Source organism: Acinetobacter sp. Q85-2, assembly GCF_013420555.1.
Taxonomy (GTDB): domain Bacteria; phylum Pseudomonadota; class Gammaproteobacteria; order Pseudomonadales; family Moraxellaceae; genus Acinetobacter; species Acinetobacter indicus.
This window is the reverse complement of the sequence record NZ_VOXW01000011.1, coordinates 1-112,151: the sequence shown is the minus strand read 5'-3', so window position 1 is coordinate 112,151 and position 112,151 is coordinate 1. Positions and strand designations below refer to the sequence as shown.

Sequence of the window (112,151 nt, the reverse complement as noted above, 5' to 3'; positions counted from 1 at the left end):
GGACAAGCATCGTCATTTTATTATGGTCAGCCTCAGGGTGAAGTGTGTCTAATCAACAGGGTTTTCGGTCTCTAAGTACTTTTTAAAGGGAACATCATCGACTCAAATCTCTATTTGCAACAGTGCCGCTGTTTTTTAGTTGAGCCTTTTTTTGTCAATTGAATTGTTTTAAGTTCAAACATGATGAAGTTTATGAATTAAAATTTACTTCAACATATCATATTTATCTACTTAAAGAATAGTACTCTAACTTATTGAAATCAGGTGAATGTAAGGCATATATGAAGTTATTGTTTAGTACACTTCGTTTAACATAATATACATTATACGAAATATAGCTGTAACTCCAAAATAGAAATGTCCGGTTTCTCCAAAGTAAAAATGTCCGCTTTTAGAATATGCACTTTTGCAATTTCCTTAGCGGACGGTTTGATATGTTGGTGTCTATGTCGGATAAAGAACTTAAACGATTGTCGGTCTTGCAGGAAATCTGCGATCAACGCATAACTCAATCCCAGGCTGCTCAGCTACTTCATATTTCAGAACGTCAGATCAGACGCTTACTGCAGAAATACAAAGCCCAAGGTCCAGTTGCATTAGCCCATGCCGGTCGTGGCCAAATCAGCAATTCCAAACTTCCTGAAGAAATCAGACTCAAGTGCCTCAATATTGTTTCTGACCAACTCCATGGTTTCGGACCCACTTTAGCGCATGAAAAGCTCACCACCGTACATGGATTCGATCTTTCAGTAGAAACCCTACGTTCTTGGATGATTGCAGCTGACTTATGGATGCCTCGATCCAAACGCCTGAAACGCCCGTATCAGCCTCGTTACAACCGGGATTGCTTTGGTGAACTGATCCAAATTGATGGCTCACACCATGACTGGTTCGAAGGACGCGCTGCTAAATGCTGCCTACTGGTGTTCATTGATGATGCCACAGGCAAATTGCAGCATTTACGCTTCTGTGAATCAGAATCAGCTTTTGACTATATGATTTCGACACGTTTATATGTCGAACAGCACGGTAAGCCTTTAGCGTTTTACAGCGACAAACATTCAGTCTTTAGAGTGAATCAAAGCAGCAAGAAAGATACCAAGATTACCCAGTTTGGACGTGTACTCAACACCCTGAATATCGATATCATCTTCGCCAATTCACCGCAGGCCAAAGGCCGTGTGGAACGTGCTAACAGAACCCTTCAGGACCGTCTGATCAAAGAAATGCGCCTGAAAGGCATCTGTTCGATTGAGCAAGCTAATGTCTGGCTACCCTGCTTCATTAAGAATCTACATCGGCCTATCACTGAAACAGCCGAAGAGTTAGATGATATTTTTACTTGGCGTGAACCCCGCAGAGTCACGAATAGTCTGACGATTACTTATGATAAATGCGTATATCTCCTGGAAAAGACCGAAGAAAATCAAAGGTTGATCGGTAAGTATCTTGAGTTCCTGGAATACCCGGATGGTACTGTAGCTATCATGCATCAAGGTAGAAAGATCAATTACAGCATCTTTGATAAATTAAGTCAGCTCAACCAGCGAGAGATCGTCGAGAATAAACGTTTGGGTTCAGTCTTGTTTCATATCCAGCAACAGCATGAAGAATTAAAACAGCAAAACAAACGCAATCGTTCTCAATCTATGCCAAGAAGACGTGCACAGAAAACAGCAATTCAACAACGAAATCTAAATCCTGTGCTTGACTTGGAAATGTCCGTATAGGACATTTCTATTTGGTTAGTAGGTAGGACATTTCTACTTGGGAATAACAATAGCATATTAAATAAAAGCCATCCTGTAGATGGCTCTTATTCCTTTAATGACCACTTAAATCACTTCAAACTCAATACGACGGTTCTTTTTACGACCCTCAGCTGTTGAGTTGTCTGCCACAGGTTTGTTGGCGCCTAAACCTTCCACACTCAAACTATCTGCAGGAATATTTTTGCCAATCAAATAATCTTTTACCGCCTGTGCACGCTCTTTACTTAAGATCAGGTTTTTATTGGCATCACCAGAGCTATCAGTATGGCCAATAATTTTCACCTGCTTGCCACCAACCTTATTTAAGGCAATCGCCATCTCATCAAGAATTTTTGTCCCAGATGCGGCTAAAACCGCACTGCCAGATTCAAATTCAATAATCCGGTTTTTCAAGGCATCATCAATAATTTTCTGTTCGGCCTGATTTACAGATAACTGTGCATTAAAACGATATGGCGCCTGTACCAAGCCCTGAAAAGCATTTGTGGTTGGCTGGATATCATTTTGATTGGACATTTTTCCATTTAAATCAATTTGCGTACCGCGTACCGACAATTGACCCTGCTTCACTTTTTTTAGGTCTGGCGTGATCATTCGTGTGACCGATTCGCTCCAGCCATTGGGTGCAGCAACCGATTTAACCTGAATTTTATCAATGACTTGGTCCGCACCATACACACTGTGCATTTTAGTCAGGATGGCCTGTTTGCTGGCTTCATTCGGGACCACGCCTTCAACTACAATCGGCTGTGCACATACCCAGCTACTAACACTGAACAAGAGTACAGACAGCCATTGTTTTTTATATGTATTTAATTGATTTTTAATCATTTTATCCATCTATAAAAGTCTGTCTAAAGAGTTTGATTCCCTGGCTTAAGCTAAGCTGGCGTTCACATAAAGCCTGTTCCAACGCCGCCAAACCTGCATTTTGCTCCAGATACGGATCAATCCAGCTGGCATTGACCAATGAGACCCAATGTGAACTGTCCAGGTTTTGGGTGAAAATTTCGCTTAAAGCCTGAATATCTGCGCCATGAAAGCCAAAAATCAGCAAGGGTTTGTCATAATGCAGTAAACCGACCAGCAATTCTGTGTTCTGATTGGCGACAAAACGGCTAATCAGACTGACCCAAAATGCTGCAATTTCATAGCAATAGGCATGATTATTAATCGGTAAAATCAGGACTTTATTTAATTTACTGGTGCCTTGATGGATCACCGGTTGCAGCAATAATCCCAGTCCAATCATGCTTTGTGCCAGCTCATAGGTGCTGATTTTCATCAACTGGGCAAAAGAATGTGTCGTATGATGTTCATAAAATGCTGCACTTTCATGCACATCAAACACCTGAATCTGGTTATTCAGTTTAGCCAGCTTGTCCAGCAAAATCTCAGGATCACGAATCGACTTGAGCACCCGGTTTTTCTGAAACAGATCAATCAGGGTCTGCTTATAGCGATACGGTGCGTACAGCAAATGCTCCAGGGGGACATCTACATCTAACAGATGGCTCAGTACCATCGGAAACTGTCGTCCCGAACTGTCTTCGCTGGCAATTAAGTTGGCCACCAGAAATTTATATTCCTGCGGATTGGCAATGAAAAAATCTAGCGATGGCAACTGCGTATAGCGGCTTTGAAACTCTGGAGATTGCATCGCTTTTTCCAGCGCCTCAGTAATCCACTGATCCAGTACCTGAATCAGTGAAGATTGGCCTTTGGTTTTCAAAAAATCGCCTCGGGCCGGACATTTACCATAATAAAATGGCAGGGTTTTCAGCTCATTCATCCCTGCTCTCCCACTCGCCTGTTCTGGCTGATCATGGCTGTACTCCTTCAATTCCTTTTAAAGGCGATGTGCTATTGGTGCGTGCAGTGGCAGGTGTCGGTGCTGTTTGCGCAGCCACGACACGTACCGATTTATTGGTAACCACCTGATCAACCAGCTGTAAACCCGCATAGCCACGGCTTGAGCCAATATTACCCGAGTTGCCGCTAATCAGTCGGAAGTTCAGTTTCACCGCAATATTCGGGTCCTGCTTGCTTTTCCAGACCATTTCAAAGCTGCCGCCTTGCTGGGTACGCTGAGCCGTGTCAATCAGACGGTTAATGCCGTACTCACCCGGTTCATCAAAGACGGTATGGGTTTTACCTTCTAAATCCACCGCTGTAATACGCGCACCCGGAATCGCACCCGGATTTGGCCAGACGAAATTCACCCATTGCTGAATGCCATTTTCATAAACCATACGCTGCCCATCAATATCAATGGTATAGGCCAGTAATTGCGGATTCTGTAATGGATAGAACTGGAAGTTGGACTGATTCACCGGTGCTTGCGCCGCGGTTTGAGACAATTCACCTGTCGCCATGCCATTGCTAGGCGCGACATAGCTCTGGAAATTCATCACAAATTGCGGGTTCAGGCTGATACCTAAATCTTTCCAGGTTTTTGAGGTTAAGGTATAGCCACGACGGATCACCAGCGGATCTAAATACTCTTTCACAAAACGGGCGATACTGCCATTTTCACCAAAAATCTGGCTAATTTCATTGCTGGTCGCCTGTAAGGTCGCAGAGGAATTAAATGGATATTTTTTGCTTAAATTGGCGCTAAATGGCTGATAAGCCTGCATGGTCCAGAGTTTATTGATCTCATCCTGCGCCGGAATTAACAGGCTTTCAAATGAATGCGTTAATGGACTGATCAACAGTTTTTGTAATAGCTGCTGGTCACGTTCATTTAAGCCCACCGTCATCTTCTCATCGACCAGTTTCTGGGTACTGTTAAACACCGAACTTTGATCATTGATGGTCTGTTTCACCAAGGTCATGGCCGATGGACCAATATCGCCCGCACTTTTCAGGTCATTGAACTTGCTGCGCACCTGAGCAATCGCTTGCATATACTCATCCAGTAAAGACTTGTTCTGCTGGTCATCACGCTTACGTACCAGCTGATAGAACATCTGGAATTCTTTGGAAATTGGTCCTTGTGCTCTGGCTACGGCCTGTTCCGCCATTTTCGCTTTATCGCGGTTCAACACTTTACGTTTAAACCAGGCAATAAAACCTTTTTGCGGTGCGGCTAGTTCTGCCTGAACCACCGGATTATCCCACGAGGTTTCCTGTGCAATCCGGGTAATCATCTGACGGATTGGTGAATTTTCCGGTTCGCCCAGTTTTTCAATATTCTGAGCAGACTGTTTAAATTCCTTGCCCTTGGCATAGTGCACACCAGCCAGGAATTTACGCCATTCAGCAATATATTCCTGCTTGTACAGATCGGTCAGCTGTTTACGGATCTGATCCGGGCTGCCGCTAAAGGTCAGGTCATCGGACTGGGTACTGTTTAACACCCAGTCTTTAGAATCTGTTGGCCGGTTGGAAACTTCATCAATGGCGGTTTCGACGTATTCTGCCCAGGCTTTTTGGGTAAATACACCCGGTAAGGCATAACTGCCCAGCACCACTGCCTGATTGTTCTCACCGACCATCTGTTTGACGGTTAAAGCCGGGAAACGTACCGCTGCACGCATTTTAATTTCGTTATAAACCCGATCACGTGCTGGCATGCCGCGAACAACAGACAATAACACCTGACGTGACTGATCAACCACCAAGGTATCCGCTTCCAGATTTGGGAATTTGGCATCATTGGCCAGGGTCATGGCATAAGATAAAATCTGCTCGGCATCTTTCAGCATTTGGCCGCGCGCCAAATTCCCCCGGTTGGCATCTAACCACGGACGCCAGAAACGCGTGACCTGATCACTTAAATGACCAGCTTCACGATATTCCGGATTGCTCATCATCAAGTAGGCTTTCAGTGCATTGTACGCATCTTGCGGATTACTGTCCGATGGCTCCAGATATTTCTGCTGATTGGCCACCTGCTTGATTTCCACATTGGCATGATTGGCCTTCAGGGTTTCTTCATTGGCTTTTACCCGTTGCAGATACTGTGCCATGTTTTGCTGTGCCGGCTGCAGCACAATCTGCTGCACGCCTTGCAAATATTCAGTCTTCAGCTTTTCACGCAGCTCATTGCCCTGGTATAAACCAAAGCCAAATTTTAATGGACGATCTTCAGCAAAACTGTCCAGCTGTGACATACGGTTTTGCAGAATCAGCAAGGCTTCAAGCTGTCCGGCCAGTTCGGTGCCAGAGCGCTGCTCAATCTGCACCACTTTATTCAGGTCTTGCTGCACCTCGGCAATTAACTGCTGGTTATTGCGATACGACCAGACCCACAGTCCCAGAATAATCGACACACCAAACAATGCGGCAATAAAGCCAACATAACGCTGGCGTTTACGCAGTGGATTAATATGCTGTTTGACCAGATTCTTGTCTTTCAGAATCACATCGGAAAACAGCCCTTTCAGGAAGTAACCATGGTTTTGTGAAACCGAACGGGTCGGCACACCATGTTCACTGTTGGGAATCTTGGTCAGTAAAAAGTCCTGTGCAATCTGCTCGGTCATCGGGCTTTCAATGGTGCCTTCCTGTAAGGCACTGGTGAAATAGAAGCCACGGAATACCGGTTTAAACTGGTACGGATTATCTTCAAACAAGGTACCAATAAAGGTTTTCAGCGCTGGCTTTAAGCTCTTGAACTCCAGCGGGAAAGTCATGACACTTGGGGAAATATTCTGTGAATGGCGGCGACTTAAATGGGTGGTGCTCACGCCTTTTAAACCGTCATATAAAATGCCGTAATGCTTTTCAAACAACTCGACCGCATTTTGAGAAGATTCCGCATCATAGGGCAAGGTTGCACCCCAGACCTGATCAAACTCATTCACTTCATAACATTCAAAGAATTCGGTAAAGCCGGCAATCAGGTCCATTTTGGAAAACACCAGATACACCGGAGGATAAATTTCCAGACGCTCGGTTAAATCCTGAATCCGGGCACGTAAATTCTTGGCCAGTTTAATTGATTTTTCCGGACTCTGGCTGACCAGCTCGGCAATGCTGACAATTACAATCAGGCCATTAATTGGCGCTTGAGAACGGTTTTTCTTCAGCAAACCTAAAAAACCGAGCCATTCAGAATGATCTTCGGAATAGACCGAATAACGCCCGGCTGTATCCAGCAATACCCCTTCGGTGGAAAAGAACCAGTCACAGTTACGGGTACCGCTTAAACCGGCAGACACCATTTTCTGATGACTTTCTTCAAAGGGAAATTTCAGACCGGAGTTATAAATCGCCGAACTTTTTCCGGCGGCCGGGTTACCAATCACCATATACCACGGCAATTCATATAAGGCCGCATTGCCCTTTTTATCGCCCAGTTTAGACTTGCGGATCAGCTGAATCGATTCTTTCATTTGTTGTTGAATCAGCTGTAATTCTTCTTTATCTTTCTGCTTGCCGTATTCAGCTTCGGTGTCTTTACTGATGGCTTCGGCCAGCTCTTCGCCCTGCTTTTCATGACGATAACGCTGGATCAAGGCATAAATCCCGTATCCGACCACACCCAGAATATACACTGCCATTAGCGCCCAGAATAGATTGCGCGGAATGGTGTTATAAGATGCTATGAGTGCCACAAAAATAGACAGTGCAATAATCGCTTTCGGATTAGTCACATACTGCCAGACATAGCCTAAAATGGTATAAAACATACTGTTCTCGTTGTTCTAAAATTCGCGCGATACTGCAACATCAGCCCTGTGGGGTTTCATGGGAAACCGGCATAAAAAGTACGTGGGTGGCCGGATGTTCGGTACTGTAAATCATGGAAATAATTCCCTCTGGAAGATGCATGCCCAACATGAAAGAAAACACTTTCGATAAGTGCTGGGTATGACCAATACTTTGTTTTGTATATAAAAAATGATGAGTTTCGATTTGAGACTCAGCAAAACTCTGTTCAATCTGCTTCACGACTTTAATCTGGGTCGGATCATCCGGCATCAGCACAAAAGGCTGTTCCTGATCGAATTGCGCCAGTTCTGTCATCTGATGCTGCTGCAGGTAATGGGCAATATTTTTTTCATTCAACACCAGCTGCAGCATTTTGAATGGTTCTAACTGGTTAATCTGCACCGCGGTGGAGGCCACAATACAGCTAGAGACAAATTCAGCCGGTAAATAATGGTCGGTCAGCCAGGTTTTTTCATCAATCACGTCCTGATCAATTTCAGAATCGACCAGCACAATTAGTGATACGTCTTCGGTTTGTGCTGCGGTCTGTTCCAGCAATTCAAACCAGTCCTGATAGGCATTTTTACTGCCCCAGTAATGATGCTCGATATGAATCTGCTCCGGAATCACCTGAAAATCCTGGATAAACTCCATGATCATCTGCTGGCTGTCCATTTCATTCCACAAATGCAGCAAATCTTCTGCCAGCACCACATGAATATTAATCCGGTTTAAACGCATAACAGGTTGCACCGGCTCAGGTTCAAGGCTGTCATCTTCCTGATGGTTGGGATCAATCCAACCCGGATGCATACGGTACTGATAGGCCAGCTCGCTGTCATAGAACAGTGCCGACTGTTTTAAATGTTCGGCAATTTGCATCAGTACATCGCTGTGCTGAACCAGCTGCTGCTGGACCAGCCGGCGCATACGTAAACTGCGCTGGCTGTCAACGCTATATTCATCTGCATCGTCGTCCAGCTCAATTTCATCATCCAGGTCTTTAATCCGATAGGACAGAATTGGCAAGCCGTAGGCATTTAACAGCTGATGATCCAGCTCCGGACTGGTGAAATTTTTTAATTCTTCAACAATCTGTTCATTTTCACCAAAGGCATGCTGGCTATAACCACTGTACAGGTTCAGCGCCACCGTTCTGACCGGCTCCACTTTTTCTTCAGGAATCTGTTGCTGGGCAAGTGCCGCCTGCTCCTGCTGCTGTTTTTGTTCTTCCTGACGTTTTTTATAACGCTGGACTGCGCTATAAATGATGAAAGGTGACGTCAGCAGCAGCGTAATCGCCAAAGGCAAAAACACAAAAAATGCCAGCATATCTGCCGTATCGGGATCATGCTGAATATCGCGCCAGTAAAAGATAATGGCGGTGCTGACCAGAATAAAAATACTGACAAAAGTGCCAATGATCCACTTGATCATCTTTGATCCCCCAACAGCGGATAACAGCTATCACGATTATCTGCCCGTGCCTGTGGCATTAAAAAAGCCCCTTGCCCTAGCCCCGCATGATGACTGGAGTTCAGACACAAAGGCTGAATGTCTTCTTTGCTCAGCACCAAACGCAAGTCAACCATTAGAGTCGGACTGCACCAAGTCTGTAAGAGTTTTTTCAGTTTAATACTGGCTGGCTGTCCCGGTAAAAACTCCTGATATTGCTGCCGGTTTAAAGGCCCGACTTCAATTTCAATCTTGCCATCAATCTGGCGGATAGTTTCCCCACAAAAGGTATTTACTCCAAGCAAGGCCGGATTGCTGCCGCCTAAACAGGTTTTATGCGCATCATCCAGTTTGAATTTTTCTTCAATAAATTCATGTACAGTAAAATCGGTTTTGAAAATACAGTTCAGCACGGTTTTTAAGGCATGTGCGGTGTTGTTCTGGCCCTGCATCAGGCCTGAAAATTCTGCAAAATAATGATCCATCTCATCCTGTTCATGTTGTGAACGGATGTAACCATTGAGCGCATGCAGAATATCCAGATAATGATTGTCGTGTTCGACCTCATAACGTACCGGCAAGTTATAAGCCAAGCTGGCTTCAATATATTGGCCGGTCAGTTTGTTATTAAACAAACTGAGGAACTGCACGGTTTCTTCACGCTGGATACGTGGACTCTGGCGGATGCGCTGGGTATAGGTATACGGTAAGGCCCCCTGAATGCCGGTGAGTCCCACCATTAAATTGGTCAGCTGAATCTGATCATCTTCAACCGCCAACGTTTCAATTTCTGCCGCCGGAAAGTTCAGATTGAGCGAGGTCTGAAACTGAAAGCCCTTTTTCCAGTCGGCCTGTTTTGCCTGTTCAGGTGCATGACGCAGCAGCCGCGTGGCCTGAATAAACTCATATGCCGTCGGCTGTTCAACCAGATCTGCAATTACAGAAGTTTCTTGCCACCAACGTTCTGCACGCATTGGTATAACTCCTGTAAGCTGTTGGCATCACGCACCACCACATCCACAAAGCTGTTCATCTGAACTTTTAAGTTAAAGATATGACTGAGCAAGGTACTGAAAATATAAAGGCTATGGCCACGAAATACCTGTGGATCAATATCCAGATGCACTTTCAGACCACGGACAAATAAAGGAAAGGGTTTAGCTTCGACCATTTTCTGGGTTAACGAAAACTCGACCGCTTTAATTGAGTCAATAATTAAATGATTTTCTTTAGATTTTGGTAGGTTATAAAGTTCAAGCAGCTCTTTGATATGACTGATCGCATCGCCTTTCATCAAAGACAAGGTGTTTAAGGATAAATGCGAGATCACCCGCCATTGTTCCATTTTATTCTGCTCAAAATAATACGGCTTATTCGGACGCTTCAGTACCAGAGCGCGCCGTGCCAGACTGCTGTCATTCAGATTTAAAATATTATTGGCTTGGCTTAAAGCCTCATGTGGCAAGTCACGGTTTGAGCAAAGCAGTTTGGCGCTGATAAAATCCGACTTGGTGTGCTGCGGTTGTAATTGCTTTGACAATACACTGTAGCCCGTTTCCACAAAACGGTTATGCAGCTGCTTGGCATTTAGGGCGTAATAAAACTGAATATCTTCATGCCGATAATGACTCATGGCAAAAAATGGATAAACCGGAAAAACCACCTGATCCTGATTGGTTTTTTCCCGGATCATGTTCATTTCCTGAATGCTGTACATCTGATAAAACTCAGGATGATGCGCATCGGTCACCAGTGGATATTCCAGCTGCTTGTGATCAATTTTTTGCGGTTCGGCCTGCTTCTCAAACAGGTTCACCACCGGTGTGGCAAATAATTTAAAGTTAGCCACGTTCAGTTCGGAATAATTGCGAATCACCATCTGATCATTCAGGTTCAGTTTCAGATGAATCAGCAATTCAAACTGGCTCTGCTCTTCAAGATAACACAGAAAATCCAGATTCAGACTCAGGAAATTAAACTTTTCCGGAAAGCAGAAATATTCCAGCAATAATCGGTAGGCATGATGGGTATGCTCATCTAGCGGCAGTACACTCTCCTGCTCATGCATGCCCATCAGCTGAAACGGATTAGCAATCTGAATTTGGCGCTGGCCAATTTTTAATGAAAATCCGGTACTGGGACTGAAAATACCATCGAGTACCTGAAGCGGAAAATTGGAAATCGCATCAAGATAAATTGGCAACTGCTGTTGTTGCAGCAATGCGTGTGCCTGATTAAAAATTTCAAAACCCAGACTTAAGGTTGCATTCTGGTTCAAGTGCATATGCGCACTCGGATTGCTCTTGAATTCCAGCTTGTTGAGCTGAATTGGCAATAAATTCACAGTGTGTGTGCTGGAAAACTCGCACTGAACGCCTTTGAAACTTCTGGATTTTAACGCCGTGCCTTTGGGAATTGTATGTGCTTCGGTCAGCTGTTTAATTTTATTGAGATCTTCAAAGCTGACCACAGAACAGGCCGGAAATGGCTTTAGGTACTGTGGAAACATGACCTCAAACAAGGCACGGGTAAAAATGTCGTAGCTGTCTGCCAGTTTTTTATCAATACGTGCGGCTATTAGTGAAAATGCCTGAATTAAACGCTCAATATGCGGGTCATCAATCTGTTCCTGATTTAAAGACAGACGCTGCGCGATTTTAGGATATTTCTGGGAAAATTCACGAGATTGCTGGCCGAATTCTTGCAGCTGTTTTTCGTAATAAGGTAACAAGTCTTCAATCACAGGAATCCCACTTATGCACGTGCCGAAATAACATATTGTTGTGTTGTTGGTTTTAATAAAGCATCAAAAATCACAGGTTCATATAAAGGATGAATATTGATATAGGCCTGAATACTCAAGCACAAAGCCCCCATATCCTGTTCATCTAATAACATTTCAACTTTAATCTGTCTTAAACGCGGTTCATGTGCCGCGATGGATTGTGCAATAGACTGGCAGATTTTATCGCGGTCACTTGGATTAGCGGTCGATAAGCCGACAAAATCAATAATCCCAAACTGCATAATGGACTTTTTAACCAGTGGAAAATCATCAATCTGTTCATGCAAAGATGCCATGCGGCTATTGAGCAGGTCTTCCAGATCTGCAGCGACAGATTCGCGAAGTTCCTGTAATGACAACCCCTTTAAATGATAATCTTCTGTAGTTAAAAGCCGGTCAAATAATGTAGTTCTAAAACCGTACGGATAAAGCTGGTCTAAATTCATGTATTACTAATTAAGCATAAAATCAGGTAGAGGCTGGCATAGCGCCAGCCTCCCGTGGTCATACAAATTAAGCAGCATAAGATGCTGTGTTATTTGAAAGTGACCATTTTTTAGTAACTGCACCTTTTTGGGTACCGTTAATGTCTTGCTGGTTATAAGTCCACTCGACTGCGGCATATTTCAAACCGAATGATTCAGTTGGAACACCTTCTTCATTCACAGTTGGCGTTACGCTTGAAACCAGTACATGTTTCAGTTTGATTTGCAGGTACTTGATACGCTTGTCACCGTTAGCACGATAGAAATCGATCTGTACTTCATCGAAGGTATAACCCGCAGAACATGCTTCCCAAAGTTTTGGACTGGTTGCATCCAAATCTTTAACAAAAACCATGTCTGAGTGTTCTACACGCTCAGCAGTATGACCACCTACACTTGAAGAAGTCGCTGATTTAGGCTGACGGATATTGTGCGCCCAAGAATTTACTTCTAGCCAATCTTTGTGCTCTGCATCACGCGATTCGCCATCAACTTTATACTTCCCTCGAAACTGTACGTAGATATCTTTCATTTTATAAATTTTCCTGTTTTAGTTAAAAGTTATTATAAGTTGCCTCAATTTGAGGACTGAGGTAACTCAGTAACAAGTCGCAAAGAAACCGACAACTCGTCCAACTGGAAATGCGGTCTTAAGAAAACCACAGACTTGTAGTGTCCCGGCTGAGCAGGATTTTCTACAACCTTTACCGATGCTTCACGAAGCGGATATTGTGCTTTCGCTTCCTGAGAGGCACCGTCGTCAAGCAAGACGTATTGCGATAACCAGTCATTTAAAAAGGCTTCAACATTGCCAGCAGAGGCAAAGCTGCCGACCTTGTCGCGCATCATGGCTTTTAAATAATGGGCAATACGCGAAACCGCCATAATATATTGAATCTGGCTAGATAAGGCCGAGTTGGCATTGGCGCTATCGCTGTCGTATTTCTTCGGTTTTTGTGCAGATTGCGCACCAAAGAACGCCGCGTAGTCAGTATTTTTACAATGTACCAGTGGAATGAAGCCTAAATCGCTTAATTCTTTTTCACGACGGTCAGTAATGGCTATTTCAGTTGGACACTTGAAGACCACTTCGCCATCGCTGGTTTTAAAGGTATGGACCGGCAGGCCTTCGACCAGACCACCACCTTCAACGCCACGAATTGCCGCACACCAGCCATGCATATCAAAGGCATTGGTTAAACGGGTACCAAAGGCATACGCCGCATTCATCCATAAATATTCATCATGGTTTTGGCCCGACACTTCTTCAATAAAGTTAAAGCCTTCAGTGGCTGCACCATCTTTCGGATGGAACGGTAAACGGCCCAATACACGCGGCATGGTCAATGCGACATAACGTGAATCTTCGCTGTCACGAAATGAACGCCACTGTACATATTCTGCAGTTTCGAAAATCTTGGATACATCACGTGGACGGTCAATATCGGTAAACGATTCCAGCCCCAGAATGCTCGGACTTGCCGCAGAAATAAATGGTGCATGCGATGCCGCAGCCACGTGCGAAATCTGCTCCAGCAGATACATATCTGAAGGCGTACGGTCAAATTCGAAGTCACCAATTAAAGTCGCATACGGTGCACCACCAAATGAACCATACTCTTCTTCATAAATTTTCTTGAACAAGGTACTCTGATCAAAATCAGTCGCGCCCTGGAAATCTTTGACCAGTTCTTTTTTGGTCGTATTCAGCATGCGGATTTTAATCAGCGGATTCGACGGTGTTTCCTGACAGAAATAATATAAACCGCGCCAGGTCGATTCAATTTTCTGGAACTGCTCATGATGCATGATTTTGCTGAGCTGGGCAGAAATCAGCGCATCAATTTCAGCAATACGCTTGTCAATCGACAAAGTCATGTTTTCAGAAACAGTGATTGTGCCGGCCATGACTTCTTTGGCCAGTTCGCCAATCAGGCTTTTGGCACGGTCATGTTCTTCTTCATTGCGGGCAATCCGGCTTTGCTCGACAATCGAGTCCAGCAAAGTCAGTTCTTCTGCAGTCTGGGTTTGCGCCTGAACGGCCTGAGCATTAGTCATGATCGGCCTCCGCGCTTAATTTACGAATCTGGTCGGTATTTTTTAATACTTCATCCAGCAGATCTTCCAGACGTTCGCTATTGGAAATCTTGTTACGCAAATCGGTTAAACGCTCACGTGCTTCGACCAGTTTACGCAGCGGATCAACCTGTTGCACCACGCTTTCCGGACGGAAATCTTCCATGGAAGTGAAGGTCAGATCCACCGACATGCGACCGCCCTCTTCAGTTAAGGTATTTTCCACATCGAATGCTGCGCGTGGCGCCAAAGATTCCATCACCTCATCAATGTTATCCAGGTCAACATTAATGAATTTTTTATCTTTTAATTTGGTCTTTTCCAGTTCAGAAGCAGCAGAGAAATCCCCCAACACCCCCACCACAAAAGGCAATTCTTTCACTTCTTTGCCATCACCCACTTCAACATCGTAAGTCAGTTGAACACGTGGAGGACGAATGCGCTGAAGTTTCTTTTGTACACTTTCACGTTTAGCCATAATACAGTGATCCTGTTTTATTATTTTCGTAGCGATTCAAATGGATTATTTGAAGCCGCTGGTTTTGCTGCCGGAGCAGTTGTTCTTGTTGCAGTTGCTGCCTTGGTCGATGCGGTACGTGTGGTTTTAGCACGACTTGCATTACTGCTTGCTTTACGTGCTGCAGCACGTTGGGCTGCAGCTTTTTTGGCAAGCGATGCATTGGTAATGGCCTTGGCAGAACTGGTATCCGGAGCAGGCACTGAAGCGCGGATAGTATCCGATAATTCCTTGGCCGCTGGATAGGTCACTTCGTCAGATAAAAAGCGCATTTGCTCGGTACGCATATAGTTTAAGGCATTTTTGGCAATCGAAACGCCTGCTAAAAAGTGCGCATCAGTCAGGTCTGGATGGCGTACGCCCTGGTTTTCCAGCTGTTCTACCAGCTGCAGGGTCTTCATATTTTTACCAAGTTCCTGAAAACGTTTTGCGGCTTGAACTTGCAGTTCTTGTTTCACCTCTTGATTTTTTTTATTTTCTTTGGCACACACTTGCTGATAAATCCCCAACAATGCCTGATCAGTTTCTCCCTTAACCAGCGGATAATCCTTGATACAGCCTCGTTTTAGCTCAATCTGCTCATCTGCATAAGCAATTGGGGTGGCACAAAGTGTCGCCATTAGGGGAAAAAGAAGAATACTTTTTTTCAAAACGAGCCTCTAATTTCTAAATTCATTTATAGTGAATGGGTGTATTTGAAAACTGAACACGAACAATTTTTATCAAAAAAAAACATCGCGCAAATTTAACAAAAAATAAACTTCTGGCGTCAAGACAAATTCTGCCAACTATCGACAATAATTGTCATATTTTTGTTTCCGGTAAAATTATTTTTGTCTTATTTGTTTTCATTTTTGAAAAAATTTTAGGTAGAATACTACAACCCTAATATTTATATCAATATAAATTATTGATATGTAAGTAAAATTTATTTTATTTACTGAAAACGATGTTCAGCCCATGGTCGCTACTTTAACCCATTTGGACTGGAATTATAACTAGAGCGTGTTATGAATAATTTAAAAATTTTGATTAATAAACTATCAAGTCATGCCAGAACAGCCTTAGAAAAGTCTGCCAATGCCTGTATTAATCAGCAGAACTACGAAATTGAAATAGAACACTTTTTCCTAGAATTATTAACCCAAGACCATAAAAATGACCTGAGTCTCCTTCTCGATAAATATAAAATTTTAAAAGATGATCTCATTCATGATTTAAAAGAAAGTGTCAGTCACCTGCCAAAGGGTAATTCTCGTACACCTATCTTTGCAAAATCTATCATTCGTCTGTTAGAGCAAGCCTGGTTATTAGCCTCGGCCGAGCAAAATCCGCAAATTCGTAGCGGTCACTTACTGGTTGCTTTGCTAACCGCACCTGATCTTTATCAGATTGCGGTGCGTGCTTCGAGCCTGTTTGACCTGTTCCCAATTGACACCATGAAGCACAAATTCTTAGATGTATGTGTCAAAAGTGTCGAAAATGAAAACGCTACTGTCCCGGAAACGGCTGAAACTGAAAGCGTCACAGCTATCGAGCCTGCACCAAATAGCAAAAAAACACCTGCGCTGGATCAATACACCATTAACCTGACTGAAAAAGCCAGAACGGGCGCAATTGATCCGGTGATTGGCCGTGAATTTGAAATCCGTCTGATGCTGGACATTTTAATGCGTCGCCGTCAGAACAATCCGATTTTAACGGGTGAACCGGGTGTCGGAAAAACTGCGGTGGTAGAAGGTTTGGCACTTAAGATTGCCAATAATCAGGTGCCGGATGCGCTGAAGAACGTGCATCTGCATGTGCTGGATATGGGGCTATTACAGGCCGGTGCCAGTGTTAAAGGTGAATTTGAAAACCGCTTAAAACAGGTGATTCAGGAAGTTCAGGCGTCAACCCATCCGATTATCCTGTTTATTGATGAAGCGCATACCTTAATTGGTGCTGGTGGACAGGCCGGTCAAAATGATGCCGCCAACCTGCTAAAACCGGCACTGGCTCGTGGTGAGTTACGTACCATCGCGGCCACCACCTGGGCGGAATATAAACAGTATTTTGAAAAAGATGCCGCGCTCAGCCGCCGTTTCCAGGTGGTCAAAGTTGAAGAACCAACTGAAGAAGTCGCAATTGATATGCTGCGCGCCATGATTCCGGTGATGGCCAATCACTTTAAACTGAATATTGATGATGAAGCGATTGTCACGGCTGTGCATGCCTCACATCGTTATATCAGTGGTCGCCAACTCCCGGATAAAGCGATTAGTGTATTAGATACCGCCGCTGCACGTGTGGCACTGACCCAAAATTCCCAGCCGGTAAAACTTGATCAGCTACAGGCGCAGCTGCACAATTTAACACTTGAACGCGAAATTGTTGAAAAAGAACATGCACACTTCCCGATTCATCATGAACGTTTAGACGGTTTAAATCAGAAAATTACTGCTCTTGAGCAGGAAATTGCCGATACACAACAGCAATGGCAACAAGAACTGGAACTGGTTCAGCAGATTCAGACGCTAGAACAGCAGACCGAAGCCGATGAAACCAGCCAGACCCAGATGCAGCAGTTACGCAGCCAGTTGCAGCAACTGCAAGGTCAACATCCGCTGGTATTTGAACGCGTCAATGCCCAGATTATTAATGAAATTATCTCGGACTGGACCGGTATTCCTGTCGGAAAAATGATTAATGATGAAATCAAGCAGGTTCTGACCTTAGAAGATAAACTTTCTGAGCGTGTTATGGGGCAAGACTATGCCCTGCATCAACTGGTGCAAGGTATTAAAACCTCAAAAGCCAAGTTGGAAGATCCAAACAAACCGCAAGGCATGTTCCTGCTGGTCGGCCCAAGTGGGGTTGGTAAAACTGAAACTGCCCTGGCCTTGGCCAATGAGTTATACGGTGGTGAATCGCATCTGATTACCATCAACATGTCGGAATATCAGGAAGCGCATACGGTTTCATCTTTAAAAGGTGCGCCGCCGGGTTATGTGGGTTATGGTCAAGGCGGTGTGCTGACGGAAGCCGTACGTCGTAATCCGTATAGCGTGGTCCTGCTCGATGAAATTGAAAAAGCGCATAGTGATGTGCAGGAACTGTTCTATCAGGTGTTTGATAAAGGCATGCTCGAAGATGGTGAAGGTCGCCTGATTGACTTTAAAAATACCACCATCCTGCTGACCTCTAACGCCGGTTCCGGCGCCATCATGCAAAGTTGCCTGCCGCTGCCGGTAGATGAATGGCCAAGCGCAGAACAGCTGATTGAAAAGCTGAAACCAAGTTTGTACAAGCAGTTCAAACCGGCCTTTTTAGGACGTATGCGGATTGTGCCGTATTACCCATTGCATGATGATTTACTGGTGCAAATTATCCAGCACAAACTCGGTAAAATTACCGCGCGTCTGGAACAGCAGTACCAGACCAAAGTCAGCTATTCCGACGATTTAATCGAATTACTGCTGAGTCGCTGTACCGAAGTCGATAGTGGTGCACGTAATGTCGACAATATTCTGAATTCTTCGGTGCTTCCGGCCTTGGCGACAGAAATCCTGATGGCACTGGCCGAGCAAAAAATTCCGCAACTGATTCATATTGATGTCAAAGACGATGAAATCATCTATCAGCTCGATCCGGAACAAAAAACGGCCAAAAAACGAAGCAGTAAAAAAGCAAAGATGACTGAAGCGTAATCAAGGATTCAGAACAGCAATGAGCCTCAACCTCGATGTATTGTTACACCCCATTTCTGCCGAACAGCCTTGTGGAGAAGACTATTCTTTTTCCAATGAGTTTCATGCCATTAAAAAGGCCAAAACTCAGGATGATCCGCTTCTCGATCAGGGCGATTGGGTCTCCGAACCCAAACAGGCCGACTGGGGTTTTGTACATAGCAAATCGACTGAATTACTGGAAAGTAAAACCAAGGATATCCGTTTATATGGCTGGCTGCTGGAAGCATGGAGCAATTTGTATGGCTTTGAAGGCATTGCTCAAGCCATACAACTTAGCCATCGCAGCTTGAATGAATACTGGTTGCAGCTGCATCCGGAAATTGAAGATGATGATCTGGATCAGCGTATTGGTTTATTGCAAGGTTTAATCAACCAGATTCCGGTGCTGATTAAAACCGTGCCGATTGTGACTGCACCGCACCTGAGCCTGCGTGATTATGACAATTTTCTGTATCAGGACAATTTGCGTCGCAAGCAAAGTGAAGATTCATCTGATCAATCAGCTGCGCCACAGCTGGAACAGTTTGATCAGGCGCTGTTGAATACCTCGAAGTCGCTGCAATACCAGAATTACCAGCACTTTCTGGACATTTTGCAGCAGTGGTCAAGTTTAAAAGAAGTGCTGGATCAATTGATGGGCCTGGATGCACCAAGTTTTGCCGCCATTGACTCACAGCTCGACTCGATTCATTCCACGCTTAAAAAATTATATAAAACAGATGCCTTTGCCGCGCAGACTCTGGTTGAAGCACCTGAACAGAATAACATTGTGACTGCTGATGCCATCAATGCTACAGCAGCCCCTGCCATAGCGATGCCCATCATGAATGCACCGACCGGTTTTCAACCGCAACCTCAAAACCATCTGGCCAACCGTGAACAGGCCATGCAGGTTTTACAGGAAATTGCCGATTATTTTCAGGCCAATGAACCCCATAGCCCGGTCAGCTATATGCTGCAAAAAACCATTAAATGGAGTCAGATGCCGCTGCATGAATGGCTGACTCAGGTAATTAAAAATGACAACCCGCTTGAAAATATTCAGGAATTACTGGGTGTGCAAAGCTCTAATGAAACAAATAGTGATTGGTAAGTGCCATGTTTAAAGCAGATAAAATTCTTTGGGGCGAAGGCTTATTTTTACGCCCGCAACATTTTCAGTTGCAAGACAGCTATCATGAACAGCGCCTGAACCATACTGTTCGTTCCACCATTCCATTTGCTTATGGCGTGCAATCTATAAAGTTTGATGAAGCACAGCTAAATACCCATGTGCTGGCTTTAGAAAGTATTGAAATGCTATGGCAAGATGGAGAAATCTATCAGGCGCCGGCACGTGATTTACTGCCTGAACCGGTACAGCTGGATGATCTGAATCTGCGTGGTGAAATGCTGGTTTATCTAGCGCTACCGATTGTACAGCCAAATAAAAATAATGTGGTGTTTGAATCTGGCGCTCAACCGGGCCGTTACCATTCACATCTCACTCAAACCCATGATTTATTCACCGACGCTACCCCGGCAGATATTACCCTGCTGAAACGCCGTGCCGAATTTAAACTGCTGGATGCCCAGTTTGAACCAAATCATGAAATGGATGGCTTTATCTATTTGCCGGTGGCCAAAATCAAACGCCACAGTTCCGGCCATTTCGAGTTTGAGCGCAAATTTATTCCACCAATTTTACATATTGAATCGAGCGACAGCCTGCTGCAAGGCCTGCGCCGTACCTTGAATGTGATTAAAGCCAAAATCAAAACCATTCAAACCAATAACCGGGAAAATGAACAGAAACTGATTGAGTTCCGTTCTGGCGATATTGTTTCGTTCTGGCTGGTGAATGCCTTAAATACTGCACATGCGACTTTAAGTCATGTTCTGCAATATCCCCAGATTCATCCGGAACGTCTATTTTTTGAATTATTACGTTTAACCGGTTCTTTGCTGACCTTCTCGACGGCCTATGAAGTCGATCAGTTGCCGCGTTATAAGCATCATCAGCTACAGGACAGTTTTGAACAGCTGGATGTCATCCTCAGAGAATTGCTGGATACCATTATTTCCAGCCGTTATATCAGCATCGCCCTGAAAGAAATCCGTCCGTCTTATTGGGTCGGCAGTCTGGAATCCGACAAAATTACCCGCGATACCCGTCTGTATATTGCCGTGTCCAGCTCGATGATGCAGGCGCATGAACTGATCCAGATTGTGCCGCTGCGTTTTAAAGTCGGTAATACGGTTGATGTTGAACAGCGTGTGATGGCCGCCTTACCGGCTATTCCAATTCATCACCTGATGCAGGTGCCGACTGCCATTCCAGTACGTTCCGGAGTGAGTTATTTTGAAATTGAGCCGAATAATGACCTGTATCAACGTATGCTCGACTCGGAATCGATCTGTATTTATGTACCGGCTGGCTTCCAGGATCTTTCTATTGAACTTATTGCTGTCATGAACGGTTAAGGACATTTTTTCATGAATACTCCACATCATGCACCTTCCTTATTTGATGATGGTCAGATTGGTACCGGTCTGACCCCGCCACAGGTCAACCCGAAAATCAGCAATAGTTCTAATCTGGTCGATTTACTTCATGACGGCTTCTATATTGTGTTCCTGATCAAGAACCAGTATGTGCCAGGCAATGTTGAAGCATTCCGCGAAAAAATCATGGATATGCTGAACCGTTTTGAAACCCAAGCAAAAAAATTGCAGTTTTCAGCCGATGATATTCACGATGCCAAATATGCGTATTGTGCCTTGCTGGATGAAACCATCGTGACCCAGCAAGACCCGCAGTTTTTTGATTTGCAGAATCACTGGCTAATTAATCCCCTACAACTCAATCTGTTTGGTTCGCAGCTGGCCGGCTATCGCTTTTTTGAAATGCTGGAACAGCTCAGAAGTCGCGGCAAAGAACGTCTGGCGGCTTTAGAGGTTTATCATTACTGCATGCTGCTGGGCTTTCAGGGCAAATATCGTATTGAGTCGATGGAAGCACTAAACCATATTGTGGCGCGTGTTGGCGATGAAATTGATTATCTGAAAGGCAAGAAAACCGCGTTTTCGCCTTTTGCCGCCTTACCGGATCAGATCAAACATATTATTCACCGTGAATTACCTTTTTTCTGGATTTTGCTGTTCTTAGCCCTTTTTGCCTTATTGTCCTTTGCCGGCCTGCGTTACATGCTGTCCAACCAGAATAATAGCGCAATGAGCCAATATCAAAACGTGATTACTGCACCAACGGAACAGGCGCATATCACCATTCATTTACCATAAAATTTAGATAAAACATGGCAAACGAAAAACAAACTTCATTACGGATTTTACAAAGTAACAAGCCAAAATCGCCGTCGCCACTTTTATATAGTCTGGGCGGTTTTGTGGCGGGGGTCATGGTCACCGGTTTAGCCGGTTATGCCTATTTTTATGCAGGCCAGCCATCGACAACACTAGCAGAGTCCACTCAGGCAATGGCCGCGCCAGCGGTTACTCCATCGGAACTGCCGGCAGAACTGGAAGAATTAAAAAACCAGATGACCGATCACTCTAGTAGTTTTGAAGAACTCGAAGATGTGCAGACTGAACATCCGGTTGAATTTCAGCAACCCAATGATGGTGAACTAAGTAAAATCTTTTCCCATCAACCAGCAAAAGTTGCTGCCCAGCCTGCGCCAAATCAAGCGCGTGTAGCTCCGAACTTTCCGCAAGACATGGCCAGTACTCCTGTGGTGACAGCAAAACAGCCATCTGTACAAAAACCAGCTCCAGCACCAGCCAAAGCTGGTCCTGCTAAACCGGCCGCACCGGTTGTGGTGCCAATGGCCGCCGTAGAACCAGAAGAAACACCACAGGCCAGTGTCCAAATTTCGGTCACCCGTAAACCGGTGGAAAAAGTTGAAACTGTAAGCGTACAGGACACTGCTGTTCATCCATGATTGCGGTTATTTTTATTGCCTTTGTGCTTGTGGCCTGTAGCTTAGCGCTATTGTTGTCTTATGAATTACGCGCCAAGGTGTTATCCGGTTTTCAGGCACTTATTCCTAACAGTAAAAAACAGTTGAGCTCGGTGAAAAGTCTGGCTCAACAGTTTAATCATGCGGCTGCAGCAGAACAGATTCAAACCCATTGGCATATTCAGCAATGGTGGATTTTGATTGCCGGATTTTTTCTGTTTTCCAGCATCATTCTGTTTGCCTTTACCCGCCCGATTAGCGCCACCAAAATTGAAGCCGACTATTTAAGAGAAGTCGATCCTCAAGTTTATGCCCTGCTTGAAGGTGAAATGCTATCACCACCACCTGAAGTAGAAGAAGCACTGGTCGAAGCCGCCGTGGTTGAGGCCATGCAACTGGAAAATCAGTGGGCGGCTGTGCCGGCAGATCAGCATAGTTATGATCCGGCAGTAGAAGATTTACATGCTCACTCTCATGTCAATCCATCAATTGTCAGCGCTGATCGGAAATGGCACAAGATGAATCCACGTTATAAACAGCGCCTGCTGATGGTGTTTAAAATCATGAAAGAACGCCACGGCTATGAGCTGGTGCTATTGGAGGGTTATCGTAGTCCGGAGCGACAAAACTCGCTGTCCAAAAATAAAAACACCACCCGTGCCCGTGGTTATCAAAGCTATCATCAATTTGGTTTAGCCGCCGATGTGGCCTTTAAACGCAATGGCAAAGTGGTGATTTCCGAGCGTGACCCGTGGGCAATGCGCGGTTATGAACTGTATGGCGAAGTGGCGGAGTCGGTTGGTCTGACCTGGGGTGGCCGCTGGAAATCCATTAAAGATTATGGTCATACCGAATACCGGATGCCAGGCTTAAAGAAAACCCGGGAAATGGCGGAAAAGCTGACCTCGGAAGGTCAGCTGATGGCCAATGCACTTGATTAAAACAATACCGGGCTTATGCAGATAAAAACTGCTGGATTTTATCAACCACTTCAGCAGTTTTCTCTGCATGCAGCCAATGCCCCGCATTTTCAACAGTTTCAATATTGGCCTGACTAAACTGCTGTTCAATGGCAGCATAGTGTTCCGGTTTAGATAAATACGGAGAGGCGCCGCCACGAATAAATAAACTTGGTGCATCCACCTTGACTGACTGCCAAGATAAAATTTTCGGATAAGATGCATAAAGTGCATCAACATTAAATAACCACTGCCCTTTACTAAACGATTTCATCAGAAACTGAATCACTGCATCTTCACGCAAATGCTGCTGCATAATCTGGGTGGCATCCTGGCGTGATTCCACTTGTGCTTTTTTGACAGCAAATAGCGCATCAAACACCTGATCATGATGATTTTCCTGATAGGCAAATGGTGTCATGTCCAGCACCACCAGTTTTTCCACTCGCTCTGGTGCAAGGTCAGCCAGTTGCATGGCAATTTTTCCACCCATGGAATGGCCAATCACGATAAATTTTTGTACCTGAATCGCATCCAAGGTTTCCAGTACATCTTGCGCCATCTCGGTATAGCTCATGCTCTGGCAATGTTCCGATTTTCCGTGGTTACGCACATCAATCTGAATGACTGGATAATGCTCCTGTAACGCACGTGCCAGCATACCTAAATTACTCAAGCTGCCAAATAAACCATGAATAAGAACAACCGGAATGTCGGTGCTTGATAGATGTTGTTGTGAAGTCTGGAAATTGAGCAGCATTTTTGATTCCTTGTATGCATCCGTTTTGGCTTTCTCGATATTATAGGATAAGTGTTTTATTAAAATTGTATTTTTGCTTAGGCTATTTTGTATCAGGCCAAAAATATCGGCCAGTTGCATGAAGGCATTGGCCGATCCAGTTTATTTGTTGAAATAATTGAGTGGCAGTTTCAGATAGCGCGTGCCATTGGCTTCCGGTTCAGGGAAATGTCCGGCCACCATATTGATCTGAATGGCAGGCAGAATCAGTTTTGGCATCGACAAACCGGCATCACGGCGATTACGCATTGCCACAAAATCTGCTTTTTGCGTACCATCGTGAATATGGATATTCTCGGCTTTTTGCTGCTGGATACTGGTTTCATGAATAAAGGCCTCACGCCCTTCAGGTAGATAGTCATGGCATAAAAATACCCGTGTCTGCGCTGGCAGCTCATACAGTTTTTGCACGGAATCAAACAGTTGCTCTGCACTACCCTTCGGGAAATCGCAGCGCGCAGTGCCATAATCCGGCATAAACAAGGTATCGCCGACAAAGACTGCATCACCAATCACATAGCTTAAACAGGCTGGTGTATGCCCTGGTGTTGGAATATTGTAGGCCGTTAATTCACCAATACTGAATTGCTCATGATCATCAAACAGATAATCAAAGGCTTGATGCGCATTCAAATATTTCAAATCCAGATTATAAATACGGCCAAACGTATCCTGCACCACAATAATCTTGTTGCTGATGGCAATTTTTCCACCCAGCTTTTCTTTTAAATACTGGGCTGCGGTCAGATGATCTGCATGCACATGGGTTTCTAAAATCCACTCAACGCTTAGGCTATTTTGCTGAATATAGCTAATAATTGCGTCTGCACCTTCAGTCGAGGTAGATGCTGAAGCCGCATCATAATTCAAGACGCTATCAATAATTGCACATTGCTGCGTGGCTGGATCGGTCACTACATAGCTGAATGTATTGGTCTCTTTGTCAAAAAAATGTTGTACAACTGGCGTAGCGGTCATGATTTTTTCCCTAAAAGTCGATGATGGAGATACATGCCATACATCATCGCAGCAATAAAGTACAGCGCCTGATAATAGCCCAAACCAATTAACGTAAAGCTAGGTGCAGGACAAATGCCGGCAATTCCCCAGCCAATCCCAAACAAAGCGCTGCCGATAATCAGTTTAGAATCTAGCTGATTTTGCCGCGGTAACTCAATGGCCTCATGATACACCGTCTTAGGTTCGGCCTGACGTACTGCCTTTTGAAACGGAATAAAAGCCACGGCGATGGCACCCATCATCACAAAAGCCAGACTGGCATCCCAATCGCCGAAAATATCCAGAAAACCTAGTACTTTTTCAGGATTGGACATACCCGAAATCATCAGGCCCAATGAAAATAATCCGCCAAATAGAAACGCCCAGATATTTTTCATTTTAGAATGCTCCTGTGATATGGCGGATGACATACACTGTCAATACGCCCGTCAGCATAAAGGTCAAGGTCGCTACCATCGAACGTTTGGATAAACGGCTGATTCCACAAATACCATGACCACTGGTACAACCCGAACCTAAACGGGTCCCAAAACCAACCAAAATACCGGCCACCACCATCATGAGTGGTCTGGCGTCAAGTTCAATCTGTGGCTGCTGCCAGATTCCATAAATAAACGGCGTAACAAACAGTCCCAATAAAAACCACAGCGCCGGTGTTTTAAAGATGGTGCTTGGCTGCATCACCTGAGCCAGCAAACCACTAATCCCTGCGATTCGTCCGTTCACATATAAATAGCCGACCACGGCGGCCCCTAATAAAAGACCACCTAAAAACGCAATCAGGAAATCATGCATCGCCATACACCCAAAACATTATATGTTTTTATAATATATAAAATATCAATAAATAGCTATCCTTTCTTACAAAGAGCTAACCATCCTCCCCCCTTCCTTTATTCTGGCTTTTGCGTTGTCATTTGCTGATTAAGGAGAGTATTGCTTAGGCTATTTTAGGGATAAAGGAATGAGAATGAAGCGTTTAAAAAATAAGGAAAATAAAAAAGCTTCCACTGACTAGAGGCTTAGCGCAGCCAGCACATCTCTAAAAATAGGACTTGGATAAAGACTATTTTAGTTTAATAAACCGCCTTACAGGTCGTAAATGGAAAACAGTTTGCTAGAAAAATCATGTGATTTAATTAGCTGATCTTGATAGTTGAGCAAATTCCCTGAATATATCCTCGGGAAATTTTGTACTTCGGCATAATATTATGTAGTTTTGCTTTAATTTCTTGGCGTTTTAAAGCTGCTGATCAGAAATAGAGATGAGTACCCATCCAAGTGAACTGGCTTACTCAAAAGCATTTAAAACTTTCTCTACAAACCACTCTGGCAACACCTGCACCTCGGGATTTATTTTTAACAGCTCGGCGTTTTCAATTTCGGCCAGGAACGATGCGGCTTGACCATCCGTTGAGTTATCAAAAAAGTAGGTTCGATCTGTGGCATCCACCGCCTGCATTAATAAATCCATACTGCGGTAGTAACGCTGTTTAATCTTCTGTTCAGGCACGCCATGCCCACCCTTCTCTACGCGATACTGCACCCGTGCAATATTAATCAGCGGATCAACCGTGGAAACATAGTACAGATAGGTTTTAAATCCCTGACGTTTTGCCTCATGTAAAAATTCCACTTTGGAAATATGCGACATCACCGTCTCAAAGGTAAAACTCACCTTTAAACGTAAAAACTCCAGGCGAATATAATCAATAATACGCGCGCATAAATAGGAATCAATTTCCGCAGGATCAAACTGTACACAGCTTGCACTAATCAGTACCGGTGGCTGACGTAATAAAGGCACCCATGTATTTGCCTGCGGTCGTTGTTTTTGTTCTAGAAAGGAAATTAAAGCGGCTGCATTCAATGCCCGATGATAATGGTCCAAATGCAAAACTGCAGAGTGTTTAAGCTGATATTCGAGTTCATCTGCATTTAAATATGCCCCAATATGATGGGGCAACAAATATTCCTTAATGGTACTTTTTCCTGAACCATTCGGACCTGCAAACATCCTGATGCGGGGTTGTGGCATAAATTAGTGAACGGTCTGTAATTTCTTTTTACGTGTCAAGGTTTTTGGAAGATGCTGCGCACTACGATAAGCCGCAGATACATCCTTCATTACGCTTTCCTGACCATTCGGCTGGCGCTGTACCAGTTGCTGATCTTTCACATACACCACAGTTGAAGACGCACATGCCTGCTTAAAAGCATCACGGAATGCGTGAATCGCCAGTTTTGGAATCATATCATCCTCCACCTTGCCTGCTTTCATAATCGTATAAGCTGTCATTGGACAACTCCTGTTCACACTGTGTGTAATGTCTTTATCTTAGCACATCAGGGCTATTTGTCTATTTATACAGCATTTCGCCGATACAAGGTTGTCACAGGCTGAATTAGATAGATCTGTCTTACTTAGGCTAAATTAAGATATTTGTCGCTTTTAAGAAGATTTCCCCTTAATTAAAGCAATACTGTTATTTTTTAATTCTAAAATCAAGGCCCTACTCGCCAAATCAGTTTAGGCAATACGTGAACTATCAAATTTTGCCAACCTTGCCTGAACGGCTTTCGTACAGAAAGATACGAAACTGTCTTTTTCAATGAAAGAATTGGTCAATGACTTCCTGAAAATAAATCCAACACTTTTGAATCCACTCTACTCTAATTCTCTTCACAATGACTATTCATAATCAGGATTGCTCATCTCTTGTTAGCGTCTTAACTTATTCCCATACACCCTCTATCTGAAAGATCAGCCCAACTATTAAGCACATGCTAAACTGATCTAAACAGCACGCTAATGACTGATCTAAGTACTATATCCCAAGCACAGAATAAAGATAAATATTTGTAATTCAATAATAAATAAAGATAGCAACACGGTAGTTTAAAGCCAGATAAAACAGAATCTATAGCGGCAACCTCTCAGCAGATATATTGAATGGTATAAATTTTAAAACGCGGCCAATTCAATATAGAAATCAGGAGGAGGATAAAAACTCCCCAAATTCAGGGATAGCATTCCGGGGGAAATCCAGAGATAAAACCGGATGCACATGCAGGCCATCTACTTGGGCTTAAACTCATTAAACTATTTTGCGGCAAACCTGTGAATGGTTTTGGTCAATTCTCATTACAATGTAAAAAACCGTAATTTCGTGCAAATTTGGAATCTTTTAACATTGCGAATTGTATGCAAAGTTTGCATGATATAGCCATATTTTGCGACATGCTTTTCACGTCAATTTAAAGAAATTATAAAAAAAATGTGGAATTTCATGCCATAATAAGCAAACTTTGCAGACATCTTGCAAAGACTATTTGCAACTTATTAATTGGAGCAGGCTGGATGAGTTCAACCATTTTGGTTATTCATGGACCGAATTTAAATTTGCTAGGAAAGCGAGAACCTGAGGTTTATGGACACCTTACCCTTGAGGATATAAATCAGCAGCTCATGACACAAGCGCAAAATGCATCATTTTCGCTAGAAACTTTCCAGAGTAACTGGGAAGGTGCCATTGTCGACCGAATTCATCAGGCAGGTCAAGAAGGCGTTCAGTTCATCATTATTAATCCTGCGGCCCTGACCCATACCTCAGTCGCAGTACGTGATGCGCTTCTTGGCGTTGCCATCCCGTTTATTGAAGTTCATCTGTCTAACGTGCATGCACGTGAAGCATTTAGACATCATTCATATTTGTCCGATAAAGCTGTAGGCGTGATCTGCGGATTGGGTGCAAAAGGCTATGCTGCTGCACTTGACTACGTTATCGAAAAAATTCAACTCACTTCGCAATCTTAATTAGGAATACTGTCTCATGGATATCCGTAAAATCAAGAAACTCATCGACCTGATGATTGAATCTGACTTACAAGCGATTGAAGTTAAAGAAGGCGATCAGGCGATTGCGCTTACTCGTCGCAGTCCAGTAGTAGCGGCAGCGGTTCCAGCAATGCCTGCACCAGCAGCAGATCTGCCATCAGCACCGAAATCTTCTCCACGTGGCGCAGTTGAAACTTCTCCAATGGTTGGTGTGTTCTATGCAGCACCAAGCCCAGGTGAAGCACCTTTTGTGAAAATCGGTCAAACCGTTTCTGCAGGTGAAACCTTAGGTATTATCGAAGCCATGAAAATCATGAACCCGATTGAAGCAACTCAAAGCGGCGTGATTGAAGAAATTCTAGTTAAAAATGGTGAAGTGATTCAGTTTGGTCAACCACTCTTCCGCTACCGCGCTTAAGACCACGGGGACTCACAATGTTGCAAAAAGTTTTAATTGCAAACCGTGGTGAGATTGCGCTTCGCATCACCCGGGCCTGCAAAACTTTAGGAATCAAAACTGTCGGTATCTATTCCGATGCCGATAAAGACCTGATGCATTTACGTTTCTGTGATGAAGCCGTGTGTATCGGTCCGGGCGCGAGCAGCGACAGTTATCTGAATATTCCTGCGATTATTACCGCAGCGGAAATTACCGGTGCTGATGCCATTCACCCGGGTTATGGTTTCCTGTCTGAAAATGCGGAATTTGCCGAAATTGTAGAAAGCTCAGGCTTTATCTTTATTGGTCCGCGTCCAGAACACATCCGCTTAATGGGGAACAAGGTTTCTGCCATTACCGCCATGCGTAAAGCCGGCGTACCGACGGTACCAGGTTCTGCCCATGCAGTAACACCACAAAATGCCCTGGCTGAAGCCAAAGAAATCGGCTTTCCACTGATTGTTAAAGCAGCTGCCGGTGGTGGTGGTCGTGGTATGCGTATTGTTGAACGTGTCGATACCCTGCTGGAATCGGTACAAGCGGCGCAGCGTGATGCGGAAATGTGGTTTGGTGATGATACGGTCTATATGGAACGTTTCCTGCAAAAGCCTCGTCACGTTGAAGTGCAAGTACTGGGCGATGGTAACGGCCATGCCATCCATCTGTATGACCGTGACTGCTCTTTACAGCGTCGCCATCAAAAAGTTCTGGAAGAAGCACCAGCACCAAACCTGCCAGAGCAAGCACGTGCAGATATTTTAGAAGCCTGTGTCAACGCCTGTAAGATGATGCAGTATCGCGGTGCCGGTACTTTCGAGTTCCTGTTTGAAGATGGCGAGTTCTTCTTTATCGAGATGAACACCCGTGTTCAGGTAGAACACCCGGTAACTGAAATGGTCACAGGTATTGATATTATTGAACAACAACTGCGCGTTGCCGGTGGTTTAGGCCTCGACATTCAGCAGGAAGATGTTCAGGTGAAAGGTCATGCCATTGAATGCCGTATCAATGCGGAAGATCCATCAACCTTCCTGCCATCACCAGGCAAGATTGAAAACTTCTACGCGTCTGGTGGTGCCGGTATCCGCTTAGATTCACATATCTATCCGGGCTATAGCATTCCGCCTTATTACGACTCGATGATCGCTAAACTGATTGCGCATGGTAAAGACCGTAGCACCAGTATTGCGCGCATGCGTCAGGCGCTGGATGAAATGATTTTGACCGGTGTGAAAACCAATATTCCATTACATAAAGATCTGATCTTGCAAGATGAAAACTTCTGCAAACAGGCAATGGATATTCACTACCTGGAGAAGCATTTGTTAAAGCAGCTTGAAGGTGCTAACAAGGAAGCCTGAGTGTTTCCTTGTGAAAATAAAAAAACCGCTGATTTCAGCGGTTTTTTATGGCTGAATTTCAGCTTTAAGGCAAAACACGGCGCAAAGTGGCAAAGCACTGTTCGGCTTTTTCATTACTACAGAAATGAATAGTATGCGGGTTTTTCCATTGCACAAAATATTGTGAAATCTCCCCGGTCTGATCTTCCTGATAACCGGAACAATCGACCTCATTATTGTCATATTTAATTTGCATGATTAAGGCAGGTAAACTGCTGGCCGGATCTTCTGCCGGCTGATAGTCATAGATGCCAGACGACCATTCCTGACCGCTTTTGATAATGACATCGTTATCACCCCGAAAATTATAATATTCAATACATTTGCGGTTATTTGGAATTTCCATGCCCCACAATCCCACAATTTCAGGACGGGTAATGACACGAACGGTATTGGCATTGACAGGCGCTTTTGCAGCGGTTGCGGCAGCACTATTTGTTGTTGTCGTTTTTGTTTCATTGGCCATCACGGCAGTGCAACATACTAACATTAAACTGGTGAGATAAAGTTTTTTCATACATTGATTCAATGATATAAAGTACCCGCTAACGTTAGCATATTTTTTGCAATAAACTTAGTGCATAAACATAACTCAACAATTTTTTTAAGTCCCAAAATCGCTAATTTTTACTGTTTAAATTTTAATCTCGCCTTGCAACTTTGCGTAAAATCTCTTACAACAGTTTCTGACAATTTATATTTTCAGGATTGAAAATGAAGTTACAAGAATATTTAAAATATGATGGTCTGGGGCTGGCCGAATTAGTGGCAAAAAAAGAAATTCAGGCATCGGAACTGCTGGAACTGGCCGTACAACGCGCCGAACAAAGCAAAAGCCTGAATGCAATTATTATTCCGATGCATGAACATGCCCAGCAACGCGTACAAGGACCATTGTCTGGTCCATTTGCTGGGGTACCCTTTCTGGTCAAAGACCTGTTTCAGGAATATGCGGGCTACCCAACTTCTTATGGCTGTCAAGGCTTAAAAAGAATGGGCTATATTCCCGAAACAAACGCTGAAATTGTCAATCGTTGGGAACAGGCCGGAATTGTGACTTTTGGCCGTACCAACACTCCTGAATTCGGAATCAAAGGCATTACCGAACCGGATGCTTGGGGCAGCTGTAAAAACCCGTGGCATTTAAAACATAATAGTGGAGGCTCATCGGGTGGTTCTGCGGCTGCTGTGGCCGCCGGTATTGTGCCACTGGCCGGTGCCGGCGATGGCGGTGGCTCGATTCGTATTCCTGCCTCTTATTGCGGCTTGTTCGGTTTAAAGCCGAGTCGTGGCCGTACCCCATGGGGACCGTCCATGAGTGAAGCCATGCACGGCGCTGCCATTCAGCATGTGTTGACGCGCAGTGTCCGGGATAGCGCTGCCATGCTTGATGCAACCCACGGCGAAGAACACAGCTCTTTATTTAAGATTCAGCGCCCGGAAGGTCAATATCTGCAGCTGATGCAGCAAGCACCAAAAAAACTGAAAATTGCGTTTAGCACCCGCTCTCCAATTGGCACCGCTGTATCTAAAGATGCTATTCAGGCGATTGAGCACACTGTAAAACTCTTAACCAGCCTTGGGCATGAAGTAATTGAAGATCAGCCGGCTATTGATGGCATGCAACTAGCCAAAGATTTTATTACCACCTGGTTTAGTCAGTTCTCTTATATGCTCAGCCAGATTCGCGCACAGTATCCTTCACGTGATGATGATTTCGAGCTGGACTCACTGGCGCTGGCTGCATTTGGTGCCAAAACCTCTGCGCTGGACTATATTCACAACCTGAATAACTGGGGCGTTTATACCACGCAAATGAACCAGTTCTTTGACCGTTATGATTTATATCTGACCCCAGCCACAGCCTCGGTGGCGCCCCAGAATGGCGAAGTTAAAACGCCAGCCTGGCAAAAACCGGTGTTAAAAGCCTTGTTGAAAGTCGGTCAGGCGCATCTGTTAACCCAAGGCAAACTGGTCGATCAGATTGTACGGGAAAACCTGAAATGGGTACCTTTTACCCAGCTGGCCAATATTACCGGCTTACCGGCGATGTCTGTGCCACTGTACTGGAATAAACAGCATTTGCCTTTAGGTTCTCAGTTTATTGCACCTTTTGCTCGTGAAGATGTATTACTACAACTGGCTGCACAACTGGAACAGGCTCAGCCGTGGTTCCCGCAATATCAGCACATCAAAATTTAAAGACTTGAATAGCCTGATTCAACAGCCGGTCGATATGACCGGCTTTTTCTACGCCTGTTTTTGTAGCTGTTTCGGTAAACCAAAGACCAGTAACAAACCCAGTAATGTAGATAAGCCAGCCCAGATAAAGACAGTTTGCCCTGAAAAAATATCCCAATAATAACCGGCCAGAATACTTCCCAACGCCACACCCATACCCCACATAGTGCTATAGATAGCTTGCCCTCGTCCTTGCTGACCCAAGCTGAAATTCTGAAAAATCACCCGCATCGCAATCACATGGAATAAGCCAAAACTAAAGGCATGAATGGTCTGGGCAAAAAACTGGGCGATAAAACTGTCAGGTACCAAACCAACAACAATCCAGCGTAAACCGGTCAGCAGCAAACAAGCCATCACCAGCGTTCGCCATGACCAGCGCGACAGGAAAAAGGTTGCATAAGCAAACATGATAATTTCCGCAATCACGCCTACTGACCACAACAAACCAATTATTGAAGTACTAAAACCAGCCTGACTCAGATAATTGCTATAAAAACTGTAAAACGGCGCATGCGAAAACAGCAGAATAAACTCAATCAGGAAAAAACAGGCCACTACAGGCCGTTTTAACACTGGCCACAAAGGCTCCAGCTGTTTTTGGGAACTTGGTGCAGCGCTGGGTTCTTTAATACTAAAAGACCAGATAAATGCCAGAAACGCGATACATAGCAACAATACTGGCAGCATGGAGATTGGAATAATTTCCAGCAACGCGCCGATACCAAATACCGCAACAATAAAACCGACCGATCCCCATTTACGCACCTTGCCATACAGCTGTTCACGTTGATCGCCCAGCCAGAATAAGGTCACTCCTTCAAACTGGGCCAAAATGGCATTCTGGAAAAAGCTAAAAATTAGCATCAGCAACGCGACTGACTGAAAACTATTCGGAATGATAAACAGCATGAACCAGATACAGGCTTCCATCCAGGTGGCAATACGCACCAGCAACATGCGTTTACCGGATTTATCGGCAATCCATCCCCAAATAAAAGGGGCAAAAAAACGGGTGATAATTGCAATGGAAGATAGAATCCCGATTTCCTGATAATTGAAGCCCTGATCTTCCAGATACAGGCTCCAAAATGGCATAAATGTGCCAACAATGGCGTAGTAGAAAAAGTAGAAACCGCCGAGCCGTGTACTGATTGCAAGTGATCGCATTAGCCGCCCTATCCTTGCATATTGAATCTGTAATGGAACTTGATGAGTGCATTGCGTTGCATGTATTTGCCTTTGCTTGCAGTTGAGGACACTGCTTAGAAACTCTGCCGAATTTCAGTATTTTAGCACTTGCTTTGTGACGCAACTCAACAGATTGAAAAAAGAAATCCTCAAGATGAGATCAGATGCAGATCATTTAATATGCAGCCAGAAGCCCCTTATCTTTCGTGATCACTGATCATCTGGGCGATTTAACTCAATAAATCGTCTAGTAGCGCAATCTATTACAAGCTTCTTATCGAAGCTCAGAATTGACCAATGAGCGCTCTTGCGATTGTTTATATAAGTCACAAATTTTTTCGTTTGTCATATCACCCGTCATCGAATGAATGTGTGATCACCCCAAATCTGGAACCCTACGTTGCATTTGTCCGGTTTCCGAGCAAACAAGAACAGATTAGGATAAAACGGATCTTTTTATCCTCTGCTAGAATATGAATAACACATCACTCTACTACACCCGCACCGCCCAAGTCTTGCACTGGCTTATGGCGATTATTTTTATTGCGGCCTGGATTATTGGTTTTTATAGCGGTAACTTTTTGAGTTATGAAGCAGATGGCAGCTTTAAAGGCGATGTCATTAAATTGCATAAAAATATTGCCACCACGCTCATCTTCCTAATTGTCATCCGAATCTTCTGGCGCTACACCCATCCGGTGCCAAAACTCCCCGACACCATGTCACCCCTTATGCAGAAACTGGCACATCTGGGCCATTTAGCCCTGTACTTTATGCTACTGGCCTCGCCAATTACCGGCTGTTTATTTAGCTGGAGCGCCGGCCATCCGGCACCGGTACTTTATCTGTTTGAAATTCCACGAATGGTACAGGCCAATCCGGAGCTGTTAGCCATCGTTAAACCCTTACATATCTATTTATCCTGGGCAGCAGGCCTATTATTGATAGGTCATGTACTGGCGGCATTAAAACATCATTTTATTGACCGCGATCATGTTCTAAAAAGTATGATTTCGAGCGATAAATAAATATCGGTTTTAAATCAGAATAAATCAGGCAGTTTATCCACTTAAACTGTCTGATATAAATAGGACAAAACTGTCATAAATAAAATACCCTTGTATATAAATAAAACCCACGCCTCTCTTTATTCTATTTAAAAGCATGTAACCGTTTAATACGACGTGAATATCTGCCGCTGATTTGTATCGCTTTTATTGCTTTTCATCTTTTGTACGATAGCTTGCATTAGAGTGAAAAAATCCTGTTCTTGAGGCAGCAGTATGGCCAAGTTTCGTCATCATGTGCAACAACATGCGGAGGTCTTTACCGCTAACGGCGTTCATCTGGGCCAAATTGAACAGTTTCTGGATTTAGATCGAATCCAATTAAGTCAGGATGCCGAAGGCAAAGCACATCTGATCCCGCTATCCTGGGTGGGTGATATTTGTGAGCAGCGTATAATCCTGATTAAAAACCTGCAAGAAGTACAAGAAACCTGGATTGAAATACCGCAATAAATTTTGATATCAACCGGACTTTATTCGAGGATCTGCTTATGAATCAGCTGCCGCATCTTTCATCCGTTCAACAATCTTCGCTTTCAATACAGGCCTGTCTGGAATGCATTGTTGCTTGTCAACGCTGCGCAGATGCCTGTTTACACGAAGAACATGTGCAGATGATGCGAACCTGCATCCAGCGCTGTTTGGACTGTGTTGAAACCTGCAAACTCTGTGTTGCCTTTGAAGTTCGCAACTCGGAGCTACATCATTTAGCCATGGACCTGTGTGCCAAAGCCTGTGAACTGTGTGCCGAAGAATGTGGCCAGCATGAAGATGAACATTGTCAAAACTGTGCCCGCGCCTGTCGTGCCTGCGCAGAAGCCTGTCAGATTGAAGGTTAATATGGTTTAACGAATCTCAACTGGAAAATAAAAACCACCCGAAGGTGGTTTTTATTTTTAAAAGAGCACGACTCTGTTTTGCCCTAATAAGTAAATCAGACAGGTGATAATACATGAAGCACTCACCAGAACCGTAATATCTAAAGACCGTCGTGTATTCACTTTCATATCCATACTCCTTTCTTATTATTGTTCTGTTCTTATACCAAGAAATAGTGATATGACCAATTGCATTATATTACAAAAGCTCACCTATTTATAATATACATCCCCTACATGTATATAAATCCAGAATACTTGGTAATTTATATTAAATTTCTATCACTAAAATTAGCAAAAAATAACATTTACTTTTTTTATCTATTTAAAAATACGGATTATTCTTTTTCCACAAAACTTAATTCATACTCATCCTGGGTCACTTTTAGCTTGATTCCACGATAACGGCGCTTGTCCGGATCGAGTGCAGAATCTCGGACTTCCTTGGAAAAACGCATATCATGCATAAAATGCGCATACAATTTATAGCCCAAACGTAGTTTTTTCGGTTTCTTGCCCTCTTTTAGGCACTTATCAATGGCCTGATTTAAAAACTCCAAGCTGACATCGTTCATCTGCTTTAACCTCACTTTAACCTTTATTCATTAGTTTTAAATATAAGTAGCAAAAGTTTCATTTTTAAGAATATAGAAAAAATAATATATAGATATATAATATAAAAAATATCAGTTATTTAGCTTTGCTCGATTTTTACCATTGTTTAAAATATTTTAATAAATTACATTTCTATGGCTTTGTTGCATAAAGATTTTAAAGATAGAGCTTTCCTAAGTTGTTTAAATTTAAGTGACAACTTGGGTGTGAGGTCGGCCGAGCTCCGTAAACTTATTTAAGATGGCCACACGTGCATGCATCTCGTTGACTTGGCTATCAAAATTCCGAGCACTGAGCTTATCGCCTAATAATTTGATGCAGTGCATCTTGGTTTCTACCAGACTTCGCTGATGGTAGCCCGACCATTTTTTCCATAGTGTCCTGCCTAAACGTTTAACAGTGCGAAGTAATTCATTTCGCTCTAGCGAATGAACTTTTGTATCTTTCCAAGGCTTCGCATTTTTTCTGGGTGGAATAATCGCATGGGCATTTCGATCTGTGATCAACTGGCGACACCGCTTTGTGTCATAAGCACCATCGGTATAAACGGAGTCAATATGCTCATCTTGAGGAATCTGATCGAGTAAATCACCAAGTACTTGTGAATCACTGACATTATTTGTCGTAAGCTGAACGGCACGTATTTGCAGTGTTTCAGCATCTATACCAATATGCAGTTTACGCCATTGCCGACGGTATTCAGGCTGATGCTTCTTACGCTTCCATTCGCCTTCACCTAAAAATTTTAAACCCGTAGAGTCGACGAGTAGGTGTAACCCATCACGACTTTTCTGGTAGCTAATTTGAATATCAATATACTTTTGTCTTCTACAAAGCGTCGTGAAGTCTGGTGCTGTCCAATCTAATCCGCAAAGTTTAATTAAGCTTTGAACAAAACCAGTAACCATGCGTAAAGTGAGTCTAAATAGAGATTTGATCATCAAACAGCATTGGATCGCTATGTCGGAGTAGGTTTGATTTCGACCTTGTTTGCCTTGAGGTTCTGCATACCATTGTGTTTTTGGATCGAACCAAATGGCAATATTCCCACGATTAATGAGAGCTCGGTTATATGCGGGCCAATTGGTTGTGCGGTAGATTTTGTGTGTAGGCTTATTCATTTGGAAATTATATTGCCGAAGAAGTCCTTAAGAACAGCTTTGTGCAACAAAGCCCATTTCTATTAAAATCCAGGCAAAAAAAGAGTCCATACGAGGGATGTATGGACTCAAACTCATAAAGAGAAAAGTCAAGAGAAAATAAGAATTTACAGCGCATATTTCCTGATTAAAATTGTCCTATTTTCCTGGATTTCCAGCATTGGCAAAAGCTTCCATTTTTTATTTTTTTTAAACAACAAGTCATATTTTTCAAAGTAATTTCAAAACGTTACTTGTCACATTTTATTGACTAAGGTGCTGGCGTTAGCTGATAACCCAAGCCTTGCGCCGCACCCAGTTGTGTGGCCGAAATGGTAAAGATGGCAGTCTGGCCGGTACTGGCACCACACACGGTAATATGTACCAGACCATCATGCCCGAGTGCTTCATTATAAACTTCTATCCCGGCCTGCTGCAGTTGCTCTTTCAGCTGCTGTAAACGCACTTTGGGATCATCCCCCTCACACTGCTTTAAACCTAAGGACTTGGTCACATCTACCTGTTGTGCTGGTGTAGAAGGTACGCTTTGACATGCCATTAGCGTACAACTGGCAAGCATGCCAAATAATAAACCGATCTTCATCTTGCATCTCCTTGATCAAACTGCTGCGAGCTCTGCGCTATACTGACGCTTCCTGTCCTGCAACACGTTTGATTTAACTATGAGAAATTAGGAGCCGATGGATAAGTCTCCACCAGACTTAGCGCTGTACGGCGGTATCCTGTTTATCTCTTGGATGTTGTGGATGCGGATTCTTTTTATTTGGAATCACTTGTGAATCGGTCTTGGGTTGAGGTTGCTGTTGCTGGGTCTTTTCATTCGAGGTTTTTTCTGGTTTAGCCATCATCGACTCCTGTCTTTATTGTTGTGTTGAACTGTTTTTATTGTTCATGATTTAAGACAGCCGCGCTGTATGGCTTTGGTCAATATTTCAGCTTTCTTGTTAATTCAGGCTTTGTTATTGCAACAGTTTTTAAAAATAAGGCGTATAAAAAAGCCGCCCGCAGGCGACTTTCCGTGTTATGCCACAGTCACGACTTTAACAATAATACGTTGCAGGTTTTCTGGCTCTGCTGCGTTCTGGACGCGTTTCAGTTCTTTACTAATCACTTTAAACTGATGGTTCTGATAAGAAATTACTGCAGGAATCTGGTCAAAATATAAAGCATCGGCCTGTAACTCTTCCTGGAAAAGTAAGGTTCCTAACTGGTAGTCGAGGTCTTTTAAGACCATATATTTCACAATCGTTTTCATTGTATTAACCTACTTTCACTAAGCACTTTATTTTTAGTTTTACCATTCTTTTGCAGCAGAATAAACCGATAATTTCGAGTTTCGCCTAACTGCTATACAATTGAAACCGGAACGCGCGATCTTTAGTGCTAAATGCCTGAATCCGCAACAAGATTGAGGCTGATCTCGCTTAAAATCGCTTGGAAAAGAAGAAGAAATGGAGATTCATCATGCTGAAACGCTGCTGTGATGCGCTGGAACAACAGCAACTGACCATTGCCTTTATTGAAAGTGCCAGTTCAGGCTATTTATGCAGCCAGTTTTCAATTTATAAAAATAGCGGCGCAGATATTTTACTCGGCGCGCTGGTCAGCTATGACCCGAGCATTAAAGCCAACCTGTTACAGATTGATCCGGCACTGATTGCGCATTACACGGCGGAGTCTGCGGAAATTACCGCGCAGATGGCCTTGCATGGCCAGGCTCTGTTTAAACAGGCCAATATTGTGGTGGCCTGTACCGGCTTGCTGAAACCTGGTGGCAGCGCCTGCGCAGAGAAACCCGAAGGCACTTTTTATATTGCCATTCACTATCAGCAGCAATTGCATAATTTTCATTATCTGCTGGATGGTAGCCCGATTGAACGCCTGGATCAGCTGACCCAATTGGTGGCACAGGAAGTATTGGCGCTTATTTTATCTTCACCCGCCTAGATACACTGTTTCTCATCTTTTCTCCATGATTTTGGCTTAAAGTAAAACCATATCCTGCAATGTGGAGTCGAAGTATGAAACTGGTTCAACCATTCTTATTTTCTGCTTTGGTCTGTCTGCCCATCATCAGTTTTGCCACCGTCGGCGGCCAGCAACGAATTGAAGTGCTGGGCTATGATCAGAAAGATCAAAAAGTCTATTTGCTGCGCCATTATGAAGATGGCCGTGGCCGTTTGCCGCAGCTGTATTATTACAACTTTAAATCTAAACAGCCGAATCAGCTGGTTCAGGTCAACTCACTGTATATTAACCCCAAAACCAAAAAGATTGACTATGACCAGCCACCTACCCGCTTTAATGCCGAGTTGGCCAAAATTAAAAACCGCCTAAAACCCTTAACCAAGGTCAGTACGCAACAGGCACAAATTAAGGTTCTGCACAGTAGCAAACGTCGTGCCGACTGGATTAATGGTACGGAACCGGTGCCACAGTGGCAGTATTGTTATCGGGTTGATGCAGGGAACTTCCGCAGTACCGTCCAGCAAGCCACCAGTTACAAGCAAGGCTTGAACATTCACCAGGCCTATAACATCCCGCAGCAGTCCAAAATGCTGGTGACTGTAAAATATTTAGGTATTCCGTTTGAAATGGGCTATCCAATTGAAGATCCGGTTCTGCTCAGCAACTCTCAATAACAGCAAAAATGGAGCGAAAAAATATAGCAGCAAAAAATAAAGCCTCAGATGAGGCTTTATTCAAGTACACGGCAGATTAAGCCGCCGAAGTACGCTCTGCAATTGGCACCACTTTACGCAGTTCTGGACCGGTATAATCCGCACTTGGACGGATAATACGGTTATCTGCACGCTGTTCCATCACATGCGCCGCCCAACCGGTCACACGCGACATCACAAAGATTGGCGTGAACAGCTTGGTCGGAATACCCATAAAGTGATAGGCCGAAGCATGGAAGAAGTCTGCGTTACAGAACAGTTTTTTCTCGCGCCACATCACTTCTTCACAGCGGACCGATACTGGATAAAGTACGGTATCACCCACATCTTTGGCCAGACGCTCTGACCAGACTTTAATAATGCCATTACGCGGGTCATTGTCCTTATAAATAGCATGACCAAAGCCCATGATTTTCTCTTTACGCTCCAGCATGCCCAGCATTTCACGCTCAGCTTCTTCTGGAGAGGTCCAGTTTTCAATCATTTCCATAGCCGCTTCATTGGCACCGCCATGCAGTGGACCACGCAGTGAACCAATCGCGCCGGTAATACATGAATGCATATCAGACAAGGTTGATGCACACACGCGCGCCGTAAAGGTGGATGCGTTAAACTCATGCTCTGCATACAGAATTAACGACACGTTCATCACCTGTTCATGCAACTCATTTGGTTTTTCACCACGTAACAGATGCAGGAATTGCGCGCCAATTGAATCATCATCGGTATTTTCATCAACACGTACGCCGTCATGGCTAAAACGGTACCAGTAACAGATAATGCCCGGTAAAGCGGCCAAAATACGGTCGGCAACATCTTGCTGTACATCAAACGACTGTTCGGTTTCCAGATTGCCAAGCATCGACACGCCAGTACGCATCACATCCATGGGATGTGAATCGGCCGGAATACGCTCCAGCACTTCTTTTAGTGCATCTGGTAACTGACGTAAAGATTTCAGCTTGGCTTTATAGCTGGTTAGTTGTTCGCTGGTAGGTAATTCACCAAAGAAGATCAGATAAGCGACTTCTTCAAACTGGCAGTTTTCCGCCAGATCCTGCACGTCATAACCACGATAGGTCAGACCCGCACCGCTTTTTCCAACCGTCGATAATGCGGTTTTCCCTGCGACTTGTCCGCGCAATCCAGCGCCAGTCAGTACTTTTCCTTCAGCCATTGTTTTAATTCTCCTGCTTGAACAGTTTATCTAATGTGTTTTCAAAGGTGTGGTAATCTAAAAATTCATATAATTCTTTGCGTTGCTGCATTTTATCCAGCACATGGGTTTGTGTGCCATGCTCACGAATCGACTGCATCACTTCCAGCGCTGCTTTTTGCATTGCACGTGTTGCCGACAATGGATATAACACCATACGCACGCCCTGCTCAGCCAGTTCATCAGTGGTGTAATACGGCGTATCACCAAATTCGGTAATGTTGGCCAGTACCGGTACACCGACTGCATCACAAACAGTTTTGTACATGGTAATGTCGGTCATGGCTTCTGCAAAAATGGCATCTGCACCTGCCTCGACACAGGCACAGGCCCGGTCAATCACCGCCTGCAAACCTTCTTTTTGCAAGGCATCGGTACGCGCCATCACCACAAAGTTGGAATCAGTTTTGGCATCGACTGCCGCTTTAATACGATCCACCATTTCCTGCTGGGTCACAATTTCCTTGTTCGGGCGATGGCCACAGCGTTTTTGCGCCACCTGATCTTCAATATGCACCGCAGCAGCACCTGCTGCAATCATTTGCTTGATGGTACGGCCAATATTAAATGCACCGCCCCAGCCGGTATCAATATCCACCAGCACAGGTGTATCGACACGTTCTGTAATACGGCGTACATCTTCCAGGACATTATCGAGGCTGGTCATGCCCAAATCCGGCAAACCGTAGGAATAATTGGCGACACCTGCACCCGATACATAAATGGCTTTATAGCCGACCTGTTTTGCCATCATGGCTGCATAGGCATTGACTGTACCGATAATTTGTAAGGGCTTTTCCGTGTCCAGCGCCTGTCTGAATCTTAAGCCTGCAGATGTTTGTTCTGTCATCGTCCTTTCCACAGTAGTTTCTAATTATTGAGGCTTGAGTATACTCAGAATCTTTGCCTAAACCATGACCAATTAGAATAAAGTCCCTAAAACTTTAGTCAAATATTCAAGTAAATCTGTAAGAAAAAAGTCAATACATTTCCGTCTACGCTATTCCATGCCAAGCGGTCATATATTTGCTACAATTATATTTATTCCTTACCAATTGGCGGCCTGCTCCCTGATTATGCATGATTTGGCTCAGTTAGAACCCTTTAGCAAAGATGTCCCTCCGACCAAGCGTGGGCATGAACGCTGTCTGGCTTTATTATTGAGCGCCAATGACCTGTTTCTGGAACATGGCTACGATGCTGTCTCGCTGGATGATATCGTGCATCATGCCGGTGGTTCCAAGGCCTTTATCTATAAATATTTTGGCAATAAAGAAGGCCTGTTTACCGCCATTTGTGATTATCGTGCGGAAAAGTTCTTTAAAGACATTTGCTTACCCTTTGAATCTTTTGAGGGTGATTTACGGGCTTATTTAATTCATACACTAGATAATTTTAAAAGCCATTTAAGTGTGCCGGCCAATTCTGCCTTTTTAAGGTTAATTTTGGAGCGCACCCAGCACAATGTGGAACTGGCGCGTTATATCTATGAACAAGGCCCCAAGCATTTGCAAACTTCCATTGCACATGCGCTGGATCATGCCGCCGCCCAGGGGCTGATTCGCTGTGAGAATTCACTTTATTCAGCGCAGCTGTTCTTTGGCATTCTGCGTAATCTGGAATGGCGGATTTTAATGGGCTTGCCTGTTCAGGATGACCCGCAAACCACAGATGACTATATTCATTACTGTGTCGATCACTTTCTGCAAGGTCACCAAATCGTCTAGTTTTTTGCAATTTCGATTCAATATAGTATATTAGCCGATTCCCTGTTTTATTTAACCAACCAACAACTAATTGTTGTTTTGATTTCAATTTCAGCAATTATTGTGGAGTAACGAATGGCTCTACGTCACTTTCTCACTTTACGCGACCTGTCGACTTTAGAACTTAACCAGATTTTGCAACGCGCAATTGAACTTAAACGCAAGCAGCATCAGCATGAAGTTTTCCAACCTTTTATTGGTAAAGTTTTGGGCATGATTTTTGAGAAGTCGAGTACCCGTACCCGTGTATCGTTTGAAGCTGGTATGAATCAGTTTGGTGGTAGCGCAATTTTCTTATCTCCACGCGACACCCAGTTAGGTCGTGGTGAGCCTATTGAAGATTCAGCACGCGTGATTTCAAGCATGCTGGATATTGTCATGATTCGCACCTTTGGACATGACATTGTGGAGCGTTTTGCTTCTTATTCCAAAGTGCCGGTGATTAATGCCTTAACTGACGATCATCATCCATGTCAATTACTGGCCGATATGCAAACCTTCCTTGAGCATCGCGGTCCAATCGAAGGCAAAACCGTGGCCTGGATTGGTGATGGCAACAACATGTGTAACTCGTATATTGAAGCGGCACACATGTGGGGCTTCAAGCTGAAAGTGGCCGCACCTAAAGGTTATGAGCCACAAGAAAAATTCCTGTCTGAATTTGCTCACTGTGTTGAACTGGTCGATTCTGCTGAAGATGCCGCAGTCAATGCCGATTTAATCGTGACCGACGTGTGGGCCAGCATGGGTCAAGAAGAAGAACAGAAAATCCGTGAACAGGCATTTGCCAACTATCAGGTTAATGAACGCCTCATGGATCTAGCGCATCCAGATTGTCTGTTCATGCACTGCCTGCCTGCACACCGCGGTGAAGAAATTTCAGAAAATATGCTGGATCATAAAAATTCTGTGGTTTGGGATGAAGCGGAAAACCGTCTACACGCACAAAAAGCCCTAATGGAATTCCTGATCAACGAGCATTTAAAATAATTGCTAACCGCATCAAGATAAAAAAGCACCGTTCATTCCCGGTGCTTTTTTCGTTTTGATCAAATCATGAAATCCGGATTAATGATCATCTTTTAAATAGCGCGCTTCACGAGGAATTTGCAGACTATAGAAGAAACAGATCACCAGCATCACAATCACATAGATAAAGAAACTGTTTTCAATACCGGCTGATTTAAACTGTAAAGCCACTGAAGGGGCTGAGCCGCCAAATACTGCATTACCAACCGCATAAGAGAAACCAACACCGAGTGCACGCACATGCGGCGGGAACATTTCCGCTTTTACAATTCCACTGATCGAGGTATACAGACTTAACAGCATCATCAGGAAAATCAACAGCAAGGCCACCATCATGGGTGAATCACTAAAGGCACGCATCCCGATTGCCATAACAGGATAAATGGCAATCGCCATCAGACCACTAAACAGCAGCATCGAATTTCTGCGACCAATCCTGTCTGATAAAATCCCGAAGAATGGCTGCGCCACCATCAGAATAAAAATACAGCCCGTCATGATTAGCCCGACCGTCTGCGAATCAATGCCGATATTGGTCAGATAGGTTTTGGAATAAACCGTAATCACATAGAAACTAAGTGAACCCGCCGAGGTATAGCCCACCACCAGCAAGAAAGTTTTCCAGTGATTTTTAAACAGCTCTTTTAAGCTGCCCGACTCTTCTTTATCGCTGTCTTCATGTGACAACGTTTCTTCCAGACGGCTTCGTGCCAGCAGTGAGGCAATGGCAGCCAGACCACCAATCACAAACGGAATACGCCAGCCGCCATCCTGTAACTGCTGCTCGGTCATAAAACTCAGGAAAATTACACCCAGCAAGCTGGCCAGTAACTGTCCGCCGGTTAAAGTCACATATTAGAACGAGGCAAAAAAGCCGCGCTGACCTTTTAAACCCAGCTCACTCATATAGCTGGCAACCGCACCATATTCCCCGCCAACCGACAAGCCTTGTAACAAACGCACCAGCAACAGCAGGAACGGTGCCGCCATCCCGACTTGCTCATAAGTCGGCAATGCAGCAAACAGAAAGGAACTGAAGGCCATTAGGCAGATGGAAATCACCATGGACTTTTTACGGCCATGTTTATCGGCAATACGTCCAAACAGCCAGCTGCCAATCGGACGCATAAAGAAGCTTGCCGCAAATACCCCCCAGACATAAATGGCCTGGGTAGAACTATCCATGTTCGGTGCAGTCAGCGCTTGGGTAAAGTAAACCGCAAATACAGCATAGATATAGAAATCGAACCATTCGACGAGGTTGCCCGAGGCCGCCCCGATAATTCCCTTAATTCGACTGGCTTTTTCCTGTTTGGTTTAAGCTTGGCTCAAGGTTTATCTTCCTCATTTTTAATTTATTGAAATTTCTCATGTAGAGGCGATAAGCTCTTGCCACATAAGGAGATATTTTTGCTTAGATACAGCATAAGCGCGTTGCTAATATAACTTTTAATGGAAACTTCACACAAAAAATAAAATGTAATTTTTGATCAATTTTTTAGTTAAAAAGTCTTTAAACACAATAATTTATAGATAAATAGATTATATATTTCTTAAATTTATAGAGATAAAGCCAGATCGGATGGTTGCTTATCCGCCCTATTCATGTTGATATAAATGTCTAGAATACAGCTCATAATGTGTGACTCGAATGAACAATAAAATCTATTTGTCGACAGTTTTAGCCCTCGGACTCAGTGCCCTTTCATTCACCAGCCATGCCAGTGAACTGGACCAGTATCTGCAACAAAAACAGATCATTGATGCCGAGTACAAAATCAAGAATACGACCGGACTTAATGAAATTCTGAATATTATTAGTGTGGAAGATTCACGCACCCTGCCGTATCAGGTCGATCAGAATACGATTATTGAACAGATGCAGCTATTTGCAGACCGAGTTGAAGTGAAAGGTTTGATTAGCAGCCCGGATTTTGAGCAGTTTGCTCAGGATGTTGGCCATAGCGAAGTGAAAAAAATCATGAAAAAGAATTTACTGCAGAATTGCGAGATGATTTTTGAGCATCAGTTCCAACGCGTCAATCCCTACCGGATTGAGCTGCAGTTAAGCTCGGCGCAGCAGCAGTATCAGTTACAGCTAAAAAATTCGGAATGTCAATTCTAAACCAACCCGATTAATCACTAACTGCGGTAGTAAATCCTGCCGCAGTAAATTCCCATTTTCAGCCCACAATGACAATAGAAAAATTAACGCACCAGTCCTTGTGGCTGCAAAATAATAATCAGCGCGCCGCACATCACCACCAGACCACCCAGCAGATCCCAACGACTTAAACTGACTTGATCGACAAATTTCAGCCACATCAGCGCGGTAAAAATGTAAATTCCACCATAAGCGGCGTAAATTCGCCCTGATGCTGCCGGATGCAAGGTTAACAGCCAGACAAATACCGCTAGAGCCAATACCGTAGGCAACCAGAGCCAATGTGATTTCCCCTGATTCAAAATTAAATAAGGAAAGTAACAGCCCAAAATTTCCGCCACCGCCGTCACCAAGAACAGGCAAACCGTGGTCAGAATTTTAGTGATAGAAAAATCCATAAAAACTCACAATACAAAAGATAAACCTTAAGCAAACAAAAGCCCGTGCGTACACGGGCTTTCATATTCAAGTACAGGATTAAGCCGGTTCAGCGGTTTGATCTTCAAATACTTCAAGTTTCAAACCGGTGGCTTTACCGTTTTCTTTCTTGACAGATACGGCTACATTGCCGCCGTGTTCAGCCAGCTCACCAAACAGGATCATCTCTGCCAGTGGTTTCTTCAGGTGTTCCTGAATTAAGCGCTGCATTGGACGTGCACCCATTAAACGGTCATAGCCATGTTCAGCCATCCATTCACGTGCATCCTGATCTACTTCAAGAATGACTTTTTTCTCATCCAGCTGAGCTTGCAGTTCAGTCAGGAACTTGTCGACCACGCTTTCAATCACGCTGGTCGGCAAGGCTTTAAACTGAATCACGCTGTCCAGACGGTTACGGAATTCAGGCGAGAAGGCTTTTTTCATTGCTTCCTGGTTGTCATTGCTGTTGTCCTGTTCCATAAAACCAATGCTGACACGAGAAATACTTTCTGCACCAATATTGGTGGTCAGTACCAGCACCACATTACGGAAGTCTGACTTACGCCCGTTATTATCGGTCAATGAGCCATGATCCATAATTTGCAGCAACAGGTTAAACACATCCGGATGGGCTTTTTCAATTTCATCGAGTAGCAGCACACAATGCGGATTTTTATGAATCGCATCGGTAAGCAAACCACCCTGATCAAAACCGACATAGCCCGGCGGCGCACCAATTAAACGGGACACCGCGTGGCGTTCCATGTACTCCGACATATCGAAGCGGACCAGCTCGACACCCAGCAATTTGGCCAGCTGCTTGGTGACTTCAGTTTTACCCACCCCGGTCGGGCCGGCAAATACAAAGCTACCAACAGGCTTATCTGGCGATTTCAAACCGGCGCGCGACAGTTTGATGGCAGACGCCAGTGCTTCAATCGCTTCATCCTGACCGAACACCACACGTTTCAGATCACGTTCCAGATGCTCAAGCACGGTCTTGTCATCTTTAGACACCGTTTTCGGTGGAATACGGGCAATTTTCGCCACAATATCTTCGATATTTTCAACGGTAATCAGACGATCTTCCTGTTCATCTTTCAGACGGCGCTGTGCACCGGCTTCATCAATCACGTCAATCGCCTTATCTGGCAAGAAACGGTCATTGATGTATTTAGATGACAGCTCAACCGCAGAAACCAGTGCTTTATCGTCATATTGCACATGGTGGAAATCTTCAAATTTCGATTTCAAGCCACGTAAAATATCAATAGTTTCAGGAATTGATGGCTCATTGACATCAATTTTCTGGAAACGGCGTGACAAGGCATGGTCTTTTTCAAAGACCTGACGATATTCCTGGAACGTGGTCGAACCGATACAACGCAAAGTGCCATTGGCCAGCGCTGGTTTAATCAGATTCGAGGCATCCATGGTACTGCCCATGCTGGAACCGGCACCAATAATCATGTGGATTTCATCAATAAATAAAATCGCTTCCGGCTTTTTCTTTAACGCGTTTAACAGCTGTTTCAGGCGTTTTTCAAAATCACCGCGATATTTGGTTCCGGCCACCAAGGCACCAATATCCAGACTGTAAATTTCTGAATTGAGCAGTGGTTTTGGCGCTTTACCATTCACAATTAACCAGGCCAGACCTTCAGCAATTGAGGTTTTACCAACCCCCGGATCACCGACCAGCAGCGGGTTGTTTTTACGACGGCGACATAAGATTTGCGCGGCGCGTTCAATTTCTTTTTCACGGCCAATCAGTGGGTCAGTTTTACCCTTCACCGCTTCATTGTTGAGGTTGGTGGTATACAGCTCCAGCGGACCGCTATTGGCCGAAGTTGAGCTTTCCCCATCGAGTTCTTCAATTTCTTCTTCGGCTTGCGATTCTTCTTTACGCGTACCATGAGAAAGATACTGAGTTAAGGTTAAACGGTTAATTTGATGGCGTTTTAATAGATATACGGCAAAAGAATCCCGTTCCGAATACATCGCAACCAGAATATCTGCGCCTTCGACTGTGCGATCACCACCACTGGATTGCACATGGAAAATTGCTCGTTGCAAAATACGGTCAAAGCTTTCCGTTGGATGCGGTGCCTGATCGCTGTTTTCACCGAGTTTAGGGGTATGTTGTTCTACATATTCTTCAAGTTCTTTGCGCAGCACAATAATATCTGCCCCGCATGCTTTTAGCGCATTTACTGCAGAATCATTGTCGAGCAAAGCCAATAATAAATGTTCTACCGTCAGAAACTCATGTCTCTTTTGACGAGCCATGCTAACAGCCAAACGTAATGATACTTCTAATTGACGACTGAGCATGTAACCCCCTTAGTTTTTAGGCTCAATCTGACAAAGTAATGGATGACCTTGAGATCGAGCGTAATTATTGACTTGGTTTGCTTTGGTCTCTGCGATGTCTCGCGGATAAACCCCTGCAATACCTTTTCCTTCGTAATGTACAGTTAGCATTACTTGAGTCGCTTGGTCAAGATTCATTGCAAAGTATTGTTGTAAAATTTCAATTACAAAGTCCATTGGGGTATAGTCATCGTTCAATAAAACGACAGCGTATAGTGGTGGACGCTTTAATTCAGGCGGTGCCGTCTGTACGGCAATGTCTCCGTCCTCATGCTCATTCGGCTCATCCGTACTTAAACGCGGATTAAAATGCCAGTCCACCATGCCAGACTGCTGAAAAGACTGTTTGATTTCGTTTAAACAAATTGGTCGTTTGTTACTTCGCATAAGAGATTTATTTCACAGTTATTGCGCAGTGGCTTCTGCTTGCGGTATTTCAGAGATAAAGGCAGAAGGCGCTTCCGTGGCTTTTCCACGTGCCCAGCTGAATCGTTTGGTCACAGGGGTACTACCAGTTAAACGCACTTCAATAAATTGCGGACTAAAGCCTTTTGGCATGGTCCAGCGGCCGGTCAGGCGCTCATAATTATCAAAATTGAAATTATTGTCTTCCATGGGCACCACCAGCACCTCGGTGCCCTGAATCAGACGCAGTTCAACATTGCCTGAAGCACGGCGCTTATTCGGGCTGATTTGCACCAGATCGAGCTGATATTCATAGGCATTATCGGGTAAAGGTTTAATCCCAATATTCTGGATGGTCAGACTTAAACCACCCCGATTACGCAGCACTTCACGGTATAAATTGCCCATGCCATCGGCCTGGATTTTATCATTACGTGCCTGATTCAGGGCCGCATACAGGTCATTGGCATTGCTGACCGCTACATCACGCTCCTGAACCGCTGCATTCAGGGTTTTATTCAGGCTTTCCAGACGAACTTTCTGTTCCTGTACGACTTCAACCAGCTGCTCTGCATCGGCATCATAACCGACCACAGTCAAACCCTGACGATGCCCCACCGAATAGCCCAAAAAGCCGCTGCCTAACATTAATACAGCTGCACCGAGTACGAGAGGTAAATTGCTTTGCATAAAAGGTTTTTTCGGTGGCGTCGGTTGTGACGTGGTATTGGTATCCGTATTCTGCATCGTCATCTCTTGTTTTGATTGCATTCAAACCACACATTTAAATCGAAATCTAAATGTGTGTGAAGTCGAAAAGCGTTTCTTATGGTAATAGACCAATCACCTCGAGGCCAGCCTGCTCTGTAAAGCCAAACATCAGGTTCATGTTTTGTACCGCCTGACCGGCTGCCCCTTTCACCAGATTGTCCTGTGCCACCAGCACCACCAGTTTCTTCGGTTGCGGCTTGTACAGCGCAATACGTAACTGGTTCGCGCCGCGTACTGAACGCGTTTCAGGTGAGCTGCCTGCTGGCATTACATCTACAAACTGCTCTTGCGCATAAAACTGTTCATATAGCGCCTGTACATCTGTCGCATCACCTGCATCGGTCAGGTCAATATACATGGTGCTGAGCATGCCACGAATCATCGGCACTAAATGCGGCACAAATACAATGTGGTTAAACACATCTTTTTGACCAGAAATGTTTTCCAGTGCTTCCACAATTTCCGGATGATGACGGTGACCTGCCACGCCATAAGCCTTGAAGTTATCAGCATTTTCAGAGTAAATCATGCCCAGGCTGGCTTTACGGCCGGCACCTGATACGCCCGATTTGGCATCAATAATAATGCTTTCAGGTTTAATCAAGGTTTCAGCAGATTTTAATAATGGCGCCAAACCTAATTGCACAGTAGTTGGATAACAACCCGGGTTACCAATCACCTGTGCCGTTTTAATCTGTTCACGGTTCAGTTCAGATAAACCATAGACTGAATCTTTAAGAATGTCCGGACACGCATGTTCCATGCCGTACCATTTTTCGAATTGGGCCAAATCCTGTAAACGGAAATCTGCCGCCAGATCAATGACTTTGGTATTGGCCGCAACCAGATCGGCCGCGTGTTTCATGGCAACACCGTGCGGCGTAGCAAAGAACACCACATCACACTGTTTTAAATCTTCAATATTTAAATCTGAATAGCATAAATCGGTATGACCACGCAGACTTGGGAACATATCATCGACACGGCGACCGGCTTCAGTACGTGAGGTTAATACAGTGACCTGTACCTCTGGATGTCGTAGTAAAAGACGTAAAAGTTCAACGCCTGTATAACCTGTACCGCCGACAATACCTACTGAAATCACGTTCATACCTCAATCAAGTGTGCTATGTTCAATAAAGCAGTAGTATGACAGGAAGTTTTAGTTTTCTAAACTGTTTTGCTTAGTTATTAGTTGAAATTAGTATTTTCTTTATCATAAAATATTCAAGCTAGGATCTGATTTTAATACATAGTAATTTACTAAAATTTAAGCACCCATTCGCCCATTAAATAATGATAGCTATAGTCGGCACCATAATATGAAGCACTGTTACTATAACCCGCATTTAAGCGCACAAATTGGTTTTGATGAATTGGACTCTGTATGTTCAGTTCTAGTAATTCTGTTGATTGGCTCGGTGCATCAGCCACTTTTTCTCGTCCATAACCGAGTGTAATCCCAGTCGTCCAACCATTGTATCTTTTACGCCACCCCAGAGCTAACATACTTTCTTCATAGTCTTTAGGATTAAAATACAACCCTGCAACATCATCCGCATCACTTCGATATATACGGTATCGCGCCTGCAATGTTAAGCCATATTCTAAGGATGGCTGGTAGATTAATTTTAAGCGACCATGATCACGGCGATTATCATCTGAAAATAGCTGCGTTGCTGCCAAACCAACTAAAGTAACATGTGGCCCTATTTGCTGATCAACTGCGCCACCCAAATAAGTAAAATGTATACCTTGCTCTAAAGCTGGACGTGTTTCGACCCAATCACGATTTGCAAATACTTCTACTGCGGTACTTTTAGTTAATGGTTGACGATAGCTACCATCAAAGGTGGCTAAGGTATGGTCATTTTGTTCAAAGACCCCAGCTTCAAGCGTCCATCCATTTGCAGTTGCAGCTTCTACATTTTTAGCAATAATTGATACTTTGTAAGCATCACTCTGCCAATCATCAATTTTATAGTTATAAGCACTAAAACGTGCGCCTAAATAATCATTTGCATTGTTGTATTGAGGAAAAACTTCAGCTGATATTTTTTTTGTTTCAAAACCTTCACTATCATGGCTAATGAAAAACTCCATGCCTGCAGCCAAGTCTAAGGGTTGTGTTGCTGACGACTCACCCGACTGCACATGGGTTGAAAGTAAGCAAAAAAAGCATAATGAGAAACCAAAATTCATATTACTAGATTTCATTTAGTACCCCATTTTTTACGTGTTTTCAAAATTTCATCCAAGTAGCCTAAAATGCTTGCTGGTTGCAACAAGAAACTATAAGCCAAAACATAAATAAAGAAACCCGTTAGGTTTTTACGTATTTTAAGATCCATAGCTTTAAACATACGTTTTTCAATACTGTAGTTGAGAAAACCCAACAAAAAAGCCATAGGTAAGAGTGCCAAAGTCATTGGACCAACTATCCAAAAATGACCAAAACATGCCAAAATAATTCCAGGAATAAAACCAAAGGTAAAGGCAATGTCTAACCATGGAAACAGCACATTCCAATAAATAAAGAATGTAGATAACCGCGACTTAATCAAAATACCTGGATGCTTAATAAAAGCCTCCATCATGCCACGTGCCCAACGCTGACGTTGTTTAACAAACACGTTGAGTTCCGTAGGCGCATTGGTAAATACACAGGCATCCTCCGAATGTCCAATACGGTAACCTGCTCTGAGCAATGCCCAAGTAAGTACAATGTCCTCACCTACACATTCAGGCCAACCACCCACTTCAACCAGTGCATTACGATCATAAATTGAAAATGCGCCTTGAGCCACCAGCGTACCTTGATATAAAGACTGCAAGCGTTTTGTCGCAGCAATCCCCAAAAAATAATCCCACTCTTGCGTTTTTGTCAGTAAATTATGACGTGAATTTCGAACCAAAATTTTACCTGCAACGGCGCGTGTATTCGGGGGATCTGCAACATAGCGCTCCACAATGCATTGCAAAGCAAAATGGTGTAAGTAGGAATCTGCATCAACAGTAAGCACCAAATCATGTTTGGCTAATTTCAAACCCTCATTTAAGGCATGAGCCTTACCTGCATTTTGGGTTAAATCCAATAAAGTCAGCCATGAATACTGAGCTTCAGCCTGTTTGACCAGTTGTGCAGTACGATCTTTAGAACCGTCATTGATCACAATGACTTGCAGTCCACCCAGATAATTCTGTCTATCTACACTCTTAAGCGTGTCTAGAATAGAAAGTTCTTCATTGTATGCAGCTATGAGAATTGTAATATTCGGATATACATCTAAAATTTGTCGTTTAGGCCTTTTATCCATCAACAAGCTCAAAGCAGCAAAGGAATTCATAAATCCAGGAATAATCGCAATACCATAAATAAAGAATATCGCTGCAACTGACCCAATCAATTGGCTCAAATCACGTATCCAATTTTCAGCCATCCATAAAGAAAACCATGTCCACAGACAGGCTCCAATGAAAGCGATCACAAATTTAACACGTACAGAAATATAAAACCGTTTAGCAACACTGCTACGATCATGAGTAACCATGAGTAACCATATACACACGCCCCAACCCAAACACATAATATCAACAAGGTTTCACAAAGCAACATTAAAATGTGACTTACTTAACTTTTTTTTAAATTACTTGTATTTATCTCAACAAAAATAGTTGAGTAAATACTCTAATTATTGCCGTAAGAAAATAATCATATCCAGTTTCTACACTTACGCGGAAGTAAAGATTTCGTAAAGTAGCAAGAGCAAGACAATAGATATTTTTATTTGGAATGTAATACTTAGTTACATTTAATAAAAAACATTTTCAATATTAACCACACCAATATGCTTTACATCATCGGCGTAAGTCCTATTAATTATCCTTCAGTACAAATTATATCGTGCAGAACCCTTTTCAGTTGTATATTTCTTCTTTTCAATACTTATGTAAATAACTTTTGTCTTAATCAAAAGCTACCGCATTTTGCATTATTTTTTAAATAAAGAATAAACCTCATACAATATTCCACCACCACGGCATCGGTGTACTTTTTAAAATTTTCCGATGCTGCTGGAAATCAACATCATGTTTTTGAACTTCTGCCCAAAAGTTGGGACTATGATCAAAATGCTTGGTATGCGCTAACTCATGTACCGCCACGTAGCGTGTGATTTCCTGTGGAAAAAGCACCAAACCACTATTAAGCATAATGTCATGTTTAGCAGAACAGCTCCCCCAGCGAGTTTTGGGCTTACGAATTGAGCAATCACCATATTTCAAGCCTGTTTCTCTGCCCACTTGCTTTAAATAAATTGGTAAATACTCTTTGGCATAAGCAATAACAAAGGCTTTTAAATATGCTGCAGGTTGACGGTCACTGACCCAAAGGCAATGCTTTTTTAAATCTAAAATAAAACTCTGTTGTTGTGTTTGATAGTAGATATTTAAAGGCTCATCTAAATTAAAAAGTGCCAACTGATTTGGTAATTCACGCTGTACAAATCCTTGCTGGGCCTGCTGTGCTTGCCAGGTTTTTAACAGCCAGCTTTCGGCATCGGCAATAAATTTCTGGATTTGACGATTGCTACAAAAAACAGGCGCCGTGACTTTAATCTGCTGACCATCGACACGTAAACGCAGTCGCGTCGCACGAACATTACGGGTGATTTGAATTTCAGGAAGGTCGGATAATGTCATTATTGTTCTTTTTAGAGAGTCCTCCCCGCCCCTCCTTTAATAAAGGAGGGAGAAAAGCCCCTCTTTTTTAAAGAGGGGTTTGGGGAGATTAACTCTTAAAGCTGTTAAGTTTAAATTGCTGTACGCTCTTCAATACCGTTATTGGTTGCAACAATGGCAATATCAGCTTTGTTTAAAGCAAAAATACCGTTACACACCACACCCGGAATGTCATTGATGGTTTTTTCCAGTTCCAGTGCGTTCAGGATGTTCAGGTTATAAACATCTAAAATCACATTGCCGTTATCGGTTACCACACCTTCACGGTACGCCGGATCACCCCCAAGTGCGACCAGCTTGCGTGCCACGGCAGAACGTGCCATTGGAATTACTTCAACCGGTAGCGGGAATTCACGGCCCAACTGTTCAACCCATTTTGAATCATCAACGATACAAACAAATTTTTTCGCAATCGACGCGACAATTTTTTCACGGGTTAACGCCGCACCGCCACCTTTAATCATGTGCATATGACGGTCAATTTCATCTGCACCATCGACATAGGCATCTAAACCGCCCACGCTGTTCATATCCACGACTTCAATACCCAGCTTTTTCAGGCGCTCTGCCGTTGCTTCAGAACTGGCCACAGCCGCTTCCAATTGCAATTCAGGCAATAAATCGATGAGGAAATTGACGGTACTGCCTGTGCCTACACCCAGAATCCCGCCTTTAGGCAAATGTTTTAAGGCTGCTTTTGCCGCAGCTTGTTTCTTCTCATCTTGGGTTGCATACAGACTCATGACTTCGCTCAACTATTTTTTGACATTTGATGCTGATTTTACAGCCCAAATGTACAGGGGTTTGTTACAATAAACCCCTATTTTAAACTGTTAGATGGAAGATTAACATGCTGTCTCGTTTGGTTCGACAAATTTTACAAGCAACAGTCTACGATGTTGCAATCGAAACCCCACTCGAAGCAGCGCCACGAATTAGTGAACGACTGAATAACAACATCCGCTTCAAGCGGGAAGATTTACAACCGGTCTTTTCTTTCAAACTACGCGGTGCCTATAACCGTATTAGCCAACTACCTAAAGCGCAGTTAGAACGTGGCGTGATCACAGCTTCAGCCGGCAACCATGCTCAAGGCGTGGCTCTTTCAGGAAAAAAACTGGGGATTCGTGCCATTATCGTGATGCCTAAAACCACGCCAGATATTAAAGTACAGGCGGTAAAACGTTTAGGTGGCGAAGTAGTACTACACGGCGATTCGTTTGATGTAGCCAACAAATATGCCATTCAGCGTGCCCAGGATGATGGCATGACCTTCATTCCACCTTATGATGATGAACTGGTCATGGCCGGCCAAGGCACCATCGCCAATGAAATTTTACGCCAATGGCGCGATGTCGATTATGTCTTTGTTGCCGTAGGTGGCGGTGGCCTGATTGCCGGTGTAGCAGCGTACTTGGGTGATGTCGCTCCGCACGTCAAAGTCATTCCAGTGGAATATGATGAATCGGCCTGTCTGAAAGCAGCCTTAGAAGCTGGTGAACGTATTGTTCTGCCTTCGGTCGGTCTGTTTGCCGATGGGACCGCCGTGGCACAGATTGGTGAAAAACCCTTTGATGTGATTCGTCTGCAAAAATCAGACAACTCTGGCCCGATTGTCGAACCGGATGTGGTGCTGGTGAATACCGATGAAATCTGCGCTGCAATTAAAGATACTTTTGATGAAAACCGCAGCATTGTAGAACCATCAGGTGCTATGGCGCTGGCCGGCATCAAAAAATATGTCGAGCAGCATGAGCTGATTGGTAAAAATATCGTGTCGATTGTTTGCGGCGCGAACATGAACTTTGACCGCCTGCGTTATATCGCCGAGCGTACTGAACTGGGCGAACGCAAAGAAGCGATTTTTGCAGTCACCATTCCAGAGCAGAAAGGTTCCTTCCTGAACTTCTGCCGCGCCCTGCAAGGCCGTAATATTACCGAGTTTAACTATCGTGCCAGTGATGCATCGGCCGCACAGGTCTTTGTCGGCATTAGCTTGAAAGGCGGTGAAAAAGAACGTCATGACATCTTTGAAGCCTTGAAAGTGCAATATGATGTTGATGATCTGTCTGATGATGAAGTGGCCAAACTGCACATCCGCTATTTAATTGGCGGTCATGCCGATATTGAAAATGAACGTCTGTTCCGGGTGGAATTTCCGGAGCGTCCAGGCGCCCTGCTGACCTTCCTGGAGCGTTTAGGCCCGACCCATAACATCACCCTGTTCCATTACCGTAACCACGGCGCCGCCGAAGGCCGTGTGCTGGTTGGTCTGGAAGCCAGCGATGCCAAACAGAACCCGGACGGGCTGATTGAAACCCTGGAAAGCATTAGCTATCCATATGCGGAAATTAGCAATAACTTAGGTTATCAGCGCTTCCTGAAATAAAATCCAGTTTAAAAAACCGCCATTTGCTGGCGGTTTTTTATTGGTTTACACAAACACCCTAAGAAAAATGATGTAAATATCCACCTGATCTTTAAAATAAATTTATATTCACGCTAACCATAAAAATGTAATTAGGAACACACTATGGCGCAATTTGCAGTCATTGGCTTAGGCAGTTTTGGTGCCACCGTTGCCACGCAACTGGTCAGCCTGAAACATGATGTGATTGGCATCGATATTAATAAAAAATATGTGGAAAATATTGCCGAGGAAATTACCCACGCCGTGATTGCCGATGCTACCGACGAACACGTGCTACAGGAGCTGAATATTCAGAACTGTGATGCGGTGGTGGTGGCCATTGGTGAAGATATTGAAGCCAGTATTTTATGTGTGCTGCATCTGAAAAATATGGGGCTGGAAAAAATTTATGTCAAAGCCAAGTCCAAAGCCCACCACATGATTCTGACCCATCTGCAGGTCAGCAAAATTATTCATCCGGAAGAAGATATGGGTGTCCGCATTGCCCAGTCACTGAGTTATCCGATGGTCAGCCGCTATATGGCGCTGGAAGATGATCACTTTATTGTCAAAGTCGAGGTGACTGAAGCCTTAAACGGTACGCGCTATCATGAGTTTATCGGTCATGCGCCAGAAGTGAAAACCCTGCTGCATAAACGCGGCAGCGAGATTCAGTTCAGCCTCGATCCGCAGTTAATTATGCAGCAAGGCGATATTCTGGTGCTTGAAGGCCAGGTTGAACAGCTGAAACGCTTATCCAAGCATTTTAAATAGCCATGAACCACATGACGAAGAATAAGACTGCCTATAAAAATACGGCGAAGCCCAGCACAGCAACCACGGTCAATTTAAGCCCGCCGAGTCTGCTCGCACTGGGATTTTTAAGCTTTATTGTGATTGGGACCTTGCTACTTAAACTGCCCTTTGCCCATGAGGGGGACCTGAGCTGGTTACAGGCTTTATTTACCGCCACCTCTGCGGTGACCATTACCGGTTTGTCGGTGGTCAATGTCGGCGAGGCCTATACCGTATTTGGCCAGATTGTGATTATGCTGTTGCTGCAATGTGGCGGGCTGGGCTTTATGACTTTCGCAATTCTGGCCGCCATGAGCCTGTCACCGAAAATTGGCTTAAAACAGCAGATGATGGCCCAGGAAACCATTGGTCAGACCAGTCTGGCGACGGTAGGCTTTACCATTAAAGGCGTATTACTCTATTCGCTGTTTTTTGAAGGCATCGGCACCTTTATTCTGACCCTGGCCTGGTTGCAAGATTACGATTTTCTGGAAGCCTTTTTCTATGCCGCCTTTTATAGTGTCTCGGCTTTCAATAATGGCGGATTTTCATTATTTCCCAACAGTTTAATGAGCTTTGCCGACCAGTACCTGATTACCTTTACCATCAGCATGCTTTACATTATTGGCGGTGTGGGCTTTGTGGTGCTAATGGACATTAAAAAAACCCGGCACTGGCATAAACTCAGCGCCAACAGCAAGCTGATCCTCTCCACCATTCTGGGTTTAAACCTGTTTGCCTTTATCACCATCTGGTTACTCGAAGCCAGTAACCCTGCGACGCTGGCCGCCATGAGCCTGACCGATCAGGCCTGGAATGCCTGGTTCCATGCTACCGTACCCCGTTCTTCCGGCTTTAACAGTCTGGATATTGCCAGCATGAGTGATGCTTCCAATTTACTGACCATGTTCCTAATGTTTATTGGCGGAGGCTCTTTAAGTACCGCCGGTGGCATTAAAGTCGGCACCTTTATTATTGTGGTATTAAGCGTGATCAGCTTTTTAAGACGCGCCGATGAAGTGCGGGTGTTTAATTATTCGGTACCGGAAAAAACCACCTTTAAAGCCTTGGCTGTGGTGTCAATTACTGCATTTTTAGTCTTTGCCGGGATTTTCAGCCTGTTGCTGCTGGAACCTGAACATGAGTTTATGGACTTGCTGTTTGAGGCGGTTTCTGCGGCCTGTACCGTGGGTTTATCTCGCGGGATTACCGGGGAATTACAACCCTTAAGTCTGGTGGCCTTAATGCTGCTGATGTTTGCCGGCCGTTTAGGCCCACTGACCCTGGCCTATTTAATTGCTACCCCAAAACGCAGCCGCCTGCAACATCCCACCACCGATATTCAGATTGGTTGATGCGCGAGTTCCGTTATCAACTGAAAATAAAAAAGCCACTGTAAACAGTGGCTTTTTGCTGGCGCATGAATTTAGAACCAGTTCATTAACGATACACCTAAGCCGACATAGGTCGCGCGGTGGTTATAATCAATCAGGCTTTCTCCATAGCCATCAAACAGCTGAAAATGCCCTCTTAATTTGCCGCTAATCGGGAATACCCAGTCAAACTGGGCGGCGCCATGCGCATCATCTCCGCCTTTTAAGCTATGTCGTAACATCAGCGAGAAATCATGATCTTTCCAGCGGTAGAATGCCAGCATATCGCCACGGCCAATATAGTTTTTAATGTCCGGGTTGTTGTCATCACTGCGGTCTTCTTCAATGCGATACCACGGACGCAGCATCAGCGCAAAATTGTTCTTTTCAAAGCCCAGATTCAAAATGACCCGGTTCCAGCTACGTGACAGCGGATCGGAACGGCCATTGGACTGATGGTTCAAGGTCAGGCCTAACAAGCGCCCATTCAAGCCCAGAATCTCATAATTGGTTCTGAACATTAAACTGGCTTCAGGTTCATAATTGGTTTCACGAAATGGGCGTGATTCTTCACCATTATAAACCTGCCAGCGTGAGGACTGGGTATAACCGAGCCAGAGATCGCCATTATCGCCCAGCAGGTTTTCAACCGCTTTGGTTTTTAGTGACAACTGGAATTTGGCCTCGGTTGATGTCAGGTTCTGCTGCTGCGCTTCAGTAACGGTATTGTTTTTATTGGGACTGGATGGACGTTCGTTTTTATCGGAGGTCCAGAAGCCCGGCATCAGATACACCGGTTGATAAGCCCGGATATTCCAGGTGCCCAGCTTGCTTTCGGGTGCCAGTTCCCAGCGTTTATCCAGTAACGACACATTCGGATCAATATGTGAGCCTTCCAGCGAAAACAGGTTGTTCACCCCGGCCACAATTTTTTCTTTAACGGTTTCTGGTGGAGGGGCCAATTGCTGCGCCGCCTGACGCTCGGAAACCAGATCGGCCTTTTCTGCTTCCGGCAACTTGAATAAAGCATCATAACAGGCTAAACGCTCGGCATTGGACTCCAGCGCCACACAGGCCTCCGGTGTCGGCGGAATGGTGACCACCGTTGCTTCCAGCGCCTGTACATGTGTCACAAACAAAGCGCTGAGTGCAGTAACACTCAGCGACCAGCTTGTGCGCTCAACAGGATTGAACGCCATAGAACTTCCTCTATTGTTTTTTTAATTGACTTGTTTGATCTGGAAACCTAGCTCCTGCAGCGCTTCACGTTTCGCCACCGGTGCCACCACCGATTTCACCGGGGTTTGCTGACGCAAATAGACATCGGCCACACGTTTCAGATCATCTAAAGTAACCGCCAGTAAACGCTCACGCAGTTTGGTTCTAAAGGCCGGGGTGCGCGCATGCAATAAGGCATAACATGCGGTAATTGCTTCACCGGCTGGAGAGCCTGGTTTATCCATGCTGGCAATCAAACCTAGAATGGCTTCTTCCAGCTGATGCGGTAACTGCTCGGTATTCAGCAACCAGTCCACACTGGCGTCAAAATCCTTAAAGGTTTCAGCCAGACGCGGGTCACGGTAGCTATAGAAACGGAACGAGCAGGCATTGCCATCATAGCTGGCACCGCCACCATAGGCGCCGCCTTTTTCACGGATGGCACTGTGCAGGAAGCCATTGCGCAAATACGCCGCCAAGACCATCAATGGTGCTGCATCTGGATGCGATACTTCCACCGCAGGATACGCTGCCGCACAGAACTGTACATTGGCCTGAATCAGCCAGGCTTCATCTGCATTGTTATTTTCAACAGGCACTTGAGTTAAAGCTGCCTCGTGCGGTTCAATTGCCAGCTTGTCCCACACGGTCTGGATTTCTTCAATCAAACGGTCTGATTGTGGCTCTTCACAGACCAGCAGGAACTGTTTTGGCGCTTGCAGCAACATACTGTGAATCAGCTTAAGCTCATCCATCAGCGCATCAAAAGCAGCATCATCCTGTTCAATTTTGCTGACCAGCTCGCTTAACCAGTTCAATGCACCCAGACCAGTATTGTGATAGTCACGCAGCGCTAAAGCACTGTGGTTACGTGAAGCGGCCTGCATGGCATAGCTATGTCCTGCACCCGATACCCGGGACTGCCAGCGCGTTTTACGTTGCTGTAATAGCTCGATAATCCGGTCTTTTTCATCAAAACGCAGTTGCTCAAAGGCAATTTTTAGCAGGCGGATGGCATCAAAATTATTCACCAGTGATTTGGTGGTTAAGGTCAGCCAGGCACTAATCCGGTTTTTGTCATCGACCTTAGAGCGTAAGGATGCCCCCATACCCAGACCGCCACTCACTGCAGTTTGCAGCTGTTGCAGTTCCAGATAATCATATTCACCGGCACCGACTTCACCCATTAAAATCGACAGCAGATTAAAATAAGGCGATTTCACGATCTCATCGGGAATACGCACCAAGACCTGCTGGTAATAAATACCGTTGGTACCGGCATGATACAGGTTTAATGGTGTATCAATGCGGTTGCAGATAATCTCACGTAGCTGCCCCTGTACAATTTGCAATTCTGCCGGCACATCTTCGAGGCCGACTTTTGGCAGCAGGTTTAAATCATCCGGGGTATCCTGACGCACTTTTAGCGCTTCGGTCTGGGCGATAATTTCTGCTTTTTGTGCTTCGGTCAGCTGCGCACCAATTTCAGCCAGACGGGCTTTTTCAGCTTCGGCATCTTTGGCTGATTTGCTGGCATCTGGGACCAGGGTCATTTGGACGCGATGCGGATTATCAATCAAGTGCTGCTGAATCAACTGAGACAGCCACATTGGATCTTTCAGTTCTTCTTTAACCTGTTCAATGGCACTGTCAACATCCCAGACATGCACCGGATCACTATGGTGAATCGCGCTGCTCAAGCCGTTTAGAATCAGGCTTAAACCGTATGGCATACCATCGCCGTTAATTTCACGCTGATGCAGCTCGATCTGGTGTAAAATGGCATTGACGGTATCGCTGTCGACCGGTTTAGACGCCACTTCTTGCAGTACCTTGAAGACGCCCTCTTTAAAGGTTGCTGCATGCTCAGGATTAGAACCTTGAATGGCACAGAAGAAAGTCATTTCAAAGTTGGAATCATCCACGCCCATAAATGGCCCGGTTGATTGCGCATAACCACAGGTTTCTAAATAATGACGCAGTGGTGAAGCCGAGTTTTCCAGTAACACCCCTTCGACCAGACGCATGCCCAAACGCAGTTTAATATCACTGGCTTCTGGCAATAACCAGCTTAGAACATGGTAAGTTTTGTCTTTTAAATCTTCAGCATCGACCGCATAGCTTTCAGTTACGGTCACTGGCGCAGCCAAACGGCGCTCAGGTTTTGAATACAGGGTTTCGCCCTGTTCAAACTTGGCTAAAGCCAAGCTCTGGAACTGTTCTTGCAAGTCATACGCTGACTGATTACCAAAAGTCATAAATACCGCATTACTTGGGTGATAATGGGATTTATAGAAATCCACTAACTCTTGGTAAGTTAAGTCTGGAATATCTTTCGGGTCACCACCGGAATTGTAATGATAGGTGGTTTCCGGGAACAAATGATGTGCCAACTGGTGATACAGCTGATCTGAAGGCGAACTCATCGCGCCTTTCATTTCATTAAAGACCACGCCTTTATATACAGGCTCACCATTTTCCAGCTCGATACGAATCCCTTCCTGGGCAAAATCCAGTGGATTCAGGTTGGCTGCAAAGGCTGCATCCAGATACACCTCCAGCAGGTTCTGGAAATCTTTCTGGTTTTGGGTGGCAAATGGATAGGCCGTCCAGTCGGCTGCGGTAAAGGCGTTCATAAAGGTGTTTAATGAACGGCGAATCATCAGGAAAAACGGGTCGCGTACCGGGAATTTTTCAGAGCCACACAGTGCAGTATGTTCCAGAATATGCGCTTCGCCCTTGGAATCCATGGGCTGGGTACGAAATGCCACCAGAAATACATTTTCATCATGATTGGTGGCCAAATGATAATGCACCGCACCGGTAACCCGATGCTTATATTCAGACACTAAAATGTCTAAGGCTTCAACATGGTGTTGACGTACCAACTGAAACGCAGGATGAACGGTTTGAGAAATGGTTTCAGTGACATCTACAGTCATGCGATCTCCTAATCATCAAAATAAAAAAACTAAAGCCATTATAGCTTTAGTTCTTGATATAATTCACGCTTAAATCCCGACTAAAATTATAGAAATTTGCAAACCAGGCAATTTTCAAACCCCAGTCCGAAGCTCATGCTGCCGTTTAAACCAGATATTTAAAATAATTATAATTCGGATGGTTTTCGACATAGACATAATTCTGCTTCTGGTAAAAATGCGCCGCAGATTTGGTTTCGGTATCCAGACACAAGGCCGAAAAATGAGGACGTGCCTTTTTCTCTAAGTATTGCAATAACAGCTTGCCTACGCCGTGTTTACGATATTCAGGCAATACATAGAAACGGCGCACCCGGCCAATTCCCTGTTCCACTTCCTGATCATTCCACTGCTGGTTCAGGCCGCCACAGGCGATCAGCTTGTCCTGATCATAAGCAAAAAGTAAAAACTCCCCAGGCTGATCGAAACGATTCTTGGCACTCTGATACTCATCAATTAAACGCTGTACAAAAGCAAAACCCTCTTTTGATGCCTGTTTTTCAAGCTCTACAATTTGCTCTGGTAATCCTTGCGCTTCTTTTATCTCGATATTCATTTCACTATCCTGATCTGCTTTACTAACTTTCCTCAATGAATAAAACCGTCTAAAAAATGAATTTTATTCACAAATCTACAGCAATCCTGAGCATTGGTGTAAACTTAGCATTTATTTTTTGATGTGATTGAACGACATGGCAACTGTTGACCTCTTTGCAATTGGTAATGCACTCATTGACCAGGAATTTCAAGTCTCTGATGACTTCCTTACTCAACAAAATTTGCAAAAAGGCACCATGCAGCTGACCGATGGCGAAACCCAAGCAAATTTATACAACAACTTACAGCAAACGCAAAGCTATAAAGGTCAAGCTTCAGGCGGTTCGGCTGCAAATACAACAGTTGCCTTTAGCGCATTGGGCGGTTCTGCCTTTTATGCCTGCCGCGTAGGTAATGATGACTTGGGTGAAATTTACCTGAATGGCCTGAATGATGCGGGCATTCGCACCACCGCAAAATCGGTCAGTGAAGGCGTAACCGGAACCTGTATGGTATTAGTCAGCCCGGATTCTGAGCGCACCATGCATACCTATTTGGGTATTACTGCAGAACTCACCGATGCACAAATTGACTTTGAACCCTTAAAAACCGCGAAATGGCTGTATATCGAAGGTTATTTATCGACTTCGGACAGCGCACGTCAGGCGGTAAAACAGGCGCGCGAAATTGCCAAAGCTCACCAGACCCAAATTGCCTTAACCTTATCTGACCCGGCAATGGTGCAATATGCGCGTCAAGGTTTAGATGAATTACTCGATGATGGCGTGGACCTGCTGTTCTGTAACCAGCAGGAGGCCATGATATATACCGGCACCGACACGGCAGAAGCCGCTTTGGAACAGCTGAAGCAAAAAAGCAAATACGTTGTCATTACAATGAGCGCACAAGGCGCAATGATTTTTGATGGTCAACATACCTTTAGCGTTGCAGGCCGTCAGGTGCATGCCATTGATGCCAATGGTGCGGGTGATGCCTTTGCCGGTGCATTCCTGTATGCCTTGAATGCCAACCTTGGCTTTAAAGCCGCTGCCGAGCTGGCCATTTTAATTTCCAGTGAAGTGGTATCACAATTTGGCCCACGTCTAGAGGTTGAACAGTACGCAACCCTTCTTCAGAGCTATAACAAGGAATGTGCCTAATGCATAAAATCTGCATGACCGAAGATATCCCTGAACGCGAAGCACGCTCGTTCGAGCTTCCAGATGGCGATACCATTTTTATTACCCAGCGCGATGGCATGTTCTATGCCTATCAGAACCTGTGCCCGCATTTGCAGGTTGAGCTTGAATTTCTGGAAAACCAGTTTTTAGACCGGGATCAGGAATTTATTGAATGTTCGACCCACGGTGCGCTGTTTGTGGTTGAAACCGGGGAATGTATTTCTGGCCCATGCCAAGGTCAAGCACTTGAAAAAGTAGAGATTACCGTGCATTCTGATGGCGGAATTTACTTAACAGAATAATTTTAAGCCCCATCTGCAGGTTACGCCATGCTTGAGTTTGTATTAGACATCGACTTAATTCCTTTTCATTTAAGTCTGATTGCACTTGTCTTGCTCAGCCTGGCGGAAATTGTGGGGCATTATTTTAATCTCAAGCCCAGCGCGATATTCAAGCAGCTGTTTCCGCAGCGGCTGCTAGACTCTCCCTTACTCAATGTCAAATTTTCCAAGCTGCTGATTTTCGTGTTTCTGCTCCTGAATTTTAGTGTGGCAGGCTATTTCCTGCAGCTTGCGCTCTATTCACAGCAGCAAAGTTTTGTTCCATCGTACTATCTGATTTTACCGGCGCTTATCATTGCCCTGTTTTTTACCGTGTTTATGATTCACTGTCTGGATCAGGTGATTAAACCGCAAAAAACCATTCAACATGTCAATTTGCTGGGCCGACTGGCCACCATTTCCAGTGGCAATGCCCGTCCCGGTTTTTCGGCTCAGGCCCGGGTTCGTGATGAATACGGCCAGCTGCATTACGTGCAGGTCGAACCGGAATTTGGTGAATTGGAATTTCAGGCACAAGTCATTTTAATCCGGCAAAAAAAATCCTATTACATTGCCAAGAAAATTTCCGCTTCGAACAATCTGTTCTATGGTGAAACTAGCAGCTGATTTAAGCTCGCTCATCTTTCAGCCACGAGTCAGATACACATCCTTACTTTGTCCAAGATAAAGCTACAACGCCATGTATCTCGCAGCTTTCCCTTCTTCCTTGCCGTGTACGTTCGTTCTTTCCGTTTAAGCTGCTCGATTCACTTTCTCTTGGCCTCAAGATCAGCTGTTCTGTGCATTATGACTATCTCTATGGTTGTTCGTTGTAGTTGTTCACTCTGCCCTCCACGTTGAAGACTAAAAAATTTTCCGTGTCACTGCTTATTGCACTTTTATCGTACTTCATTGTGCATATTTGCTACAAATTGCTTCATTTTGGTGCTTGACTGTTTTCTGTGCAAATGCTTACACCTCAAGCCTTACAGCCATTTTTAACACCCAACTATTGAATAAAAGTTAAAAATTAAAAGCTGGAATTTTTAATACAATCGTCAAAATTTTTAAATATAACTATTTTAGTCAGAATAATCATTATTATAAATACAAGCATTTTAGTCAGGTTTTTAACTGGAATATTTTTGATTAAAAATTAAAAAAACTTTTTATAAGTTATTGTATTTTATAATATAAACAATATATTTTCATTTTAACTGTGCAGACTATTTATTTTTTGTATTATTTTGTTTAATAATATAAGACACAGTTTAAAAAACAGGCTTGTTTCTATGAGCTTAGTCCCGAAAGATTTGAACCGTCGCGTAACCCGAGAAATAGCAGCCATTTTAATAATTAAGGTTGTTATTTTAATGGCGATTAAAAATATCTGGTTCGATGCCCCTACCATTCCTGAAAATTTTGACTCTCAAGTTGCTGAGCGTATTGCCAGCAATCCTTCCCAAATCAAGGAGACACGTTGATGATTTCTGAAAGCGTGGTCGATCTCTCGCGGTTCCAGTTCGCAATGACCGCGATGTATCATTTTATTTTTGTTCCACTGACACTTGGTCTTGCTTTTATTCTGGCCATTATGGAAACCACCTATGTGATTTCCGGCAAAGAAATTTATAAGGACATGACCAAATTCTGGGGAAAACTGTTCGGTATTAACTTTGCTTTAGGGGTAACTACCGGCCTGACCATGGAGTTCCAGTTCGGTACAAACTGGGCGTATTACTCGCACTACGTGGGTGATATTTTTGGTGCTCCGCTGGCCATTGAAGGCTTGATGGCTTTCTTCCTTGAATCGACCTTTATTGGTCTGTTCTTCTTCGGCTGGGATCGTCTGTCCAAGGTACAGCACTTGTGTGTAACCTGGCTGGTGGCCTTGGGCTCTAACATGTCGGCGCTGTGGATTCTGGTGGCTAACGGCTGGATGCAAAACCCGGTCGGTTCTGCGTTTAACTATGAAACCATGCGTATGGAAATGATTGATTTCGGTGCGCTAATTTTCAACCCGGTGGCACAGGTTAAATTCGTCCATACTGTTTCTGCCGGTTATGTTACAGGTGCGATTTTCGTTCTGGCGATTTCGAGCTACTACCTGCTGAAAAAACGTGACCTGCCATTTGCGCGTCGTTCATTCGCGATTGCGGCTATCTTCGGTCTGGCATCTACCCTGTCTGTAATTTTACTGGGTGATGAATCTGGTTATGAACTGGGCGATGTCCAAAAAACCAAACTGGCTGCGATTGAAGCGGAATGGGAAACTCACCCGGCACCGGCTGCATTTACCCTGTTTGGTATTCCAAATCAGGAAACTCAGACTACCGATTATGCGATTAAAATTCCGTATGTGATGGGTCTGATTGCCACACGTTCAACCACTGAAGAAGTGACCGGGATCAAAGACCTGATTGCCCAGCATGAAGTGCGTATCCGTAACGGTATGGTGGCTTATCAGCAACTTGAACAACTGCGTGCAGGTGACACCTCACCAGAACTCAAAGCGGCATTTGATGAATCTCAAAAAGACCTGGGTTATGGCCTGTTACTGAAAAAATATACACCTAACGTGGTAGATGCGACTGATGAGCAAATCAAACTTGCTGCAGCAGACACTATTCCACACGTTCCAAGCTTGTTCTGGGCCTTCCGTGCCATGGTGGCTTCTGGCTTCTTAATGCTACTCCTGTTCGTTCTGGCAACACTGGCTGTAGCAAAACGTAATGCAGAAAACAAACCTTGGTTATTAAAATTCGCCCTGATTGCCCTACCACTACCATGGATTGCTGCGCAAACTGGCTGGTATGTGGCTGAAGTAGGTCGTCAACCTTGGACTATTGGTGAAGTTCTACCAACATATCTCTCTGCATCTAGCTTAAGTACTGGCGATGTATGGGGTTCAATCATTGCATTAGCATCGTTCTATACCGTACTGCTGATCATTGAAATGTACCTGATGATTAAATTCTCTCGTCTTGGTCCAAGCTCGTTACATACCGGCAAATACCATTTCGAAAAATTGGAAGCTGCCAAAAAAGCATCTGAGGAGACTCAAGCATGATCGAATATGAATTACTCAAAATCATCTGGTGGGTACTGGTGGGCGTACTGCTCATCGGTTTCGCCCTCACCGATGGTTTCGATATGGGCTCTATGGCGATCATGCCATTCGTTGGAAAAAATGATGAAGAACGTCGTGCGGCAATCAACACGATTGCCCCACACTGGGACGGTAACCAGGTCTGGTTCATTACTGCTGGTGGTGCACTATTTGCTGCATGGCCAATGGTGTATGCAACTGCCTTCTCGGGCATGTACTGGGCGCTGCTTTTAGTCCTGTTTGCGCTATTCCTGCGTCCGGTCGGCTTTGACTACCGCTCCAAGCTGGAAAACACTAAATGGCGTACTGCCTGGGACTGGGGTCTATGTATCGGTGGTGCAGTACCTGCGCTGGTATTTGGCGTAGCGTTCGGTAACATGTTCTTAGGTGTACCTTTTGAACTGGATGAGACTGTACGATCCAACTACACCGGCAGCTTCTTTGCCCTGCTTAACCCGTTTGCTTTGGTCTGCGGTATCGTGAGTCTGGCCATGCTGTGTGCGCATGGTGGTGCATGGTTAATGTTACGTACCGATGGTGCTTTACGCGAGCGTTCTGCCAAAGCCACCAAAATCAGCGGTATCGTGTTCCTGGTCTGCTTCCTGCTGGCAGGTGCATGGTTATACTTCGGTGGCATCCAAGGTTATACCCTGGTTACACCATATGACACCGGTAGCGTTGCAAACCCGTTAGCCAAAGAAGTGATGACCAATGCCAACCCGGGCTGGATGAACAACTACTCGGCTTACCCGATCACCATGATTGCGCCAATTATGGGTATTCTAGGCGGTATCATTGTGATTCTGGCAGCCTCTAAAGGTAAAGCAGGTTTAAGCTTCACTGGTTCTGCACTGGCAGTAACAGGTGCGATTCTGACTGCAGGTTTTGCCCTGTTCCCATTCCTGATGCCATCGAGCATAGATCCTGTATCTAGCTTAACCATGTGGGATGCGGTATCTAGTCAAAATACCTTAACGGTAATGACCGTTGCAGCCTGTATCTTTGTGCCAATCATTTTGCTGTACACCACTTGGTGTTACTACAAGATGTGGGGCGTGATTACCAACAAACACATCAAAGAGAATTCGCATAGCCTGTACTAAGGCTATGCGCTAAAGGAGTAAAGATTATGTGGTATTTTGCTTGGATTCTCGGTATTTTGATGGCCTGTTTTGCAGGTGTACTGAGTGCGCTCTATATCGAGCATCATCAAGACCTGGATGAGGAATAAGTCATGACAGAGGTTGTAATGGAAACTCCAGTAATCGAAAAAAAACCGAATAAACTTGCGATGGTCATTTCTTGCTTATTGGCCTTTCCATTGGCAGCCGTGTTATTACTTCATCCAGCTGCCATGTTGGATGCCGATGGCAATTACAGCCACAGTGCCATGATGTATATAATGATTGGCATTTCCGGCGGATTTATCCATGGTGTTGGTTTTGTCCCACGTTTCTGGCTGTGGAAATGGCTGTTTAGTCCATTTGTGGCCTGGCCATTAATGATCTGGGGCTATTACACCTGGTTCTTTTCTTGATGAAACAAGCTCCCTTCGGGGAGCTTTTTAATTTCTGGGAGATTCATTCTGATACAAAATGGGATCAGCACAATTTCATCACAAGATGATTTCCCACATCCTTTAAAAAAGATCAGCCCGATCTCTTTTAAAAATTAAAATCTATTTTTATCCAACCCCGCTTTTTATTTATATCTGAATTGATGTCTATGTGGATGCTTAATTTAAGGTGGTGATAAAGCAACCAATATTTAGATTCAAGCTCAATCAACTTCTGTATTTATCTCATTGATCGTGGTATTTTCTTAGGAAATTTCAAACGGATACAACCTATCGCCATAAAAAAAGCCGGACATTCAGTCCGGCTTCTTTAATCTGGGATAATTAAGGCTCAATCGGTGCAAATGGCGCCACCACATCGGCATTTTGTGCACGGTGACGTAAGAAATGATCCATCAGCACAATCGCCAGCATCGCTTCCGCAATTGGTGCAGCACGCACACCCACACATGGATCGTGACGGCCTTTGGTCAGTACATCGGTATCTTCACGGTCAATGGTAATGGTTTTACCCGGTGTGGTAATAGACGCCGTTGGTTTAAGCGCAATCGCCACACGAATGGTTTGACCACTGGAAATACCACCCAAAATACCGCCAGCATGATTGGCCAGGAAGCCTTGTGTGGTCAGTTCATCACGGGTTTCATGACCGAACTGTTCCGCCACGGCAAAACCATCGCCAATTTCTACGCCTTTAACCGCGTTAATCGACATCATGGCATGGGCAATATCGGCATCTAAACGGTCAAATACCGGCTCGCCCCAGCCCACAGGCACTTTTTCGGCCAGAATTTCCAGTTTGGCGCCACAGCTGGTGCCTTGTTCACGTAGTGAAGTCACCAACGCTTCAAAACGTGGCACAGCATCGGCATCGCCACAGAAAAACGGGTTATTCGGCACTTCATTCCAGTCCAGCTTTTCCGCTTTTTCGGTGCCAATCTGGGTCACATGACCACGAATCAGAATCCCGAATTTTTCTGCCAGATATTTTTTGGCAATCGCACCGGCAGCTACACGCATCGCAGTTTCACGGGCACTGGAACGACCACCACCACGATAATCACGGAAACCGTACTTTTGCGTATAAGTATAGTCGGCATGACCCGGACGGAAAGTCTGGGCAATGTTGCCATAATCCTTGGATTTCTGGTCGGTATTGCGAATCAGCAAGCCAATTGGGGTACCTGTGGTTTTACCTTCAAATACCCCAGAAATAATTTCAACCTGATCCGGCTCTTTACGCTGGGTTGCAAATTTGGAAGTCCCCGGCTTACGGCGGTCCAAATCGTGCTGTAAATCGGCTTCAGTCAGTTCCAGGCCCGGCGGTACACCATCAACAATGGCCATCAGGCCTACACCATGCGATTCACCACAAGTCGTGACACGGAAGAGTTGTCCAATACTATTACCTGCCATGTGCAACGACTCCTTTATGAATTAACAGATTGAATGAATAAATCGCGGTATTGACGGCACTGTGCTGCGGTTAGGGCAAAAATGCCTGAACCACCTTTCTGGAATTGTAGCCAGTGGAAATCGACGGTATTAAAGTTCTGTTTCATGGCCCATTCAGAGTTACCGACTTCAATCACAATCAGACCATCTTCGGTTAAATAGTCTGCGGCTTGGGCCAGCATTTTACGCACCAAGTCCAGACCATCCTGACCGGCAGCCAACGCCAGCTCTGGCTCATGACGGAATTCATCTGGCAGGTCGGCCATGTCTTCGGCATCGACATATGGTGGATTCGATACAATCAGATCATACTGATTTTCTGCTGGAATTTTAGAGAACAAATCCGACTCAAGCAGCGCCACCTGATACTGCATGTTGTGATGTTCGGTGTTAATGGCCGCAACTTCTAAAGCATCTTTAGAAATATCGGTCGCATCCACTTCCGCATCCGGGAAAGCATAAGCCAATGCAATTGCAATACAGCCTGAACCGGTACACATATCCAGAATACGGCGTGGCATTTGCGGATTTGGATTGGCCGGCAAGTTATTATTGGCTTCGCCCATCTGGCCATTTTCATCCAGACAATATGGCGCAAAACGGTTTTCGATAAGTTCAGCAATTGGTGAACGTGGAATCAGTACACGCTCATCGACATAAAACGGCTTGCCATAGAAATAGGCCAGATTGAGCAGATAAGAGGTTGGCGTGCGTTCATTAATACGACGCTCCAGCAGACTTAAAAATTCCTGCTTTTCGCTCGGCAGTAATTTGGCATCCAGAATTTCTGCATCGGCATTCCAGTCCAGCGACAGGGTTTGTAATACCAACGCGGAACTTTCAGCAAAATAATCTTCTGTACCTTGACCTAGATGTGCATCATATTGACGTAATGCTGTTACACCAAAACGGATAAAATCACGAATGGTGACTAATGTTTCAGCGGCTTCCTGCAAATGTTCAGGGCTAATAGTCGGTCGATCCACCTAAGGTCTCTCCAGAGTCAATTTTTTAAAACGCCTTATGATACCTTGTTTTGTGCGCTTTTATAATGTCTCTGTGCGTAAAAGCCGGATTTCAATCTGATAAATTGATCTCAACTTTCACGGCCTTAGCCAGATTTGGAATAAAGCCCTGAAATGCTAAGTACAGGATTAACGGGCAATAAATTTGCTCTGATAATAATTGGCCTGATCAATCACCTGTGCCAGCGTACAACGCGATTGCTGCAATTTGGCAACATCACCGTTCATGCCCCGATAGCATTGCTGCTTTAAACGCTGCTCCCACAGCGCATGTTGCTGGGCAATATTGGCCTGATATGCCCCACTGGCCCGATAGTAAGACTTATAGCTTTTCTTTAAGCGTTTTTGCTGCTGTTTCAGTTCTTTATTGACACATTTTTGCAAGACGGATGTTTGCCCATAAGCATGATTGCTACATTGAATATACTGTTTTGAATAACTTTCCTGCGCATAGGCCGAACCCGCCAGCAGCGCCCAGGCCATTCCCCCGATGAATGCTAAACGCATCATATTCCCCTTGCTGCCAAACACAGCGATCATCTTTGTTTTAATTTATGTAAAGCATATTACTGAACTTCAAGCAAAAAACCTATAGCGATGAACAGGATAGAATTTCCAGATCTTCACAATTTCCTGCCATTTTGCGATTGAATCTGCAAAAATAGACCTTATATTGACTATGAGACTCCCATGAACCTGTTGATATGAGTTACAAACACAATAACCTGCTGGCCATGCGTCAAAACTACTGGAATGACAACGATTCACCGCGTGTCTTGCAGGAAAAACAGTTTTTACAGCAGATGCTGGTGGAACGCGGCATTTTTCAGGATGCGACTTTGGATGATGCCAAATATCTGTTCTTTAACCTGCCCAGCATTATTATTGTCAAAGGCTATGCGCATGGTTTTCTGCATGAATCGGTACAAAGCCTGATTTTAAAATACATTGATGAAAACAAGCAGATGCTGCAACAAAAAAGTACCCTCAAGATTAAATTCCGGATGTGAGTGAGCGAAATTGCATCTTTATAGATTTTGCTTAGGCTATTTCATAGAGAATGCAAAACTTAACTCGACATTCAGCAACTTGAACTTTTTTAATACGTTAAGACCCGTTAATATTCGTTAAACTATGACCTTTCTGCGAATTGCTGATTGAAGGATTAAATTTACATGTCAGATCAGAACGATAAGCTTAAACAATTGAAAACTTCCTCTATGGATCGACGCTTATCGATCGCGAAGGCATCGTTGCTGGCCGGGACACGTTGGGCCGCCTCCAGCGCCGGTTCAATCTTTTCCAGTGAAGAAGAAAAAGAAAAGAAACGCAAAAAAGCCATGAAAGAACAGGCCGATTATCTGGTCGCAGAAATTGGCAAACTGAAAGGCTCTATCGTTAAAATTGGCCAGATGATGGCGCTTTACGGCGAACATTTCCTGCCTGAAGAAATCACCCAAGCCCTGAATACCCTGAATAACCAGACTGTTGCCCTGGCCTGGCCTGCGATTAAAACCCAGTTACAGGACCAGTTAGGTTCCAAACTTAATGATCTCACCATTGACCATGAGCCTTTAGGTACCGCCTCTTTAGCTCAGGTACACCGCGCCACCCGTAAATCTGATGGTATGGAACTGGTATTAAAAATCCAGTATCCGGGTGTGGCCGATGCCATTGATTCGGATATGAGTCTGTTTAAAAACATGCTGAAACTGACCCGCATGGTGCCGCAAACCCGCGAATTTGATCAGTGGTTTGATGAAGTCCGCGAAATGATGCACCGCGAGGTCAATTATCGGATTGAGGCAGCCACCACACGCCGTTTTGCCGAGCGTTTAAAGCAGGACCCGCGCTATATCGTTCCAACCATTATTGAAGATTACTGTACCGATCAGGTGCTGTGCATGACCTTTGAACGTGGCGTACCAATCAACAGTCCGGTGATGCTGTCTTTACCACAAGAACGTCGTAACCTGCTTGGTGAAGCCTCTTTAGAAGTGGCAGTGCGGGAAATTTTTGAATGGGGCGAAATGCAGACCGACCCAAACTTCGGTAACTATCTAGTACGTCTGGGCAATGGCGCAGATGTACAGGATAAAATTGTGCTGCTGGATTTCGGTGCCATTCGCCAGTTTGATGACAACCTGCTCTCGGTCGCACGTAACCTGATTCAGGCCGGCTATCAGCATGACGCGGAGATGATGGTGAAAGCCATGACCGGTTATGAGTTTTTTGACTCCATTCCGCAAAGCATTAAGCCGGATATGGCCAAAGTCTTTTTACTGGCCACCGAAGCCTTTAGCAGTCCTGAAAACAACCCGGATTTACCAGCCGGTGTGATGGATGATCAGCATCGTTATGACTGGAAAAAAAGCCAGCTGCATAGCCGGGTGATGCAACAGGCCTCTAAATCCATGGCTTCACGTTATTTCAGTGTTCCGCCGAAAGAGTTTATGTTTATTAGCCGTAAATTTATTGGGGCTTATACCTTTATGACCGTGATTGATGCCAAAACCAATGTGCGCGACATGATCAAAAAATTCCAGTAAAGCCACACCCGACCCGAATGCAGCTAATGTCATTCGGGTCAATCCTCTCCCTTCCCCGCTCTTTCCAAAAATTAAAAATATAAACAGAAGCAACTATTTAGATTCCTGTTTCATCTTGCAACAACCGTTTATCTTTGACAATTGAGTATGTCAGTTCTGACATGGTTTTTTAAACAGCCGCGTGTCAGCATAAAAATAATCACCCGCATGATGGAACAACAACAATGACCAATATGGTAAACAAGGCCCAAGGATTTGGACTGTCGCTGCTCACTCGGCTTGCCAGCAGCGAGGTTTTAGACCAGCTCAAACTGCGTAAATTTGTAGAAAAATCTTTATATCAGGGGGCCAAAGCCGGCTTTAAAACCTTAAGCGTGACCCAGAAAGCTTTTCAAAAGCACGATGATGTACCCAGACAGCGTTTACCCCATCAGCAAAAATCCCTGTTTGATTTAAGCCTGAGCGAAGAACAGCAAATGACGGTAGATACCATGCAGCAGTTTGCCACAGAGGTGCTTTATCCACTGGCGCATCAGGCGGATCATCTGGAACAGTTTCCCGAAGTGTTATGGCGACACAGTCAGGATTTGGGCCTGAATGATTATGCACTGCCGGAGGCTTTGGGTGGCGTGGCCAGCGAGCAGAATATTGTCACTAATATTCTGATGGCCGAGCATTTGGCCCGGGGTGATTTCAGCCTGACCGCAGGTTTATTGTCGACCTTTGGGGTAATCAATGCCCTGACCCGCTGGGGTTCTGAAAGCATCCAGTCACGTTATCTGACCAGTTTTGCAGAAGATTCGGAACTGCGCGCCAGCTTTGCCGTGCAGGAAGCTACACCGGCTTTTGATCCGCTGCGTTTAAATACACAAGCCACTTTTAGCCAGGGCCAGTACTGGATTCAGGGTGAAAAAACTCTGGTAATGCTGGGTGAAACGGCGGACTTGTATCTGGTAAGTGCTGAATTCAATGGCCAGCCAGAAGTATTTGTGGTGAAACGCGACAGCAGCATTCGTGCACAAAAAAGCCCGGCAATGGGGCTGAAGGCCACAGAAACAGTCACCCTCAGTTTTCAGCATACCCCAGCCGAACGTCTGGGCGATGATGATTTTGACTATAGTGCTTTTATTGATTTGGGTAATTTAGTCTGGTGTGCCATGGCGGTTGGGTGCTGCGAAGCCGTGAAAGCCTATTGTATTGACTATGCCAACCAGCGCACGGCCTTTGGCGAGCCCATCTCACATCGTCAAAGTGTGGCTTTTATGATTGCCGATATGGCGATTGAAATTGATGCGATGCGCATGCTAGTGCTGAATGCTGCCAGTCTGGCCGAAGCTGGACAGGACTTTCATCGGGAAGCCTATCTGGCACGCTTGTTATGTGCAGAAAAATCCATGCAAATTGGCACAAATGGCGTGCAGATTCTGGGCGGTCACGGCTTTACCAAAGAACATCCGGTCGAGCGCTGGTATCGTGATCTGCGCGCGACCGCGATTGTCCAGTCTGGCCTGCATGCCTAAATAACCATAAAAATAAGGAACAGCCCATGAATTTACAGAACCCGAAAAAATTTAAACTGCTGATTGATCAGGCACATGAGGTTGCCCTGAATGTCCTGCGTCCAATTTCACGTAAATATGATAAGGCGGAACATGCCTACCCGAAAGAACTGGATATGCTGGCCTCAGTGGTCGATGGCATGAATGCAGGTGGCGATGGCATGAACGCCGGCGCTGCGGTGAATAAACGTGGCGATACCGCCAGTGGCAATAAAAATGGCGTCAATATGTCCACCGCTTTAAGTATTGTCGAAATGTGTTATGGCGATACCGGCCTGCTGCTGAGTATGCCGCGTCAGGGTCTGGGGAACTCCGCCATTGCTGCGGTGGCCAATGACGAGCAGTTACAGCGTTTTCACGGCACCTGGGCCGCCATGGCCATTACCGAACCCGGCTGCGGCTCCGATTCAGCGGCAATTCGCACCACAGCGGTCGCAGATGGCGATGATTATATCCTGAATGGCGAGAAAATCTTTGTGACCTCGGGTGAACGCGCCGATGCCGTGGTGGTCTGGGCCACGCTGGATAAAAAGCTCGGCCGTGCTGCCATCAAGTCTTTTGTGGTGCCGAAAGGCACGCCCGGCATGACCGTAGAGCGATTGGAGCATAAACTCGGGATTAAAGCCTCCGATACTGCAGCCATCAGCTTTGTCGATTGCCGGGTGCCAGCCAGCAACCTGCTTGGCAATGCCGAGATTGATGTCTCCAAAGGCTTTGCCGGGGTGATGGAGACCTTTGACAACACCCGTCCTTTGGTCGCGGCCATGGCCATTGGCTGTGCCAAAGCATCGCTGGAACGGATCAAGCAGATTTTTAAACATGAGCTGGATGAGCATTATCAGACCGCCTATTTACACAGCTCCCAGATAGCCGCGCAGATTTATCGAATGGAAGCCGAATGGGAAGCAGCGCGTTTATTAATGCTTAAAGCTGCCTGGATGGCCGATAACAAGCAGCCTAATTCCAAAGAAGCCTCAATTGCCAAAGCCAAAGCTGGCCGTGTCGGGAATGAAATTACCCTGAAGTGTGTAGAACTGGCCGCCGCTGTGGGCTATAACGAAGATGAACTGCTGGAAAAATGGGCGCGCGATTCCAAAATCCTGGATATTTTTGAAGGCACCCAGCAAATTCAGCAACTGATTATTGCCCGACGTGAACTGGGCAAAAGTTCCAGTGAACTTAAATAAGATACCGAGTACAGCATCAAGCGACATTTAAAGTCCAATAGATGTGCCTCAAATCTGCTCAAGAGATGAATATTTAGTGATAAAATTCATCTCTTTATCTTTTAGCACTGCGCTTATGTATTTTTTACGCCCGATTCAAGCCCAAGATAATCCTGCACTGGCCCGTATTATTCGTGAGGTTTCCAAAGAATTTGGACTGGCGCCGGAATCCGGTTTTGCCGTGGCCGATGCTGCGGTCGATGATTTATATGCGGTGTATTCACAGCCACACGCACAGTATTGGGTCGTTACCAATAATCAAGGCGACATTTTTGGTGGTGGCGGTGCTGCGCCTTTGCAGGGTGATCCAAGCCGCCTGGAAATCCAGAAAATGTATTTTCTGCCAGCAGTACGTGGCTACGGATTTGCCAAACAGATTCTGGAACACGCTTTTGACTTTGCCCAGCAGGCCGGTTTTCAGTCCTGCTATCTGGAAACCACAGCATCACTGTGGCAGGCAGTGAAACTCTATGAAAAGCTCGGTTTTGTACATTTGTCTGCCCCACAAGGCCAGACCGGTCATAGTCATGCCTGTGAAATCTGGATGGAAAAGAGCGTTAAATGAACATGAATCTGGGTAACATCAACCGCCTGCGTACAAAAAAACCCTACTCACCATAGGGCTGACTAAAACAGTCGAATGGATTTTTCTATACTTAATCTGCCTTCAGGCCAAACTTTTTAAACAGGCTTAAACGGCGTTTCGGCTGGATATTGGCTTTGTTTAAATCACCTTTATAATGCTTGAACACGCGTTTATCCATCATTTTAAACCATAGCGGTGGAATCAGCGCCGGCAGCAACATACTGGCATAACCGCTTGGCAATTCAGGCGCTTCATCAAAATGTCGCAAGGCCTGAAATGGACGGGTCGGATAGGCATGATGATCGGAATGACGCTGTAACTGATATAAAAACAGATTGGTGACAATATTATTGTTGTTCCAGCTATGTTCCGGCTGGGTACGCTCATATTTGCCCTGCGCATCTTTTTGTCGAAGCAAGCCATAATGCTCAATATAATTGACCAGTTCAAACAGGCTGATGGCATAAAAGGCCTGCGTGCTTAAATACGGCACAATGCCTTTCCCAAAGCTCGCCAGCATTCCGGCATGAAACAGCGCACTCATGCCCCAACCTTGTAGCAATTCATTGTCTTTGGACCAGAAATTCTTGCCTTTGCGTTTTAAACGCTGGGTTTCAATTTCAATTGCCGATTTAAACGAGCCTTTCACCGTACGTGGCCAGAATTCATAAAAGGTTTCTCCCATACGGGAAGACGCCGGATCTTCTGGAGTTGCAGCGCGTTTATGATGCCCATACGGATGTTCAATCCGGAAATGGTTATAACCCGATGGTACCAGTGCCAGATGCGACAGATAATGCTCCAGTTTGGAGGATTTATGACTCAGTTCATGCGCAGTATTAATCGCCACCCCATTAACCAGTCCCATCGACGCGCCCAGAAAAATTTTATCCAGCAGTGAAGTCTCTTTACGTGAGACCAGATAGGCCGCATAAATATTGGCGATATACTGCAAGGGAATAAAACTTTTTACCAAACGGGAATAATACGGGTCCTGCTCCAAGAGCTTGACTTCTTCCGGGCTTGGATTGTGCTCGTCTTTACCGACCAGGGTATCAATGCTGGGAATAATCACATGAATTAACAGGGGGCCACCTAGAGCAAATACAGTTTTAAATGGTTTCGGTGCAAACTGGTAACCAGCCAGAATCCCAATGCCTAAAACCGGTAAAAATGGGCTAATCAGCCATAAATAACGTTTTTTATCTAAAGCCAGACCGGATTTTTCAAGTAAAAATTGGTGTTGTTGTTCTGTGAGTTGTAGCGGAGCATTCATTGCCTGCACTTCCATCCTGCTTAACTTATCTATATATTTCAGCAAACAAGCCACAGAGAACAGTTGCAAACGTCCAAAAAAGCTATGTAAACGTCTTTGGCCCACATTGCCTGAAATTGGCCTTTCATCACACGATAAATTCAGGCTTAATGACCAAATAGCTAGGCTCAAATAAGAAGATATCAACCCGATATGGATGCTTTAAGTAAAATTTTTGATGATATTCATCTCAACAAATCTGAATTTATCTATTTGAATCCACAGGGAAACTGGGCATTTCAATATCAGGATCACAGCGCCATTATTGCCTATGTGGTACTAAGTGGTGAATTATATCTGGAATTATCGACCCAGCGTCAGGTCTATGCGCAGGCCGGTGATATTGTGCTGATTCCTTCCGGCGGTAGCCATGTTGGCAAAAGTAGCACGCAACTGGAGTGGCTAGATGCCCTGGATATTAGTGACCTGTTTCAGCAGAAACGCCAGCAGACCATCGAGTTTGGTGAAGCATCCGGTGAAAAATCATTTATTTTAGCCATGCACGGCACAATGGACAGCATTATGGCCAAGCCGCTGTTAAATGCCTTGCCAGACTATATGCATATTCATCATATTATGAGCAGCACTGCGCCGGAATGGTTGCAAATTGGCTTACAGTTTCTGGCAGTAGAAAGCCATCAGATCCGGCCCGGCCGCGATAAAATTCTTGATCATCTGATCAGTATTTTATTTATTGAATGTGTGCGTGATTATATTGCCCAGCTGAATGATTCTAATAACTGGCTCAGTGCCCTGACCCATCCGGAACTGTCCAATGCTTTAACCGCCATTCATGGACAACCGGAAAAAAGCTGGACCGTCGAAACCCTGGCCGAACAATGCTGCATGTCGCGCTCAAAATTTGCCAATCTGTTTGCCCAGATTGTTGGTGAATCGCCACTGGCCTATTTACAGCAACATCGCTTAAGACTGGCGGCTCAATATTTACGTCATGGCCAGCTCTCAATCCAGCAAATTGCCTATAAAGTTGGCTATTCTTCTGAAACCGCCTTTAGCCAGACTTTTAAAAAACAGTTTGCCCTGACCCCAAGCCAGTACCGGCAGCAGTTTCAGCAGGCTCTTATAAAATAGCCAGAATCGCCGCTACCGGGTCTTCACAATTGCCGGATAGCAGCTGTTTATGCATGGTACGATGCTGCATCACCTGAATTTGTGCAGCTTCAATATGCATCAGCTTTTCAATTTCATGCGCCAGACGCTCTGGTGTAGCCTCTTCTTGAATCAGCTCTTCAATGACTTTTTTGCCGGCAATAATATTCGGTAGCGAGTAATACGGAATTTTAACCAGCAGTTTGGCAATCCAGTAGGTAATCCGGTTGAGCTTATAAAAAGTCACCATTGGACGATGCAATAACATCGCTTCCAACGTTGCAGTACCTGAAGCCAGCGCAACAATATCCGCTGCATTCATGACCTGACGGCCAATTTTTGATTCTGTATCGGTATTTTCCAGCAGACTAACCCGTGATCTCAGATTAGCAGCACAATGCTGTAATAAACTTTCAATCTGCTGTTTACGCGCATCGTTAATGGCGGGAATTAAGAAGTGATAGTTTGGATATTTCGCAGCCAGAATTTCAGCGGCTGCCAGAACCAATGGCCCTAAACGCTCAATTTCACCACGACGACTACCGGGCAATAAGGCAATATGCTTTTGCGAAGCTTCCAGCCCCAGTTCCAGTTTGGCATCGGCCAGATTATTATCGACAGGCAACTGACTCGCTAATGGATGCCCGACAAAGGCAGCCGGAACCTGCCATTTTTGATAAAAGGCTTTTTCAAATGGAAATAAACACAGCACCAGATCAATATTGGCTTTAATGCCATGAACACGACCCTGACGCCACGCCCAGACCGAAGGACTGACATACTGCACGGTTTTAATGCTTGGACTTTTCTGCTTCAGGCTTTTCGATAAACGCAGGTTAAAGTCCGGCGCATCAATCCCAATAAAAACATCGACCGGCTCCTTGCTCCACTGTTCAACCAATCCATCACGCACGGCAAACAGCTTTTTAATGTCTTTTAAGACTTCAACAATGCCCATGACTGACAAAATATCCATCGGATAATAGCTTTTAAAGCCTTCAGCCATCATTTGCGGGCCGCCAATGCCTTCAAATTCAGCCTCAATACCTTGCTCACGAAAACGGCGGATCAGTCTGGCACCCAAGGTATCCCCAGAAACTTCTCCCACCACAATGCCTATTTTCAGTTTTCGTTTTTGCAAGACCTTGCTCCTTCAATTGCTGCGTGGAATTTTAACATATTCTGCTTGAAGTGACTGTAACGACTGTTTGTCCTGAGCTGAGAAAAAATTCAGGTTTTTCTATATTTTAACTGCTTTGTTTTTATCCAGTATGACTATCAGGTTTGATTGATGATGCTGTGCTGGGCCCATTCATTTATCACGCTTTCACCGCTTTATCTCACTCTATTCCACCTGACTTGCAGTTTCATGACCATTAACTGCTTTTTATCATGCTGAAAGATTGATCAAATAAAATCCAAAACCCCAACACATGTCATCCCTATGTAATGACACTGAATACACAAATAATAATTTTAAAGTGAAATTTCCTGCTATTTTTAATCTTTTTATCTTTCCATTTTGCTGCGCTGTCATCACAAAATCCGTCTATTCGGCCCTGCACATCCTGATCTTTTTACTAAAAAATCCCCTTTTTTTCAGCTTTAAATCCAGCAGATTTCAGATAGATCTACTCCACGCTGTTTCACTATAAATGTTGATCTTTTTCTCATCTTTAGCATTTTTTAGAATAAGCAAATCATTAATCATGCCAACGACTTATATCCGAAAGTCATAAGATAAGCACGTTTTTTGATGTATGGCATATCCCCATGTTTGGTGCAGTTGAGTTTATTTTGGCAGGTGTTTTGGTTGGCTTCTGTGTAGGTGTGACCGGTGTAGGCGGTGGTTCGTTAATGACCCCGATTTTAATCAGCCTGTTTAAGATTGAACCGCACATTGCCATTGGTACCGATCTGCTCTATGCCGCAATTTCCAAATTCTGTGGTTCACTAGTCCATGCCAAAAAAATGAATATCGTCTGGCCAATTGTGATCTGGCTGTCTGTCGGCAGTATCCCGGCGTCTTTTGCAACGCATTGGGTACTCGACAACTATTTAAGTCAGTCCACGCATTATAAAGCTGTGCTGACCATGGTCTTGGGCTTTATGCTGACCCTGACTGGCGTGTCCATTATTTTCCGCAGCCAGATTGAAAAATTCTTCAACAAATATCGCAAACATGAATTGCCAGATATGACTCAAGACCTGGAAAAGGTCGACCTGAAGGCCACCAACAAACGTGTGATGATTGTGGTGATGGGAATTGTCCTGGGTGTGTTCGTCACCCTATCTTCGGTGGGTGCAGGTGCGTTTGGCATTATGGCGCTGGTGCTTATGTTCCCGAACTTGCCAATGATCCGCATTATCGGCTCCGATGTGGTCCACGCAGTCTTACTGACCTTTGTCGCCGGTATGGGGCACATGACCTCGGGCAATGTCGATTTTGAACTGCTGATGTGGTTACTGGTCGGTTCTATTCCGGCAATTGTGGTCGGTACTTTAGTCAGTTCACGCCTGCCTGAAAAAATTATCCGTAAAGTGCTGGGCATTACCCTGTTCGCGCTTGGGGTGAACTTTATGCTGAACCCGGTCAAATCCAAACCGGCACAACCAGTTGAAGCGGCAATGGTGGTGAGCGCTGAAAAAACATCGCCAGTTTAATTTATCTCTGCGATTCATCACTTTTTTTTCAGTAATCTATTGATCTTTTTTATAACAATAGGCTGCTATATTCGTGTTATATTCAGGCTATTAAACAATCTTGTATACGATTAAACCAGTGACGGCAATGAACACTTTACAGTCTAACCCTATTACACCTTCAGATATCGATGATGTGAATATTAAAAGCATCCAGCCACTTGTGACCCCTGCTGAACTCAAAGCAGAACTTCCACTGACTGACTCTGCTTATCACACCGTACTGAAAGGTCGTGAAACCATCCGCAATATTCTTGATGGTAAAGACAAACGTCTGTTTGTGGTCATTGGGCCTTGCTCGATTCATGATCCTGTGGCAGCACATGATTATGCAGACCGCCTGAAAGTGCTGAGCGAAAAAGTAAAAGATACCTTATACATCGTAATGCGGGTGTACTTTGAAAAACCGCGTACGACCGTGGGCTGGAAAGGTCTGATTAACGACCCGGACATGAATGACTCTTTCAATATTGAAAAAGGTCTGCGTATTGGCCGTAAACTGCTGCTGGAACTGAATGAAAAAGGTCTGCCTTGTGCCACTGAAGCACTGGACCCGAACTCTCCACAGTATTATCAGGATCTGATTTCCTGGTCAGCGATTGGTGCGCGTACCACAGAAAGCCAGACTCACCGTGAAATGTCTTCTGGCCTGTCTTCACCGGTTGGCTTTAAAAATGGTACCGATGGCGGCTTAACTGTTGCGACCAACGCAATGCAGTCTGTAAAACATGGTCACAGCTTCCTGGGGCTGAACGAACATGGTCAGGTGTCGGTAATTCGTACCAGCGGTAACAACTATGCGCACGTGGTATTGCGTGGTGGTAATGGCAAGCCAAACTATGATGCCGGTTCAGTCGCCGATGCAGAAGCAGCGCTAATTAAAGCCAAAGTTAGCACCAAAATCATGATTGACACCAGTCATGCCAACTCCAACAAAGACCCGTACCTGCAACCACTGGTCTTAAAAAACATCACCGAACAGATTTTAGATGGCAATAAATCAATTGTCGGGATTATGGTCGAAAGTCATTTGAAAGGCGGTCGTCAAGATATTCCTGCAAATCTTTGCGATTTGGAGTATGGTAAGTCTGTTACCGATGGATGCATCGACTGGGAAACCACTGAAAAATCCCTGCTTGAGATGCATGAAGCATTGAAAGAGGTTTTAGCCAGCCGCTAAAACTGACTCAAAAACGCCATCGTCAAGATGGCGTTTCCATTTCAGTTGCAGGAAATTTTATCTGATGAATGAAATTGAAACCGCTTTAAGCCAAATTGATCACTTTCAGTTTGTGCATGAACACCTGTACACATCCGGCCAGCCGAATGCGGAACAGTTACGTCAGATTAAAGAATATGGCATTACCACTGTGGTTAATGTCGCACTGAGTGATGCCGAGCAGCATCTAGCCAATGAAGATAAAATCTGTCTGGAACTGGGCCTGAACTATGTACAATTACCGATTTCTTGGGAAACTCCATCTGACGCCCAATGTCTGCTGGTTTTAGACCTGATTGATCATCTGGTGCAGGATCAGATGGTGTGGTTGCATTGCGGTACCAATCAGCATGTCAGCAGCCTGATGTATTTATATCGTCAGTATTATATGAATATGGACATGCCAACCGCGCAAGAAATGTTGCATCAGATCTGGGAGCCGAATGAAACCTGGACCGGTCTGATTCACGCTGTTGCCTTACAACTTCAGGGCCGTAAAGCAACCCAGGAACTGCAAATTTCCTTAATGAAAACCGATCACTTTGCGTGACAAATTAACACCGTAGCTGTAGCCAGAATTCCTTCCTGACGTCCGGTAAAGCCTAATTTTTCCGTGGTGGTGGCTTTAATGCTGATTTGAGTCACATCCACATCCAGCACATCAGCAATACTCTGGCGCATTTCCAGATTGTGCTTGGCCAGTTTCGGGCGTTCACAGGCCACGGTAATGTCGGCATTATTCAGCAAATAACCGCGGTCTAAAATCAGCTGATAAACATGCTTCAGCAACACCCGGCTGTCAGCGCCCTTAAATTCAGGATCGGTGTCGGGAAAATGCTGTCCAATATCGCCCAGTGCCAATGCACCCAATAAGGCATCGCATAGCGCATGTAAAATCACATCCCCATCTGAGTGGGCTTTCAGAGCATGGGTATGTGGAATTTTAACCCCAGCCAATGTCACAAAATCGCCTTCTTCAAAGGCATGTACGTCTATTCCCTGCCCAATTCGTATTTGTGCAACCATATTCAACTCCTTCAGAAATAAACGATTGAAATCTTGTATTCACAGTTTCTCTTTCGCTATAGTTAGCTTACGCAAGCTAATGAAAGTATAAGCGATCATGCTGTTGAAAACCGAGATGAATCTTATAAAAATCATTGGAACCCTGTTGTTTTTGGGCGCCGCGGGCACCCCGCTGTCGCATGCACAGAAAATCAATTGCGAGCAGGCCAACACGCCTGCTTTCAATAAAATCTGCCATGCCGATTTACAGGAGATTCGTGAGCAGCTCAATGATCAGTTTCTGACAGCTTTTCTGGTGACCGATGCCCCGCTGCGTATTCTGCAAGATACCCATCAGCTCTGGTTTAAACGTGCGCAGCAGTGTAAAACCACCGAGTGTTTTAAACAACAGTTTGAAGCGCGTCTGGATCAGTTAAATTTCTTTAGCTCGATGAACCAGAGCATGACCCAGCATTATCTGAAATTTGAACAGGGACAACTGGCCAAGCAACCGGTACATTTGCAGATTCATCAACTAAATAAAGACAGTATTAAAATTGAAGGTGTGGCCTATCGCAGTCCAAACAACAAGCTAGACACCCAAACCATTTCCTTACTGGCCTATACCTCACCACAGCAAAAGCAGCATATTATTGATAATGAACATGACTGCAATTACCAGCTCGACTTCCAGAAGGCTTATTTAGCCGTGCGTACTGAACAAAAAGGCTGCGAGCGTTTTAGCGGTATTTATCGACTCTATGATTAAAACCTGACAGCGCTTTACATCACCCACCACAAAATCAATGGCAAACTGAACGCCGCACACACAGTCTGCAGGCTAATCACACTGGCCATCAGCTGGCTATCTCCCCCCAAAACTTTGGTCAGAATATAAGCCGATGAGGCCGTCGGCAAGGCAAAAAACATCACCAGAATCTGGGTATGCAGGGCCGGCAGATTCAATGCCAGACAGGTCGCCAACGCAATCATCGGCATCAACAGCAAGCGTCCAAAAGTGTTTAATAACAAGGTCCGCAGATCTTTACGCAGCCCCTGAAACTGTAATGCTGCACCAATACACATCAAGCCCAATGGCAAACTGGAAATGGCAATCTGTTTTAAATAATTTTCAAAGCCAATCCATAAGCGTAAATTCAGCAGATTAAACACCCCGCCTGCAATACAGCCTAAAATTAAGGGATTTTTCAATAATGATAACAGGATGGATTGCAAGCGCATCCCTTCTGAATTGGTCAGGGCCAAAACCGAAAGCACATTGACCAGAGGAATGCAAAACACCAGCAGAATAGCAAACAGCGCCATACCCTGCTGATAAAACAAAGACGCCGACAGCGCCAGACCGATATAGGTATTAAAACGCACCATGCCCTGCATATACACGCCAAAACGTGCCGCTGCAGTGCCATACAGCGCCTTGAGGATATATAACAGACAAACCGCAATCAGCAGGGTCAGACCCGCTCCCAGCATCATGTGGCGAATTTCGCTGGCCTGAATTTCAGCATGCGCCAGGCCCAAAAACAGCATCACCGGGAACAGCAGATAGTAGTTGAGCTTTTCTGCACCGTGCCAGAATTTATCTTCTAAAAACCTAAAGCGCTTGAGTACATAGCCCAACGCAATCAGAAAGATTAAAGGAAATAGCGCAACCAGAATTATATTTGCCATCGTTTATCCATACATATCGCGGTCTGCCCAGGACGGCAGCATCTCAATCCATTTTTTTAATGGCAGTTCAAAATCTTAAAGCAAAAAGATATTTTATTTAAAGCCTGAGTATAAGCCAAATAGCCCGTTGAATTGACAGCGATTTGCTTCATTTTGATGGATTTATTTTGCCAGAACCCGGCAGATGATCAGCATCTCTCCTAAAGCCCTGTTACTTTAAAACAGAGCTTAACTGAATGTTCTCATTACCCGGTCACCGGATAATGCTGCGCAATTTCCTGACTAATCATCAATGCTGTCGCCGCAGATAAGGTCCAGCCCAGATGCCCATGGCCAGTATTATAAAATACCCGTGGATGCTGGCCCTGCCGAATCACCGGCATCATATTTGGCATCATCGGACGTAAACCTGCCCACGGCACCACGCTTTCGGTTGAAATATCAAAATTCCGCTGCACCCAGCGCACCAGTGGCTGAATCCGGTCATGGCGAATATCGCGATTATAACCATTAAATTCGGCCGTTCCGGCAATCCGCAGCCGATCTGTGCCTAAACGTGAGGTCACAATTTTGGCACTTTCATCTAGCAGACTGACCCAAGGTGCCTGCTTTTGGCTCTGTTCATCCTGTAAATTGACGGTAATGGAATAGCCTTTGACCGGATAAACATTGACCCGATCATCCACCTGTCGCGCCAATTGATAGCTCCCCACACCGCCGCAAATCAGCACGGCATCGGCATGTAAGGTTTCCACCATCGGCTGATCTGCCAGCGGATCTTCAATGGCTGGCCGATAACTCAGCTGTACCTGCTGGGCGTCTAGCTGAATATCATGAACATCCCGGCCAAAAATATAACGTACACCCTGCTGCATGGTGACTTGAGCCAGCCCCACCGTGAATTTATGAATATCGCCGGTGGCATCTCCCGGGCAGTAAAAACCTGCATAATACTGTCCGGTTAAACTTGGTTCAATCTGGCGGATTTCATCCAGACTGACCTGATAACGCTCCAGCCCGCCCTGACAGAGCAAATCATTGACCCGAATTGCAAAGTCAAAATCCGCTTTATTATGATAAAAATGCAAAATTCCACGTTTTTCCAAATTGAAATCAATCTGTTCCTGTTCTGCAATTTCAAATAAACGTTTGCGTGCCAGAAGTGCCAGGCGCACTGTTTCCTGGGTATTGTGTTCATAATGGCGAATATTGCTTAAGAACTCGATCAGCCAGCCATACTTATGCAGATCAAATGCAGGATTTAATAAGAGCGGCGCCGACTTTTGCGACATCCATTTCAGGCCTTTCAGTACAGTGGCTTTCTGATTCCAGACTTCTGCATTACTGGCCGATAACTGGCCACCATTGGCATACGATGTTTCCATCGCCGGGTATAAATGCCGGTCAATCACTGTGACCTGATAGCCTAAACGCATCAGCTCGTAGGCTGAAGTGACCCCGGTAATTCCTGCACCAATGACAACAACATGCGGCATAAAACGCTCCTTGGAACAGCTGTTCCAGACGTGATGCCCCATCTGTCAGGGTACCTGAGAGCTTCGATTGAACTGATGTTCAGCCCAACCATCCCCTTCGGTGAGCACTGCGCGTGCTTCTCTCCAGATTTTTGAATTATTACGGTCCTTTTGCCTGAGAGTTTCCGGGGTCGTTGCTCCTTCGGCGAGCACCAAGTGCCGCTCTCCCGCAATAATTTTTTATTGTATAGCTTGAATATGAGCAAAATCCGGGCCAAGCACGAGTAGAAATTTGTATCTGATGTTCAAGAAACCTCAAAATCTGGATATAAAAAAACTGCCCCAATTGGAGCAGTTTTTTGAATCAGCTTCAAACAGCGTGTTAGCGTACAATCCCGCGTTTAGACTGTTCTAGTGAATCAATTAAACGCTGTGCTTCCGGCACTTCTGGCAGAATCTCTGCACGGATTTTCTGAATGGCTTCTTCAGTGGTTAATCCTGATTTGTAAATCAGTTTAAAGGCGTCCCGTAATCCTTGAATCACATTTTTCGACCAGCCTTTACGACGCATACCTTCAATATTCATAGCAAAAGCATGCGCAGGATTACCCGAAACCATCACATAGGCCGGTACATCTTTCAGAATTAAAGATGCGCCACCAATCATGCTGTAAGAGTCAATTTTACAGAACTGATGAATACCCGAGTTTCCACCCACCACCACATAATCACCGACATGCACGTGCCCTGCGACACCGACATTATTGGCAAAAATATTGTGATCACCCACGATACAGTCGTGAGCAATATGCGTATTGACCATCAACAGGTTGTGGCTACCAATTTTAGTGATGCCTTTGTCCTGAACCGTCCCGCGATGTAAGCTGGAATGTTCACGAATCAGGTTATAGTCACCAATTTCCAGCCAAGTTTCTTCACCCTGATATTTCAGGTCCTGACAGACTTCGCCAACACTTGCGAACTGGAAAATCTCATTATGCTCACCAATACGGGTATAGCCACCCACCACCACGTGTGAATGCAGCTTTGTACCCGCACCAATGCTGACATTCGGACCAATAATACTATAAGGTCCAATTTGCACATCAGGCGCAATGACTGCAGAGGAGTCAATTATAGCGGTGGGGTGAATGAGGGGGTTATTGCTCATGCTTGCTCTGTTTTCTGATGCGAAATCATAATTTCCGCGGTTGCTGCAACAATGCCATCGACCGTGGCGATACAATTATATTTGTAAATACCACGTTTCTGCATTACTAATTCAGATTTTAATACAAGTTGGTCGCCTGCAACCACTTGTTTTTTAAATCTAACTTTTTCGGCACCGGCAAATAGGAATAATGCACCCGCAGTCGGTTTCTGATTATTCATAATAAAGCCAAGCACGCCTGAAACCTGTGCCAGCGCTTCTACAATCAACACCCCTGGCATAATTGGATATTCAGGGAAATGTCCTTGTAAAAACTCTTCATTAATCGAAACGTTCTTATAACCCACAATCCCATTGTCAGTTACATCAACGATTCGATCTACCAATAAGAATGGATAACGATGTGGCAAATATTCACGGATGGTTTGAATATGCATTGGCAATTCAGGTTTCGTAAATGTTGGGGTATTCGACTCAGTCATCATAATTATTTACGCAATTTTAAAGTTGATTCAAGGGACTCAATTTGAGTCTGCATATGATCGAGTCTTTTCTGCAATTGGGTCAATGGCACATCTGCTAATTGTCTAAAGCGAATCACCGCGCGTTTCCATTGCGCATTTGGTAATGCACCGGTGCCCGAAGAATAGGTTCCTGGTTCAGAAATACTCTTTGTGACCATTGACATTCCGGTTAAAGTCACGTTGTCAGCAATAGAAAGATGACCAGAGACCCCACACGCACCTGCCAGAATACAGTTTTTGCCAATGATGGTACTGCCGGCAATACCGCATTTTGCAGCGATAGCAGTATTGGCCCCCACTTTCACGTTATGCGCGATTTGCACAAGGTTATCAATTATGACACCATGTTCCAAAATGGTGTCATCCAGCGCACCACGGTCAATACTACAATTCGAACCAATTCGTACATCATTACCAATCTGTACCGAACCTAACTGTGCAATACGGTGCCATTTGCCCTGATACGGAGCAAAACCAAAGCCTTCACTCCCAATCACGGTATTGGCATGAATGCGGACCCGATCAGCAATTTTGGCTTCACCAGTGATGGTGACATGCGAATCAATAAAACATTCTTTACCAATTTCAACAAAATCATCAATTTTGCTGTGCGACTGGATAATGGTTTTATCACCCACCACACAATTTTCACCCACCACCACATAATGGCCAATATAAGCACTTTCGGAAATGATCGCTGAGGGATGAATTTGTGCGGTACTTTCAATACCGGTTTGAGTGTGCTTACGCTCAAAGACATGGGTTAAAATTGCAAACGCCAAATAGGGATTTGCCACCACAATAAAGTTCTGATGCGTATCAAGCTGCTGCTGTAACTCGGGCGTGACAATTAAAGCACCCGCTTTAGACACTTTTGCCTGCTCCACATACTTGTCAGCATTGACAAAAGCAATGTGCTGCGGTTCAGCAAGCTCCAGGCTCGCTAAACCCTGGAGACCTAAATCGGCCTGACCGACCAGCTCACCCTGGACCAGACGAGCAAGTTCTTCTAAGCGATAATGTTGATAACTCATTGATTACTTGATTGCATTAACCTTTTGAATCATTTTATCAGTTAAATCATACTTAGGGTCATAGGCAAGTGCTGAGTTTTTGTTCAAAACCACATCTAAATTATTTTCTTTACGCAATTGTTCTGCTGCCTGCTTGATGCGCTGCTCAAAATTGTCATTCATTTTTTGCAGATCAGCCTGCACTTTGGTCTGCAAACCTTGCTGTAAAGTATTAAATTCTTTTAACTTGGCCTGATACTGCGCCGATAATTTCTGCTTATCGGCTTCAGATAAGTTCGCTGACTGCTGGGCACGTTGCTGCAAATTTTCCAGCTCTTTACCCAGCTGTTCAAGTTTAGTGGTTTGAGGTTTAAGCGATTGTTGCAATGCACTATTTTGCTGTTTTAAATAGCTGCTGCTTTCAACCACACGCTCTAAGCTGACCACACCATAACCTGCCGCCTGTGCCGCTGCGGCACAGGACAGTGTGAAACCTAAAACCGCCAGTTGTATCTTCTTCATCTTGATCTATCCCTATTTCAAGCATCCATGAACAGACCGTACTTAGAACGTACGGCCAATTTCAAACTGGATATTCTTGGTTTCATCGCCTGGTTTTTCATTCAGCGGATATGCATAACTTAAGGACAATGGGCCAATCATGGTAATCCAGGTAAAGCCGACACCGACGCTATAACGCATTTCACCGAAGTCAAAGCCGTAATTATCTTTACAGTATTGACGGCCTGCATCCGTGGCTTGAACATCACACTGAGTATCAAAGACTTGTGCACCTTCAGCAAAAATCACCGGACGAACCTGACGTGCCCAGTCCCCTTTAAATGGTACCGGCAAAGCCAGTTCAGTACCAAACTGTACTAAAGCATTACCACCCACTTCTTCTGGGGATGGGTCTGGCTCACCTCTTTCACTAAAATAAACACCATCATATTTTGGACCAAGCGTACTGTTATCATAACCACGTACCGAGCCATAACCACCGGCATAATAGTTTTTATAGAATGGTAAATCATTACCATAGCCCAATTTACCATAGCCGCGTAATACAAAATCTTTACCCAGCGGATAATAGGCCTGTGCATCATAAGTGACTTTTTGATATTCCACATCACTGCCCGGCAAGGCAATTTCTGCATTCACCCGATGCGACATCCCCGTTGTTGGGAAAATTGGACGGTTAAGGGTGTTATATGACCAGCCTAAATTCAGATTATAAGTTAGGAATTCCCCCTTAAATTCATCGAAAAACTTCGATGGATTACTACACTCACGTGTAGCAGCATTCCAGAACTCAGGTTTACAAAATGAATCTTGTCTTCCTGTCTCTTTGCCACCATTTGCTAGGAGATAATCTCTTACATAGGTTGATACACCCGCACCTGTAGTAACTTCAGTTTGGTCAATATTTAAACCTGCACTAATGCTTTGGTTTTCATCAATTGGGTAACCGAAGTTAATTCCGCCACCAAAACTGTCGGTCACATAGTTGTTAACGTTATAGTCATCATCCAGTTTGGTTTTACGGTAGTACATATTATAACCGCGACGCACACCATCAATGGTAAAGTACGGATCGGTTACGCTTAGGTTATAGTAGTCCTGTGTTTCAGAACGCGACAAGTCAATCGACACGGCATTACCGGTACCCAGGAAGTTGGTCTGGCTTAAACCGGCCTGGAAAGTTACACCGCCACTTTGCGAGAAACCCACCGCCAAGGTACTGGTACCAGAATGCTGTTCTTCCACCGCAACGTTAAGATCAACCTGATCCGGCACATTCGGAACACGCACCGGTTTAATATCCACGGTTTTAAAGAAACCAGTACGTTCTAAACGGACTTTAGACAGATCAATTTTTTCGTTACTGGCCAATGCACCTTCCATCTGGCGCATTTCACGACGTAGCACTTCATCGGCAGTTTTGGTGTTACCACTGAAGTTAATGCGGCGTACTGTGACTTGCTGACCCGGGTTGATGTAATAGTTCAGATCAACCTGTTTGGTTTCTTCATTAATTTGCGGTACCACATTTACTTCTGCATAGTAATAACCCGCATTACCATACTTGCGAAGCAGCAGCTGTTTAACCGCATTGACCTTTTCTTGCGAATAGGTTTCACCATCTTTATAGATTTGCAGCGCTTTTAATTCTTCTGGTGCATATAAAGCATCACCCAGGAATTTGGTTTGACCAAATTTGAACTGCTCACCTTCATCAATCGACACTTCAATGAAGATGTGCTGCTTGTCTTCACTTAAGTTCAGGCTCGAATTATTGATATTAAAGTTGATATAACCACGGTTTAAATACAGCGCACGTAAAGCTTCCAAGCTTGCTGCCATTTTTTCACGCGCATAACGGTCGTTACGTGAAATCACAGACGCCCAGCCACTTTCCTTAACTGCAAAGGCCTGTTTAATTTCACTGTCTTTAAAGACGGTATTGCCAATGATATTAATATCAAAAACTTTGGCCGCTTTACCTTCAATAAACTCGATGGTCAGGTCGACGCGGTTATTCGGACGTGCTGTGGTAATGACTTTGACATCGGCATCATAACGGCCTTGCTGCATGTATTGCTGTTCAAGTTCCGATTCTAGTGTTTGCAAAGCAGACTTTTTCAGCACTTCACCTTCAGCCACGCCCATTTTCTTTAAGCCTTCTTCAAGGGCTTCTTTTGGAATTAATTTATTGCCTTTAAATTCGACTGTTGAAATGATCGGACGTTCTACCACCTGAAACACCAAGGTATCACCTTGCTGGGCAGCTTTAATATCATCGAATAAACCTGTGGCATACAGGCTGCGAATTGCATTTGCAATGGTGGCATCGTTGACACGATCACCACTATTTACAGGAATCATTCCATAAACATTGGCTGGCGTTAAACGAACAAGTCCGTCAATTTGTATATCTCTTACGATAAATTCATCTGCTGCATATACTTGTTGTACTGCTGCCATAGCACTAACCAGTGCCAGAGGCATAAATAAATGTGTGTGCTGCATGCCAGTCTTTTCCAATGTTAAATTTATTGCCTATCCACGTTGTTATAAACGCATAAAATCATTAAATAATGCCAGAAGCATCATGCTACCGAGCAATACCATACCAATTTTTAAACCAACTAATTGTATTTGTTCAGAAACAGGTTTACCACGAATTAGTTCTATAAAATAATAAACCAAATGTCCACCATCCAGCATTGGAATTGGCAGTAAATTTAGAATACCCAAGCTTACACTCATTAGGGCCATAAACGAAATAAAAGTTTGCCAGCCCATTTCAGCGCTTTGTCCTGCCACCTTGGCAATGGTAATCGGGCCAGACAGGTTATCTAAACCAATCAGACCACGCACCATTTTGACGATGGAGTTCAAAATCATCGAGGAGATTTGACCGGTTTTATCGACCGCCATCATTAAGGCTTCTGTAGGACTATATTGAATGGTTTGTTTATATTCTTCAGGAATTGTTATTTTTCCAGGGTCACTTTGTACACCTAACATACCGGTGGTGTTGCCCATATTGTCGCGTTTGGCCTGCGGCATAATTTCCAGCTGTACCCGCTGATCTTGACGCAACACATCAATCTTCAACAGTTTCTCTGGCGATGCCTGTACCACTTGTACCACATCGTACCAGTCTTTCATGACAACACCGTCAATCGCTAAAATCTGGTCACCTTCTTTCATCCCTTGACGAATGGCAGCGCCATCTTCACTCAGTTTGCTGACCACTGCTGGAATATTCGGACGATATGGCGTAAAGCCCAGCACCTCAAGTGGTGACTGAGATTGATCTTTCAAGAAATCTTGAATCGGTAATTGAAAGTTTTGTGGCTGACCATCGCGGTTGGCCTGAATATGAATGGTACCTGTTTCACCAGCACGATCCACCAGCGCAAAATTCAGTTTTTCCCAAGTGCTGACCTGGGTACCATCGACTGCGGTAATCCGGTCACCCGGCTGCATATTCACTTCAGCTGCGGGCGTTTGTGGCAAGACTTTCCCAACACGGGTATTCAGCTGTTCCTGCGACGGTAAAAACAGAATCCAGAACAGTACAATCGCAAAAACCAGATTAATTAAAGGACCTGCCGCGACAATCGCGATCCGTTTCCACGGATGCTGACGGTTAAAAGCAAAAGGCAGATCTTCTTCTGCCACATTGCCCTCACGTTCATCCAGCATTTTGACATAGCCGCCCAAAGGCAAAGCCGAGAGCTGATATTGAATACCGGATTTCTTCGAGGTCCATTTCAGCACTGTCGGGCCAAAACCAATAGAATAAACCAGGACTTTGACCCCCAGTTTGCGTGCAACAAAGTAGTGCCCAAATTCATGAATTGCAATTAACGGCCCCAACAAAAGAATGGCCGCAACAATAATAAATAAGGCACTCATGTCTTAGCTTCCTGTCTGAATCACACACTGCTGTGCAAAAGCACGGGCATTCTGGTCTGCCTGAAGAATGGTTTCAATTGAATCTGCGGCGCGATTGGCCAGATGATTCAGGGTCTGTTCAACAATTTCTGGAATCTGGGTAAACCCAAGCTGGTTTTGCAAGAAAGATGCCACTGCAATTTCATTGGCCGCATTTAGCAAGGTCGGTGCAATACCACCTGCCTGCATGGCCTGACGTGCCAGCTTTAAGGCCGGGAAACGCGTGGTGTCCGGTGCCTGAAAATTCAGCTGTGAATGGATAAATAAATCCAGCGGCGGAACGTGCGTCTGCAGACGTTCCGGCCAGGCCAACGCATGCGCAATTGGCGTACACATATCCGGATTACCCATTTGCGCCAAAGTTGTTCCATCGACATATTGAACCATGGAGTGAATAATACTCTGTGGATGCACCACCACTGTAACAAATTGTTCTTTTACTGCGAACAAATGGCAGGCTTCAATCAGCTCCAGACCCTTGTTCATCAGGGTGGCGGAATCGACGGAAATTTTTTGACCCATAGACCAATTGGGATGTTTACAGGCTTGCGCCGGGGTCACACTGTGTAACTGTTCCAGACTATGATTTAAAAATGGCCCACCCGATGCGGTCAGCAGAATCTGCTGCACACCCAGTTTTGGTTGACCATTACGCTCGACCTCAAAATAGTTTTGCGGCAGGCACTGGAAAATTGCATTGTGTTCGGAATCGACCGGCAATAATAAAGCGCCATGATCACGCGCTGCCTGCATCATCAGGTCACCGGACATCACCAGGGCTTCTTTATTGGCCAGTAGCACGCGCTTACCGGCCTGCACTGCGGCCAACGTTGGCATTAAACCTGCGGCACCAACAATTGCCGCCATCACCACATCCACTTCAGGATGTGAAGCCACAGCTATTAAACCAGCTTCATCACAGAGGATTTCAATATCGGCAAGATTGGCCTGCTGTAACAGCTGTCTTAAGGAATCGACCTGTGCAGCAGGTACCACGGCCACTTTGGGATGAAACTGTTTGCATATTTCAACCAGCTCAGCAATACGACTGTGAGCCGTTACGGCATATACCGAATATTTTTCAGGATGTTGTTGCAGTATTTTTAAGGTGCTTTGACCAATTGAACCTGTAACACCCAATATACAAACAGCTTGTAACATCTATAAATCTACGCCAATAAGTTTCAGTACATACATGCTTGCAGCAAAGATTGGAGCCGCTGCGAGCAAGGAGTCAATGCGGTCCAGCACTCCACCATGTCCTGGCAGAATACGACCAGAGTCTTTAATTCCGGCACGGCGTTTGATCATGGATTCAAACAGATCGCCCAGTACCGAACTAAACACGGTTATCATGGACAGAATCAGGAATAAAATATGTTGGGTCAGGCTTAAGTCCAGATAGACAATTTCTACAAACAGCACAATCAGGATGGCGGTAAACACGCCACCATATAAACCTTCCACCGATTTGTTTGGACTGACATGTGGTGCCAGTTTCTTTTTACCAAACTTGCGTCCGACAAAATAAGCGCCTGAATCTGCACCCCAAACCAGCAGGAACAGATACATCAGCCACCACGGTGAATGGGTCCAGACCGCATAAATGGCAGTCACGGCGGCAGAAATCAGCACAAAGCCAATAAAGTTCAGGCTTGGATTGTACCAGCCATCATATTCAGGATAGGATTTGACCCAATACAGGCTGAGCAGCCAGGTTAAAATCGAGGCTGACCACAGCAATAACGCAATATCACTAAAATATAAAGCAAGCGCGGAAAGAGCGGCGGTCACCAGACCATAACCCCAAGCCATGGGCTTGATGACATATTTTGTTGTTCTTGGCATGAGTTTGAACCACTCATAGCCCGCAACCCCTGCTGCAAAAATCATCAGCACAAACATTGGATAATGGGACTGAGTTGCAAACATACAGCTCAGCACCACAGCGACCAATACCAATGCGGTAATTATCCGCTCTAACATGTATTAATTCTCAAGTTTCTCTTGTTGGATTTGCTCTGAAGTTTTTCCAAAGCGACGTTCGCGTCCTGCAAACACATGAAACGCATCATCCAGCTCTTCCACACTAAACTCTGGCCACAAGGTCGGAGTAAAGTACAGTTCGGCATACGCGGCCTGCCAAAGCAAGAAATTGGACAGCCGATAATCTCCACCCGTACGAATCAACAGGTCCACAGGCGGTAAATCGCCCAGGCACACATATTGACCGAACAGCGTGCTATCAATCTGTTCCAGCGCGACTTTATTGGCCAGCACATCAGCCGCAATCTGTTTGGCTGCTTCTGCCATATCCCACATGCCCCCATAACTGATAGCAATGGTTAAAGTCATGCTACTGAACTTAGCAGTCCTTTGTTCAGCATGCAACATCAAGTCACGTAGATGTGGGGATAAACGGCTGCGATCACCAATAAAACGCAAGGCAATCTGGTATTTTTCCATGCGCGGCATTTGCTCATGAATCGTGTCTTCCAGCAATTGCATGAGTAAATCAACTTCATATTGCGGACGATTCCAGTTTTCACTTGAAAATGCAAAAACGGTGAGTGCCTGAATGTGTTTGCTGCGACAATAGTCAACAATCGGATCTAGAATATTTTTACCTTCACGGTGACCGTCGCCTTTTTGCAATTGATTTTTCTTGGCAAAACGGTTGTTGCCATCCATGATGATGGCAACATGTTTTGGAAGCGTCTGACAGTCTTCAGATGTGGTCATCGACAATTAGACCTTCATCAACTCAGCTTCTTTAGCAGCCAAACGCTTGTCGACTTCAGCAACATATTTGTCTGTGATTTTCTGGATATCATCACCTGCACGACGTTCATCATCTTCAGAAATTTCTTTTTCTTTCAACAATGCTTTGATATCGCCCAAGACGTCACGACGGATGTTACGAATCGCCACTTTGGCATTTTCCGCTTCAGAACGCGCAACTTTCTGCATGTCTTTACGGGTTTCTTCGGTTAAAGCTGGTAGCGGCACACGAATCGAATCAGCGGTAATCGGGTTCAGACCGAGGTCAGACTCACGAATCGCCTTGTCAATTGCAGACACCATGGTACGTTCAAATGGCTGTACGATTAGAGTACGTGAATCTTCAACACCCACGTTCGCCACCTGGTTTAACGGCACATCTGAGCCATAGTAAGGAACCATCACACCGTTTAAGATTGATGGATGGGCACGGCCGGTACGAACTTTGGCAAAACCTTGCTCCAAAGACTCCAGAGTCTTTTGCATACGCTGTTCGCTGTCTTTTTTAAGATCGTTAATCATATGATCTTCCTTACTTAATTCTTAAAGATGTAATTACTAAAATAGCGTGTAGTATAAAGAGCTTTCAGGCCCACGTACATTAGTTCGTAACGTGAGTTCCTTCTTTTTCACCCATAACCACTGAAAGTAAAGCGCCGGCTTTATTCATATCGAATACCTGTAACGGTACATTGTGGTCACGGCATAAGCAGATTGCGGTTAAATCCATCACGCCGAGCTTTTCATCTAACACCTGATCGAACGTCAGGGTGTCATATTTCACCGCATCTTCGTATTTGCTTGGATCTTTGTTATAAACGCCATCTACCTTGGTGGCTTTCAGAATCAGATTGGCTTCAATTTCAATACCACGCAAGCAGGCAGCTGTATCTGTGGTAAAGAACGGGTTACCTGTACCGGCAACGAATACGCACACTTCACCTTGGGTTAAGTGGCGAATTGCATCACGGCTTGAATAAGATTCTACAACGGTACCAATTGGCAGTGCTGAAAGCAGACGTGTTTTAATGTTACGGCGTACTAAAGCATCACGCATGGCCAGACCGTTCATCACAGTTGCCAGCATACCCATCTGGTCACCAGTCACACGACCGACCAGACCGTCTTTTTGTAACTGGCTGCCACGGTACAGGTTACCGCCACCAACCACGATACCGACCTGCACGCCCAGACCGACCAGGTGTGCAATTGCCAAAGACATCTGATCAAGGATTTGGGCATCAATCCCCATATCCTTATTACCCGCCAGTGCCTCGCCTGAAAGCTTCAGCAAAATACGTTCATAACGTGGCTTTTTAGAATCCAACATCATCAAACTCCAAAGTATTTAATTTAAATTTTTTCTGTATATCAGTACTTAAGCAGATTTGATCGCAATCAGCTTGGCAAATAAATCGTATTCATCTGCATCGGTAATTTCGACTTCAAGCAAATCGCCTGCTTTAATTTTTGACTTGTCGATATCTTCAACAAACACGTTACCATCAATTTCAGGTGCATCTGCATAAGAACGCGCAACGGCAACCGGGAATTCTTCTTCCAGATCATCCACCAGCACAGTCATGGTCTGACCAATGCGTTTTTGCAGTTTTGCAGCTGAAATTTCCTGCTGCACCTGCATGAAACGTTCATAACGTTCCTGCTTGATTTCTTCCGGCACATGATCTGGTAGATCATTCGCGGTTGCACCTTCTACTGGTGAATAGGTGAAGCAACCGACACGATCCAGCTGCGCTTCTTTCAACCAGTCCAGTAACATCTGGAAGTCTTCTTCGGTTTCACCCGGGAAGCCAACCACGAAGGTGGAACGAATCACCAGATCCGGACATTTTTCACGCCATACATTTAAGCGCTCTAGTGTATTTTCACTGTGCGCCGGACGTTTCATCAGTTTCAGGATTTTCGGACTGGCATGCTGGAATGGAATATCCAGGTACGGCAAGATTTTGCCTTGCGCCATCAGGTCAATCACAGCATCGACGTGCGGATAAGGATAGACATAGTGCAAACGGACCCAGATGCCCAACTGGCCCAGGGCTTCACACATGTCATAGAATTTGGTTTTAACCGGCTGACCGTTCCAGAAATCCAGCTTGTATTTGGTATCCACACCATAAGCTGAAGTATCTTGAGAAATGACCAGAACTTCTTTTACACCAGCACGTTTCAGCGCTGCGGCTTCTTCCAGAACAGAACCGACCGGACGGGAGACTAAATCACCACGCATGCTCGGGATGATACAGAAGGTACAACGGTGGTTACAGCCTTCTGAGATTTTCAGGTAGGCATAATGTTTCGGGGTTAAACGGATCCCCTGTTCTGGCACCAGATCAATAAACGGATTGTGCTTTGGCGGCTCCGGCACATACTGATGCACGGCATCCATGACTTCTTCATAGGCTGCTGCACCGGTCACTTTTAAGACATTCGGATGCATTTGACGAATCTTGTCTTCGTCTTTACCTAAACAGCCAGTCACAATGACGCGACCATTGGCATTCATGGCTTCGCCAATGGCGTCTAAAGACTCTTGTACTGCAGATTCAATAAAACCACAGGTGTTAACCACGACTAAATCAGCACCGTCATAATCCGATGCGACATCATAACCTTCAGTCTTTAACTGAGTTAAAATTCGTTCAGAATCTACCAATGCCTTAGGACAACCTAAAGAAACAAAACCGACTTTGGGGGACTTCATGAATCTGCGCTCCACTAGAATGCGCGTATTGTATGACTTTTCTGGCCATAAAAATAGAGAAATAGCCCACTCTTTGCATAATGCACCAAAATACAACCACTAAAGCCGGCTTATACACAATATTGCACCATTTTGATTCACTTTTGGTTTACAGCACTGGCGTTATCCGCTATACCTGAATCAACCCGTCCATTTCAGCGCATTTTTCTCATAAATTGGCTTGATTTACAGGAATTTGAACAAAGTTGGCGTGCATTTTGCTTAATTTGCATCATTAACGTTCTTAATTCAGAAACCTATTGCTTTATGAAGATACCATTGCGCTATTTTAATACAGGATGCCACCGCTAATGGATCAAAGCCCGGCTATCGACTATCGCCTTTTAGTGGACAATTTGACCACTGCCATTTTACTGGTTGACAGCAACCTGAATATTTTTTACCTCAATTCATCTTGTGAGGCGCTGTTTGATATCAGTTTATTACGTGCTGCCGGACAGCCGGTAATGAATTTACTGCATCTCCCGACCGATGAATTTAATACCTACGAAGCACTACAGAATACTTTAAGCACCGGACAGCCTTATACCCGCCGTGAAGCCACCATTAATGTCAACTTTAAAGACATTCATGTCGATTACACCGCTTCGCAGCTGAATGCCGGCAAAAGCTATCATCCTTTATTGCTGATTGAACTGAATCCGATTGACCGGATGCTGAAAATTTCCAAAGAAGAAAATCTGATTCAACAGCATCAGGTGGCGCGGCAACTGGTGCGCGGCGTGGCGCATGAAATTAAAAATCCACTGGCCGGGATTCGCGGTGCAACCCAGCTACTGGCACGCAGTCTGAATGACTCTCAATATGCCGAGTTTACCGACATTATTATTAATGAAGTCGATCGGCTCAGAAATCTGGCTGACACCATGCTGGGTTCACGTCAGTTACCGAGTTACGAACTGGTCAATATCCATGAACCACTGGAACGCGTGCGTTCGCTGATTGCCAACCAGACCAAGAAAAAAGTCAAAATCATCCGGGATTATGACCTGTCGTTGCCGGAAGTGATGGCGGATCGTGACCAGCTGATTCAGGTCATGCTGAATATTAGCGTCAATGCGGTACAGGCCATGATGGAAAACAAGGAGTTCTTTGTAGAACATCAGCCCGAACTGATTTTAAGAACCCGTATTCAGCGCCTGGTCACCATTAATGGCGTGATTCACCGCTCGGTGGTGCGGGTTGATATTGAAGACAATGGCCCCGGTGTGCCGGAAGAAATTATTGAATCGGTGTTCTATCCGCTGGTTACGGCGCGCGCCAAAGGCACCGGACTGGGCCTGAGCATCGCACAGAATATTATGCATCAACACAACGGAATGATTGAGTGCCAATCTGTTCCAGGAAAAACAATATTTAGCTTATATATACCTTGGGAGTCTAACCATGTCGCGAAATAAAATTTGGGTAATTGATGATGATCGTGCCATGCGCTGGGTACTGGAAAAAACCTTCAAGGAAGAAGGCTTTGACGTTACCAGTTTTGAAGAAGCCCAATCTGCCCTGGAGCAACTGGGTGTCGATGCACCGGATGTAATTCTGACCGATATCCGTATGCCGGGTATTGATGGCCTGACCTTCCTCGGTAAAGTCAAAGCCAGCTATCCAGATTTACCGGTGATTATCATGACTGCACATTCGGATCTGGAATCTGCAGTGTCGAGCTATCAAACTGGTGCCTTTGAATATTTGCCAAAACCGTTTGATATTGATGAAGCGCTGGCGCTGGTGAATCGTGCCATTTTGCATATCACCAAATTACAGCAACAGGAATCAGCCAAAACCGCACAGCCCATTCAGTCGACCGAAATTATTGGTGAATCACCGGCAATGCAGGAAGTATTCCGTGCCATTGGCCGTTTATCACAATCGCATATTACCGTACTGATTAATGGTGAATCGGGTACCGGTAAAGAACTGGTGGCACATGCCCTGCATCGCCATTCACCGCGTAGCAGCAAACCGTTTATTGCGCTCAACATGGCCGCCATTCCGAAAGACCTGATTGAAACCGAATTATTTGGTCATGAAAAAGGTGCCTTTACCGGCGCCAACACCCAGCGTCAGGGCCGTTTTGAACAGGCCAATGGCGGCACCTTGTTCCTGGATGAAATTGGCGATATGCCATTTGAAACCCAGACCCGTTTATTACGTGTTTTAGCCGATGGTGAATTCTACCGTGTTGGTGGCCATATTCCGGTGAAGGTAGATGTGCGTATTGTTGCAGCAACGCACCAAGACCTGGAAAAGCTGGTACACGAAGGCCGTTTCCGTGAAGACTTGTATCACCGTCTGAACGTGATCCGGATTCATATTCCAAAACTGGCGCATCGTAGTGAAGATATTCCAATGCTGGCGCAGCACTTCCTGGCGCGTGCCGGTAAAGAGCTAGGCGTGAGTCCGAAAATCTTGCGTCCGGAAACCCAGGAGTATATGCAGCAACTGCCTTGGCAAGGCAACGTGCGCCAGCTGGAAAACACCTGCCGCTGGTTAACCGTCATGATTACCGGCCGTGAAGTCTATCCGGAAGATTTACCTTCGGAACTGAAACAGATTCCAATTGAAAAATCAGGCGATGTACCGTCCAATCTGCATTTAGACCGCGTCTCGATCCATCACTGGGATGAGCTGCTGGGTCAATGGGCCGTACAGAAACTGAAAAACGGCGAAATGAAAATTCTGGACATCGCCACACCGATGTTTGAACGCACCCTGATTAATGCCGCGCTGCAACAGACCCGTGGCCGCAAACGCCATGCCGCTGAACTGCTGGGCTGGGGACGTAATACCCTGACCCGCAAGCTGAAAGAACTGGGCATGGACAGTGCTGATGATGATGTCGAGGAAGAAATTGAAGGCTAAACCAGCCTGATCTTTATGATAAAAAATAAGCTCCTTATGGAGCTTATTTTTTTTAATTGGATTCTGGTACAGCAATGCCGATATAACGCGATAAATCCTGCACACCCAAATCAGTGCGAATGATCAGATAATGCGGAAAGCTGGCTGTGGTCAGTTCCTGAAACATATTCAGCTGATCATCATGTGCGTGAATTTCATCGACACTACGCGCCATGGTTGCTTCAAATACATCGGCAATATATTCAAAACCCAAATCCAGCGCCACAAACAGCGTATGCTCACAGGGCTGAATATACTGCTCTTGTGACCAGTCAATAATCGCCTGCTGGCAGCAAGGACAAATCACGTTGGCATCGGCATCGGGCTGTTGAATCAGTTGATAAGACATGTATTGATCATCTCATGGACTTTATCCTTAGTGTAAAGGATTTGTAGCCATAACTTAAGCTCACCAGACATGACAACGGCGAAAAGAGACGCTGCAAAAACCGCACAAATCAAATTGACAGCCCAGAACAATCATAATTTAATCTGCTTATCGTTGCATAAATGGAATAACTACACATGCTTTCGGACCTCGATGATTTTTACTGCTTTGCCCAGGTGGTTGAGCATGGCGGTTTTAGCGCCGCAGAACGTGCAACCGATATCCCCAAATCCAAACTGAGCCGCCGTGTGCACAATCTGGAAGAACGTTTGGGCGTGCGCCTGATTCAGCGCAATTCCCGCCATTTTGCCGTAACCGATATTGGCATGAACGTGTATCGACATGCACAGGTGATGGCCAATGCAGCACAGGCAGCGCATGATCTGGTTGATCATCTGAGTATTCAGCCGCGCGGCCTGATTAAAGTTAGCCTGCCGGTCTCCATTGCCCAGAATGAAATGTCCAGAATTCTGCCGGAATTTTTAAAGACCTATCCGGAAATTAAAGTCCAGCTTCTGGTCAGTAACCGCCGGGTTGATCTGATTAATGAAGGGATTGATCTGGCCTTGCGTGTACGCAGCAATCTGGATGATGATCCGAATCTGGTGATTCGTACCTTTGAAACCATTGAACAGCATCTCTTTGCCAGTCAGGCCTATTTAAACCAGCACGGCGACCTGAAACAGCCGGAAGATCTGGCCAAGCATCATATTCTCAGTATGGCTGATGATCATGTCGATCAGCATATTGTGGTCTATGATGAACATCAGCGGCAGAAGAAAATTAAAGTCAACCCGACCGTAATGGGTTCGGATCTGATGCTACAGGCACAACTGGCCCGTCAGGACTGTGGGATTGCCCTGCTCCCGGACAATATTGTGGAACCCTATATTCAGTCAGGCGAACTGGTACGCGTACTACCGAACTGGCATGCGCCGCACGGGGTTTTTCATGCCGTGTATCCATCCCGTCGCGGGCTATTACCGGCGGTACGGGTGTTTATTGATTTTCTGGTGGAAAAACTGTCACAGCGTTAAAGCCAACCATCAAATTTCAGGCAAAAAAAAAGCTTATCCAGGGATGGATAAGCTATAAAAACTAGAAACTACAGCAAGAATCTATGAATACATAATATGTACAAAAGACAGCATTAACAAATAGCCAATTTATATCACTTAATACTTTTAAAGTATAAATAAGCCATTTTATAGCTAGATTTCCGGGTATGCTCCGGTACCTTCCGGCCACGGCGACAGCACTTCAAAGCCGGTTTCAGTCACGGCAATCATATGTTCCCACTGTGCAGAAAGTGATTTATCGGTGGTCACGACGGTCCAGCCATCATTGAGCTCTTTGACTCTGGAGCCGCCGGCATTCACCATCGGCTCAATCGTGAACACCATACCTGGCTTGAGTTGTAGCCCCTGACCCGGCTGACCATAATGCAGTACACTTGGCTGTTCATGATAAATTTTACCAATACCATGCCCGCAATATTCACGCACCACTTTATAGCCGGCCTGCTGCGCGACAGTTTGAATTGCATGACCAACATCGCCTAAAGTCGCACCCGGCTTCACCGCATGAATCCCTGCGACCATCGCCGCATAGGTGGTTTCGACCAGCCTTTTCGCTTCCGGCTTGATTGTCCCAACGTAATACATGCGACTGGTATCGCCGTAGTAGCCGTCTTTAATTACCGCCACATCAATATTGATAATATCGCCATCTTTAAGCACAGCCGACGCAGATGGAATACCGTGACAAACCACTTCATTCGGTGAAATACAGGTGGTTTTGGTATAGCCGCAATAGCCGACATTGGCCGGAATCACCTGCAAGGTATTGACAATATAGTCGTGACACAGGTCATCTAAATATTCAGTGGTCACGCCCGGCTTGATATGCTCCCCGATCATCGCCAAAACCTGAGCAGCCAAACGACCTGAAATACGCAGTTTTTCTAAATCCTGCTCGGTTTTAATCGATACGGCAGACGCTCTCATGCTTAAAATCCCCTATGAAACATTTGCTTAGTATAGTCCTTTTCAGTGACTTTTGTTTGATCACAAGCGGTTCCATCTGCCACAAACCCACTACTGCTTAAATATTCAACAATTAAAAACCTTTATATTTATTGACTGTTTTTTCAAATTTATCTTTTGATATTTAACAGTTTTCATCTTTTAAAAATTAAATCAACAATATAGTTTCACTAATTTTTGACAACCCGATCAATTTCCCAAGCCAAGATATAAAAATAATTCATAAGATTTATAAAATAAATTAGCCAAAGCAGTTGCCATGTTCTAGAATCGCTTTCTTTTGTTTAACCGATCTATCTCCCTTATGACGAGTTTACGTACACGGGATATTATTGCCTTAGGTTTAATGACCTTTGCACTATTTATCGGTGCCGGCAATATTATCTTTCCGCCTATTGTTGCACAGCAGGCAGGTGAACACGTTTGGTTAGCAGCTTTCGGCTTTTTAATTACAGCCGTGGGCTTGCCGGTGTTGACCATTATTGCCCTGTCTCGTGTAGAAGGTTCGATCCAGCTTTTAAGTTCGCCACTGGGCAAAGCAGCCAGTCTGATTTTGACCGTGGTGTGTTATTTAGCGGTAGGCCCTTTATTTGCCATTCCCCGTACCGTAACCGTTTCTTATGAAATTGGTTTCTCTTCTTATTTTGGTGCAGCTCCGAGCAGCTTGCTGATTTACAGTCTGATCTACTTTATTGTAGTGACTATTGTTGCGCTGTATCCCAACAAGATTCTGGATACGGTGGGTTATTTCCTGTCGCCCCTGAAAATTTTATCGTTAATTATTCTGGGTGTTGCAGCAACGTTCATTCCCGCGGGTCATATTCCGCCAGCCATTAATAACTATATCAACAGTCCAGTCTCTGAAGGTTTCGTCAATGGTTATTTAACCATGGATACCCTGGGTGCCTTGGTATTTGGTATTGTGATTATTAATGCCATGCGTTCGCGTGGGGTCAGCGATAAAAAGCTGATGACCAAATACGCCATGATTGCCGGACTGATCTCTGGTATCGGTTTAACCCTGGTGTATTTAAGCCTGTTCAAACTGGGCTTGGGCAGTCATGAAGTAGCACCGAATGCAGCCAATGGCGCAGTGATCCTGCATGCCTATGTGCAACATGCTTTTGGTGACTTAGGCTCACTATTCTTAAGTGCCATGATTTTCATTGCCTGTATGGTAACCGCGATTGGCCTGACCTGTGCCTGTGCAGAATACTTCTCGCAAATTACCCGCATTAGGTATCGTACTTGGGTATTTGTATTAGTCGGTTTCTCATTGGTGATTTCCAACCTCGGTCTGACCAAACTGATTGCACTCTCAGTGCCGGTATTAAGTGCGATTTATCCGCCTGCGATTGTAGTGATCTTACTGGGCTTTTTCTGGAAAAACTTCCATTCTCCAGCGCGTGTAATTCGTCCGGTCACCGCAGTAGCCTTATTCTTTGGCGTGATTGATGGCTTAAAAGTGGCGGGGTTAGATGGCTTTTTACCAGAAGCTTTACTGAACTTACCGTTAAGCGCGCAAAACCTGGCCTGGCTGATTCCATCTACCATTGTCCTGCTGATTTGTATTGTGATCGACAAGGTTAAACACTAAGCCTTAACCCGAGTCGTTAAAGTCTGGTTTTACCCAAACCCGATTTTAAATTGCTCAATAATGGTCAAGTTTTACCCAAACTGACTCTTATTGTGTCACTTTCTTTCAGTCTGGTTTAGCTCAATCTTGCTTAACTTCTAAGCCTATTGAAGTAAGCTCATCCACTTTCGCTTCTCCTCATTCTCTGAAACCCTTCAATTCAGCGCAATGCTCCTCTTTACCCTCTTTTTGCATACCTTCTACCAAAGCCTAATAGCTGCCCTATTGTTAAGCTGGCATAAATAATGCTACATCTTTACTCACTTCTTTACAGTGATGCCCTAATATTCCGTAAATAAATGAACTGAATTCGAGCATTTATTTATACACACTATGTTCTTTCAAAATATTGCGATAGGCGCTTGAAATACACTGCAATTCGCAGTACAACTAAACAAACTAATCCGATCAAAATAGTCTGTTTTTGATCAAAATACAGGAGGGATGGAGATGTTATCATTACATTTCAATAAGCAAGTCTTCATTAACGCTCTGAAGGCAAATAACAATTTAGTGACTTTCCTCAGCACCACCTTTGCGCTGCTGCTGACGCTGGTCTTTCAAGGATTGATTCAGGGCAACCTGAAACCGGCATACTTTATGTACGCACTAATCGTCTGTATCGCCTTCTATATTTGGGCTGTGGTCGATGAAAAATATCGACAGCCGGCTCCCATCGATCAGCACAATTCATAATCTTTAACCCACCCAGATGGATGAGCATTCATCCATCTGCTCAGAATCAGAAAAATAGCCTTTTACACGTCTTGGCAACACTCACTTAAGCCCATAAATACAGTCCCGCACCCACCACCAGTAGCAAGGTGGCCAGTACCTCACCCAGTACCAGCAGCAACATCGCCAGACTCATTAAACTTTTTGGCAGATGCCATTTGCCCAACTGATGCGGAGTTTTAAACTGATTGGTGGTGTCCTTTAAATAGCCATGCAGTGCATAACTCAAGATTGAAAAAGCAAAGAAAAACAGGTTAATTGCCACCAGTAGCAAATTCAGTTCGGTGGACCATACCGAAAAATAAGCCATGGCTGCCAGAATCAGACTGGCCGGCGCATAGAGCAAACTGCTACGATGCGCAATATCGACATAATAATGAGCACGCGCCTGTGGTGAATGCCGAATCTGCCAGTATTTCCATACCCCGGTCAGCATGCCCACCCATAAAAATATACCGCTGGCCAGAATCGCCCCTTTCACCGTAACATCAAGATCCATTGCATTCATTTCGTTTTGTCCTTATTTGAATTGCCTGTCCGCATGACCCCGAAGTCAGAGATTGCAACTGCATTCACAGCAAACTCCTTTACATTAGAGTCATTCACTTTTTTTAATATTCATCCTATGACTTCGTTTGATCCCGTCCATATCACCTGCGCAGATGGCTATCAGCTGAGTGGCCGCTTCTATACCCATCAGGCTGAAAAGCAGCCTTACCCAGTTCTAATTTGTCCCGCCACCGGTATTACTCAAGGGTTTTATCATCCTTTTGCCGAGTGGTTAAGCCAGCAAGGTTATGACGTGCTCAGTTTTGATTTTCGCGGTATTGGCGGCTCTTTACAAGGGAAATTAAAGCACTCACAAGCCAGTATTGTCGATTGGGGCCAACTGGACATTGCAGCCGGTATCGAGCATCTATTGCAACTGAACCAGGCCAAACAGGTGATTTTATTGGGACATAGTGCTGGCGGCCAGCTGCTGGGTATTTGCCCCAACCATGCCAAGGTGGCCAAAGTTGTAGCGGTATCGGGTTCGACCGGCCATGTCAAAGGCCTTAAAGGACGCACCAAACTACTGGCGCCACTAATGTTTCAAGTCATTTTCCCGATCGCCCGCATTACCCATGGATATGGCCCAACCCAGGCCATTGGTATGGGCGAAAATTTACCGAAAAATGTGGCCCGGCAATGGGCAGAGTTTTGTGGAAAACCCGGTTATGTAATCAATGCCATTGGCAAAAGCGTATTTGAAGATTTTCATGCTGACATCCGTAGCCCGATGAGCGTACTCTGGAGTTCCGATGACGAAATTGCCACCGAAGCCAACGTCAAAGATTTACTGCGCCTCTATCCTAATGCTGCTACCCGAATGATTGAACTAAAACCGCAGCAGTATGGCCACAAAGCAATTGGTCATATGCTGATGTTTAAACGCTCTCACCAGAACCTGTGGCCGGTGATTGCAGCTGAACTGCGTATCTAAAACTGTAACGCTCTTGAGAAAAGATGAGCTTTAGATAAACGCCAGACATGAAAAAGCCCCACATCAGTGTAATGCCAGTCAGTTAAGAGATTGACTGGCTTTTTCTTGGGTATTTTTGAGGTTTTCCTTTTACAACCCTTGGATAACTCCTCACTCTTCTCTCAGGTATAACATACCGATTAGATTTCTCCAT

Annotated in this window: 107 protein-coding genes, 2 pseudogenes and 1 riboswitch; of the genes and pseudogenes, 47 read left to right on the top strand and 62 right to left on the bottom strand. The window is 44.8% G+C overall.

The genetic code is table 11. From position 1 onward, the window contains the following. Positions 1–75: pseudogene (locus FTT68_RS08300) on the top strand (IS6 family transposase); the annotation flags it as partial. A 371-nt stretch (positions 76–446) separates the two neighbouring features. Continuing rightward, on the top strand, positions 447–1,730 hold the full coding sequence (locus FTT68_RS08295) for an ISNCY family transposase (RefSeq protein WP_180175289.1): 1,284 nt from the start codon (positions 447–449) through the stop codon (positions 1,728–1,730). 105 nt (positions 1,731–1,835) lie between these two features. Here the strand turns inward: FTT68_RS08295 and FTT68_RS08290 are convergent, their stop codons facing one another. From FTT68_RS08290 to FTT68_RS08240, 11 genes are all read right to left on the bottom strand, one after another. Continuing rightward, positions 1,836–2,603, bottom strand: a complete 768-nt coding sequence (locus tag FTT68_RS08290; protein WP_075175237.1) for an OmpA family protein — start codon at positions 2,601–2,603, stop codon at positions 1,836–1,838. Between the two features lies 1 nt (position 2,604). Next, a complete protein-coding gene (tagF, locus tag FTT68_RS08285; protein ID WP_075167762.1) occupies positions 2,605–3,564 on the bottom strand; it encodes a type VI secretion system-associated protein TagF in 960 nt (319 codons plus the stop codon). A gap of 31 nt (positions 3,565–3,595) precedes the next feature. Beyond that, positions 3,596–7,411, bottom strand: a complete 3,816-nt coding sequence (gene tssM, locus FTT68_RS08280) for a type VI secretion system membrane subunit TssM (RefSeq protein ID WP_180175288.1) — start codon at positions 7,409–7,411, stop codon at positions 3,596–3,598. 40 nt (positions 7,412–7,451) lie between these two features. Then, entirely contained in the window at positions 7,452–8,870 is a 1,419-nt protein-coding gene (locus tag FTT68_RS08275; protein ID WP_168399662.1) for a hypothetical protein, read from the bottom strand. Then, positions 8,867–9,862 carry a type VI secretion system baseplate subunit TssG gene (gene tssG, locus FTT68_RS08270; protein ID WP_180175287.1) on the bottom strand — a complete coding sequence of 332 codons (996 nt, stop codon included), beginning with the start codon at positions 9,860–9,862 and terminating at the stop codon, positions 8,867–8,869. The genes FTT68_RS08275 and tssG overlap by 4 nt, the downstream gene beginning before the upstream one ends. Beyond that, on the bottom strand, positions 9,826–11,631 hold the full coding sequence (tssF, locus tag FTT68_RS08265) for a type VI secretion system baseplate subunit TssF (RefSeq protein WP_180175286.1): 1,806 nt from the start codon (positions 11,629–11,631) through the stop codon (positions 9,826–9,828). The genes tssG and tssF overlap by 37 nt, the downstream gene beginning before the upstream one ends. Positions 11,632–11,642: 11 nt before the next feature. Further along, complete coding sequence (tssE, locus tag FTT68_RS08260) at positions 11,643–12,119, bottom strand: type VI secretion system baseplate subunit TssE (RefSeq protein ID WP_045795669.1); 477 nt, start codon at positions 12,117–12,119, stop codon at positions 11,643–11,645. 67 nt (positions 12,120–12,186) lie between these two features. Beyond that, entirely contained in the window at positions 12,187–12,690 is a 504-nt protein-coding gene (locus FTT68_RS08255; protein ID WP_005177807.1) for a type VI secretion system tube protein Hcp, read from the bottom strand. 44 nt (positions 12,691–12,734) lie between these two features. Beyond that, positions 12,735–14,216, bottom strand: a complete 1,482-nt coding sequence (gene tssC, locus FTT68_RS08250) for a type VI secretion system contractile sheath large subunit (RefSeq protein WP_005177804.1) — start codon at positions 14,214–14,216, stop codon at positions 12,735–12,737. After that, complete coding sequence (gene tssB / locus FTT68_RS08245; RefSeq protein ID WP_045795670.1) at positions 14,209–14,712, bottom strand: type VI secretion system contractile sheath small subunit; 504 nt, start codon at positions 14,710–14,712, stop codon at positions 14,209–14,211. Before tssB ends, tssC begins: the two co-directional genes overlap by 8 nt. Positions 14,713–14,732: 20 nt before the next feature. Continuing rightward, positions 14,733–15,371, bottom strand: coding sequence for a hypothetical protein (locus FTT68_RS08240; RefSeq protein WP_104483770.1), 639 nt, complete (start codon positions 15,369–15,371; stop codon positions 14,733–14,735). Positions 15,372–15,761: 390 nt separating this feature from the next. On the opposite strand from FTT68_RS08240, the gene tssH reads away from it, so the two are divergent. The 6 genes from tssH to FTT68_RS08210 are packed head-to-tail and all read left to right on the top strand — an operon-like array spanning position 15,762 to position 23,382. Next, positions 15,762–18,440: a type VI secretion system ATPase TssH gene (gene tssH / locus FTT68_RS08235; protein WP_180175285.1), complete on the top strand. Its 2,679-nt coding sequence runs from the start codon at positions 15,762–15,764 to the stop codon at positions 18,438–18,440. Positions 18,441–18,459: 19 nt separating this feature from the next. Next, positions 18,460–19,575: a type VI secretion system protein TssA gene (gene tssA, locus FTT68_RS08230; protein WP_180175284.1), complete on the top strand. Its 1,116-nt coding sequence runs from the start codon at positions 18,460–18,462 to the stop codon at positions 19,573–19,575. A gap of 5 nt (positions 19,576–19,580) precedes the next feature. After that, the gene (gene tssK / locus FTT68_RS08225; RefSeq protein ID WP_005177795.1) at positions 19,581–20,945 is read left to right on the top strand and encodes a type VI secretion system baseplate subunit TssK; all 1,365 of its coding nucleotides are present in this window, start codon (positions 19,581–19,583) and stop codon (positions 20,943–20,945) included. A 12-nt stretch (positions 20,946–20,957) separates the two neighbouring features. After that, positions 20,958–21,764: a type IVB secretion system protein IcmH/DotU gene (gene icmH, locus FTT68_RS08220; RefSeq protein ID WP_104471483.1), complete on the top strand. Its 807-nt coding sequence runs from the start codon at positions 20,958–20,960 to the stop codon at positions 21,762–21,764. 14 nt (positions 21,765–21,778) lie between these two features. Continuing rightward, complete coding sequence (locus FTT68_RS08215) at positions 21,779–22,423, top strand: hypothetical protein (RefSeq protein ID WP_127799551.1); 645 nt, start codon at positions 21,779–21,781, stop codon at positions 22,421–22,423. Further along, positions 22,420–23,382, top strand: coding sequence for a M15 family metallopeptidase (locus FTT68_RS08210; RefSeq protein ID WP_127799549.1), 963 nt, complete (start codon positions 22,420–22,422; stop codon positions 23,380–23,382). Before FTT68_RS08215 ends, FTT68_RS08210 begins: the two co-directional genes overlap by 4 nt. Positions 23,383–23,395: 13 nt before the next feature. Here FTT68_RS08210 and FTT68_RS08205 read toward each other — a convergent pair whose 3' ends face one another. From FTT68_RS08205 to FTT68_RS08180, 6 genes are all read right to left on the bottom strand, one after another. Then, positions 23,396–24,160, bottom strand: a complete 765-nt coding sequence (locus FTT68_RS08205; RefSeq protein ID WP_180175283.1) for an alpha/beta fold hydrolase — start codon at positions 24,158–24,160, stop codon at positions 23,396–23,398. 141 nt (positions 24,161–24,301) lie between these two features. Next, the gene (locus FTT68_RS08200; protein WP_180175282.1) at positions 24,302–25,177 is read right to left on the bottom strand and encodes an MBL fold metallo-hydrolase; all 876 of its coding nucleotides are present in this window, start codon (positions 25,175–25,177) and stop codon (positions 24,302–24,304) included. Continuing rightward, positions 25,174–25,596, bottom strand: coding sequence for a DUF6691 family protein (locus FTT68_RS08195; protein WP_005177782.1), 423 nt, complete (start codon positions 25,594–25,596; stop codon positions 25,174–25,176). The genes FTT68_RS08200 and FTT68_RS08195 overlap by 4 nt, the downstream gene beginning before the upstream one ends. Before the next feature lies 1 nt (position 25,597). Continuing rightward, positions 25,598–26,014, bottom strand: coding sequence for a YeeE/YedE family protein (locus FTT68_RS08190; protein WP_016658158.1), 417 nt, complete (start codon positions 26,012–26,014; stop codon positions 25,598–25,600). Positions 26,015–26,510: 496 nt separating this feature from the next. After that, entirely contained in the window at positions 26,511–27,257 is a 747-nt protein-coding gene (locus tag FTT68_RS08185; protein WP_180175281.1) for a zeta toxin, read from the bottom strand. A 3-nt stretch (positions 27,258–27,260) separates the two neighbouring features. Further along, the gene (locus tag FTT68_RS08180; protein ID WP_005177774.1) at positions 27,261–27,518 is read right to left on the bottom strand and encodes a hypothetical protein; all 258 of its coding nucleotides are present in this window, start codon (positions 27,516–27,518) and stop codon (positions 27,261–27,263) included. 1,062 nt (positions 27,519–28,580) lie between these two features. On the opposite strand from FTT68_RS08180, the gene aroQ reads away from it, so the two are divergent. Genes aroQ through accC form a run of 3 tightly spaced genes read left to right on the top strand, consistent with a single transcriptional unit; the run spans position 28,581 to position 30,857 of the window. Then, entirely contained in the window at positions 28,581–29,036 is a 456-nt protein-coding gene (aroQ, locus tag FTT68_RS08175; RefSeq protein ID WP_005177772.1) for a type II 3-dehydroquinate dehydratase, read from the top strand. Positions 29,037–29,052: 16 nt separating this feature from the next. Beyond that, entirely contained in the window at positions 29,053–29,475 is a 423-nt protein-coding gene (accB, locus tag FTT68_RS08170; RefSeq protein ID WP_005177770.1) for an acetyl-CoA carboxylase biotin carboxyl carrier protein, read from the top strand. A gap of 17 nt (positions 29,476–29,492) precedes the next feature. After that, entirely contained in the window at positions 29,493–30,857 is a 1,365-nt protein-coding gene (gene accC, locus FTT68_RS08165; protein WP_005177767.1) for an acetyl-CoA carboxylase biotin carboxylase subunit, read from the top strand. A 64-nt stretch (positions 30,858–30,921) separates the two neighbouring features. Here the strand turns inward: accC and FTT68_RS08160 are convergent, their stop codons facing one another. After that, on the bottom strand, positions 30,922–31,413 hold the full coding sequence (locus FTT68_RS08160; RefSeq protein WP_034597534.1) for a hypothetical protein: 492 nt from the start codon (positions 31,411–31,413) through the stop codon (positions 30,922–30,924). A gap of 197 nt (positions 31,414–31,610) precedes the next feature. On the opposite strand from FTT68_RS08160, the gene FTT68_RS08155 reads away from it, so the two are divergent. Further along, complete coding sequence (locus FTT68_RS08155) at positions 31,611–33,098, top strand: amidase (protein WP_016658162.1); 1,488 nt, start codon at positions 31,611–31,613, stop codon at positions 33,096–33,098. Positions 33,099–33,146: 48 nt separating this feature from the next. Here the strand turns inward: FTT68_RS08155 and FTT68_RS08150 are convergent, their stop codons facing one another. Further along, complete coding sequence (locus FTT68_RS08150) at positions 33,147–34,307, bottom strand: MFS transporter (RefSeq protein WP_005177761.1); 1,161 nt, start codon at positions 34,305–34,307, stop codon at positions 33,147–33,149. Positions 34,308–34,801: 494 nt separating this feature from the next. Between FTT68_RS08150 and FTT68_RS08145 the strand changes: the two genes are divergently transcribed. The 3 genes from FTT68_RS08145 to FTT68_RS08135 all read left to right on the top strand — a co-directional run bounded on the left by FTT68_RS08145 (position 34,802) and on the right by FTT68_RS08135 (position 36,234). Beyond that, positions 34,802–35,356, top strand: a complete 555-nt coding sequence (locus FTT68_RS08145) for a cytochrome b (RefSeq protein WP_180175280.1) — start codon at positions 34,802–34,804, stop codon at positions 35,354–35,356. Between the two features lie 255 nt (positions 35,357–35,611). Continuing rightward, complete coding sequence (locus tag FTT68_RS08140) at positions 35,612–35,848, top strand: DUF2171 domain-containing protein (RefSeq protein WP_075174873.1); 237 nt, start codon at positions 35,612–35,614, stop codon at positions 35,846–35,848. A gap of 38 nt (positions 35,849–35,886) precedes the next feature. After that, the gene (locus FTT68_RS08135; RefSeq protein WP_016658164.1) at positions 35,887–36,234 is read left to right on the top strand and encodes a four-helix bundle copper-binding protein; all 348 of its coding nucleotides are present in this window, start codon (positions 35,887–35,889) and stop codon (positions 36,232–36,234) included. 377 nt (positions 36,235–36,611) lie between these two features. On the opposite strand, the gene FTT68_RS08130 is transcribed toward FTT68_RS08135, so the two are convergent. The 5 genes from FTT68_RS08130 to FTT68_RS08110 all read right to left on the bottom strand — a co-directional run bounded on the left by FTT68_RS08130 (position 36,612) and on the right by FTT68_RS08110 (position 39,303). Further along, a complete protein-coding gene (locus tag FTT68_RS08130) occupies positions 36,612–36,848 on the bottom strand; it encodes a hypothetical protein (protein ID WP_005177751.1) in 237 nt (78 codons plus the stop codon). 228 nt (positions 36,849–37,076) lie between these two features. Further along, positions 37,077–38,009 carry an IS5 family transposase gene (locus FTT68_RS08125; RefSeq protein ID WP_068568838.1) on the bottom strand — a complete coding sequence of 311 codons (933 nt, stop codon included), beginning with the start codon at positions 38,007–38,009 and terminating at the stop codon, positions 37,077–37,079. Between the two features lie 289 nt (positions 38,010–38,298). After that, the gene (locus FTT68_RS08120; RefSeq protein WP_075167745.1) at positions 38,299–38,631 is read right to left on the bottom strand and encodes a hypothetical protein; all 333 of its coding nucleotides are present in this window, start codon (positions 38,629–38,631) and stop codon (positions 38,299–38,301) included. Positions 38,632–38,749: 118 nt separating this feature from the next. Further along, positions 38,750–38,893 carry a hypothetical protein gene (locus tag FTT68_RS08115; protein ID WP_005177747.1) on the bottom strand — a complete coding sequence of 48 codons (144 nt, stop codon included), beginning with the start codon at positions 38,891–38,893 and terminating at the stop codon, positions 38,750–38,752. A 176-nt stretch (positions 38,894–39,069) separates the two neighbouring features. Beyond that, on the bottom strand, positions 39,070–39,303 hold the full coding sequence (locus tag FTT68_RS08110) for a hypothetical protein (protein WP_127799541.1): 234 nt from the start codon (positions 39,301–39,303) through the stop codon (positions 39,070–39,072). Between the two features lie 209 nt (positions 39,304–39,512). Here FTT68_RS08110 and FTT68_RS08105 point away from each other — a divergent pair, with 209 nt between their 5' ends. Both FTT68_RS08105 and FTT68_RS08100 read left to right on the top strand, forming a co-directional pair. Continuing rightward, positions 39,513–39,995 carry a CinA family protein gene (locus tag FTT68_RS08105; protein ID WP_104470139.1) on the top strand — a complete coding sequence of 161 codons (483 nt, stop codon included), beginning with the start codon at positions 39,513–39,515 and terminating at the stop codon, positions 39,993–39,995. Positions 39,996–40,069: 74 nt separating this feature from the next. Then, positions 40,070–40,690, top strand: a complete 621-nt coding sequence (locus FTT68_RS08100) for an aminotransferase (protein WP_180175279.1) — start codon at positions 40,070–40,072, stop codon at positions 40,688–40,690. A gap of 76 nt (positions 40,691–40,766) precedes the next feature. Here the strand turns inward: FTT68_RS08100 and prpC are convergent, their stop codons facing one another. Both prpC and prpB read right to left on the bottom strand, forming a co-directional pair. Next, complete coding sequence (gene prpC / locus FTT68_RS08095; protein ID WP_104513285.1) at positions 40,767–41,906, bottom strand: 2-methylcitrate synthase; 1,140 nt, start codon at positions 41,904–41,906, stop codon at positions 40,767–40,769. A gap of 4 nt (positions 41,907–41,910) precedes the next feature. Next, the gene (prpB, locus tag FTT68_RS08090) at positions 41,911–42,795 is read right to left on the bottom strand and encodes a methylisocitrate lyase (RefSeq protein ID WP_005177735.1); all 885 of its coding nucleotides are present in this window, start codon (positions 42,793–42,795) and stop codon (positions 41,911–41,913) included. Between the two features lie 226 nt (positions 42,796–43,021). Between prpB and FTT68_RS08085 the strand changes: the two genes are divergently transcribed. Both FTT68_RS08085 and argF read left to right on the top strand, forming a co-directional pair. Then, positions 43,022–43,672 (top strand): TetR/AcrR family transcriptional regulator, encoded by a 651-nt coding sequence (locus FTT68_RS08085; RefSeq protein WP_075167741.1) that lies wholly within the window; start codon positions 43,022–43,024, stop codon positions 43,670–43,672. 114 nt (positions 43,673–43,786) lie between these two features. Next, entirely contained in the window at positions 43,787–44,701 is a 915-nt protein-coding gene (gene argF, locus FTT68_RS08080) for an ornithine carbamoyltransferase (RefSeq protein WP_005177730.1), read from the top strand. A gap of 78 nt (positions 44,702–44,779) precedes the next feature. Here the strand turns inward: argF and FTT68_RS08075 are convergent. Continuing rightward, positions 44,780–46,033: pseudogene (locus tag FTT68_RS08075) on the bottom strand (MFS transporter). A 358-nt stretch (positions 46,034–46,391) separates the two neighbouring features. On the opposite strand from FTT68_RS08075, the gene FTT68_RS08070 reads away from it, so the two are divergent. Next, positions 46,392–46,865: a hypothetical protein gene (locus FTT68_RS08070; RefSeq protein ID WP_016658171.1), complete on the top strand. Its 474-nt coding sequence runs from the start codon at positions 46,392–46,394 to the stop codon at positions 46,863–46,865. 83 nt (positions 46,866–46,948) lie between these two features. Here FTT68_RS08070 and FTT68_RS08065 read toward each other — a convergent pair whose 3' ends face one another. The 9 genes from FTT68_RS08065 to rpiA form a co-directional block, all read right to left on the bottom strand. Beyond that, the gene (locus FTT68_RS08065; RefSeq protein ID WP_005177718.1) at positions 46,949–47,302 is read right to left on the bottom strand and encodes a YnfA family protein; all 354 of its coding nucleotides are present in this window, start codon (positions 47,300–47,302) and stop codon (positions 46,949–46,951) included. A gap of 79 nt (positions 47,303–47,381) precedes the next feature. Then, on the bottom strand, positions 47,382–49,658 hold the full coding sequence (clpA, locus tag FTT68_RS08060; RefSeq protein WP_005177712.1) for an ATP-dependent Clp protease ATP-binding subunit ClpA: 2,277 nt from the start codon (positions 49,656–49,658) through the stop codon (positions 47,382–47,384). Between the two features lie 9 nt (positions 49,659–49,667). Next, positions 49,668–50,084 (bottom strand): ATP-dependent Clp protease adapter ClpS, encoded by a 417-nt coding sequence (clpS, locus tag FTT68_RS08055; protein ID WP_035363010.1) that lies wholly within the window; start codon positions 50,082–50,084, stop codon positions 49,668–49,670. Positions 50,085–50,102: 18 nt separating this feature from the next. Further along, the gene (locus FTT68_RS08050) at positions 50,103–50,849 is read right to left on the bottom strand and encodes a DUF6776 family protein (protein ID WP_005177701.1); all 747 of its coding nucleotides are present in this window, start codon (positions 50,847–50,849) and stop codon (positions 50,103–50,105) included. Positions 50,850–50,928: 79 nt separating this feature from the next. Next, entirely contained in the window at positions 50,929–51,984 is a 1,056-nt protein-coding gene (gene argC, locus FTT68_RS08045; RefSeq protein WP_180175278.1) for an N-acetyl-gamma-glutamyl-phosphate reductase, read from the bottom strand. Between the two features lie 152 nt (positions 51,985–52,136). Next, positions 52,137–53,090 carry a hypothetical protein gene (locus FTT68_RS08040; protein WP_206862766.1) on the bottom strand — a complete coding sequence of 318 codons (954 nt, stop codon included), beginning with the start codon at positions 53,088–53,090 and terminating at the stop codon, positions 52,137–52,139. Continuing rightward, positions 53,087–54,424 (bottom strand): glycosyltransferase family 2 protein, encoded by a 1,338-nt coding sequence (locus tag FTT68_RS08035; protein ID WP_228289509.1) that lies wholly within the window; start codon positions 54,422–54,424, stop codon positions 53,087–53,089. Before FTT68_RS08035 ends, FTT68_RS08040 begins: the two co-directional genes overlap by 4 nt. 466 nt (positions 54,425–54,890) lie before the next feature. Next, the gene (locus FTT68_RS08030; RefSeq protein WP_180175277.1) at positions 54,891–55,574 is read right to left on the bottom strand and encodes a M48 family metallopeptidase; all 684 of its coding nucleotides are present in this window, start codon (positions 55,572–55,574) and stop codon (positions 54,891–54,893) included. A gap of 110 nt (positions 55,575–55,684) precedes the next feature. Next, positions 55,685–56,356, bottom strand: coding sequence for a ribose-5-phosphate isomerase RpiA (gene rpiA, locus FTT68_RS08025; protein ID WP_005177689.1), 672 nt, complete (start codon positions 56,354–56,356; stop codon positions 55,685–55,687). Positions 56,357–56,463: 107 nt separating this feature from the next. Between rpiA and ilvA the strand changes: the two genes are divergently transcribed. The 3 genes from ilvA to FTT68_RS08010 all read left to right on the top strand — a co-directional run bounded on the left by ilvA (position 56,464) and on the right by FTT68_RS08010 (position 60,173). Next, entirely contained in the window at positions 56,464–58,002 is a 1,539-nt protein-coding gene (ilvA, locus tag FTT68_RS08020; protein ID WP_005177685.1) for a threonine ammonia-lyase, biosynthetic, read from the top strand. 144 nt (positions 58,003–58,146) lie between these two features. Next, complete coding sequence (locus FTT68_RS08015) at positions 58,147–58,797, top strand: TrkA family potassium uptake protein (protein WP_005177682.1); 651 nt, start codon at positions 58,147–58,149, stop codon at positions 58,795–58,797. 11 nt (positions 58,798–58,808) lie between these two features. Next, the gene (locus FTT68_RS08010; protein ID WP_168406313.1) at positions 58,809–60,173 is read left to right on the top strand and encodes a TrkH family potassium uptake protein; all 1,365 of its coding nucleotides are present in this window, start codon (positions 58,809–58,811) and stop codon (positions 60,171–60,173) included. Between the two features lie 71 nt (positions 60,174–60,244). Here the strand turns inward: FTT68_RS08010 and FTT68_RS08005 are convergent, their stop codons facing one another. The 3 genes from FTT68_RS08005 to FTT68_RS07995 form a co-directional block, all read right to left on the bottom strand. Beyond that, the gene (locus FTT68_RS08005; RefSeq protein WP_180175276.1) at positions 60,245–61,390 is read right to left on the bottom strand and encodes a phospholipase A; all 1,146 of its coding nucleotides are present in this window, start codon (positions 61,388–61,390) and stop codon (positions 60,245–60,247) included. Between the two features lie 21 nt (positions 61,391–61,411). Beyond that, positions 61,412–64,351 carry an insulinase family protein gene (locus tag FTT68_RS08000; protein ID WP_075167736.1) on the bottom strand — a complete coding sequence of 980 codons (2,940 nt, stop codon included), beginning with the start codon at positions 64,349–64,351 and terminating at the stop codon, positions 61,412–61,414. Between the two features lie 145 nt (positions 64,352–64,496). After that, positions 64,497–64,946 carry a GNAT family N-acetyltransferase gene (locus tag FTT68_RS07995; protein WP_005177673.1) on the bottom strand — a complete coding sequence of 150 codons (450 nt, stop codon included), beginning with the start codon at positions 64,944–64,946 and terminating at the stop codon, positions 64,497–64,499. Between the two features lie 136 nt (positions 64,947–65,082). Between FTT68_RS07995 and FTT68_RS07990 the strand changes: the two genes are divergently transcribed. From FTT68_RS07990 to FTT68_RS07955, 8 genes are all read left to right on the top strand, one after another. Continuing rightward, the gene (locus tag FTT68_RS07990) at positions 65,083–66,087 is read left to right on the top strand and encodes an adenosine kinase (protein WP_180175275.1); all 1,005 of its coding nucleotides are present in this window, start codon (positions 65,083–65,085) and stop codon (positions 66,085–66,087) included. A gap of 14 nt (positions 66,088–66,101) precedes the next feature. After that, entirely contained in the window at positions 66,102–66,410 is a 309-nt protein-coding gene (locus FTT68_RS07985) for a Rieske (2Fe-2S) protein (RefSeq protein WP_171065079.1), read from the top strand. 27 nt (positions 66,411–66,437) lie between these two features. After that, positions 66,438–67,055 (top strand): OB-fold-containig protein, encoded by a 618-nt coding sequence (locus FTT68_RS07980; RefSeq protein ID WP_104513280.1) that lies wholly within the window; start codon positions 66,438–66,440, stop codon positions 67,053–67,055. 665 nt (positions 67,056–67,720) lie between these two features. Beyond that, positions 67,721–67,912 (top strand): cytochrome oxidase putative small subunit CydP, encoded by a 192-nt coding sequence (cydP, locus tag FTT68_RS07975; RefSeq protein ID WP_005177663.1) that lies wholly within the window; start codon positions 67,721–67,723, stop codon positions 67,910–67,912. Continuing rightward, positions 67,912–69,498 carry a cytochrome ubiquinol oxidase subunit I gene (locus FTT68_RS07970; RefSeq protein WP_005177660.1) on the top strand — a complete coding sequence of 529 codons (1,587 nt, stop codon included), beginning with the start codon at positions 67,912–67,914 and terminating at the stop codon, positions 69,496–69,498. Before cydP ends, FTT68_RS07970 begins: the two co-directional genes overlap by 1 nt. Beyond that, positions 69,495–70,640 carry a cytochrome d ubiquinol oxidase subunit II gene (cydB, locus tag FTT68_RS07965; protein ID WP_160241340.1) on the top strand — a complete coding sequence of 382 codons (1,146 nt, stop codon included), beginning with the start codon at positions 69,495–69,497 and terminating at the stop codon, positions 70,638–70,640. Before FTT68_RS07970 ends, cydB begins: the two co-directional genes overlap by 4 nt. Positions 70,641–70,666: 26 nt before the next feature. Then, the gene (cydX, locus tag FTT68_RS07960; protein ID WP_002120988.1) at positions 70,667–70,768 is read left to right on the top strand and encodes a cytochrome bd-I oxidase subunit CydX; all 102 of its coding nucleotides are present in this window, start codon (positions 70,667–70,669) and stop codon (positions 70,766–70,768) included. A gap of 3 nt (positions 70,769–70,771) precedes the next feature. After that, the gene (locus FTT68_RS07955) at positions 70,772–71,074 is read left to right on the top strand and encodes a cyd operon YbgE family protein (RefSeq protein WP_005177656.1); all 303 of its coding nucleotides are present in this window, start codon (positions 70,772–70,774) and stop codon (positions 71,072–71,074) included. A gap of 363 nt (positions 71,075–71,437) precedes the next feature. On the opposite strand, the gene aroC is transcribed toward FTT68_RS07955, so the two are convergent. From aroC to FTT68_RS07940, 3 genes are all read right to left on the bottom strand, one after another. Next, on the bottom strand, positions 71,438–72,529 hold the full coding sequence (aroC, locus tag FTT68_RS07950; protein WP_016658184.1) for a chorismate synthase: 1,092 nt from the start codon (positions 72,527–72,529) through the stop codon (positions 71,438–71,440). 14 nt (positions 72,530–72,543) lie between these two features. Next, the gene (gene prmB, locus FTT68_RS07945) at positions 72,544–73,554 is read right to left on the bottom strand and encodes a 50S ribosomal protein L3 N(5)-glutamine methyltransferase (RefSeq protein WP_045795711.1); all 1,011 of its coding nucleotides are present in this window, start codon (positions 73,552–73,554) and stop codon (positions 72,544–72,546) included. A 168-nt stretch (positions 73,555–73,722) separates the two neighbouring features. Beyond that, entirely contained in the window at positions 73,723–74,100 is a 378-nt protein-coding gene (locus FTT68_RS07940; RefSeq protein ID WP_227554581.1) for a lysozyme inhibitor LprI family protein, read from the bottom strand. Between the two features lie 197 nt (positions 74,101–74,297). On the opposite strand from FTT68_RS07940, the gene FTT68_RS07935 reads away from it, so the two are divergent. From FTT68_RS07935 to FTT68_RS07915, 5 genes are all read left to right on the top strand, one after another. Then, entirely contained in the window at positions 74,298–74,603 is a 306-nt protein-coding gene (locus FTT68_RS07935; RefSeq protein ID WP_005177647.1) for a hypothetical protein, read from the top strand. Between the two features lie 165 nt (positions 74,604–74,768). Further along, positions 74,769–76,142, top strand: coding sequence for an AarF/ABC1/UbiB kinase family protein (locus tag FTT68_RS07930; RefSeq protein ID WP_005177645.1), 1,374 nt, complete (start codon positions 74,769–74,771; stop codon positions 76,140–76,142). Positions 76,143–76,366: 224 nt separating this feature from the next. Continuing rightward, entirely contained in the window at positions 76,367–77,662 is a 1,296-nt protein-coding gene (locus FTT68_RS07925; RefSeq protein WP_005177643.1) for an acyl-CoA dehydrogenase family protein, read from the top strand. Positions 77,663–77,688: 26 nt separating this feature from the next. After that, positions 77,689–78,888, top strand: a complete 1,200-nt coding sequence (locus tag FTT68_RS07920) for an acyl-CoA dehydrogenase family protein (protein WP_075174883.1) — start codon at positions 77,689–77,691, stop codon at positions 78,886–78,888. Between the two features lie 115 nt (positions 78,889–79,003). Beyond that, entirely contained in the window at positions 79,004–79,492 is a 489-nt protein-coding gene (locus FTT68_RS07915) for a GNAT family N-acetyltransferase (protein ID WP_104513276.1), read from the top strand. A 91-nt stretch (positions 79,493–79,583) separates the two neighbouring features. Here the strand turns inward: FTT68_RS07915 and FTT68_RS07910 are convergent, their stop codons facing one another. Then, on the bottom strand, positions 79,584–80,789 hold the full coding sequence (locus tag FTT68_RS07910) for an alkane 1-monooxygenase (RefSeq protein WP_180175274.1): 1,206 nt from the start codon (positions 80,787–80,789) through the stop codon (positions 79,584–79,586). Positions 80,790–80,981: 192 nt separating this feature from the next. Between FTT68_RS07910 and FTT68_RS07905 the strand changes: the two genes are divergently transcribed. Further along, a complete protein-coding gene (locus tag FTT68_RS07905) occupies positions 80,982–81,920 on the top strand; it encodes an AraC family transcriptional regulator (protein ID WP_016658191.1) in 939 nt (312 codons plus the stop codon). Here FTT68_RS07905 and lpxB read toward each other — a convergent pair. Then, the gene (lpxB, locus tag FTT68_RS07900; RefSeq protein WP_180175273.1) at positions 81,910–83,079 is read right to left on the bottom strand and encodes a lipid-A-disaccharide synthase; all 1,170 of its coding nucleotides are present in this window, start codon (positions 83,077–83,079) and stop codon (positions 81,910–81,912) included. The two genes, FTT68_RS07905 and lpxB, sit on opposite strands and share 11 nt — an antisense overlap. 632 nt (positions 83,080–83,711) lie before the next feature. Between lpxB and FTT68_RS07895 the strand changes: the two genes are divergently transcribed. The 3 genes from FTT68_RS07895 (at position 83,712) to FTT68_RS07885 (ending at position 86,410) form a co-directional block, all read left to right on the top strand. Continuing rightward, positions 83,712–84,602: a sulfite exporter TauE/SafE family protein gene (locus FTT68_RS07895; protein ID WP_075168185.1), complete on the top strand. Its 891-nt coding sequence runs from the start codon at positions 83,712–83,714 to the stop codon at positions 84,600–84,602. A 127-nt stretch (positions 84,603–84,729) separates the two neighbouring features. Next, a complete protein-coding gene (locus FTT68_RS07890) occupies positions 84,730–85,821 on the top strand; it encodes a 3-deoxy-7-phosphoheptulonate synthase (protein WP_005177632.1) in 1,092 nt (363 codons plus the stop codon). Between the two features lie 64 nt (positions 85,822–85,885). Beyond that, on the top strand, positions 85,886–86,410 hold the full coding sequence (locus FTT68_RS07885) for a protein tyrosine phosphatase family protein (RefSeq protein ID WP_016658194.1): 525 nt from the start codon (positions 85,886–85,888) through the stop codon (positions 86,408–86,410). On the opposite strand, the gene ispF is transcribed toward FTT68_RS07885, so the two are convergent. Beyond that, on the bottom strand, positions 86,398–86,886 hold the full coding sequence (gene ispF / locus FTT68_RS07880) for a 2-C-methyl-D-erythritol 2,4-cyclodiphosphate synthase (protein ID WP_005177629.1): 489 nt from the start codon (positions 86,884–86,886) through the stop codon (positions 86,398–86,400). The genes FTT68_RS07885 and ispF overlap by 13 nt on opposite strands. 97 nt (positions 86,887–86,983) lie before the next feature. Between ispF and FTT68_RS07875 the strand changes: the two genes are divergently transcribed. Then, complete coding sequence (locus FTT68_RS07875) at positions 86,984–87,634, top strand: hypothetical protein (RefSeq protein ID WP_005177627.1); 651 nt, start codon at positions 86,984–86,986, stop codon at positions 87,632–87,634. 14 nt (positions 87,635–87,648) lie between these two features. On the opposite strand, the gene FTT68_RS07870 is transcribed toward FTT68_RS07875, so the two are convergent. From FTT68_RS07870 to rimO, 14 genes are all read right to left on the bottom strand, one after another. Further along, positions 87,649–88,557, bottom strand: a complete 909-nt coding sequence (locus tag FTT68_RS07870; protein WP_104488970.1) for an AEC family transporter — start codon at positions 88,555–88,557, stop codon at positions 87,649–87,651. A gap of 245 nt (positions 88,558–88,802) precedes the next feature. Then, positions 88,803–90,053, bottom strand: coding sequence for a D-amino acid dehydrogenase (locus FTT68_RS07865; RefSeq protein ID WP_180175272.1), 1,251 nt, complete (start codon positions 90,051–90,053; stop codon positions 88,803–88,805). A 132-nt stretch (positions 90,054–90,185) separates the two neighbouring features. After that, a riboswitch (glycine riboswitch) is annotated at positions 90,186–90,272 on the bottom strand. Between the two features lie 142 nt (positions 90,273–90,414). After that, positions 90,415–91,203, bottom strand: a complete 789-nt coding sequence (gene lpxA, locus FTT68_RS07860; RefSeq protein WP_016658197.1) for an acyl-ACP--UDP-N-acetylglucosamine O-acyltransferase — start codon at positions 91,201–91,203, stop codon at positions 90,415–90,417. After that, positions 91,200–91,685, bottom strand: coding sequence for a 3-hydroxyacyl-ACP dehydratase FabZ (fabZ, locus tag FTT68_RS07855; RefSeq protein WP_087662207.1), 486 nt, complete (start codon positions 91,683–91,685; stop codon positions 91,200–91,202). The genes lpxA and fabZ overlap by 4 nt, the downstream gene beginning before the upstream one ends. 5 nt (positions 91,686–91,690) lie before the next feature. Continuing rightward, a complete protein-coding gene (gene lpxD, locus FTT68_RS07850; RefSeq protein ID WP_104509726.1) occupies positions 91,691–92,761 on the bottom strand; it encodes a UDP-3-O-(3-hydroxymyristoyl)glucosamine N-acyltransferase in 1,071 nt (356 codons plus the stop codon). Positions 92,762–92,764: 3 nt separating this feature from the next. Then, on the bottom strand, positions 92,765–93,262 hold the full coding sequence (locus FTT68_RS07845) for an OmpH family outer membrane protein (protein ID WP_180006525.1): 498 nt from the start codon (positions 93,260–93,262) through the stop codon (positions 92,765–92,767). Positions 93,263–93,304: 42 nt separating this feature from the next. Then, positions 93,305–95,725, bottom strand: coding sequence for an outer membrane protein assembly factor BamA (gene bamA / locus FTT68_RS07840; RefSeq protein WP_373685555.1), 2,421 nt, complete (start codon positions 95,723–95,725; stop codon positions 93,305–93,307). Between the two features lie 87 nt (positions 95,726–95,812). Beyond that, complete coding sequence (gene rseP / locus FTT68_RS07835) at positions 95,813–97,168, bottom strand: RIP metalloprotease RseP (RefSeq protein WP_104498766.1); 1,356 nt, start codon at positions 97,166–97,168, stop codon at positions 95,813–95,815. 3 nt (positions 97,169–97,171) lie between these two features. Next, positions 97,172–98,368 (bottom strand): 1-deoxy-D-xylulose-5-phosphate reductoisomerase, encoded by a 1,197-nt coding sequence (gene ispC / locus FTT68_RS07830; protein WP_005177604.1) that lies wholly within the window; start codon positions 98,366–98,368, stop codon positions 97,172–97,174. Further along, positions 98,369–99,193 carry a phosphatidate cytidylyltransferase gene (locus FTT68_RS07825; RefSeq protein ID WP_045795728.1) on the bottom strand — a complete coding sequence of 275 codons (825 nt, stop codon included), beginning with the start codon at positions 99,191–99,193 and terminating at the stop codon, positions 98,369–98,371. A 3-nt stretch (positions 99,194–99,196) separates the two neighbouring features. Beyond that, positions 99,197–99,949 carry a polyprenyl diphosphate synthase gene (uppS, locus tag FTT68_RS07820; protein ID WP_005177599.1) on the bottom strand — a complete coding sequence of 251 codons (753 nt, stop codon included), beginning with the start codon at positions 99,947–99,949 and terminating at the stop codon, positions 99,197–99,199. A gap of 6 nt (positions 99,950–99,955) precedes the next feature. Then, the gene (frr, locus tag FTT68_RS07815) at positions 99,956–100,510 is read right to left on the bottom strand and encodes a ribosome recycling factor (RefSeq protein ID WP_005177597.1); all 555 of its coding nucleotides are present in this window, start codon (positions 100,508–100,510) and stop codon (positions 99,956–99,958) included. A 79-nt stretch (positions 100,511–100,589) separates the two neighbouring features. Further along, positions 100,590–101,318, bottom strand: coding sequence for a UMP kinase (gene pyrH / locus FTT68_RS07810; protein WP_005177594.1), 729 nt, complete (start codon positions 101,316–101,318; stop codon positions 100,590–100,592). 48 nt (positions 101,319–101,366) lie between these two features. Continuing rightward, positions 101,367–102,710: a 30S ribosomal protein S12 methylthiotransferase RimO gene (gene rimO / locus FTT68_RS07805; RefSeq protein WP_005177586.1), complete on the bottom strand. Its 1,344-nt coding sequence runs from the start codon at positions 102,708–102,710 to the stop codon at positions 101,367–101,369. Between the two features lie 350 nt (positions 102,711–103,060). On the opposite strand from rimO, the gene glnL reads away from it, so the two are divergent. Continuing rightward, positions 103,061–104,170 (top strand): nitrogen regulation protein NR(II), encoded by a 1,110-nt coding sequence (glnL, locus tag FTT68_RS07800; protein ID WP_005177582.1) that lies wholly within the window; start codon positions 103,061–103,063, stop codon positions 104,168–104,170. Beyond that, positions 104,157–105,632, top strand: coding sequence for a nitrogen regulation protein NR(I) (gene glnG / locus FTT68_RS07795; protein ID WP_005177581.1), 1,476 nt, complete (start codon positions 104,157–104,159; stop codon positions 105,630–105,632). Before glnL ends, glnG begins: the two co-directional genes overlap by 14 nt. Positions 105,633–105,684: 52 nt before the next feature. Here the strand turns inward: glnG and FTT68_RS07790 are convergent, their stop codons facing one another. After that, on the bottom strand, positions 105,685–106,020 hold the full coding sequence (locus tag FTT68_RS07790) for a hypothetical protein (protein WP_005177579.1): 336 nt from the start codon (positions 106,018–106,020) through the stop codon (positions 105,685–105,687). A 176-nt stretch (positions 106,021–106,196) separates the two neighbouring features. Here FTT68_RS07790 and FTT68_RS07785 point away from each other — a divergent pair, with 176 nt between their 5' ends. Then, positions 106,197–107,096 carry a LysR family transcriptional regulator gene (locus tag FTT68_RS07785; protein ID WP_168395258.1) on the top strand — a complete coding sequence of 300 codons (900 nt, stop codon included), beginning with the start codon at positions 106,197–106,199 and terminating at the stop codon, positions 107,094–107,096. Positions 107,097–107,270: 174 nt separating this feature from the next. On the opposite strand, the gene map is transcribed toward FTT68_RS07785, so the two are convergent. Next, positions 107,271–108,065, bottom strand: a complete 795-nt coding sequence (gene map / locus FTT68_RS07780; RefSeq protein ID WP_180175271.1) for a type I methionyl aminopeptidase — start codon at positions 108,063–108,065, stop codon at positions 107,271–107,273. Positions 108,066–108,408: 343 nt separating this feature from the next. Here map and brnQ point away from each other — a divergent pair, with 343 nt between their 5' ends. Both brnQ and FTT68_RS07770 read left to right on the top strand, forming a co-directional pair. Further along, on the top strand, positions 108,409–109,701 hold the full coding sequence (brnQ, locus tag FTT68_RS07775; protein WP_127799491.1) for a branched-chain amino acid transport system II carrier protein: 1,293 nt from the start codon (positions 108,409–108,411) through the stop codon (positions 109,699–109,701). 489 nt (positions 109,702–110,190) lie between these two features. After that, positions 110,191–110,436, top strand: a complete 246-nt coding sequence (locus FTT68_RS07770; protein ID WP_005177570.1) for a hypothetical protein — start codon at positions 110,191–110,193, stop codon at positions 110,434–110,436. Positions 110,437–110,521: 85 nt separating this feature from the next. Here the strand turns inward: FTT68_RS07770 and FTT68_RS07765 are convergent, their stop codons facing one another. Beyond that, positions 110,522–110,983, bottom strand: coding sequence for a hypothetical protein (locus FTT68_RS07765; RefSeq protein ID WP_180134085.1), 462 nt, complete (start codon positions 110,981–110,983; stop codon positions 110,522–110,524). Positions 110,984–111,100: 117 nt separating this feature from the next. On the opposite strand from FTT68_RS07765, the gene FTT68_RS07760 reads away from it, so the two are divergent. Beyond that, entirely contained in the window at positions 111,101–111,958 is an 858-nt protein-coding gene (locus FTT68_RS07760; protein ID WP_180175270.1) for an alpha/beta fold hydrolase, read from the top strand. Positions 111,959–112,151 lie beyond the last annotated feature (193 nt).

What these genes read in the sequence shown, in the direction of transcription:
- FTT68_RS08295 (WP_180175289.1), top strand. Translation starts at nt 447, where the DNA reads ATGTCGGATAAAGAACTTAAACGATTGTCGGTCTTGCAGGAAATCTGC.
- FTT68_RS08290 (WP_075175237.1), bottom strand. Translation starts at nt 2,603, where the DNA reads ATGATTAAAAATCAATTAAATACATATAAAAAACAATGGCTGTCTGTA.
- tagF (WP_075167762.1), bottom strand. Translation starts at nt 3,564, where the DNA reads ATGAATGAGCTGAAAACCCTGCCATTTTATTATGGTAAATGTCCGGCC.
- tssM (WP_180175288.1), bottom strand. Translation starts at nt 7,411, where the DNA reads ATGTTTTATACCATTTTAGGCTATGTCTGGCAGTATGTGACTAATCCG.
- FTT68_RS08275 (WP_168399662.1), bottom strand. Translation starts at nt 8,870, where the DNA reads ATGATCAAGTGGATCATTGGCACTTTTGTCAGTATTTTTATTCTGGTC.
- tssG (WP_180175287.1), bottom strand. Translation starts at nt 9,862, where the DNA reads ATGCGTGCAGAACGTTGGTGGCAAGAAACTTCTGTAATTGCAGATCTG.
- tssE (WP_045795669.1), bottom strand. Translation starts at nt 12,119, where the DNA reads ATGAATTTAGACCAGCTTTATCCGTACGGTTTTAGAACTACATTATTT.
- FTT68_RS08255 (WP_005177807.1), bottom strand. Translation starts at nt 12,690, where the DNA reads ATGAAAGATATCTACGTACAGTTTCGAGGGAAGTATAAAGTTGATGGC.
- tssC (WP_005177804.1), bottom strand. Translation starts at nt 14,216, where the DNA reads ATGACTAATGCTCAGGCCGTTCAGGCGCAAACCCAGACTGCAGAAGAA.
- tssB (WP_045795670.1), bottom strand. Translation starts at nt 14,712, where the DNA reads ATGGCTAAACGTGAAAGTGTACAAAAGAAACTTCAGCGCATTCGTCCT.
- FTT68_RS08240 (WP_104483770.1), bottom strand. Translation starts at nt 15,371, where the DNA reads ATGGCGACACTTTGTGCCACCCCAATTGCTTATGCAGATGAGCAGATT.
- tssH (WP_180175285.1), top strand. Translation starts at nt 15,762, where the DNA reads ATGAATAATTTAAAAATTTTGATTAATAAACTATCAAGTCATGCCAGA.
- tssA (WP_180175284.1), top strand. Translation starts at nt 18,460, where the DNA reads ATGAGCCTCAACCTCGATGTATTGTTACACCCCATTTCTGCCGAACAG.
- tssK (WP_005177795.1), top strand. Translation starts at nt 19,581, where the DNA reads ATGTTTAAAGCAGATAAAATTCTTTGGGGCGAAGGCTTATTTTTACGC.
- icmH (WP_104471483.1), top strand. Translation starts at nt 20,958, where the DNA reads ATGAATACTCCACATCATGCACCTTCCTTATTTGATGATGGTCAGATT.
- FTT68_RS08215 (WP_127799551.1), top strand. Translation starts at nt 21,779, where the DNA reads ATGGCAAACGAAAAACAAACTTCATTACGGATTTTACAAAGTAACAAG.
- FTT68_RS08210 (WP_127799549.1), top strand. Translation starts at nt 22,420, where the DNA reads ATGATTGCGGTTATTTTTATTGCCTTTGTGCTTGTGGCCTGTAGCTTA.
- FTT68_RS08205 (WP_180175283.1), bottom strand. Translation starts at nt 24,160, where the DNA reads ATGCTGCTCAATTTCCAGACTTCACAACAACATCTATCAAGCACCGAC.
- FTT68_RS08200 (WP_180175282.1), bottom strand. Translation starts at nt 25,177, where the DNA reads ATGACCGCTACGCCAGTTGTACAACATTTTTTTGACAAAGAGACCAAT.
- FTT68_RS08195 (WP_005177782.1), bottom strand. Translation starts at nt 25,596, where the DNA reads ATGAAAAATATCTGGGCGTTTCTATTTGGCGGATTATTTTCATTGGGC.
- FTT68_RS08190 (WP_016658158.1), bottom strand. Translation starts at nt 26,014, where the DNA reads ATGCATGATTTCCTGATTGCGTTTTTAGGTGGTCTTTTATTAGGGGCC.
- FTT68_RS08185 (WP_180175281.1), bottom strand. Translation starts at nt 27,257, where the DNA reads ATGCCACAACCCCGCATCAGGATGTTTGCAGGTCCGAATGGTTCAGGA.
- FTT68_RS08180 (WP_005177774.1), bottom strand. Translation starts at nt 27,518, where the DNA reads ATGACAGCTTATACGATTATGAAAGCAGGCAAGGTGGAGGATGATATG.
- aroQ (WP_005177772.1), top strand. Translation starts at nt 28,581, where the DNA reads ATGAGTTCAACCATTTTGGTTATTCATGGACCGAATTTAAATTTGCTA.
- accB (WP_005177770.1), top strand. Translation starts at nt 29,053, where the DNA reads ATGGATATCCGTAAAATCAAGAAACTCATCGACCTGATGATTGAATCT.
- accC (WP_005177767.1), top strand. Translation starts at nt 29,493, where the DNA reads ATGTTGCAAAAAGTTTTAATTGCAAACCGTGGTGAGATTGCGCTTCGC.
- FTT68_RS08160 (WP_034597534.1), bottom strand. Translation starts at nt 31,413, where the DNA reads ATGAAAAAACTTTATCTCACCAGTTTAATGTTAGTATGTTGCACTGCC.
- FTT68_RS08155 (WP_016658162.1), top strand. Translation starts at nt 31,611, where the DNA reads ATGAAGTTACAAGAATATTTAAAATATGATGGTCTGGGGCTGGCCGAA.
- FTT68_RS08150 (WP_005177761.1), bottom strand. Translation starts at nt 34,307, where the DNA reads ATGCGATCACTTGCAATCAGTACACGGCTCGGCGGTTTCTACTTTTTC.
- FTT68_RS08145 (WP_180175280.1), top strand. Translation starts at nt 34,802, where the DNA reads ATGAATAACACATCACTCTACTACACCCGCACCGCCCAAGTCTTGCAC.
- FTT68_RS08140 (WP_075174873.1), top strand. Translation starts at nt 35,612, where the DNA reads ATGGCCAAGTTTCGTCATCATGTGCAACAACATGCGGAGGTCTTTACC.
- FTT68_RS08135 (WP_016658164.1), top strand. Translation starts at nt 35,887, where the DNA reads ATGAATCAGCTGCCGCATCTTTCATCCGTTCAACAATCTTCGCTTTCA.
- FTT68_RS08130 (WP_005177751.1), bottom strand. Translation starts at nt 36,848, where the DNA reads ATGAACGATGTCAGCTTGGAGTTTTTAAATCAGGCCATTGATAAGTGC.
- FTT68_RS08125 (WP_068568838.1), bottom strand. Translation starts at nt 38,009, where the DNA reads ATGAATAAGCCTACACACAAAATCTACCGCACAACCAATTGGCCCGCA.
- FTT68_RS08120 (WP_075167745.1), bottom strand. Translation starts at nt 38,631, where the DNA reads ATGAAGATCGGTTTATTATTTGGCATGCTTGCCAGTTGTACGCTAATG.
- FTT68_RS08115 (WP_005177747.1), bottom strand. Translation starts at nt 38,893, where the DNA reads ATGGCTAAACCAGAAAAAACCTCGAATGAAAAGACCCAGCAACAGCAA.
- FTT68_RS08110 (WP_127799541.1), bottom strand. Translation starts at nt 39,303, where the DNA reads ATGAAAACGATTGTGAAATATATGGTCTTAAAAGACCTCGACTACCAG.
- FTT68_RS08105 (WP_104470139.1), top strand. Translation starts at nt 39,513, where the DNA reads ATGCTGAAACGCTGCTGTGATGCGCTGGAACAACAGCAACTGACCATT.
- FTT68_RS08100 (WP_180175279.1), top strand. Translation starts at nt 40,070, where the DNA reads ATGAAACTGGTTCAACCATTCTTATTTTCTGCTTTGGTCTGTCTGCCC.
- prpC (WP_104513285.1), bottom strand. Translation starts at nt 41,906, where the DNA reads ATGGCTGAAGGAAAAGTACTGACTGGCGCTGGATTGCGCGGACAAGTC.
- prpB (WP_005177735.1), bottom strand. Translation starts at nt 42,795, where the DNA reads ATGACAGAACAAACATCTGCAGGCTTAAGATTCAGACAGGCGCTGGAC.
- FTT68_RS08085 (WP_075167741.1), top strand. Translation starts at nt 43,022, where the DNA reads ATGCATGATTTGGCTCAGTTAGAACCCTTTAGCAAAGATGTCCCTCCG.
- argF (WP_005177730.1), top strand. Translation starts at nt 43,787, where the DNA reads ATGGCTCTACGTCACTTTCTCACTTTACGCGACCTGTCGACTTTAGAA.
- FTT68_RS08070 (WP_016658171.1), top strand. Translation starts at nt 46,392, where the DNA reads ATGAACAATAAAATCTATTTGTCGACAGTTTTAGCCCTCGGACTCAGT.
- FTT68_RS08065 (WP_005177718.1), bottom strand. Translation starts at nt 47,302, where the DNA reads ATGGATTTTTCTATCACTAAAATTCTGACCACGGTTTGCCTGTTCTTG.
- clpA (WP_005177712.1), bottom strand. Translation starts at nt 49,658, where the DNA reads ATGCTCAGTCGTCAATTAGAAGTATCATTACGTTTGGCTGTTAGCATG.
- clpS (WP_035363010.1), bottom strand. Translation starts at nt 50,084, where the DNA reads ATGCGAAGTAACAAACGACCAATTTGTTTAAACGAAATCAAACAGTCT.
- FTT68_RS08050 (WP_005177701.1), bottom strand. Translation starts at nt 50,849, where the DNA reads ATGCAGAATACGGATACCAATACCACGTCACAACCGACGCCACCGAAA.
- argC (WP_180175278.1), bottom strand. Translation starts at nt 51,984, where the DNA reads ATGAACGTGATTTCAGTAGGTATTGTCGGCGGTACAGGTTATACAGGC.
- FTT68_RS08040 (WP_206862766.1), bottom strand. Translation starts at nt 53,090, where the DNA reads ATGAAATCTAGTAATATGAATTTTGGTTTCTCATTATGCTTTTTTTGC.
- FTT68_RS08035 (WP_228289509.1), bottom strand. Translation starts at nt 54,424, where the DNA reads ATGGTTACTCATGATCGTAGCAGTGTTGCTAAACGGTTTTATATTTCT.
- FTT68_RS08030 (WP_180175277.1), bottom strand. Translation starts at nt 55,574, where the DNA reads ATGACATTATCCGACCTTCCTGAAATTCAAATCACCCGTAATGTTCGT.
- rpiA (WP_005177689.1), bottom strand. Translation starts at nt 56,356, where the DNA reads ATGAGTCTGTATGCAACCCAAGATGAGAAGAAACAAGCTGCGGCAAAA.
- ilvA (WP_005177685.1), top strand. Translation starts at nt 56,464, where the DNA reads ATGCTGTCTCGTTTGGTTCGACAAATTTTACAAGCAACAGTCTACGAT.
- FTT68_RS08015 (WP_005177682.1), top strand. Translation starts at nt 58,147, where the DNA reads ATGGCGCAATTTGCAGTCATTGGCTTAGGCAGTTTTGGTGCCACCGTT.
- FTT68_RS08010 (WP_168406313.1), top strand. Translation starts at nt 58,809, where the DNA reads ATGACGAAGAATAAGACTGCCTATAAAAATACGGCGAAGCCCAGCACA.
- FTT68_RS08005 (WP_180175276.1), bottom strand. Translation starts at nt 61,390, where the DNA reads ATGGCGTTCAATCCTGTTGAGCGCACAAGCTGGTCGCTGAGTGTTACT.
- FTT68_RS08000 (WP_075167736.1), bottom strand. Translation starts at nt 64,351, where the DNA reads ATGACTGTAGATGTCACTGAAACCATTTCTCAAACCGTTCATCCTGCG.
- FTT68_RS07995 (WP_005177673.1), bottom strand. Translation starts at nt 64,946, where the DNA reads ATGAATATCGAGATAAAAGAAGCGCAAGGATTACCAGAGCAAATTGTA.
- FTT68_RS07990 (WP_180175275.1), top strand. Translation starts at nt 65,083, where the DNA reads ATGGCAACTGTTGACCTCTTTGCAATTGGTAATGCACTCATTGACCAG.
- FTT68_RS07985 (WP_171065079.1), top strand. Translation starts at nt 66,102, where the DNA reads ATGACCGAAGATATCCCTGAACGCGAAGCACGCTCGTTCGAGCTTCCA.
- FTT68_RS07980 (WP_104513280.1), top strand. Translation starts at nt 66,438, where the DNA reads ATGCTTGAGTTTGTATTAGACATCGACTTAATTCCTTTTCATTTAAGT.
- cydP (WP_005177663.1), top strand. Translation starts at nt 67,721, where the DNA reads ATGAGCTTAGTCCCGAAAGATTTGAACCGTCGCGTAACCCGAGAAATA.
- FTT68_RS07970 (WP_005177660.1), top strand. Translation starts at nt 67,912, where the DNA reads ATGATTTCTGAAAGCGTGGTCGATCTCTCGCGGTTCCAGTTCGCAATG.
- cydB (WP_160241340.1), top strand. Translation starts at nt 69,495, where the DNA reads ATGATCGAATATGAATTACTCAAAATCATCTGGTGGGTACTGGTGGGC.
- cydX (WP_002120988.1), top strand. Translation starts at nt 70,667, where the DNA reads ATGTGGTATTTTGCTTGGATTCTCGGTATTTTGATGGCCTGTTTTGCA.
- FTT68_RS07955 (WP_005177656.1), top strand. Translation starts at nt 70,772, where the DNA reads ATGACAGAGGTTGTAATGGAAACTCCAGTAATCGAAAAAAAACCGAAT.
- aroC (WP_016658184.1), bottom strand. Translation starts at nt 72,529, where the DNA reads ATGGCAGGTAATAGTATTGGACAACTCTTCCGTGTCACGACTTGTGGT.
- FTT68_RS07940 (WP_227554581.1), bottom strand. Translation starts at nt 74,100, where the DNA reads ATGCGTTTAGCATTCATCGGGGGAATGGCCTGGGCGCTGCTGGCGGGT.
- FTT68_RS07935 (WP_005177647.1), top strand. Translation starts at nt 74,298, where the DNA reads ATGAGTTACAAACACAATAACCTGCTGGCCATGCGTCAAAACTACTGG.
- FTT68_RS07930 (WP_005177645.1), top strand. Translation starts at nt 74,769, where the DNA reads ATGTCAGATCAGAACGATAAGCTTAAACAATTGAAAACTTCCTCTATG.
- FTT68_RS07925 (WP_005177643.1), top strand. Translation starts at nt 76,367, where the DNA reads ATGACCAATATGGTAAACAAGGCCCAAGGATTTGGACTGTCGCTGCTC.
- FTT68_RS07920 (WP_075174883.1), top strand. Translation starts at nt 77,689, where the DNA reads ATGAATTTACAGAACCCGAAAAAATTTAAACTGCTGATTGATCAGGCA.
- FTT68_RS07915 (WP_104513276.1), top strand. Translation starts at nt 79,004, where the DNA reads ATGTATTTTTTACGCCCGATTCAAGCCCAAGATAATCCTGCACTGGCC.
- FTT68_RS07910 (WP_180175274.1), bottom strand. Translation starts at nt 80,789, where the DNA reads ATGAATGCTCCGCTACAACTCACAGAACAACAACACCAATTTTTACTT.
- FTT68_RS07905 (WP_016658191.1), top strand. Translation starts at nt 80,982, where the DNA reads ATGGATGCTTTAAGTAAAATTTTTGATGATATTCATCTCAACAAATCT.
- FTT68_RS07895 (WP_075168185.1), top strand. Translation starts at nt 83,712, where the DNA reads ATGTTTGGTGCAGTTGAGTTTATTTTGGCAGGTGTTTTGGTTGGCTTC.
- FTT68_RS07890 (WP_005177632.1), top strand. Translation starts at nt 84,730, where the DNA reads ATGAACACTTTACAGTCTAACCCTATTACACCTTCAGATATCGATGAT.
- FTT68_RS07885 (WP_016658194.1), top strand. Translation starts at nt 85,886, where the DNA reads ATGAATGAAATTGAAACCGCTTTAAGCCAAATTGATCACTTTCAGTTT.
- ispF (WP_005177629.1), bottom strand. Translation starts at nt 86,886, where the DNA reads ATGGTTGCACAAATACGAATTGGGCAGGGAATAGACGTACATGCCTTT.
- FTT68_RS07875 (WP_005177627.1), top strand. Translation starts at nt 86,984, where the DNA reads ATGCTGTTGAAAACCGAGATGAATCTTATAAAAATCATTGGAACCCTG.
- FTT68_RS07870 (WP_104488970.1), bottom strand. Translation starts at nt 88,557, where the DNA reads ATGGCAAATATAATTCTGGTTGCGCTATTTCCTTTAATCTTTCTGATT.
- FTT68_RS07865 (WP_180175272.1), bottom strand. Translation starts at nt 90,053, where the DNA reads ATGCCGCATGTTGTTGTCATTGGTGCAGGAATTACCGGGGTCACTTCA.
- lpxA (WP_016658197.1), bottom strand. Translation starts at nt 91,203, where the DNA reads ATGAGCAATAACCCCCTCATTCACCCCACCGCTATAATTGACTCCTCT.
- fabZ (WP_087662207.1), bottom strand. Translation starts at nt 91,685, where the DNA reads ATGACTGAGTCGAATACCCCAACATTTACGAAACCTGAATTGCCAATG.
- lpxD (WP_104509726.1), bottom strand. Translation starts at nt 92,761, where the DNA reads ATGAGTTATCAACATTATCGCTTAGAAGAACTTGCTCGTCTGGTCCAG.
- FTT68_RS07845 (WP_180006525.1), bottom strand. Translation starts at nt 93,262, where the DNA reads ATGAAGAAGATACAACTGGCGGTTTTAGGTTTCACACTGTCCTGTGCC.
- bamA (WP_373685555.1), bottom strand. Translation starts at nt 95,725, where the DNA reads ATGGCAGCAGTACAACAAGTATATGCAGCAGATGAATTTATCGTAAGA.
- rseP (WP_104498766.1), bottom strand. Translation starts at nt 97,168, where the DNA reads ATGAGTGCCTTATTTATTATTGTTGCGGCCATTCTTTTGTTGGGGCCG.
- ispC (WP_005177604.1), bottom strand. Translation starts at nt 98,368, where the DNA reads ATGTTACAAGCTGTTTGTATATTGGGTGTTACAGGTTCAATTGGTCAA.
- FTT68_RS07825 (WP_045795728.1), bottom strand. Translation starts at nt 99,193, where the DNA reads ATGTTAGAGCGGATAATTACCGCATTGGTATTGGTCGCTGTGGTGCTG.
- uppS (WP_005177599.1), bottom strand. Translation starts at nt 99,949, where the DNA reads ATGACCACATCTGAAGACTGTCAGACGCTTCCAAAACATGTTGCCATC.
- frr (WP_005177597.1), bottom strand. Translation starts at nt 100,510, where the DNA reads ATGATTAACGATCTTAAAAAAGACAGCGAACAGCGTATGCAAAAGACT.
- pyrH (WP_005177594.1), bottom strand. Translation starts at nt 101,318, where the DNA reads ATGTTGGATTCTAAAAAGCCACGTTATGAACGTATTTTGCTGAAGCTT.
- rimO (WP_005177586.1), bottom strand. Translation starts at nt 102,710, where the DNA reads ATGAAGTCCCCCAAAGTCGGTTTTGTTTCTTTAGGTTGTCCTAAGGCA.
- glnL (WP_005177582.1), top strand. Translation starts at nt 103,061, where the DNA reads ATGGATCAAAGCCCGGCTATCGACTATCGCCTTTTAGTGGACAATTTG.
- glnG (WP_005177581.1), top strand. Translation starts at nt 104,157, where the DNA reads ATGTCGCGAAATAAAATTTGGGTAATTGATGATGATCGTGCCATGCGC.
- FTT68_RS07790 (WP_005177579.1), bottom strand. Translation starts at nt 106,020, where the DNA reads ATGTCTTATCAACTGATTCAACAGCCCGATGCCGATGCCAACGTGATT.
- FTT68_RS07785 (WP_168395258.1), top strand. Translation starts at nt 106,197, where the DNA reads ATGCTTTCGGACCTCGATGATTTTTACTGCTTTGCCCAGGTGGTTGAG.
- map (WP_180175271.1), bottom strand. Translation starts at nt 108,065, where the DNA reads ATGAGAGCGTCTGCCGTATCGATTAAAACCGAGCAGGATTTAGAAAAA.
- brnQ (WP_127799491.1), top strand. Translation starts at nt 108,409, where the DNA reads ATGACGAGTTTACGTACACGGGATATTATTGCCTTAGGTTTAATGACC.
- FTT68_RS07770 (WP_005177570.1), top strand. Translation starts at nt 110,191, where the DNA reads ATGTTATCATTACATTTCAATAAGCAAGTCTTCATTAACGCTCTGAAG.
- FTT68_RS07765 (WP_180134085.1), bottom strand. Translation starts at nt 110,983, where the DNA reads ATGAATGCAATGGATCTTGATGTTACGGTGAAAGGGGCGATTCTGGCC.
- FTT68_RS07760 (WP_180175270.1), top strand. Translation starts at nt 111,101, where the DNA reads ATGACTTCGTTTGATCCCGTCCATATCACCTGCGCAGATGGCTATCAG.